This window comes from Sphingomonas sp., from assembly GCF_036388215.1.
Classification (GTDB): Bacteria; Pseudomonadota; Alphaproteobacteria; order Sphingomonadales; family Sphingomonadaceae; genus Sphingomonas.
The window spans coordinates 114,932-227,143 of the sequence record NZ_DASVSH010000016.1; the positions used below are offsets into that span (position 1 = coordinate 114,932).

Annotated in this window: 112 protein-coding genes, 2 tRNA genes and 2 pseudogenes (2 of these 116 only partly in view); 63 read left to right on the plus strand and 53 right to left on the minus strand. The window is 62.3% G+C overall.

Features of this window, described 5'->3' with window-relative positions; all coding sequences use genetic code 11:
* On the minus strand, positions 1 to 330 hold the beginning of the coding sequence (locus VF617_RS07255; protein ID WP_331014202.1) for a TonB-dependent receptor domain-containing protein. The gene continues 2,601 nt to the left of window position 1, outside the view; only the first 330 of its 2,931 coding nucleotides appear in the window; it begins with the start codon at positions 328 to 330; the stop codon falls past the left edge of the window.
* Between the two features lie 422 nt (positions 331 to 752).
* On the opposite strand from VF617_RS07255, the gene VF617_RS07260 reads away from it, so the two are divergent.
* From VF617_RS07260 to VF617_RS07270, 3 genes are all read left to right on the plus strand, one after another.
* Positions 753 to 2,600 (plus strand): hypothetical protein, encoded by a 1,848-nt coding sequence (locus VF617_RS07260; protein WP_331014203.1) that lies wholly within the window; start codon positions 753 to 755, stop codon positions 2,598 to 2,600.
* A 67-nt stretch (positions 2,601 to 2,667) separates the two neighbouring features.
* Entirely contained in the window at positions 2,668 to 4,596 is a 1,929-nt protein-coding gene (locus tag VF617_RS07265; RefSeq protein ID WP_331014204.1) for a hypothetical protein, read from the plus strand.
* A gap of 35 nt (positions 4,597 to 4,631) precedes the next feature.
* Positions 4,632 to 5,762: an L-talarate/galactarate dehydratase gene (locus tag VF617_RS07270; RefSeq protein WP_331014205.1), complete on the plus strand. Its 1,131-nt coding sequence runs from the start codon at positions 4,632 to 4,634 to the stop codon at positions 5,760 to 5,762.
* An 89-nt stretch (positions 5,763 to 5,851) separates the two neighbouring features.
* Here VF617_RS07270 and VF617_RS07275 read toward each other — a convergent pair whose 3' ends face one another.
* Positions 5,852 to 7,201: a DUF4118 domain-containing protein gene (locus VF617_RS07275; protein WP_331014206.1), complete on the minus strand. Its 1,350-nt coding sequence runs from the start codon at positions 7,199 to 7,201 to the stop codon at positions 5,852 to 5,854.
* A gap of 128 nt (positions 7,202 to 7,329) precedes the next feature.
* On the opposite strand from VF617_RS07275, the gene VF617_RS07280 reads away from it, so the two are divergent.
* Complete coding sequence (locus VF617_RS07280; protein WP_414713980.1) at positions 7,330 to 9,246, plus strand: potassium transporter Kup; 1,917 nt, start codon at positions 7,330 to 7,332, stop codon at positions 9,244 to 9,246.
* A gap of 15 nt (positions 9,247 to 9,261) precedes the next feature.
* Here VF617_RS07280 and VF617_RS07285 read toward each other — a convergent pair whose 3' ends face one another.
* Positions 9,262 to 10,857 (minus strand): family 43 glycosylhydrolase, encoded by a 1,596-nt coding sequence (locus tag VF617_RS07285; RefSeq protein ID WP_331014207.1) that lies wholly within the window; start codon positions 10,855 to 10,857, stop codon positions 9,262 to 9,264.
* Positions 10,858 to 10,902: 45 nt separating this feature from the next.
* Positions 10,903 to 12,528: a GNAT family N-acetyltransferase gene (locus VF617_RS07290; RefSeq protein WP_414713981.1), complete on the minus strand. Its 1,626-nt coding sequence runs from the start codon at positions 12,526 to 12,528 to the stop codon at positions 10,903 to 10,905.
* Positions 12,529 to 12,623: 95 nt separating this feature from the next.
* Between VF617_RS07290 and VF617_RS07295 the strand changes: the two genes are divergently transcribed.
* Entirely contained in the window at positions 12,624 to 13,853 is a 1,230-nt protein-coding gene (locus tag VF617_RS07295; RefSeq protein WP_331014209.1) for a PHB depolymerase family esterase, read from the plus strand.
* A gap of 28 nt (positions 13,854 to 13,881) precedes the next feature.
* On the opposite strand, the gene VF617_RS07300 is transcribed toward VF617_RS07295, so the two are convergent.
* A complete protein-coding gene (locus VF617_RS07300; protein ID WP_331014210.1) occupies positions 13,882 to 14,280 on the minus strand; it encodes a hypothetical protein in 399 nt (132 codons plus the stop codon).
* A 90-nt stretch (positions 14,281 to 14,370) separates the two neighbouring features.
* Between VF617_RS07300 and VF617_RS07305 the strand changes: the two are divergent.
* The 4 genes and pseudogenes from VF617_RS07305 (at position 14,371) to VF617_RS07320 (ending at position 16,757) form a co-directional block, all read left to right on the plus strand.
* Positions 14,371 to 14,909, plus strand: a pseudogene (locus VF617_RS07305) (PadR family transcriptional regulator).
* Positions 14,906 to 15,230, plus strand: a pseudogene (locus VF617_RS07310) (DUF2218 domain-containing protein). The pseudogenes VF617_RS07305 and VF617_RS07310 overlap by 4 nt, the downstream one beginning before the upstream one ends.
* 126 nt (positions 15,231 to 15,356) lie before the next feature.
* Positions 15,357 to 15,998, plus strand: coding sequence for a Panacea domain-containing protein (locus VF617_RS07315; RefSeq protein ID WP_331014211.1), 642 nt, complete (start codon positions 15,357 to 15,359; stop codon positions 15,996 to 15,998).
* A gap of 45 nt (positions 15,999 to 16,043) precedes the next feature.
* Positions 16,044 to 16,757 carry a hypothetical protein gene (locus tag VF617_RS07320; protein ID WP_331014212.1) on the plus strand — a complete coding sequence of 238 codons (714 nt, stop codon included), beginning with the start codon at positions 16,044 to 16,046 and terminating at the stop codon, positions 16,755 to 16,757.
* 18 nt (positions 16,758 to 16,775) lie between these two features.
* Here VF617_RS07320 and VF617_RS07325 read toward each other — a convergent pair whose 3' ends face one another.
* Positions 16,776 to 17,033 carry a helix-turn-helix transcriptional regulator gene (locus VF617_RS07325; RefSeq protein ID WP_331014213.1) on the minus strand — a complete coding sequence of 86 codons (258 nt, stop codon included), beginning with the start codon at positions 17,031 to 17,033 and terminating at the stop codon, positions 16,776 to 16,778.
* Between the two features lie 64 nt (positions 17,034 to 17,097).
* Between VF617_RS07325 and VF617_RS07330 the strand changes: the two genes are divergently transcribed.
* Positions 17,098 to 18,123: a hypothetical protein gene (locus tag VF617_RS07330; RefSeq protein WP_331014214.1), complete on the plus strand. Its 1,026-nt coding sequence runs from the start codon at positions 17,098 to 17,100 to the stop codon at positions 18,121 to 18,123.
* Here VF617_RS07330 and VF617_RS07335 read toward each other — a convergent pair.
* On the minus strand, positions 18,120 to 19,106 hold the full coding sequence (locus VF617_RS07335; protein ID WP_331014215.1) for a hypothetical protein: 987 nt from the start codon (positions 19,104 to 19,106) through the stop codon (positions 18,120 to 18,122). The genes VF617_RS07330 and VF617_RS07335 overlap by 4 nt on opposite strands.
* Before the next feature lie 494 nt (positions 19,107 to 19,600).
* Between VF617_RS07335 and VF617_RS07340 the strand changes: the two genes are divergently transcribed.
* From VF617_RS07340 to VF617_RS07355, 4 genes are all read left to right on the plus strand, one after another.
* Complete coding sequence (locus VF617_RS07340; RefSeq protein WP_331014216.1) at positions 19,601 to 21,175, plus strand: hypothetical protein; 1,575 nt, start codon at positions 19,601 to 19,603, stop codon at positions 21,173 to 21,175.
* 444 nt (positions 21,176 to 21,619) lie between these two features.
* Positions 21,620 to 23,179 (plus strand): recombinase family protein, encoded by a 1,560-nt coding sequence (locus VF617_RS07345; protein WP_331014217.1) that lies wholly within the window; start codon positions 21,620 to 21,622, stop codon positions 23,177 to 23,179.
* Complete coding sequence (locus VF617_RS07350; RefSeq protein ID WP_331014218.1) at positions 23,179 to 24,072, plus strand: plasmid partitioning protein RepB C-terminal domain-containing protein; 894 nt, start codon at positions 23,179 to 23,181, stop codon at positions 24,070 to 24,072. Before VF617_RS07345 ends, VF617_RS07350 begins: the two co-directional genes overlap by 1 nt.
* 50 nt (positions 24,073 to 24,122) lie before the next feature.
* Positions 24,123 to 24,962 carry a plasmid partitioning protein RepB C-terminal domain-containing protein gene (locus tag VF617_RS07355; RefSeq protein ID WP_331014219.1) on the plus strand — a complete coding sequence of 280 codons (840 nt, stop codon included), beginning with the start codon at positions 24,123 to 24,125 and terminating at the stop codon, positions 24,960 to 24,962.
* Positions 24,963 to 25,010: 48 nt separating this feature from the next.
* Here the strand turns inward: VF617_RS07355 and VF617_RS07360 are convergent, their stop codons facing one another.
* A complete protein-coding gene (locus tag VF617_RS07360; RefSeq protein WP_331014220.1) occupies positions 25,011 to 25,640 on the minus strand; it encodes a hypothetical protein in 630 nt (209 codons plus the stop codon).
* A 1-nt stretch (position 25,641) separates the two neighbouring features.
* A complete protein-coding gene (locus VF617_RS07365) occupies positions 25,642 to 26,655 on the minus strand; it encodes a hypothetical protein (RefSeq protein WP_331014221.1) in 1,014 nt (337 codons plus the stop codon).
* Positions 26,656 to 26,962: 307 nt separating this feature from the next.
* On the opposite strand from VF617_RS07365, the gene VF617_RS07370 reads away from it, so the two are divergent.
* From VF617_RS07370 to VF617_RS07415, 10 genes are all read left to right on the plus strand, one after another.
* The gene (locus VF617_RS07370) at positions 26,963 to 27,511 is read left to right on the plus strand and encodes a recombinase family protein (RefSeq protein ID WP_331014222.1); all 549 of its coding nucleotides are present in this window, start codon (positions 26,963 to 26,965) and stop codon (positions 27,509 to 27,511) included.
* Positions 27,512 to 27,553: 42 nt separating this feature from the next.
* Positions 27,554 to 28,288, plus strand: coding sequence for a hypothetical protein (locus VF617_RS07375; RefSeq protein WP_331014223.1), 735 nt, complete (start codon positions 27,554 to 27,556; stop codon positions 28,286 to 28,288).
* A gap of 211 nt (positions 28,289 to 28,499) precedes the next feature.
* A complete protein-coding gene (locus VF617_RS07380) occupies positions 28,500 to 29,576 on the plus strand; it encodes a hypothetical protein (protein WP_331014224.1) in 1,077 nt (358 codons plus the stop codon).
* Between the two features lie 134 nt (positions 29,577 to 29,710).
* Complete coding sequence (locus VF617_RS07385) at positions 29,711 to 30,166, plus strand: hypothetical protein (protein ID WP_331014225.1); 456 nt, start codon at positions 29,711 to 29,713, stop codon at positions 30,164 to 30,166.
* Positions 30,166 to 30,507, plus strand: coding sequence for a DUF3768 domain-containing protein (locus VF617_RS07390; protein WP_331014226.1), 342 nt, complete (start codon positions 30,166 to 30,168; stop codon positions 30,505 to 30,507). The genes VF617_RS07385 and VF617_RS07390 overlap by 1 nt, the downstream gene beginning before the upstream one ends.
* Positions 30,507 to 30,686, plus strand: coding sequence for a hypothetical protein (locus VF617_RS07395; protein ID WP_331014227.1), 180 nt, complete (start codon positions 30,507 to 30,509; stop codon positions 30,684 to 30,686). Before VF617_RS07390 ends, VF617_RS07395 begins: the two co-directional genes overlap by 1 nt.
* 416 nt (positions 30,687 to 31,102) lie before the next feature.
* The gene (locus VF617_RS07400; protein WP_331014228.1) at positions 31,103 to 34,075 is read left to right on the plus strand and encodes a type I restriction endonuclease subunit R; all 2,973 of its coding nucleotides are present in this window, start codon (positions 31,103 to 31,105) and stop codon (positions 34,073 to 34,075) included.
* 9 nt (positions 34,076 to 34,084) lie between these two features.
* Positions 34,085 to 35,374, plus strand: a complete 1,290-nt coding sequence (locus VF617_RS07405; protein WP_331014229.1) for a restriction endonuclease subunit S — start codon at positions 34,085 to 34,087, stop codon at positions 35,372 to 35,374.
* Complete coding sequence (locus VF617_RS07410) at positions 35,371 to 36,525, plus strand: AAA family ATPase (RefSeq protein ID WP_331014230.1); 1,155 nt, start codon at positions 35,371 to 35,373, stop codon at positions 36,523 to 36,525. The genes VF617_RS07405 and VF617_RS07410 overlap by 4 nt, the downstream gene beginning before the upstream one ends.
* Positions 36,522 to 38,129, plus strand: coding sequence for a type I restriction-modification system subunit M (locus VF617_RS07415; protein ID WP_331014231.1), 1,608 nt, complete (start codon positions 36,522 to 36,524; stop codon positions 38,127 to 38,129). Before VF617_RS07410 ends, VF617_RS07415 begins: the two co-directional genes overlap by 4 nt.
* A gap of 193 nt (positions 38,130 to 38,322) precedes the next feature.
* Here the strand turns inward: VF617_RS07415 and VF617_RS07420 are convergent, their stop codons facing one another.
* From VF617_RS07420 to VF617_RS07445, 6 genes are all read right to left on the minus strand, one after another.
* On the minus strand, positions 38,323 to 39,534 hold the full coding sequence (locus VF617_RS07420) for a tyrosine-type recombinase/integrase (protein ID WP_331014232.1): 1,212 nt from the start codon (positions 39,532 to 39,534) through the stop codon (positions 38,323 to 38,325).
* A 420-nt stretch (positions 39,535 to 39,954) separates the two neighbouring features.
* Positions 39,955 to 40,030: transfer RNA gene (locus VF617_RS07425), tRNA-Ala, on the minus strand.
* A 95-nt stretch (positions 40,031 to 40,125) separates the two neighbouring features.
* Positions 40,126 to 41,028 (minus strand): alpha/beta hydrolase, encoded by a 903-nt coding sequence (locus VF617_RS07430; protein WP_331014233.1) that lies wholly within the window; start codon positions 41,026 to 41,028, stop codon positions 40,126 to 40,128.
* A complete protein-coding gene (locus VF617_RS07435) occupies positions 41,025 to 41,234 on the minus strand; it encodes a helix-turn-helix transcriptional regulator (RefSeq protein ID WP_331014234.1) in 210 nt (69 codons plus the stop codon). Before VF617_RS07435 ends, VF617_RS07430 begins: the two co-directional genes overlap by 4 nt.
* A complete protein-coding gene (locus tag VF617_RS07440) occupies positions 41,231 to 41,647 on the minus strand; it encodes a hypothetical protein (RefSeq protein WP_331014235.1) in 417 nt (138 codons plus the stop codon). The genes VF617_RS07435 and VF617_RS07440 overlap by 4 nt, the downstream gene beginning before the upstream one ends.
* Positions 41,648 to 42,142: 495 nt before the next feature.
* The gene (locus VF617_RS07445) at positions 42,143 to 43,534 is read right to left on the minus strand and encodes a glutamate ligase domain-containing protein (protein WP_331014236.1); all 1,392 of its coding nucleotides are present in this window, start codon (positions 43,532 to 43,534) and stop codon (positions 42,143 to 42,145) included.
* 42 nt (positions 43,535 to 43,576) lie between these two features.
* On the opposite strand from VF617_RS07445, the gene VF617_RS07450 reads away from it, so the two are divergent.
* Positions 43,577 to 44,404 (plus strand): LD-carboxypeptidase, encoded by an 828-nt coding sequence (locus VF617_RS07450; protein ID WP_331014237.1) that lies wholly within the window; start codon positions 43,577 to 43,579, stop codon positions 44,402 to 44,404.
* Positions 44,405 to 44,426: 22 nt separating this feature from the next.
* On the opposite strand, the gene VF617_RS07455 is transcribed toward VF617_RS07450, so the two are convergent.
* From VF617_RS07455 to VF617_RS07465, 3 genes are all read right to left on the minus strand, one after another.
* Positions 44,427 to 44,915 (minus strand): very short patch repair endonuclease, encoded by a 489-nt coding sequence (locus VF617_RS07455; protein ID WP_331014238.1) that lies wholly within the window; start codon positions 44,913 to 44,915, stop codon positions 44,427 to 44,429.
* Complete coding sequence (locus tag VF617_RS07460; RefSeq protein WP_331014239.1) at positions 44,836 to 45,501, minus strand: GIY-YIG nuclease family protein; 666 nt, start codon at positions 45,499 to 45,501, stop codon at positions 44,836 to 44,838. Before VF617_RS07460 ends, VF617_RS07455 begins: the two co-directional genes overlap by 80 nt.
* Positions 45,502 to 45,602: 101 nt before the next feature.
* A complete protein-coding gene (locus tag VF617_RS07465; RefSeq protein ID WP_331014240.1) occupies positions 45,603 to 46,748 on the minus strand; it encodes a DNA cytosine methyltransferase in 1,146 nt (381 codons plus the stop codon).
* A 117-nt stretch (positions 46,749 to 46,865) separates the two neighbouring features.
* Between VF617_RS07465 and uvrA the strand changes: the two genes are divergently transcribed.
* The 8 genes from uvrA (at position 46,866) to VF617_RS07505 (ending at position 53,461) form a co-directional block, all read left to right on the plus strand.
* On the plus strand, positions 46,866 to 49,907 hold the full coding sequence (uvrA, locus tag VF617_RS07470) for an excinuclease ABC subunit UvrA (RefSeq protein WP_331014241.1): 3,042 nt from the start codon (positions 46,866 to 46,868) through the stop codon (positions 49,905 to 49,907).
* A 43-nt stretch (positions 49,908 to 49,950) separates the two neighbouring features.
* Positions 49,951 to 51,186 (plus strand): STAS-like domain-containing protein, encoded by a 1,236-nt coding sequence (locus VF617_RS07475; RefSeq protein ID WP_331014242.1) that lies wholly within the window; start codon positions 49,951 to 49,953, stop codon positions 51,184 to 51,186.
* Between the two features lie 106 nt (positions 51,187 to 51,292).
* On the plus strand, positions 51,293 to 51,511 hold the full coding sequence (locus VF617_RS07480) for a DUF433 domain-containing protein (RefSeq protein WP_331014243.1): 219 nt from the start codon (positions 51,293 to 51,295) through the stop codon (positions 51,509 to 51,511).
* Positions 51,511 to 51,945 (plus strand): DUF5615 family PIN-like protein, encoded by a 435-nt coding sequence (locus tag VF617_RS07485; protein WP_331014244.1) that lies wholly within the window; start codon positions 51,511 to 51,513, stop codon positions 51,943 to 51,945. Before VF617_RS07480 ends, VF617_RS07485 begins: the two co-directional genes overlap by 1 nt.
* A 12-nt stretch (positions 51,946 to 51,957) precedes the next feature.
* Positions 51,958 to 52,353: a cupin domain-containing protein gene (locus VF617_RS07490; protein WP_331014245.1), complete on the plus strand. Its 396-nt coding sequence runs from the start codon at positions 51,958 to 51,960 to the stop codon at positions 52,351 to 52,353.
* A gap of 48 nt (positions 52,354 to 52,401) precedes the next feature.
* Positions 52,402 to 52,620: a DUF433 domain-containing protein gene (locus VF617_RS07495; RefSeq protein WP_331014246.1), complete on the plus strand. Its 219-nt coding sequence runs from the start codon at positions 52,402 to 52,404 to the stop codon at positions 52,618 to 52,620.
* Positions 52,620 to 52,943, plus strand: coding sequence for a DUF5615 family PIN-like protein (locus VF617_RS07500; protein ID WP_331014247.1), 324 nt, complete (start codon positions 52,620 to 52,622; stop codon positions 52,941 to 52,943). Before VF617_RS07495 ends, VF617_RS07500 begins: the two co-directional genes overlap by 1 nt.
* Before the next feature lie 125 nt (positions 52,944 to 53,068).
* Complete coding sequence (locus VF617_RS07505) at positions 53,069 to 53,461, plus strand: cupin (protein WP_331014248.1); 393 nt, start codon at positions 53,069 to 53,071, stop codon at positions 53,459 to 53,461.
* 177 nt (positions 53,462 to 53,638) lie between these two features.
* Here the strand turns inward: VF617_RS07505 and VF617_RS07510 are convergent, their stop codons facing one another.
* The 5 genes from VF617_RS07510 to VF617_RS07530 form a co-directional block, all read right to left on the minus strand.
* Entirely contained in the window at positions 53,639 to 54,067 is a 429-nt protein-coding gene (locus VF617_RS07510) for a peptidoglycan DD-metalloendopeptidase family protein (protein ID WP_331014249.1), read from the minus strand.
* A gap of 285 nt (positions 54,068 to 54,352) precedes the next feature.
* A complete protein-coding gene (locus tag VF617_RS07515) occupies positions 54,353 to 54,820 on the minus strand; it encodes a hypothetical protein (protein ID WP_331014250.1) in 468 nt (155 codons plus the stop codon).
* 254 nt (positions 54,821 to 55,074) lie between these two features.
* Entirely contained in the window at positions 55,075 to 55,452 is a 378-nt protein-coding gene (locus VF617_RS07520; RefSeq protein WP_331014251.1) for a hypothetical protein, read from the minus strand.
* Positions 55,453 to 55,667: 215 nt separating this feature from the next.
* The gene (locus VF617_RS07525) at positions 55,668 to 56,120 is read right to left on the minus strand and encodes a hypothetical protein (protein ID WP_331014252.1); all 453 of its coding nucleotides are present in this window, start codon (positions 56,118 to 56,120) and stop codon (positions 55,668 to 55,670) included.
* 488 nt (positions 56,121 to 56,608) lie between these two features.
* Positions 56,609 to 57,058 carry a tellurite resistance TerB family protein gene (locus VF617_RS07530; protein WP_331014253.1) on the minus strand — a complete coding sequence of 150 codons (450 nt, stop codon included), beginning with the start codon at positions 57,056 to 57,058 and terminating at the stop codon, positions 56,609 to 56,611.
* Between the two features lie 414 nt (positions 57,059 to 57,472).
* Between VF617_RS07530 and VF617_RS07535 the strand changes: the two genes are divergently transcribed.
* On the plus strand, positions 57,473 to 57,901 hold the full coding sequence (locus VF617_RS07535) for a DUF3597 domain-containing protein (protein ID WP_331014254.1): 429 nt from the start codon (positions 57,473 to 57,475) through the stop codon (positions 57,899 to 57,901).
* Between the two features lie 228 nt (positions 57,902 to 58,129).
* Here the strand turns inward: VF617_RS07535 and VF617_RS07540 are convergent, their stop codons facing one another.
* Positions 58,130 to 58,531: a hypothetical protein gene (locus tag VF617_RS07540; protein ID WP_331014255.1), complete on the minus strand. Its 402-nt coding sequence runs from the start codon at positions 58,529 to 58,531 to the stop codon at positions 58,130 to 58,132.
* Between the two features lie 355 nt (positions 58,532 to 58,886).
* Here VF617_RS07540 and VF617_RS07545 point away from each other — a divergent pair, with 355 nt between their 5' ends.
* The 5 genes from VF617_RS07545 (at position 58,887) to VF617_RS07565 (ending at position 61,107) form a co-directional block, all read left to right on the plus strand.
* Positions 58,887 to 59,096 (plus strand): cold-shock protein, encoded by a 210-nt coding sequence (locus VF617_RS07545; protein ID WP_331014256.1) that lies wholly within the window; start codon positions 58,887 to 58,889, stop codon positions 59,094 to 59,096.
* Between the two features lie 114 nt (positions 59,097 to 59,210).
* Entirely contained in the window at positions 59,211 to 59,426 is a 216-nt protein-coding gene (locus VF617_RS07550; protein WP_331014257.1) for a hypothetical protein, read from the plus strand.
* A gap of 64 nt (positions 59,427 to 59,490) precedes the next feature.
* Positions 59,491 to 60,132 carry a hypothetical protein gene (locus VF617_RS07555; protein ID WP_331014258.1) on the plus strand — a complete coding sequence of 214 codons (642 nt, stop codon included), beginning with the start codon at positions 59,491 to 59,493 and terminating at the stop codon, positions 60,130 to 60,132.
* Between the two features lie 75 nt (positions 60,133 to 60,207).
* On the plus strand, positions 60,208 to 60,621 hold the full coding sequence (locus VF617_RS07560) for a hypothetical protein (protein ID WP_331014259.1): 414 nt from the start codon (positions 60,208 to 60,210) through the stop codon (positions 60,619 to 60,621).
* Between the two features lie 57 nt (positions 60,622 to 60,678).
* A complete protein-coding gene (locus VF617_RS07565) occupies positions 60,679 to 61,107 on the plus strand; it encodes an OsmC family protein (protein ID WP_331014260.1) in 429 nt (142 codons plus the stop codon).
* Between the two features lie 7 nt (positions 61,108 to 61,114).
* On the opposite strand, the gene VF617_RS07570 is transcribed toward VF617_RS07565, so the two are convergent.
* Together VF617_RS07570 and VF617_RS07575 are read right to left on the minus strand one after the other, a co-directional pair.
* On the minus strand, positions 61,115 to 61,516 hold the full coding sequence (locus tag VF617_RS07570) for a low affinity iron permease family protein (protein ID WP_331014261.1): 402 nt from the start codon (positions 61,514 to 61,516) through the stop codon (positions 61,115 to 61,117).
* An 802-nt stretch (positions 61,517 to 62,318) separates the two neighbouring features.
* Positions 62,319 to 63,170: an alpha/beta hydrolase gene (locus VF617_RS07575; protein WP_331014262.1), complete on the minus strand. Its 852-nt coding sequence runs from the start codon at positions 63,168 to 63,170 to the stop codon at positions 62,319 to 62,321.
* 146 nt (positions 63,171 to 63,316) lie between these two features.
* Between VF617_RS07575 and VF617_RS07580 the strand changes: the two genes are divergently transcribed.
* The 4 genes from VF617_RS07580 (at position 63,317) to VF617_RS07595 (ending at position 65,994) form a co-directional block, all read left to right on the plus strand.
* A complete protein-coding gene (locus tag VF617_RS07580; RefSeq protein ID WP_331014263.1) occupies positions 63,317 to 64,564 on the plus strand; it encodes a hypothetical protein in 1,248 nt (415 codons plus the stop codon).
* A 204-nt stretch (positions 64,565 to 64,768) separates the two neighbouring features.
* Positions 64,769 to 65,149, plus strand: coding sequence for a hypothetical protein (locus VF617_RS07585; RefSeq protein WP_331014264.1), 381 nt, complete (start codon positions 64,769 to 64,771; stop codon positions 65,147 to 65,149).
* Positions 65,150 to 65,187: 38 nt separating this feature from the next.
* Positions 65,188 to 65,475, plus strand: coding sequence for a hypothetical protein (locus tag VF617_RS07590; RefSeq protein ID WP_331014265.1), 288 nt, complete (start codon positions 65,188 to 65,190; stop codon positions 65,473 to 65,475).
* Between the two features lie 45 nt (positions 65,476 to 65,520).
* Complete coding sequence (locus VF617_RS07595) at positions 65,521 to 65,994, plus strand: DUF3592 domain-containing protein (RefSeq protein ID WP_331014266.1); 474 nt, start codon at positions 65,521 to 65,523, stop codon at positions 65,992 to 65,994.
* 4 nt (positions 65,995 to 65,998) lie between these two features.
* Here VF617_RS07595 and VF617_RS07600 read toward each other — a convergent pair whose 3' ends face one another.
* Both VF617_RS07600 and VF617_RS07605 read right to left on the minus strand, forming a co-directional pair.
* Positions 65,999 to 66,736, minus strand: a complete 738-nt coding sequence (locus VF617_RS07600) for a LytTR family DNA-binding domain-containing protein (protein ID WP_331014267.1) — start codon at positions 66,734 to 66,736, stop codon at positions 65,999 to 66,001.
* Positions 66,733 to 67,848, minus strand: a complete 1,116-nt coding sequence (locus VF617_RS07605) for a sensor histidine kinase (protein WP_331014268.1) — start codon at positions 67,846 to 67,848, stop codon at positions 66,733 to 66,735. The genes VF617_RS07600 and VF617_RS07605 overlap by 4 nt, the downstream gene beginning before the upstream one ends.
* A gap of 203 nt (positions 67,849 to 68,051) precedes the next feature.
* On the opposite strand from VF617_RS07605, the gene VF617_RS07610 reads away from it, so the two are divergent.
* Positions 68,052 to 68,960 (plus strand): hypothetical protein, encoded by a 909-nt coding sequence (locus VF617_RS07610; protein WP_331014269.1) that lies wholly within the window; start codon positions 68,052 to 68,054, stop codon positions 68,958 to 68,960.
* 74 nt (positions 68,961 to 69,034) lie between these two features.
* Complete coding sequence (locus VF617_RS07615) at positions 69,035 to 69,964, plus strand: alpha/beta hydrolase (protein WP_331014270.1); 930 nt, start codon at positions 69,035 to 69,037, stop codon at positions 69,962 to 69,964.
* Between the two features lie 55 nt (positions 69,965 to 70,019).
* On the opposite strand, the gene VF617_RS07620 is transcribed toward VF617_RS07615, so the two are convergent.
* Positions 70,020 to 73,247 (minus strand): glycoside hydrolase family 2 TIM barrel-domain containing protein, encoded by a 3,228-nt coding sequence (locus tag VF617_RS07620; protein ID WP_331014271.1) that lies wholly within the window; start codon positions 73,245 to 73,247, stop codon positions 70,020 to 70,022.
* 201 nt (positions 73,248 to 73,448) lie between these two features.
* Between VF617_RS07620 and VF617_RS07625 the strand changes: the two genes are divergently transcribed.
* From VF617_RS07625 to VF617_RS07635, 3 genes are read left to right on the plus strand one after another with little or no spacing between them, the layout of a single operon-like run.
* Positions 73,449 to 75,329, plus strand: a complete 1,881-nt coding sequence (locus VF617_RS07625; protein WP_331014272.1) for a hypothetical protein — start codon at positions 73,449 to 73,451, stop codon at positions 75,327 to 75,329.
* An 11-nt stretch (positions 75,330 to 75,340) separates the two neighbouring features.
* Positions 75,341 to 76,429: a PKD domain-containing protein gene (locus VF617_RS07630; RefSeq protein ID WP_331014273.1), complete on the plus strand. Its 1,089-nt coding sequence runs from the start codon at positions 75,341 to 75,343 to the stop codon at positions 76,427 to 76,429.
* Entirely contained in the window at positions 76,426 to 77,811 is a 1,386-nt protein-coding gene (locus tag VF617_RS07635) for a glycoside hydrolase family 28 protein (protein ID WP_331014274.1), read from the plus strand. Before VF617_RS07630 ends, VF617_RS07635 begins: the two co-directional genes overlap by 4 nt.
* Positions 77,812 to 77,948: 137 nt before the next feature.
* Here the strand turns inward: VF617_RS07635 and VF617_RS07640 are convergent.
* Positions 77,949 to 78,025 (minus strand) — tRNA-Pro (locus VF617_RS07640).
* Between the two features lie 141 nt (positions 78,026 to 78,166).
* Here VF617_RS07640 and yajC point away from each other — a divergent pair.
* From yajC to VF617_RS07660, 4 genes are read left to right on the plus strand one after another with little or no spacing between them, the layout of a single operon-like run.
* Entirely contained in the window at positions 78,167 to 78,511 is a 345-nt protein-coding gene (gene yajC, locus VF617_RS07645; protein WP_331014275.1) for a preprotein translocase subunit YajC, read from the plus strand.
* The gene (gene secD / locus VF617_RS07650) at positions 78,511 to 80,109 is read left to right on the plus strand and encodes a protein translocase subunit SecD (RefSeq protein WP_331014276.1); all 1,599 of its coding nucleotides are present in this window, start codon (positions 78,511 to 78,513) and stop codon (positions 80,107 to 80,109) included. Before yajC ends, secD begins: the two co-directional genes overlap by 1 nt.
* An 11-nt stretch (positions 80,110 to 80,120) precedes the next feature.
* Positions 80,121 to 81,089, plus strand: coding sequence for a protein translocase subunit SecF (gene secF / locus VF617_RS07655; RefSeq protein WP_331014277.1), 969 nt, complete (start codon positions 80,121 to 80,123; stop codon positions 81,087 to 81,089).
* Between the two features lie 14 nt (positions 81,090 to 81,103).
* Positions 81,104 to 81,475 carry an Mth938-like domain-containing protein gene (locus VF617_RS07660; RefSeq protein WP_331014278.1) on the plus strand — a complete coding sequence of 124 codons (372 nt, stop codon included), beginning with the start codon at positions 81,104 to 81,106 and terminating at the stop codon, positions 81,473 to 81,475.
* A 218-nt stretch (positions 81,476 to 81,693) separates the two neighbouring features.
* Here VF617_RS07660 and VF617_RS07665 read toward each other — a convergent pair whose 3' ends face one another.
* The 3 genes from VF617_RS07665 to VF617_RS07675 all read right to left on the minus strand — a co-directional run bounded on the left by VF617_RS07665 (position 81,694) and on the right by VF617_RS07675 (position 83,580).
* The gene (locus VF617_RS07665) at positions 81,694 to 81,843 is read right to left on the minus strand and encodes a hypothetical protein (RefSeq protein ID WP_331014279.1); all 150 of its coding nucleotides are present in this window, start codon (positions 81,841 to 81,843) and stop codon (positions 81,694 to 81,696) included.
* Between the two features lie 86 nt (positions 81,844 to 81,929).
* Entirely contained in the window at positions 81,930 to 82,367 is a 438-nt protein-coding gene (locus tag VF617_RS07670) for a hypothetical protein (protein ID WP_331014280.1), read from the minus strand.
* 19 nt (positions 82,368 to 82,386) lie between these two features.
* On the minus strand, positions 82,387 to 83,580 hold the full coding sequence (locus tag VF617_RS07675; RefSeq protein WP_331014281.1) for a glycosyltransferase: 1,194 nt from the start codon (positions 83,578 to 83,580) through the stop codon (positions 82,387 to 82,389).
* A 97-nt stretch (positions 83,581 to 83,677) separates the two neighbouring features.
* Between VF617_RS07675 and hslV the strand changes: the two genes are divergently transcribed.
* Together hslV and hslU are read left to right on the plus strand one after the other, a co-directional pair.
* Positions 83,678 to 84,232, plus strand: a complete 555-nt coding sequence (gene hslV / locus VF617_RS07680; RefSeq protein ID WP_331014282.1) for an ATP-dependent protease subunit HslV — start codon at positions 83,678 to 83,680, stop codon at positions 84,230 to 84,232.
* Positions 84,233 to 84,391: 159 nt separating this feature from the next.
* On the plus strand, positions 84,392 to 85,684 hold the full coding sequence (hslU, locus tag VF617_RS07685; RefSeq protein WP_331014283.1) for an ATP-dependent protease ATPase subunit HslU: 1,293 nt from the start codon (positions 84,392 to 84,394) through the stop codon (positions 85,682 to 85,684).
* Positions 85,685 to 85,688: 4 nt separating this feature from the next.
* Here hslU and VF617_RS07690 read toward each other — a convergent pair whose 3' ends face one another.
* The 9 genes from VF617_RS07690 to ypfJ form a co-directional block, all read right to left on the minus strand.
* Positions 85,689 to 86,090 carry a DUF6491 family protein gene (locus tag VF617_RS07690; RefSeq protein WP_331014284.1) on the minus strand — a complete coding sequence of 134 codons (402 nt, stop codon included), beginning with the start codon at positions 86,088 to 86,090 and terminating at the stop codon, positions 85,689 to 85,691.
* Between the two features lie 11 nt (positions 86,091 to 86,101).
* On the minus strand, positions 86,102 to 86,491 hold the full coding sequence (locus VF617_RS07695; protein WP_331014285.1) for a hypothetical protein: 390 nt from the start codon (positions 86,489 to 86,491) through the stop codon (positions 86,102 to 86,104).
* Between the two features lie 33 nt (positions 86,492 to 86,524).
* Entirely contained in the window at positions 86,525 to 87,259 is a 735-nt protein-coding gene (gene gloB / locus VF617_RS07700) for a hydroxyacylglutathione hydrolase (RefSeq protein WP_331014286.1), read from the minus strand.
* Entirely contained in the window at positions 87,259 to 87,672 is a 414-nt protein-coding gene (locus VF617_RS07705) for a VOC family protein (protein WP_331014287.1), read from the minus strand. Before VF617_RS07705 ends, gloB begins: the two co-directional genes overlap by 1 nt.
* A gap of 51 nt (positions 87,673 to 87,723) precedes the next feature.
* A complete protein-coding gene (locus VF617_RS07710; protein WP_331014288.1) occupies positions 87,724 to 88,464 on the minus strand; it encodes a tetratricopeptide repeat protein in 741 nt (246 codons plus the stop codon).
* Positions 88,440 to 89,189 (minus strand): alpha/beta hydrolase, encoded by a 750-nt coding sequence (locus tag VF617_RS07715; RefSeq protein ID WP_331014289.1) that lies wholly within the window; start codon positions 89,187 to 89,189, stop codon positions 88,440 to 88,442. The genes VF617_RS07710 and VF617_RS07715 overlap by 25 nt, the downstream gene beginning before the upstream one ends.
* Before the next feature lie 72 nt (positions 89,190 to 89,261).
* Complete coding sequence (locus VF617_RS07720; RefSeq protein ID WP_331014290.1) at positions 89,262 to 90,335, minus strand: M48 family metallopeptidase; 1,074 nt, start codon at positions 90,333 to 90,335, stop codon at positions 89,262 to 89,264.
* A gap of 59 nt (positions 90,336 to 90,394) precedes the next feature.
* The gene (locus VF617_RS07725) at positions 90,395 to 91,399 is read right to left on the minus strand and encodes a YjgN family protein (protein WP_331014291.1); all 1,005 of its coding nucleotides are present in this window, start codon (positions 91,397 to 91,399) and stop codon (positions 90,395 to 90,397) included.
* A gap of 92 nt (positions 91,400 to 91,491) precedes the next feature.
* A complete protein-coding gene (gene ypfJ / locus VF617_RS07730; RefSeq protein WP_331014292.1) occupies positions 91,492 to 92,391 on the minus strand; it encodes a KPN_02809 family neutral zinc metallopeptidase in 900 nt (299 codons plus the stop codon).
* Between the two features lie 114 nt (positions 92,392 to 92,505).
* On the opposite strand from ypfJ, the gene VF617_RS07735 reads away from it, so the two are divergent.
* The 5 genes from VF617_RS07735 to VF617_RS07755 are packed head-to-tail and all read left to right on the plus strand — an operon-like array spanning position 92,506 to position 97,114.
* The gene (locus VF617_RS07735) at positions 92,506 to 93,291 is read left to right on the plus strand and encodes a 3-hydroxybutyrate dehydrogenase (RefSeq protein ID WP_331014293.1); all 786 of its coding nucleotides are present in this window, start codon (positions 92,506 to 92,508) and stop codon (positions 93,289 to 93,291) included.
* 13 nt (positions 93,292 to 93,304) lie between these two features.
* Positions 93,305 to 93,937, plus strand: coding sequence for a DUF4893 domain-containing protein (locus VF617_RS07740; RefSeq protein ID WP_331014294.1), 633 nt, complete (start codon positions 93,305 to 93,307; stop codon positions 93,935 to 93,937).
* Positions 93,938 to 93,960: 23 nt separating this feature from the next.
* Complete coding sequence (locus tag VF617_RS07745; RefSeq protein ID WP_331014295.1) at positions 93,961 to 95,271, plus strand: amidohydrolase; 1,311 nt, start codon at positions 93,961 to 93,963, stop codon at positions 95,269 to 95,271.
* A gap of 35 nt (positions 95,272 to 95,306) precedes the next feature.
* The gene (locus VF617_RS07750; protein WP_331014296.1) at positions 95,307 to 95,735 is read left to right on the plus strand and encodes a hypothetical protein; all 429 of its coding nucleotides are present in this window, start codon (positions 95,307 to 95,309) and stop codon (positions 95,733 to 95,735) included.
* A complete protein-coding gene (locus tag VF617_RS07755; RefSeq protein WP_331014297.1) occupies positions 95,732 to 97,114 on the plus strand; it encodes an RNB domain-containing ribonuclease in 1,383 nt (460 codons plus the stop codon). Before VF617_RS07750 ends, VF617_RS07755 begins: the two co-directional genes overlap by 4 nt.
* A gap of 22 nt (positions 97,115 to 97,136) precedes the next feature.
* On the opposite strand, the gene VF617_RS07760 is transcribed toward VF617_RS07755, so the two are convergent.
* Positions 97,137 to 97,490, minus strand: a complete 354-nt coding sequence (locus VF617_RS07760) for a hypothetical protein (RefSeq protein WP_331014298.1) — start codon at positions 97,488 to 97,490, stop codon at positions 97,137 to 97,139.
* A 139-nt stretch (positions 97,491 to 97,629) separates the two neighbouring features.
* Entirely contained in the window at positions 97,630 to 98,367 is a 738-nt protein-coding gene (locus VF617_RS07765) for a Bax inhibitor-1/YccA family protein (protein WP_331014299.1), read from the minus strand.
* A 152-nt stretch (positions 98,368 to 98,519) separates the two neighbouring features.
* On the opposite strand from VF617_RS07765, the gene VF617_RS07770 reads away from it, so the two are divergent.
* Both VF617_RS07770 and VF617_RS07775 read left to right on the plus strand, forming a co-directional pair.
* Positions 98,520 to 99,530, plus strand: coding sequence for a hypothetical protein (locus tag VF617_RS07770; RefSeq protein WP_331014300.1), 1,011 nt, complete (start codon positions 98,520 to 98,522; stop codon positions 99,528 to 99,530).
* 59 nt (positions 99,531 to 99,589) lie between these two features.
* On the plus strand, positions 99,590 to 100,117 hold the full coding sequence (locus VF617_RS07775) for a superoxide dismutase family protein (protein ID WP_331014301.1): 528 nt from the start codon (positions 99,590 to 99,592) through the stop codon (positions 100,115 to 100,117).
* On the opposite strand, the gene VF617_RS07780 is transcribed toward VF617_RS07775, so the two are convergent.
* From VF617_RS07780 to VF617_RS07810, 7 genes are all read right to left on the minus strand, one after another.
* Complete coding sequence (locus tag VF617_RS07780; protein WP_331014302.1) at positions 100,114 to 101,691, minus strand: MFS transporter; 1,578 nt, start codon at positions 101,689 to 101,691, stop codon at positions 100,114 to 100,116. The two genes, VF617_RS07775 and VF617_RS07780, sit on opposite strands and share 4 nt — an antisense overlap.
* Before the next feature lie 144 nt (positions 101,692 to 101,835).
* Positions 101,836 to 102,015, minus strand: a complete 180-nt coding sequence (locus VF617_RS07785; RefSeq protein WP_331014303.1) for a hypothetical protein — start codon at positions 102,013 to 102,015, stop codon at positions 101,836 to 101,838.
* 95 nt (positions 102,016 to 102,110) lie between these two features.
* The gene (locus tag VF617_RS07790; RefSeq protein ID WP_331014304.1) at positions 102,111 to 102,410 is read right to left on the minus strand and encodes a hypothetical protein; all 300 of its coding nucleotides are present in this window, start codon (positions 102,408 to 102,410) and stop codon (positions 102,111 to 102,113) included.
* A 232-nt stretch (positions 102,411 to 102,642) separates the two neighbouring features.
* Positions 102,643 to 103,227, minus strand: coding sequence for a hypothetical protein (locus tag VF617_RS07795; RefSeq protein ID WP_331014305.1), 585 nt, complete (start codon positions 103,225 to 103,227; stop codon positions 102,643 to 102,645).
* A gap of 82 nt (positions 103,228 to 103,309) precedes the next feature.
* Positions 103,310 to 104,689 carry a phage tail protein gene (locus tag VF617_RS07800; protein WP_331014306.1) on the minus strand — a complete coding sequence of 460 codons (1,380 nt, stop codon included), beginning with the start codon at positions 104,687 to 104,689 and terminating at the stop codon, positions 103,310 to 103,312.
* A gap of 277 nt (positions 104,690 to 104,966) precedes the next feature.
* Positions 104,967 to 105,353, minus strand: coding sequence for a type II toxin-antitoxin system VapC family toxin (locus VF617_RS07805; RefSeq protein WP_331014307.1), 387 nt, complete (start codon positions 105,351 to 105,353; stop codon positions 104,967 to 104,969).
* A complete protein-coding gene (locus VF617_RS07810) occupies positions 105,350 to 105,640 on the minus strand; it encodes a type II toxin-antitoxin system prevent-host-death family antitoxin (RefSeq protein ID WP_331014308.1) in 291 nt (96 codons plus the stop codon). The genes VF617_RS07805 and VF617_RS07810 overlap by 4 nt, the downstream gene beginning before the upstream one ends.
* A gap of 200 nt (positions 105,641 to 105,840) precedes the next feature.
* Between VF617_RS07810 and acnA the strand changes: the two genes are divergently transcribed.
* Together acnA and VF617_RS07820 are read left to right on the plus strand one after the other, a co-directional pair.
* On the plus strand, positions 105,841 to 108,510 hold the full coding sequence (gene acnA / locus VF617_RS07815; protein ID WP_331014309.1) for an aconitate hydratase AcnA: 2,670 nt from the start codon (positions 105,841 to 105,843) through the stop codon (positions 108,508 to 108,510).
* Positions 108,507 to 108,860, plus strand: a complete 354-nt coding sequence (locus tag VF617_RS07820) for a hypothetical protein (protein ID WP_331014310.1) — start codon at positions 108,507 to 108,509, stop codon at positions 108,858 to 108,860. Before acnA ends, VF617_RS07820 begins: the two co-directional genes overlap by 4 nt.
* A 124-nt stretch (positions 108,861 to 108,984) precedes the next feature.
* Here the strand turns inward: VF617_RS07820 and VF617_RS07825 are convergent, their stop codons facing one another.
* Positions 108,985 to 111,951, minus strand: coding sequence for a TonB-dependent receptor plug domain-containing protein (locus tag VF617_RS07825; RefSeq protein ID WP_331014311.1), 2,967 nt, complete (start codon positions 111,949 to 111,951; stop codon positions 108,985 to 108,987).
* A gap of 185 nt (positions 111,952 to 112,136) precedes the next feature.
* Positions 112,137 to 112,212 carry the 3' portion of an amino acid permease gene (locus VF617_RS07830; RefSeq protein WP_331014312.1) on the minus strand. It continues 1,376 nt past the right edge of the window, so the window shows 76 of its 1,452 coding nt (coding positions 1,377-1,452); the start codon falls outside the window, past its right edge — the gene reads right to left on this strand; the stop codon is at positions 112,137 to 112,139.

Sequence of the window (112,212 nt, forward strand, 5' to 3'; positions counted from 1 at the left end):
GCCCGACGTTCCCATGCTGGTGAGCGCCGGCACGGTCTGCAGCACCTGCGAGATGGTCTGGCCGCCGGTTTCCGCGATCTCCTGGGGGCCCACCTGGATCAGGTTGGACCCGACGGGCGCGACGCCACGGATGCTGGAGCCCGTGACCACGATCTCGCTGTTGGCGGCGGCTTCCTCGGTCGTGTCCTGTTCGTGCTCGGCGGTCGATTCAGGCGCCGCCACCGCTGGCGAAGCGACCTGCGCCTGCGCGCTGGTAGGCATGAGTGCCGCGACCGTCGCCATCGCAAATAAAGATGCGCCGAAGCGCAGGCTTGTTCCTACGGATTTCATGACCTCTCCCTTTCAGTATTTGGCGGCGCCTTCGTGGGCATCGCTTTTATTCGTGCATTCCGGGCCGGTGGCATTGAGGTTCATTCTCGGCCCGGGAAATCATGACGATGCATACGCAGCGGGGCGCGTGCGGTCTAAATCAAATCGCCTATCGACCGATGCCGGTTTGACATCGACGCGCGTCAGAAAGCCACATTGCAGGTGCGGGCTGGGTCATTATCGGCTCCTTGGGCGGAATTTCGGGTCCAACAAGCCCGATCAAACCAATCCACGCATGGGTCGATAGCGACTTTGGTTTAGACCGATCGTGCTCGGCTGGAGTAACCAGGGGACAATGCCTTTTTCCGACACGAGGCGGGAAACAGTGCGGAAACGATAATGAGTGCGGTCCGCCAAAGAGATCGCAACACGGGAGGATGACCATGAAATTGAGCCGCCGTATGCTGCTGGCCGCCAGCGCCGCATTCATTGCAAGCGCCGCCCCCGCCGCCGCGCAATCGTCCGCCACGGTCGAAGTCGCCACACCGATGGCTCCCCCGGAATGGGCGATGCTCGAGCGGACCTTGCTCAAGGTTCAGGCGGAGGGCGCCGAGCGCTTCTTCAACCGCTATTTCGACGAACGCGGTTATCTTCTGGTCGTGGAGCGCTGGGGCGCCAATGATGGCCCCGACGACGCGATCGAGAATATCAACGGCTGGCCGCAACTCTACGCACTGGGCGGCTCGGACAAGCTGCTGCCGATGATCAACAAGGCCTATGAGGGCCATGTCCGCCAGTACAGCGAGGCGAAGACGACCGAAGTGCCCTTCGCCAGGGAAGGGATGTATTACAAGGAATTCCCGGTCATGATGGACTGGCAGCATAACGGCGAGGGGATGACTCCCTTCAACGTGATGGGCCTGGCCGATCCCGAGAATCCGCGCCTCCGCGACCGCATCCGCCGCTTCGCCGATTTCTATGTCGATCCGGCGGTGGGCAATTACGATCCGCAGCACAAGATCATCAAGAGCATGTTCAACGGGAGCCGCGGCCCGCTGCTGCGCAAGACCACTTCGCTCGATTGGGCCGGCGATCCGATAGACGTCGCGCGCTTCGATCCCAAGGCGGTGCTGCACGGCGAGCGCAATTTCGAAGAGATGCTCGCGCACTATAAGGATTATGGCGACAGCCTGGGCGACAATCCGCTGAATCTGGAAACGGCCACGCTCGCGCTAAACGCCTATATGCTCGATCACGAAGCCAAATATAAGGACTGGTTGCTCGAATATGTCGGCGCCTGGCGCGATCGGGCCCGCGCCAACAATAATCTGATCCCCAGCAATATCGGCCTCGACGGCAAGATCGGCGGCGAAGTCGGCGGCAAATGGTATGGCGGCACCTATGGCTGGGGGTTCAGCCCGATCGTGCCGCAGACCGGCCTGCGCCAGGATCGCAACCGCGGTCCTCGCGCCGCCGTCGCCTTCCAGAGCGCCTATCTGCTCACCGGCGACGACAGCTGGCTCGACGTGTGGCGCAAGCAAGCCGATGTCATCAATGCGCAGAAGAAGATCGTCGACGGCAAGGTTACGACGCCGCGCATGTATGGCGACAATGGCTGGTACGGCTATGTTCCGGGCACCTACGACCTGAGCGCCGCCGACATCTACATCCTTACGATGAAGGCGTCGGACCGCGCCCGGGCGCCCGACGAGCCCTGGCTGCTCTATCTGGAAGGCAAGAACCCCAATTTCCCGATCGAGGCGATGCGCAAAGACCTGGCGGCGGTTCGTACCAGCATCGAAAAGCTGCGCGCCGACACGTCGACCGAGGATACGCGCCTCGCCGATACGGTGATGGACCAGAACCCCGCCAGGGTCGCCGCCTTGATTCACCTCATGCAGGGCGGCATCCACATGGGCATGCCGGGCTGGTCGCGCACTTCTCCATCGATCGGGGGGGCGCCGCAGCATGCGCGGCTCCGCTACTTCGATCCCGTCAAGCGCCGCCCGGGCGTGCCCGAGGATGTCGCGGCGCTGGTCGATGGCATGACGGCCGACACGACCACGGTGACTCTGGTCAATTTGAGCCTGAACGACGACAAGCTGGTCACGGTCCAGGGCGGCTCCTATGGCGAGCATCAGATCCTGTCCGTCGCAAACGGCACGCAGAGCCAGCCGGTCAACGCACGCACTTTCACTGTGCGGCTGGCCCCCGGCGCGGGCGCCCGCCTGACGCTGCGGATGAAGCGCTATGCCAACCAGCCGACGCTCGATCTGCCCTGGAGCCATTGATCCAGTCCCCCCTGCCCTCGGTTCGTACCGGCCGGCCGCCAGAAGCCGGCGAAGAGGAGAGAATATCATGATTGCCACTCGTCGCTCGTTCCTGTTCGGCACCACTGCCCTTTGCCTGACCGCCGCGGCCTCGCCGCTGGCGGCCAAGACGCTGGCGGACCCCGTGCTGGAGATTGCCACGCTTATGCCCGCGCCCGAATGGGCATTGCTCGAACGCGAGCTCATCGAATCGCAGACCGAAGCCTGCGAGGCGTTCTTCGAGCGCTATTTCGACGAGCGCGGCTATCTTACCGCCATCGAGCGCTGGGGCGGCAATGACGGGCCCGACGATGCGATCGAGAACGTCAACAACTGGCCTCAGCTCTATTCGCTCGGCGGATCGGAACGCATTCGCCAGATGTATGAGAAGGCCTATGAGGGCCATGTCCGCCAATATACCGAAGCGAAGACCACCGAAGTGCCGTTCGCGCGAAACGGCATGTATTTCAAAGAATTCCCGGTGATGATGGACTGGCAGCACAATGCAGAGGGACTGACGGTCTTCAACGTGATGGGCCTCGGCAATCCCTATAACAAGAAGTACCGCGACCGCGTTCGCCGCTTCGCCGGCTTCTACACCGGCGAGGATCCCGCGGCGCCGAATTACGATCCCAAGCACAAGATCATCCGCGCGATGTTCAACGGCAGCCGCGGGCCGCTGATGCGCAAGGCGACGGGGCTGGACTGGGCCGGCGATCCGATCGACGTGACCGGCATCGCGCCCGAGGCGCTGCTTCACGGCGAGCGCAGTTACGAAGAGTTCGTCGCGCATTTCAAGGATTACAACGACACGGTCGGCGACAATCCGCTCAATCTGATCTCCACCACGCTGGCGTTCAACGCCTATGCGCTGGCGCATGAGAAGAAGTATCGCGACTGGATCCTGGAATATACCGACGCCTGGGCAGAGCGCGCCAAGGCCAACAACGACATCATTCCCACAAATGTCGGGCTCGATGGCAAGCTGGGCGGCGAGACCGAGGGCAAATGGTATGGCGGCGTCTATGGCTGGTCGTTCAGCCCGGTCGTGCCGATGACCGGAGTGCGCGAGGACCGCAACCGCATCCCCTACAGCTTTCTGGGGTTCCTCAGCGCCTTCCTCATCACCGGCGACGATAAATATCTAGACGTGTGGCGGCGCATGACCGACCGGATCAATTCGAACGCCAAGATGGTCGATGGCAAGATGTCTTCCCCGACCATGTACGGCGACAATGGCTGGTACAGCTTCAAGCCAGGCAGGTGGCAAGTCGCGTCGCAGGATATCTACATGCTGACGATGAAGGCATCGGACCGCGCCCGCGCGCCCGATCACCCCTATCTGCTATATCTCGAAGGCAAGAACCCCGGCTATCCGGGGCAGGCGATGCGCGGCGCGATGAACAAGATCCGCGAGAAGGCCGAAGCGCTGCGCGCCGACACCACCACGCCGGACACGCGGCTGGTGGATACGATGATGGACCAGAACCCCGCGATCGTCTCCGAGCTTATTCAGCTGATGGAAGGCGGCGCGCATATCGGCCGGCCCGGCTGGTCGCGCATATCGCCCGGCGTTGGCGGCGCGCTGCATATAACCCGCCTGCGCTATTTCGATCCCGACACCCGGCGGCCCGGCGTCCCGAAGGACGTAGCCGCGCTGGTCGAAAGCATGACAGCCGATACGACCACCGTCAGCCTGGTGAATATCGGCTCCACCCATAGCCGCACCGTCACGATCCAGGGGGGCGCTTATGGCGAGCACCAGATCCTCTCGATTTCCGACGGCGCTACGACGCGGACGGTGGGCGACCGCACTTGCACGGTTCGGCTAGCGCCGGGGGCCGGCACGAAGCTGACGCTCAAGATGAAGCGCTATGCCAATCAGCCGACGCTCGATTTCCCCTGGGGCGCGCCGGCGGTGGACGAGCAGTTGCGCGACAAGGGCAAGCGTGAATCCGCGAACGGCAATCCCTATTGAATCAGTGAGCGGAAAGCCAAGCGATGACACCTGGCATGGCCGAAGGCGACCGTATCGTCCGGATCGACTTGTCGCTCGCCTTCCTGCCGCTCAAGGCCCCGGTCAGCGACGCCAAGGTGCTGACCGGGCGCCAGCGGCCGCTGACCGAAGTCGCGTTCCTGTTCGCGGAGATCGAAAGCGCGCAGGGGCATAAAGGACTGGGCTTCAGCTATTCGAAGCGCGCGGGCGGCCCCGGTCTCTACGCCCATGCCGCGGAGATCGCCGATCGGCTGCTGGATGAAGACCCGAACGATATCGAACGGCTGTGGATCAAGCTGGTCTGGGCCGGCGCCTCGGTCGGCCGCAGCGGCCTCGCCACCCAGGCGATCGCGGCGTTTGACATCGCATTGTGGGACATGAAGGCGAAGCGCGCCGGGCTGCCGCTCGCCAAATTGCTCGGCGCGCATGCGGATTCGGTGCAATGCTACAACACCTCCGGCGGGTTCCTGTCGACGCCGATAGACGAGGTTCTCGAGAATATCGACGGGGCGCTCGCTACGGGCATCGGCGGAATCAAGATCAAGGTCGGACAGCCGGATTGGAAGCTCGATCTGGCCCGGCTGGAGGCAGTGCGCGCACATATCGGGCCGGACGTGCCGCTGATGGTCGATGCCAACCAGCAATGGGACCGCACGACGGCGCTTCGCGTCGGCCGCGTGCTGGAGAGCTTCGACCTTACCTGGATCGAAGAACCGCTCGATGCTTACGATGCGGAGGGCCACGCCCAGCTCGCCGCCGCGCTCGATACCCCCATCGCGAGTGGCGAAATGCTGACCAGCGTCGCGGAGCATGGTGAGCTGATCCGCCTGGGCGCGGTAGATTTCATCCAGCCCGATGCCCCTCGCGTGGGCGGCATCACCCAGTTCCTCAAGATCATGGCGCTGGCCGATCGGAAGCGGCTGCGCATGGCGCCGCATTTCGCGATGGAAATCCATCTCCATCTCGCGGCGGCCTATCCCCACGGCCCGTGGGTCGAGCATTTCGATTGGCTTGATCGGCTGTTCGAGGAGCGGCTGGAAATACGCGATGGCCGCATGCTCGTCCCCCGCCGGCCCGGCCTTGGCTTCAGCCTCAGCGAACAGGCGCGCGCCTGGACAGTCAGCAGCGCGCGCTTCGGCCGATCCTGACTGGCCAGACGGCGGCAGCTTCGGAGTGCCGAACGGCTTTGCTAAGGCCGACGCAGAGCGACATCTTGCGCCTCATCAGGACGGGCCGCTCAGCACTCAGGGGGCCGCAGGCGATAGCCCACCGCCGGCTGGTTCACGATAAGCTCGGGCAGTGCGGGGTTCTGTTCCAGCTTCTGTCGGAGCGCGCGCACCGCCACTCGCAGATAATCGATCTGGCCTTCCTGCGCCGGCCCCCAGACAGCGCGGAGCAAATGTGCATGGGTCAGCACCCGGCCCGCATGTTTTGAGAGCTCCGCAAGCACCGCATATTCCTTGGGTGTCAGGTGAACCTCTTCATTTTCCCTGCGCACGGAGCGCCGATAGAGGTCGATCGTGACCGCGCCGATCTGGATGGGCTTCCGATCGGAGCCTGGGCTGAGATCGACTAGGTTCTCGATATATCGATCCAGCTTCGAGGTTTCCGCCGATACGGTAGCGACCAGCGCCTTGTCGCTGGCGCCGTCACGTCTCAGTGCGCGGGCGGCGCTTAGGATTGCCATGAGCCTCGGCTTGACGTCCTCGCCGATGGACGCGAGCAAGGCCGAACGCAGCCGATCGCGCTCGCGCAATGCCGCGAACTCCCGTGCCTCACGCTCCAGCCGCGCGCGTTCGAGGGCAAGCGCGGCCTGATCGAGAAGATTGTCGAGCAGCAAGAGCAAATGCTCCTGCACGGGCTGCAGGCCGTCGTCGCGAGCAAGCCCGACAGCGGCCAACACTCCATGATCCGATGCTACAGGGTGGAATTCCCAGTCGGCAAGCATCGCCCGGCGAATCCCCCGTCCGGTGCGGTCGCAAGTTTGCAGCGCCAGCGTTGCCGCGGCGATGTCGCCCGGAGTGAGAGACATTTCAGTCGGCGCGCTTGCCACCAGCCTGGGGTCGTCGCGGCCCATCACGAGCACCACATTGCAACCCAGCAGGCCATACAGTTCGCGCACTGCCGCGTGCGCGATGTCCAACTCGCTCGCACTGGACAGCAGGCGACGCGCGAAGCCCGCGATCGTCGCGTTGCGCGCGGCATGCCCCCGCGCGAGATGCGCCTGCTCGCGCATCGAACCGGCGAGGTGACTTGTGACCAGCGCCACCAGAAACAGGATGGCGACCGTCACCATGTCCGCCGGGCTGTAAATGACGAAGGAGCGATAAGGCGCGGTGAAGAAGTAGTTATAGGCCAGGGTGGACGCGAGGGCGGCGGCCAGCGCCGGCCATAGCCCGCATAGAATCGACGCCCCCAACACGGGTGGCAGATACAGGAGGACCACGGGTCCACTTCCCCACCGGGGCGCGATCAGCAGGCCCGCCAGAGTCGAGGCAGCGACCATCAGCAGCGCAGTCCCATAGGCCTGCCAGCGCGGCGCGATGCCTGGCGCCCAGCCTCTGTATGCGAATGTGCGCCTCGTCATGACGGCTGAGATTGCGCGCTGGCCCACGCCCCGTCGAGCACATTTTGTCGCGATCCCGGGTTCATCTCCGAAGCCCCCGAGCAAAATCCACATGGAATCTTTATGCGAGTCGGGACCAGGCTTAGGACATGACCGAAGCCACCAATACGTCGCCGATCGCAGATTTGGCGCCTACCGCACCCGGGCCCAAGGAAAGGCTGCCCATCCTCATGCTCGGTGCGATCGGTGTCGTCTATGGGGACATCGGCACCTCCCCGCTTTACGCGCTGAAGGAAAGCTTCATCGGGCCTCATCCCCTGGCTGTCGATCGCCTGCATATCTTCGGGGTGCTGAGCCTGATCTTTTGGTCCCTGATGCTGATCGTAACTGCGAAATACGTCTTCATCGCCATGCGCGCGGACAATCGGGGCGAAGGCGGCTCGTTCGCCCTGCTCTCCTTGATCTCTCGGCACCTCAAGGGGAAGAAGTGGAATGCCGGGCTGGTAGTCCTGGGCGTGCTCGCCGCTTCGCTATTCTATGGCGATGCCATGCTGACGCCGGCAATCTCCGTGCTTTCGGCGGTGGAAGGACTGACGATCGTGGAGGCAGGCCTCCAGCCGCTCGTATTGCCCATCGCCGTGACCATCCTAATCGCGCTGTTCTTGATACAGGCGCGCGGCACCGCCCGGGTGGGCGCGATCTTCGGCCCGATCGTGTTGATCTATTTTGCCACGCTTGCGACGCTCGGCATTGCCAATATCGTAAAGCATCCCGAGATCTTCGGGATTGTGAATCCGTATTGGGCCTTCGCATTCTTTCGCTACGATCCGCAACTCGCTTTCCTCGCCATGGGATCGGTGTTCCTGGCGGTCACCGGCGCCGAGACGCTTTATGCGGACATGGGCCATTTCGGCCGCAAGGCCATCGGCCTCAGCTGGGTGACGCTCGTCTATCCCTGTCTCATGCTGAACTATATGGGGCAAGGCGCCCTCTTGCTGGACACTCCGGAAGCCGTGGCCAACCCCTTTTACCTGATGGCCCCGGAATGGGCGCGGCTCCCGCTGGTGCTCATCGCTACCGCCGCCACGATCATCGCGAGCCAGGCGGTCATTTCGGGCGCTTTTTCCGTCACGCACCAGGCGATCCAGCTCGGCTTCCTGCCGCGGCTGCGCACGCTCCACACAAGCGAGAAAGCGGCGGGACAGATCTATATCCCGTCCATCAATTGGGGACTCCTCGCGATGGTGCTCCTGCTGGTGCTCGGCTTCCGCGAATCGACCCGTCTTGCCTCGGCTTATGGCATCTCGGTCGTCGGCACGATGCTGATCACGACCATCATGCTCGGGTTCCTGATCTTCCGCGTATGGCGCTGGAACCGGTTGGCGGCCACGGGCGTGATCGGGCTCTTCCTGCTGATCGACGGCATATATTTCGCTTCGAACATCACCAAGATTCCCGATGGCGGCTGGTTCCCGCTGGTGGTCGCCGCCGTGCTCTTCACGATCCTGACCACCTGGGCGGCTGGCCGGCGGCTGATGCGCGAGCGGCTGGGCGAGTCGGATGTGCCGCTGCCGGTGTTCATCAAGTCGGCGGCAGCCTCGGCGCACCGGGTGCGCGGCACGGCGGTCTTTTTGTCGGCGTCACCGGAAGGATGCCCCTCGGCGCTGCTCCACAACCTCAAGCACAATCAGGTGCTTCACGATCGGGTGTTGATCCTCACGGTCAAAGTAGAGGAGGTGCCCTTTTCCGAGGCCGGCAAGCGCCTGGAAGTCCACTATGCCGGCGAAGGCTTCTACAGGATCATCCTCCACTACGGGTTCATGGAGGATATCGATATCCCGCGCGACCTGGCCCGGGTCGACTCGATCGGCGAGCCCTTCAACATGATGAGCACCAGCTTCTTCCTTGGTAGGCAGAAGCTGATCGCATCTGCCGAAAGGCCCGGAATGGCCATGTGGCGCGAACGGCTTTTCGCCTGGATGATGAAGAGCTCGGAAAGCGCCATGGAGTTCTTCAAGCTTCCAACCAATCGTGTCGTCGAGCTGGGAAGCCAACTGGAGATCTAGCGCAGGTCCATCCCCTCACAGCGCCCGGAAACGGAAGTCGTGAAAGCGCGCCTCGCCCTCCCCGGCCGAGTAGAGCCCAGGCCGCAGCATCAGGAATCCGCCGCGGACATTGTGGTGGTAGCCAGACACTTCCATCCCCCGGTCGAAACGCTTCCAGGTCGCCCCGCCGTCGCCGCTGGTGTGGAAAGAGACGATATGGCGGTTGTTGGTCACGCGCATCCGCATTCGCCTGCCGTACGGGTTGGCCGGGCGGCCGCGCTCGATTCCATATTGATGCGTGACGAAGCGCTTCTCGTCGAAGCCGAGCCCGCAATAGAGCCTCTCGTCATAAAAGAGCAGCAGCCCCGCGACGCCGCCCGGAGCAATCTCGATGTCGCATTCGAACTGATAGGCCTGATCGCCCGCGGTCAGCAGCAAGGGCGAAGAGCCGCTCGGCGCAGCGCCACTCGCCTTGAGCAGCAGCGCCCCACCCTCGGTCCGCGCACGCATTGCTTCATCGGGGGCGGGCTTGAAGAAATTCCACTTGCTGCCCAGTTGGAGCGGGCGGCTGAAATCGTCGGACAAGGGCTGGCCGTGGGGGAGCGCGTTTCCGCCCCTGGGCTTGCGGATGGGCTGCGACAAGTCGCCGCCCTTCATCCGGAACCAGCCGTCGCGCGTCCACTCCACGGGATCGAGCAATGTCTGGCGGCCCAGCGTCCAATAGCCGTTCTCGAAACCGTGATAGATGGACCACCAGCTACCATCGGGCGCCTCGACCAGGCTGGCATGCCCGCGAGACCACCATTTCTCGTCCAGGCTCGTCGTGCGCACCAGCGGATTGGCCGGGCATTGCTCCCAGGGGCCGTGGATCGACCTGGAGCGCGCGGCGATCACCATGTGCCCGGTGGGCGGACCGGCAGTGCCGCCCACCGCGGTGATCATGTAGAAATAGTCGCCATGGCGGTGGATCTTGGGTCCTTCGGGCGAGAAGCCCTCCACTTCCCAATCGTCCGGATAGCGCCACGGGTCGTAGACATGCCCCACCGGCCCCAGGGTCGAAAGCCCGTCCGCCGAAAGGCGAATGCGATCGCCCCCCGAAAGGAAAAGCCAGCGCGAGCCGTCCTCGCCCACCGCATGGCAGGGATCAATATGGGCAGGCATCTTCAAGTCGATCGGATCGCTCCACGGCCCGTCGATATGATCGGCCCAGATCACGAAGATCGAGTTCGGCTTCGACTTGACCGGGATGTACAGAAAATAGCGCCCGTCATGCTTTTCGAGGCTCACGGCCCAGACCGCGCCGATATTCCTGCGCAACGCCGCCTTTCGCGGCTGCCAGTTCACCAGATCGCGCGAATGCCAGATCGTCAGCCCCGGATAGGAATCGAAGCTCGAAAAGGTCATGTAATAATCTTGGCCGTCCTTCAGGATGGCGGGATCGGCCTTGTCACCCGAGATCAGCGGATTGAGGAACTTGCCGTTGCCCAGGTCCGGCACGCGCTGATTATCGAATCCGCGCCGCCAAGCTGGAGCCTTGGCCGGCGCCAGGGCGCTGGCAGGGCCCGCCGGGAGCGACGCCGCCGCCGTCCCCGCGATCGTGGCTGTGAATGCTTCCCGCCGCGAAAAAGTCATATGCGTTCGCCTGATCCCTTCGCGGACATGGCATGTCCGTGCCATTCAGCCCCCGCCGGGCGCCTTGGAGCCGCTCGGGCGAGTCTCTCTGGGCGTTGTGTCCCGTGCAGTGCCTGTCTTCCAGTCGATGCGATAGAGATCGAAGCGGCGGTCCGCCAGATTGCGCACGGTGCCTTCCGCGCGTGCCCAGGTAAGATCCGCGAGATTCACGTCCGCGATCGTCAGCGTCTCGATGTTCTCGCTAGCCTCGGCGGCGATCCCGTCGCGCGCGAACGGGAAATCGCAAGGCGTAAGAATGCAGGACTGGGCATATTGCACATCCATATTGTCCACACCGGGCAGGTTGCCGACATTACCCGATAGCACGACGAAACACTGGTTCTCGATCGCGCGCGCCTGGGCGCAATAGCGCACGCGCATATATCCCTGCCGATTGTCAGTGCAAAAGGGCACGAAGATGATCCGCGCTCCTTCGTCCACCAGCCGGCGCGCGAGTTCCGGGAATTCGCTGTCGTAGCAGATAAGCACGCCGATGGGTCCGATGTCGGTCTGAATCACATCGACCGAGCTGCCGCCCCTGATCTTCCACCAATAGGCTTCGTTGGGGGTGGGGTGGATCTTCTCCTGCGCATGCACCGATCCGTCGCGCAGGCAGACATAGGCGACGTTCTGGATGCTGCCGTCGTCCGTCCGCGTCGGATGCGATCCGCCCACGATGTTGATGTTGTAGCGTAGCGCCATGCGGGAAAGCTCGGCCACGATGGGCGCGCGGTGCTCGGTCATCCGGTCGATCGCGGCCATCGGCGACAGCGTCTCGGATTCGAATGAGAGCAGCGACATGGTGAAGAGCTCGGGGAATACCACGAAGTCCGCGCGATAATCGGCGGCAACATCGACGAAATATTCCACGTTCTGGACGAATTCGTCGAAGTTCTTCACTGCACGCGCCTGGAGCTGAACCGTCGCCAAGCGCACGCTTTCGACATCCCGCGGCACCCGGAATGCGGGCGGCTCATTGGGATCCACATAGGGGTTGCGCCACACCATGTGCGCCGCGAAACCGTCGGATGCCTTGTCCAGGGGCAGGTATCTGTGAAGCACGCCGATCGGAGTGAAGCCATTGGCCAGCTGGAACCCGATCACCTGGTCGCGGAACTCGCCTTCCCGCACTCGTGCGAGATACGCTTCCGGGCCATCCACCTTGGATTTAACGCGTGCATAGCCGGGCATGCGGCCGCCGAACACGATACCCCGCAGTTCCAGCCGCTCCGCCAGCGCCCGACGCGCCTCGTAGAGCCGCTTGCCGATGCGGAGGCCCCTTCGGCGCTCATCGACCGCCATCTCTATGCCATAGAGCCAGTCTCCGGTCGGGTCGTGGCGGCTGCCAAAGCCATTGCCGGTGATCGTCGCCCAATCATGCGGCGCCAGTGCCACCGCCTCGTCGATGCGTGAGGAAGCGCAATAGCCGACGACCGTCCCTTCGAAGACGGCGACGAACTGGCCCTGCGGGAAATTGTTGATCTGGCCGCTGATCTGGCCCGTGCTGTAATTCTCGACGCCGGGATAGGCCCGGCTGATCAACGCCAGGATCCCGGGGGCGTCGCTCGGCACGGCGACGCGGACCTCAAGCGTGGCTGGACTCTTTCTGGGCACTTCACGCTCCTGCTTCATGCTTGGATTTTCCGGCCGGGCGATAATGCCTGGCGGCCGCTAATGGCAGCAGCGGCAAATCCTCGACAAAGTTTGTTTGGTCCACGCGACGGGCCGTGGCAATCGGCTCGTCCAAAAGAATGCTGCGCCGCAGCAACGAACCCTGCTCGTGCGCGTTCTATTTCTGTCCGGCCGCTCGGGGGCTTCTGGCCGAAGGAGATATCATGAGATCGATTTCGAATACGATCGGCCGTCTGGCCGCGCTTCGCGCCCACCGCTCGCGCCAAAGCCCACCGGCCGCGGCCGGCGGCCTGACCGAGCTGCGGGACTTCGGATCGAATCCGGGCGCGCTGGACGCCTGGTATTACGTGCCGAAATCGGCCTCGGCCGGCGCGCCGCTTGTCGTGGTGCTCCACGGCTGCACGCAAAATGCCGCAGGCTACAATAGCGGCTCGGGGTGGTCGCAGCTCGCCGACGAATATGGCTTCGCCTTGCTGTTTCCGGAGCAGCGTCGGGCGAACAACATGAACCTTTGCTTCAACTGGTACGAGCCGGGAGACGGCAGGCGTGGTGAAGGCGAGCCCCTGTCGATCATCCAGATGGTCGAAGCCATGATGGATCGTCACGCCATCGATCCGGCCCGGATCTATGTGAACGGCCTGTCCGCAGGCGGTGCGATGACATCCGTCATGCTGGCGACTTATCCCGACGTGTTCGCAGGCGGAGCCATAATCGCCGGGCTCGCATTCGATACGGCAACCAGCGTGCCCCAGGCTTTCGATCGCATGCGCGGACATGGCGGCCCCGCGGACAAGGCACTCGCGGCTTCGGTCCGAGCGGCGTCGCAGCATTCAGGCCCGTGGCCGACTATCTCCATCTGGCACGGCACGTCGGACCATATCGTAGTCCCATCCAACGCAGACGCGATTCTGGCTCAGTGGCGGGCGCTTCACGGCGTCGCCGCAGAGCCTGACGTGGTGGATAAGGTCGATGGCTACCCTCGCCGTGCCTGGCTCGATGCGAAGGGACGCACAGTCATCGAAAGCTACCTCATAACGGGGATGGGCCACGGAACGCCGCTCTCGAGCCATGGCGAAGCCGGCTACGGGCAAAGCGGCGCTCACATGCTGGAAGTTGCCATTTCATCGACACGCCACATCGCGCAGTTCTGGGGCTTGACGGAGAGCGCACGACGCGCGGATCCGGCCGCAATGAAAGAAGTGGTTATCCCTCGTCGCATCGAACCGGCGGCGGCCAACGACTACGAACCCGAACCGAACCCCGCCCCGGACGGCGTCAAGAAGGTCATCGAGGATGCGCTGCGGGCAGCCGGCCTGATGCGCTGAGGGCCGCGCGGCAGCCGAGCCGGGCGGCTCAGCGAGCTTTTGCAGGCTTCGAATAGGGCACGAACTTGCCGAGCATCACGAAGCCTCTGGGAAACTGGCTGCCGCGATCGACCAGGTGAACCACGTCGTGGCTGCAGACCTGCGACCCGAAGGTTCGGGTCACCAGGATATCGTCGTCGCGCAGGCGGGCGGCGTTGTCCGGCGTGTTGACGTAGAGCCGGCTGCCCACGCGATACACGAGCGCCTTCCCGTCGATGACGGTCACGTTGGTTGCACTCCCCTGACCGATGCAGGAAACCGGCATACCCGCAGAACGTCCGGCGAGCAGCTTCTGCAACTCGGCGTCTGGATCGTCCCGGGTGGTTGCGATGGCGGGCGTCGCAAGAAATGCGGCGCCGAGGAGCAGCGAGTGGATGATGTTGAGCATGGATGCTGCTTAACACGGCCGGCCTGAACCGCAGCTTACAAAAACGGAACTGGGGCATGCAAATGGACTGCATTCCACCATAATTTCGGGATGCATGAGCGGTCCCGGCGGTGGCAGGCGCGGGGGCTTTCAGGGGTTCGGGCATCCCGGCCGCGAAGGCGGGCGCGGGCGGCGGATGTTCGATGGGGGCGAGCTCCGCCTGATCCTGCTCAAGCTGATCGAAGAACAACCGCGCCGCGGATAGATCTGATCCGCGAAATCGAAGAGCGGACCGGCGGAGGCTATGCCCCCAGCCCGGGCGTCGTCTACCCCACGCTGACATGCTCGGCGACATGGCCCATATCGCGGAGCAGAAGGCCGACGGCGCCAAGAAGCGCTTTGCTATCACCGATGCCGGCGCCGCACACTTGGCAGAACATGCCGAGCAAGTCGCCGCGCTGTTCGAACGACTGGCGCAGCTCGCGTCGCATCAGGCGCGTACGGATGGCGGCCCGGTCCGCCGCGCCATGGGCAATCTGCGCGCAGTGCTGCAGAACCGCCTGGCTGCCAACGGCGTGGATGCCGCCACCCTGCACGATGTTGCCGGGATCCTCGACGAAGCGGCGCAGAAGATCGAGCGGCTGGCATGACGATCGTAACGGTGACCGCGCGGGCCCTGGTGCCGACAGGAAGCGCGGGCAAATACCTTCAGCAATTGTGCAAGCATTGGAGCCACAATCTCCAGGTCGAGTTCACGCCCGAGAACGGGACGGTCACCTTCCCCCCGCGACGCGCGCGGGGGGGAATGGCCCGGCGACGCGGTGGTGACCTTCAATGTGGCGGAAGGCGGGCTGGAAATCCGGATCGATGCGACTTCGGACGGGCAACTCGAAGGACTGAAGGGCGCGGTCGCCCGCCATCTCGACCGCTTCGCCTTCCGGGAGGCGCCCCTCGCGTTCGACTGGAGCTAGCGCCTGTTTCGCTGGGGGAACGCTATGCGGCTAGCGGCTGGTGGAGCTGAGGGGAATCGAACCCCTGACCTCTGCAGTGCGATTGTAGTCAAGATTGCATAAACTATTGATATAATGCATTTTAATTTGAACTATCGCCGCTTGTGCATGGGTTTGCGCATTAAATCGGCGAATGCGCCACGGCGATGGTTGCCCACTGATCAATCGCTTTGTATCGGCCGGCACACGCATGGTATGACCATGGGCGGCCAGGGGATTTTCCATAACATGCATGACGCACGGCAGGTCGCCAATTTCCTTCTTGATCATGCAGATAGCCGCGGCATCAAGCTCACCAATATGGAAGTCCTCAAGCATATCTATTTTGCACATGGATGGCATTTGGCTTCGCGCGGTGAACCACTAATTTCAAACCGTGTCGAGGCCTGGGAACACGGTCCCGTCATTCGCGCCGTCTACGATGCTTTCAAAAGCTTTGGGTCTGGTCCGATTATGTCGAGGGCCGCCATCCTCGACTGGGAAACTGGCGAGCTAACCGAAGCGCGAGGTGATTTTTGCGCGGAAACCACAAGCCTGCTCCGGTCGACCCTTGACTACTATTCGGGGTACGGCGCCTTTGAATTATCCGCGATCACCCACGAACCCGGTGGGCCGTGGCATCAGGTGTGGAATGCGCCCGATGGGAAGGTGAAATTGAATATGGAAATTTCAAACTCACTTATCCACCGACATTTTACATGTCTCTCCAGCGGCGCAAGCATCCAATAGCCAACAGCAGTTGCAGCGACATCATATTGCGCGGTAATATAGGCAATGGCACTCCCCATTCCCCCGCTCCAAGATGTCGTTCGGCTTACTGGACCTGACGTTTCGTCGACCGTCATCAATTATAAAAGGCATCTCGAAGGCAGCGGTCCGGTATGGGGATATGACCCTGCCAAGCGGCAAGCACGCGCTGTCTTCAGCTTGGAAATGACGCGAGAAGCAGCTGTGCGAGCTTGCGGCCAACGCGGCCACCAAGCTGGACGCCCGCACAACGAAGAGGTCGGCGGCCTAATTTGGGATGCCGCGAATGAGCGCGGGAAGTTCATGTGCCATGCCCTTCCGCCACGATTGCTGAACCTGCGATCCGACATCGCGATAAAGGTAGACCCTCAGTTCTTCTTCATCGAACGCGGTAAGCCGGTCATATTTTATCTTCAGCCCAGGCGGGGTCATGTGCCGGGCGGACAAGGTTTGCACGTCATCTCCAGTGCGATCCATTCGTTGTTTGCGATGGACGACCTCGACAATGGTGATCTCATGCTGCTCGATCTCAGTCGGCCTCTGGGATGTGATGAGCGCGTATGTGCGACCTACAGCTTCGACGATTTGCCGCCATTGCCGACGGAAGAGACCGAGCAGTTCTTTCAGAGATTTGTCGATGCCTACGACATTCTTTCTAAGGCAGGCGTTAAGGAGAAGGCGAAGCGTCCGCGTCCGCCAGCCGATCGAGGCGACGATCTTTTTCCACCTCCAGCTGAATGAAGTTCGTAGCGGCTCGCGCTAGATGCTGACCTTTGTGGTCAGGCCCGAGGTGATCCGCGCGTAAAGCTCAGCGGGCTCGAACTTCATTGCTCGGGCGAGCGCATAGAACTCCAGAATGTCTACACGGCGCTCACCGCGTTCAATGTTGCTGATGAACGACTGATCTTTGCCGACCAACTCGCCGAGCGTGGACTGATGCAGGCCAATCTCTAGCCGCACTTTGCGCAGCTCCGCCACCATCTGGTGGTATGCCTCAGAATGGATCGCGCCTGCCACGCGGCTTGGCCTATATGCGAAAAGGACATATGCAGTTTTCTCATGCAGCATGAGGGAATGCTTGATGACTTTCGCCAGCAGAGCCGCACTTTTCTGCTTCCTGGTCGCCGCTGGATGCTCGACGGATAAACCTAGCGAAGACCGGGCGCTCCTGGAGGAGCTGAGAGAGCGCGAGGGCACCGCCATGCAGCGCGTCACGCTTTGCCACGACACGGGGAAAGTCGAGGAACTTATCGGCGCAGCTACGAAGACCGGCGACGGAGAGAAGAACAGCGAGGCCGTAGACCAATTCACAAGCGGATTTTATGGCCGCAACAACGGGTGTTGGCAGTTCCGTGGCGGCCCCTTTGGCCTGATAAAGGTCTTTTCTAAGACGGCTACCGTGCTAGCGAATTCGTCGATGGCCCATATGTATGATGTGGAGGTATCCTGTCCTGACAAGGTCTCTGGCGTCGGTAGCACGGCCTACTATTGCCAAGGCGGTAAGGGCCGAGGGATCGTTTTCGTAAGTGCCACGGGAGAAGGCGCTTCCGAGCCCTCAAGCCGCTCGCAATCCACAACCGCCGCTCAGCCCGCCGCAGAGGCTGAAGAAACCCAGCTAGTGAATGGCCTTAGCGACCGGATTGCGAAACGAGCGCCAGGCTTGGGAACCGATGGCTTTTACCTGAACTATCTAGTCGAGGCCAACGACTGGCGGTTCGTTGGGCCAAGCGCTGACCAACGCTGGTACGTTGCGCGAGACAAAGTAACACGTGCCACTTCTGGCGCCGTCATATTCCCGTTCTTATCGGTTTCTGGAAATGTGCTGTACTACCTTCGCGTGGACTGCACATCACGGGAAGCCAGGTCGATCGCGGCGTTTGAACGATGGAAGCCGGTCGAAGGCCTAGCTGCCAAGGTGTATCCGCCAAGCAGTGGCTTAGGATCGGTGATTGATCAGGTATGCACCGGTCGGATGAATGACAGCACCGGACATCGGCTGCCATTCGATCCGCAGGTGACGCAGTTCCCCTCGCAGGCACCCGATATAACGTCTGGAGAAGAGCAACGTAGGTTAGATGAGGAAGCGGGCGCGAGTAGGCCCAATTAGGCCGCTAGCTCGTCGAGCCAGAACTCGCATTCGTCGATGAGATCGTATGGGTTACCAATGGGTTTGCCCGGGATGGCATAGCCACGAAATACCATATCGATCATGGTTGCGATGGTCTTCGTGCGCAACGGTGCCGCGAGAGGATCGGGCCCGTAGAATGCCACATGCGCGTCTTCGTGCGCGCGTAGCCATTCGAACGTGTTGTGATGCATCAATATCATTGAGCCTTCGGTGTCTACGTCGGAGCTTCCCTTGCTTCCAGCACAGATGTGCCTGATCTGAAGCTTGGAGCCGAACGCGCTCTCTGCGACCCGCAGGCCTACTGATCCATTGGCCAGCCCAGACGACACAGCTTTCAACTCACAGAATTCTGACACCGATAGATTGCGGTGTGCGTTCTCGATCTCGGCCACGTTGGTGCTGTGAACGGCCCACAAACGATCGCTAAGCGTGTGCCCGACGATCATCCCGTTTTTGGCCGCAGATACGAACGGGCTGGCGCTGTCGAAACTGATTTGAATATTCGGGTTGATGTTTGCACGGATAGCTCGCTGGACCACTGTCAGCAGAACCCCGACCTCCAGCGTCGAAACCCCCAGTACGTGAAGCCACCCGCATTTTGCGAGCAATCCATCTGCATGCATGTCTAGCAGCCGACGAAGCGTCAGGCTGAAGGCCTTCTGGTGTCCGCCAGCCAGTGCCCAGCCGTCAAACGGATAGTGCTTGACCGCATGGTACCAGAAGCGGCTCTCAGCCTCGTTGCGGCCTTGCAGCACGTTTAAGAACCTCGTGGCGCCTGGCGCGAGCTCCCCCACAAACAGGTCGTTGTTAATCCGCGTCTGCGTGACGCAGGCGTTATAGTCCCTTGAGAGACCGTTCGCGCGGCTCATACCGTCCAGGTCGTGACCCTCTGCGATCAGTCGCTCGCTATGAGGTTTCATGTTGCCCAACGAAATGCCGCCCGTCGGAAAATCAAGGATCATTGACCAGTCGGCTGTACGTTCGAGCCACCTCATCATCCGGCGCGTAGTGGTGGCTCCACGAAACTCGATACTGTTGCCCTGAACTTGGAAGCCGCCACTGTCCCCGAGAATGATCGTGGAGCTTCGATCCCGCATCGACACTATGTTGGGCGGAGGCGCCGTAGCCTCTGTCTTTACGTCCTGGCCTGCGCTGTAGAGCGCGTAAGGGTACCGGAAAAACCGGTTATTAGGGTCGAGGAAATTCAAGTCCTGTGCTGTGACAGGCACCTGTCGCTGGAAATTCCCCGAGTGGGCAAACACTCCGAAGCCTGCGGAAATGGCGGGTAGATAGACCGCTCGGTTCGCGGTGTGCAGATTTGATAAGGCAGCGCTCATAACGCGAGCCGTGCTTACCGCCGCCCCTTGAAGTCAAGAATATTGCGTCCGCAGCTGAGCAGATGCCAGAACGAGCAAAGTTTAGCCGCTAAACAAAATCGCGCATCCAAGGATCAAAGATGTCTTCCCTCGACCTCCGCACCAATTCCCTCGACAGCCAGTTGCAAGAAATCGGAACTGCCTTCGGTGCCGTGGCGGCCCACGCTTCCGACTATGAACAGCATCAGTACGACGGGGCTGAAAAGCTCCATGTAGCGCTTGGTGAGCTGTTTTCATTCGGCGAGGCGCTGCGAGCTCAACCGAAGGCCGACGGAATATCGCTCATGGAGGCGTTTATCGTTGGACGTTCGGGAACTTGGAATAAGGTCACTCGGGAGAACCCCTACAACGCACTCGTCAAACTGGCGTTCACGACCAAACTCTCGGCTGCGTCGTTCTCACAGTACGCAACTGTATTGCGCTATGCGCACCATAGCCGCGTGGAACCCTCGGCCCTAGCCAGGTGGCTCCAGGAGGGCGGCATAAAGGGGCGGTATAGCCAAGCTTCGGCTGCGCGCAGTGAGGTGAGGCAGTCACTCCGCAGCAAAGCGAAGCTGACGCGGCTTGAACTGGCCAAGCAGCTACTTTCGGAAAGCGCAGCCTCGGAACCCGTCGCGATGCCGGTGCCTGTCAAGGAAGGTTTCGCAACCGTCCTAGTGCGCATCGACGCGCACAATAACGCAGAGATCATCGACTTGATTGAGGCGGACGAAGCAGCCCTAAGCCCGATCCTTCTCCGATATGCACCCCAGACGGGGGTTGTTGATGACTTGCTCGCAGCCAAGCCGCTAGGGCGCCTTCATAGGGCTATCGAACTGATTGCGATGCTCAGCCCCAAGGGGAGTAAGCGCGCACCGCGCCTCATAGCGATCACGAACCTCACTGACCGTGGGCAAAACGTCTGCCGAGTTGAAGCGGCTTGCAAAGCCTATTCTTATCCATGGGCCGCTACCACGCTAGCGGACCACGTACCGATGCTGCCCGTCGGCCAAACCCTAACCCTAGACGAGGCCGCAATCGCTTGCTTCGTTGCCGAATTTCAGAACCATGACGGCTGGCAGATTACCAAGGCAGACGACGGCTGGGAAATTGAGGCCGAACAATTCCGGGGCATGATCCCTATTCGACCGCTCGAAAGCAACCATGGTCTCAACGTCGCACTGGCCACGGAGCCAGGCCAGAAGGATTTTGCGCTAAGCCCGACACGAGCGATGTCGATAAAGAAGTTCATCGATGCCCGGAGGCAGGATCATGATCGACGAGCCTCCAAGCAAAAGCTCGGGCGGTCTTTTCCAAATCGAGTTGGTGTCGATGCCGACCCGCAGCAAAATCGACTTTGGATTGACGGTAATCGGACAGCCGCCACGGAGTTCGTCGATGCCACCGGGAGTTCTTTGCTTAGCAAACCGGCATGGTTCTCGGTGCGGGATATCGAGGCGCTGATGAGCGTCTTAACACGGCTCGACATCGAGGTTCGCGGCTGGTTTGGCGACACCGATATTGCCGACGCCCAGCTCAATATCATCATTTACCTTCCGACCTCGGGATCGGAGGCCGATATCGGATACATCACCATTCCGACCGTGATCAGTGCGAAAGGCGAATATGCGCCATCGTGTGTGCCGCTAGTTGGACTGTCAGGACCAACACGGTGACCGCCTAGCCTTCGACCGTACGCACCAGCGTCAAGGCGTCTTCTAGAGCGCTCTCGATCTCATGTAGGTTCAGCTGAACCTGAATTTCCTCATGTCCCGTCAGGTTCAACACAAGTCGCATTATAGCTCGTGAGTTAAGCGCTAGCGCAAGGAGGTGCGGGCTGCTGGGACATTTTCGTCCACTCAGCCAATCTCGAGCCGTGTGATCCGAAACGCTCGTCCAGCCCATGATCGTTTTGGATGCCCGGCGACTTCCGCCCCAGCTCGTATTGCAACGCCTCGGCGATGAGATTGGCCAACTGACTATCCGAAATCGGAAATCGTGATTTCGGAACTCGAGTTCCGCTTTTAGGAACCATGGTTCTGCCTCTTTTGCATTAAGTGGCTATTCGCAGCGGCTTATGCCGCCGAGCCATTTTGAGGCCGGCGATGGTAATAAATTGGATGCATACAGGCGGGACCGACGCCTCTTCAGACGCCCCGAGAATTCGGGCGGCAGAGTATGTGCGCATGTCCACCGAGCATCAAAAATATTCGACCGACAATCAATCGGAGGCCATTCAGCGATACGCCGACCAGCGTGGCTATGAGATCGTACGCACCTACGCGGATGAGGGGAAAAGCGGCCTCAACTTGGGAGGCAGGTTGGCACTTCAGCGCCTTTTGAACGATGTCGAAAATGGCCGCGCAGACTTCAACGCGCTGATCGTTTACGACGTAAGCCGTTGGGGCCGGTTCCAAGACCCTGACGAAGCTGCCACATATGAACTACGCTGCAGGCGTGCCGGGGTGCAGGTGCACTATTGCGCGGAGCAGTTCGAGAACGATGGCAGCATCGGGTCATCGATCATAAAGACCGTGAAGCGGGCGATGGCGGGCGAATATAGCCGAGAGCTCTCGGTCAAGGTGTTCGCCGGGCAAGCTAATCTGATCCGACTTGGATACCGTCAGGGAGGTGCTGCGGGCTTCGGATTGCGTCGCATGCTGGTCGATCAGTCGGGCACGACCAAGGGGTTGCTTGATCGTGGCGAGCACAAAAGCATTGCCACCGACCGCGTCATCCTGGTCCCTGGTCCCAATGCCGAGATCGAGATCGTTCGCGACGTCTACCGACTGTTTGTCGAGGATGGTTTGTCCGAGCGCCAGATTGCCGATGAACTCAATCGGCGTGGCATAGCGACGGACTTGAACCGCGCTTGGACGCGGGGCTCAGTCCACCAGATGCTGATCAATGAGAAGTATATCGGCAATAACGTCTGGGGCCGGACCTCCTTCAAGCTCAAAAGCTCGCACGTGCAGAACGCGCCACAGGATTGGGTGCGCTCAGATGGTGCATTTTCCGGCATCGTCACGGCTGAACTTTTTGACCGTGCCCAAACTATCATCGCGGCGCGTTCCGACCGCCTTAGCGATGAACGCATGCTGGAGCTGCTTGCGCAGATATTGGAAAGCCGTGGCTACCTTTCCGGGCTTATCATCGACGAGGTTGACGATTGTCCGTCGAGCAGCGCCTTCCGATCCAGGTTCGGTAGCCTGCTTCGAGCCTATGCCCTGGTCGGCTTCTCGCCCGACCATGACTATCGATATCTCGAAACCAACCGAAAGCTACGAGCGCTGCACCCCGCAATCATCGATACAGTACTGCGTGGCATAGAAGCAGCGGGTGGTACGGCAAGCCAGGACCCGGCAACCGATCAGTTGTCCATCAATCAAGAATTCACGGCCTCGATCGTGATTGTTCGGTGCTTCCAAACTGCAGCCGGATCGCTGCGGTGGAAGCTGCGTCTCGACACTGAATTGAAAGCCGACATCACGGTCGCGGTGCGGATGGACACCTCGAACGAGCAAGCGCACGACTATTATCTGCTACCGCGCCTGGACATGCGCGACGCGGTGCTCCGCCTCGCAGAATATAATGGGCTCTCGCTCGACGCTTATCGGTTCGACACCCTAAATACCTTCTATCGGATGGCAGCCCGCATTCCGCTGCGGACAGCGGCCTGATGTCGGCCCTTCCCTCTCAGCGCGTCGAGATGATCCCTGTTGATCGTATCACGGTGGTCAATCCGCGCGTCCGCAACAAGAAGTCGTTCAAGGAGATTGTCGATAACATCGCCCAGCTTGGCCTCAAAAAGCCGATCACCGTATCTCGGCGGATGGAGGCCGGCGGTCCCTTCTACGATCTCGTTTGTGGGCAAGGGCGGCTGGAGGCGTATAAGTCTCTGGGGCAGCATGAGGTGCCCGCGCTTGTTGTAACTGCGGATTCCGAGGATTGCCTGATCGCAAGCCTGGTCGAGAACTGTGCGCGACGGCAGCATCGTGCGCTCGATCTCCTTCAGGACATTCGCGGCATGCAGGAGCGCGGCCACTCCTCGTCAGAAATCGCGCGAAAGACCGGCCTCACGCTCGAATACGTTCATGGCGTTGCGCGGCTCATCGAGAAGGGCGAACAACGCCTCCTGCGATCTGTTGAAAGTGGCATTATCCCTGTCAGCGTTGCGGTTGAGATCGCGGAGGCTGAAGACCACGATGTTCAAGCTGCCCTATCGAATGCCTACGAACGCGGCCTGCTTAAGGGCCGGAAGCTAATTGCCGCCAAGCGGCTAATCGAGCTTCGACGACGACGCGGTAAGGGTCTGGCCACGGTCGAAACTAAATCCCGCGAGAGGGTTTCTGCAGACGCGCTGGTGAAGGCGTATCGAGAGGATACTGATCGAAAGCGAGCGCTGATCCGCCGGACGGAAACTACCAGAAACAGACTTCTGTTTATTTCCGAAGCGCTTCGCCGATTGACGCGCGATGAGCAATTTTTGGGGCTGCTAGAAGACGAAGGTCTAGCAACGATGCCCGAAAACATCGGCGCGCGGCTCAAACCTGGCGAGGGGATGCTGCAATGAGGTCGTCGAAGAATGCACCTCCCGTTGCGCTAGCATTTGAGCGAGCAACTTTGCGCATTTCGATCAGCGATATAGCGCCTTTGAGAGAGGTGCCGACTAACGTTCGCAAGTCCGTCAAATATGGTCAGATCGCGGCGTCGATTGCTGAGGTGGGGATTATCGAGCCTCCGGTCGTGGCGCGGGATAGTGTTGATACAGGCCGCTACCATTTGCTCGATGGACATTTGCGGATTGATATTCTCCGGGAACGCGGCGACGCCGAGGTGATCTGCCTCGTCGCTACCGAAGATGAGGCCTTCACCTACAATCGGCGCGTGAGCCGGATCGCGATCATTCAGGAACACAAAATGATCCTGAATGCGGTCAAGAAAGGCGTTCCGGAGGAGCGCTTAGCCCGCGCGCTGAATGTCGATATTGCGAGCATCCGCAAGAAGCGGAATCTGCTTGTTGGCATCTGCCCCGAAGCAGCGGACCTGCTTAGAGACAAGCACGTTCCACTAAACGCATTCGTCGACCTGCGGCGCTTGAAGCCCATGAGGCAAATCGTCGCCGCCGAGATGATGATAGCGATGAACCGATACTCGACATCATATGTGCGGTCGATTGTCGCGGGCACACCTGACGATCAATTGGTGGAGGGCCGTCGCAAGGTCGTTCGGGGCCTGACGGACGAGCAAATCTCGTTGATGGGACGGGAATCCGAAGCGCTGGACCGAGAGTTCAAGCTGATCGAACAGTCCTATGGTGCGGATCACCTGGATCTGGTTCTAGCCACCGGATACGTGCAGCGGCTGTTAGGAAATGTTCGAGTGGTCCGGCATCTCGCTAAGCATCATGCCGATCTGCTCAGTGAATTTCAGAAAATAGCTGAGCTTCAGAGGGCCGCATGATCAGGCCCCGATGCACTTTGGTACATAGCCGCCATGAACTTACCTAAATCAGTCTGCCTGATCGTCAAGGAACTGCAGGCGATCGCAAAGAAAATAGATACCAAGCAGAGTGGTGATCACAATCTGAGACAGGACGAAGAAAAAAATCCAAATCCCGACCGCCTTGATCACCGGTTTTAGATGTAATTCCGCTTGAACAAGCGAGATTGATAAATCCCCGTCAAGCCACTGCGGCGGCCCGACTAATCTAAAGCCATAAAGCCCTATCAGCAAACTGACCGAGGCAAACGAGAGAAATCCAAATAGATAACATACGAACTGACGATGGGTCAGAATGTGATCCACAATAACGCCAGATTTTTTCTTCCTCTTCATGGTAGCCGGCTCACCTTTCAGAGGGTCATCAAGGCCCGGCCGATCAAATGTCGCCACTGCAGCCAAAGCTGCGATAAAAAATGCGATGAGCAGATTGAGGAGGTTGATGACCCCCGGAATTAAACCGGTTTCAGAATACAGTCTGAGCGGAAGCGAAAAATACAGCACCGCCGCTGCGCATATCGTCGCCAAAATTGCGGGAAGCACAAAATCGTAAGTGAGTTTTGACGTAAACCAGCCGTTACCCTGAGCTATCTGGAGGTAGCGTAAGGGAGAACCTAGCTGGCTTGCGGCCCACCGCACGTTACCAAAGGCTTTCGTTGGTTAGCTCGGCCAACATCTTAGATGATATTTCCGGGCTAATTTGCGCATAGCAAGTTTCGAGGAGCGCTGTAAATCCAGTCAGCCTGCGTGAGCGCGCGTACAACGTGTCCATGGCGTCCGCCTTCTCCAACAAGAAGCGGGGTGAGGCGGTAGTGTCGCCTGGAAGACTGTTTATGCGGAATTGAATTTCGTCATAGTTGTGGGCCTTCGCCCAGCCCGTGACCTCCTTTATATAATCCATCGCGGAATCCTTGGCGACCTTCTTGGTATGGATGGTCAGCTTCTCTTTTACGGAATTCAGGACTTCGGGGTTTCCCGGCCCGGCATAAGAGGGTTCGGTCTTAATCAATGTGATTTCCGAAAGGACACCGTCGTTCAGGTCTTTCTGCAGGGTTTCCGAGGGGATTTTGTTAATCCCCAACCGCAACTTGTAAGGCCTTTGCTCAATGACGGTTTTTTTGCCTCGCTTCAGAGGCTTGTCATACACATAAGCTGGATCGCCCTCGGTGGCGGCATCAGTGAGCGCATCGAGATAGCGTTGAACAAGGGTGCTCGACACACCTTGCATGCGCTCAAAACAGGCACGGTGCTGACCTTTGCTGTCGGCCACAGTGGCGATGGTCATATGAGCTGACCAACCTTGAACCTGATCGCCCTTCGGCGCCACGTTTTCGACCGTTTGAGCAATGGGGTTGATGAAGCTTGGATGAGCGACGTCAGGATCGCCACGGTTGATAAGGAATGTGCAATGTTTCTTATCCGCAGTAACCTGGATATCCGCGATGAATATGCACTTCTTGGGGTCTGCGCTTGCGGTTGATGGCACGATGTTTCCATCAGAATCGAGGTGAGCGAAGGCCTTCTTGCTAACGAACGCATCGTTGAGAATTTGGAAAATCTGATCGAATGTGACCGTTATCCCCGCATCCTTCGGAGCGGCGTGAGGGCTCACACGCCACAAAAACACTCGCCGTTCTGTTTTCAAAGCAACCATTCAGATCCCTCCTGGTCGCAGCTTATCATGCCTACGTGGGAAGACAACGAGCACGCGCTCGGTCACGCAGGTAATCAAAGGTTCGCCGGCGAGAGGAGAGCGCATTTAATGTTAGCGGAAAGGGAGCGTCTGCTCCGTTCTCCGTGCTGCTGAGCTCGCGGATGCATTTAGAAATTAAAGTGTCTCCGACAAGTATGCCGCATCAAGACACCTGAGGAAGACGCGACGCATGTCGCCTTATGGTTGACGGATCCTCCAAAAGACACATCGTAACCTTGGTCTCGATCCAACCAAGACGGAGGCCGATATGATTGTGGGGTATGCTCGGGTCAGCAGCGCAGGCCAGAGCTTGGACGTACAGGAAGCGGTCCTCGCGGAGGCCGGGTGCGAGAAAACGTTCAGCGAGAAGCAGAGCGGGACGAGCACCAAAAGCCGTCAGGCCCTTACCGCCGCGCTCGATTTTGTACGCGAGGGGGATACCTTTACGGTCACCAGGCTCGATCGACTTGCCCGCTCCGTATTGGATTTGCACCAAATCGTTGAGCGATTGTCTGCCAAGGGCTGCGGTTTGCGGGTTGTGCAGCAAGCTGGCGTGGACACCACAAGCAGCACAGGCAAGCTGACGCTAGCGGTTCTCGCCGCCGTCGCTGAATTTGAAACTGAAATTCGCAAGGAGCGCCAGCGCGACGGCATCGCTCGGGCAAAAGAGGCTGGTGTTTACAAGGGGCGCCGCGCGACTATTCCGGTCGATCGTGTCCGGGAAATGCACGCTGGGGGCATGCGACCGGTCGATATCGCTCGGGAGATGGGTATTGGGCGTGCCAGCGTTTATCGCCTCCTGCCTCCTCCATCCTAAAAAGCGCCTTGGCGAAAGATTGCGGATCGGTAAATTCGCCCGATGCTCCCACTTGCGCCAATCTCGATCCTCCCTGTCCTACGGGAGCTCAGCCCGGACAGTCTGGGTGAACGTTTCCGCCCAACCGCGTGGAAGAAGCACAGTCTTCCCTACGTGGATGAGCTAACCGAGCGTTTCTCCCGCAATGAATTTACCCGTGCGGATGTGAAACAAGCGTTCCGAGAAGATGTTCGTAAAGGCGTCGTGTTCTCGCTGGTGTGGGGCTTCCCAAATGGCTTTATAAACCCAAAACGACCGGCCGATCTGAGAAATGCTTGGCCTCATATCGACAAGCTCGTCGATAAAGTAAGATCGCTGCAAGGGCGCCCGGGCGATTGCACGCCCACGGAGATTATCAAGGCGCTGAATACACCAATCAGTGGGATTGCGACATCATCCACGTCGAAGATTGCCTATTTTGCGGGCATCCAAGCGACATCTGGACGGTGCCTAATCTACGACAGCCAGGTCATAAAAGCGATTGTCAGCGAGACTTTCGCTGAACTTTATTCTCTCAGAATTCAGTTGGTACGGCAAAGGGACGAAACGCTGCCCTTCGGCAAGAAAGTTCAAAGCGTAAATCAAGTCACCACGTACCTCGACTATATTTCCGGCATAAACTCGCTGTGCCGGAAGCTGGAACGACGCTTCGAACCCGATCAGGTTGAAGAAGTCCTTTTCGCCGCTGGAAGGGCGATCAAAATTCCGGAAATCGACGGGGACGGTGAGGAAGTTTAGCCGCTAAATTTTTAAAGCCCTCGAGAATATTGCGATGCTGACCCCGGAGGCTGCATAAATATGCGGTAACCTGCTGCAACAGGCGATGAGAGCGGGAGGGCATTGGCATAGTTTGATTTTCACGACTTTCCCTGTGCGCTGATTACCTCTCGCGCGCCGTTGCCCCGGGTGTTGCAGCACCCGGGGCATTTCTTTTTGAGAGGTAATTTTCGTGAACATTTCTAACCTGCCAAGCGGCAATACCGCACTGGATCAACTCGCTCGCATCGACATCGAGATGGAATCTGCTCGTCTTGCACGCCGGCTTCGCATCGTCCGCCATCCTGAGTTGGAGGGTCTTGGGACAGCGTATCAGTTCTCCAACGCGGTGCATGCTGCGAACGGCCGTGCAACGCATATGCCCGATGACCAAATTCCAACCGTGCAACGGGTGGCTTTGCACGGTGCCAGTAAGGCCGATGCAGACGCCAACGCCCATCGTGCAACGACCCCTGAAACCCGCAGACAGCTAAGCGCGGACGACATTCTAGCTCGTATCGGTTGTACGGCCCCGGCGCGTCAAACCGTGCAACCATTATTAGATAAGAAGACTGAGAATAATGGTTGCACGCCGGGTTCGCAGAACCCCAGCGCCACGCTCGTTGCAACACCAGATAACTCTTTTGCTTCGCCTCCACCGGCTCGCGCTGCTCTCCAAGAGAATGAGGCCTGCACGGCTCCGGTTCCACCTTCGTCCGTGCAGGAAGGAAATGGTCAGGCTGATGCGGATGGGGATGGGGATGCCGGAGGCCCGCTACTGAAGGTGGCCCTCGGCTACTGTCGATGTGACTTCTTTGACAACGGCGTACCAGCACAGAAGTCCAGCGCACGGAAACGCCGTAGCCGCGCCCGCTTCAAGGTGAACGCCCACCTTGGAGTCAGCGCAAAGAATTTTGCCAAGTTCAGCATTGCATTCCTGTCCCAGCCGCGCTTCTTCAAACGAAGCGCCCCAGCTGGCCATGACGCATTCTATGAGAATGTCTTTGGCGCGTTCGCGGATATGCGCCTGGCGGTGAAGGCCGACGGCATGGATATGGCAATACCAGTCGCGATTGCGCATCTGAAAGATGCGAACAATCACGTCGTGCCGAAGGCCGCCGCGCTTCTGTGGCAAGAGACGGGCGCACCAGTGGAAATAGCGCTGTTCCTTGGCGGCTCGGTTTTCAACCTTTCGCTGAACCACATCCCCAAAGGCGCAGCAAAATGCCCGGCCCTCAAATGGTTTGGCTACTGGAAGCCGGGAAAATAATTCCTCCACCGCAAAGGGAGATCTGGACCCTTTCTTCTGGTCTGAGGGCCGGGGAATTAAATCAAGTCTTCGGTCGCTCTCTGGCGCAGCGGCATTACCGATTTCCATTGTTGTTAACCGCAATGGAGAATTGCATGTCCGTCCTGAAGAACCTCAAGCTTTCCGCCGCCGGACCCGCGCGCGTGTCCGATCCCAAGCTCACGGCGCGTTCGAAACTGCTGCGTTATCTCAACGAGCAAAAGGCCGCCGCGCAGGCCGATGTCGAGGGTCGTCCCTATAACGCGACCAAGATCGTTTTTCGCAACGGCGAGAACGGCCAGCGCGTCCGCGCAGAAGCGCCGCGCCACGTGCGTCGCGGCTGGTTCAAGGATGCGGCGGGAACGCTGTTCTTCCAGGCGCGATATGGCAGCAAGCCGCTCGAACTGAGCAAGGGCATGACCTGCATCGAAGTCGGCAGGCTCGATGCGCTGCCGAGCATGATCGACACGCTGATCCAAGCAACTGATGCCGGCGAGCTGGACGAGGCGCTAGCGGCGGCGAGCGCCGAGCGGAAGGCGAACTTCAAGCCGCGCGCCAAGAAGGGCGGCTGATGCCCACTGATTTGAGGCGGGCAGCGACAATTGCCCGCCTCAATGAGGAGTTTCGCTTCACCGGCAGGGGCGGCCAGATGTTCATGACGGCGGGTGTGGCGGCGCTGCCGCCGGCAACACAGCGGCTCATCATGGACACGGTGCAAATGCCGGGAGAATTCGGCCCCGACAACGACCCATATTTCGAGGGTGACTTCCAGGCCATGACGGTCCACGGGCACCGCATCTTCTGGAAGATCGATTATTATCCGCCCGACGACGATCCATCCCGCGATCCCGACCCAGCCGATCCCGCCGCTGTGAAGCGCGTGCTGACCATCATGCTTGCGGAGGAATATTGATGCGACGCTACGATGCCCGCGATATCACGGAGCAGCACTTTCGCGCGCTGCGCGTGCTGCTCGTCACGGGACAAGCAGACGCTCATATTGTCGTCCGAAGCCGCCGCCCCTGGCCGCCGCTGGTTTCGCTTTCACCAAGTCAGCCCGCCGGCGAGGTAACTGGAGACGCGATCAATTAAGCGCGCTGCCAAACACCTGCAGCGATACCCGTTTCAGAAATCCACGGACCGAGGTAGCCCTTAACGCGCCCTCACAAGCGCGTTACCTCGTTGTGTCTGCCCAGCTACCGCACCATTCCGCTTCGCGTCCCACTAGCGTGACGTTCCTCACAAGCGCGCCGCTCCCATTTCCAGGACAAGACGCATCGATACCATTGGGGGCTGGCGGCCGCGGTTAGATCGTGACAACGGAAGCGCGTGAGGCGCACGGCTGAAGCCGAACGAGCAGGCCGGCCCTTTTCCCCGTTAAGATTGCTTGCCGACTGCAAATCGGCCAGAAACGGGGGAGCAAGGACATTCTGATCGCAACAAGGGGGCGGCCGCTTGCTTCATCGGAAGTGGCGGATCCCGCACCGAAAAGGACTGGGTTTGGGGTAATGGTGGCGACAGAGAGCGATATTGAAAGGGATTTGATCGCCAAACTTACCGAGCTCAAATATGAATACCGTCCCGATATCCGTGATCGCTTGACGCTGGAACGAAACTTCCGTGAAAGGTTTGAGGCTCTAAATCGGGTAAAATTATCCAGTAGCGAATTTCAGCGGCTGCTCGAACAGATCGTGACGCCCGACGTTTTTGCTGCTGCGCATACGCTGCGAGAATATAATAGCTTTCTGCGCGATGACGGCACACCGTTCAACTTCACGCTGGTTAATACCCGGGACTGGTGCAAAAATACCTTTGAGGTCATCAACCAGCTTCGCATCAACACCGATAACAGCCATCATCGCTATGATGTGATCCTACTCATCAATGGCGTCCCCGTCGTTCAGCTAGAGTTGAAAACCCTTCAAGTCAGCCCGAGAAGGGCGATGCAGCAGATTGTTGAGTATAAGAACGAGCCTGGCAATGGCTATGGCCGAACCTTGCTGTGCTTCATTCAGCTTTTTGTCGTCAGTAACTACGGTGACACATGGTATTTCGCAAATAACAACACCCGCCATTTCAGTTTCAATGCCGACGAGCGCTTTCTGCCGGTCTATCAATATGCGGCGGAGGACAATCGGAAGATTGTCCACCTGGACGGCTTCGCCGACAAGTTTCTGGCAAAATGCACCTTGGGGCAGATGATCAGCCGCTACATGGTGCGCGTCGCCAGCGAGCAGAAGCTCATGGTGATGCGCCCTTACCAAATTTACGCGGTGAAGGCGATTGTCGAGAGCATTCAGCAGAACTGCGGCAATGGCTATGTCTGGCACACCACGGGCAGCGGCAAGACGTTGACATCGTTCAAGGCCTCAACGCTGCTCAAGGACAACCCGGACATTGAAAAATGCCTATTCGTGGTAGACCGCAAGGACCTCGACCGGCAAACGCGCGAAGAGTTCAACCGCTTTCAGGAAGGCTGCGTCGAGGAAAACACCAACACCGAAACACTGGTGCGCCGCCTGCTGTCTGATGATTATGCCGACAAGGTGATCGTCACCACGATCCAGAAGCTGGGGCTAGCGCTCGATGGCGCACACAAGAAGAACTACAAGGCGCGGCTGGAGCCCCTGCGCAATCAGCGTATGGCGTTCATTTTCGACGAGTGCCACCGGTCGCAGTTTGGTGAGAACCACAAGGCGATCAAGGAGTTTTTCCCAAAGGCGCAGCTGTTCGGCTTCACCGGCACGCCGATTTTCGAGAAGAATGCCAGCTACCAGCAGGTTGAGGGCGAACAGGCGAGTTTCCGCACCACCGACGACCTATTTCAGCGCAGCCTGCACGAATATACGATCACCCATGCGATTGAGGATCGCAATGTCCTCCGCTTCCATATCGATTATTACAAAGCCGAGGGCGAGCGCCTACCGAAACCGGGCGAAGGGCTGAAAAAGGAAAAGGTCGTCGAGACCGTCCTTACGAAGCATGACGCGGCCACGGCTGAGCGGAAGTTCAACGCCATCTTGGCGACGAGTTCGATCAACGAAGCCATCGAATACTTCGATAAGTTCAAGGAAATGCAGGCCAAGCGGCAAGTCGCCGACCCGGACTTTCGTCCGCTCAACATTGCGTGCGTATTCTCGCCACCTGCTGAGGGCAACAAGGATGTGCAGCAAATTCAGGAGGATTTGCCGCAGGAGCAGCTCGATAACAAGCAAGACCCCGAGGCCAAGAAGAAGGCTCTCAAAGCCATCATTGACGATTATAACGAGCAATATGGCACGAACCACAGGGTGGGCGAGTTCGACCTCTATTATCAGGACGTGCAGAAGCGCATCAAGGATCAGCAATTCCCGAATGCTGACCTGCCGCACAGCCAGAAAATCGACATCGTGATCGTGGTCGATATGCTGCTGACCGGGTTCGACTCAAAATTTTTGAATACGCTCTATGTTGACAAAAACCTCAAATATCATGGGCTGATCCAGGCGTTCTCGCGCACCAATCGCGTACTGAACGACACCAAGCCTTACGGCAATATTCTGGATTTCCGCCAGCAGCAGCAGAATGTCGAAGAGGCAATTGCGCTCTTCTCAGGCGAAAAGATCGATCAGGCGCGCGAAATCTGGTTGGTCGATCCCGCGCCCACGGTCATCGACAATCTGCAAGGCGCGGTGAAAAAGCTGGGCGAGTTCATGGCCTCACAGGGCCTCACGGCTGCGCCGGAAGATGTGCCCCATCTGAAAGGTGATGCAGCGCGCAGCCAGTTCGTCACGATGTTCAAAGAGGTGCAACGCCTCAAGACACAGCTCGACCAATATACCGATTTGAGCGACGATCAGCGCGACCAGATCAGCGCGACCGTGCCCGCTGAAACGCTGCAAGGCTTCCGCAGCGCCTATCTTGAGACCGCGCAGCGGCTGAAAGAGCAGCAAGATCGAAAGGGCGACGCCGCCGATCCGCTGGTGCAAATGCTCGATTTCGAGTTCGTGCTCTTCGCCTCGTCAGTCATCGACTATGATTACATCATGGGGCTGATCGCCCGCTACACCCAGCAGCAGCCCGGCAAGCTTAAAATGAACCGCGATCAGTTGATCGGCCTCATTCAGGCTGACGCGAAGTTCATAGATGAGCGCGAGGACATCGCGGAGTATATCCGGGGGCTGGAGGCCAACAAGGCGCTCGATGAAAACGCCATTCGCGCCGGATATGAAAACTTTAAGGAATCCAAGAAGGCACAGGAGTTAACCGCCATCGCGAACGCTCATCAAATTGAGCCAGCCGCGTTCCAAGCCTTTGTCGAAGAAGTGATACGCCGCCGCATTTTTGATGGCGAACGGCTGAACGAACTGCTGGCCCCGCTTGGGTTAGGCTGGAAAGCGCGCACCCAAAAGGAATTAGCGCTAATGGAAGATCTGTCACCGTTGCTGCACAAACTTGCCCAAGGACGCGAGATTTCCGGCCTCAGTGCTTATGAGCAGTGAGGTACGGCAGTGACGGAGCAGGCGAGCGATAGTCAAGGGCTAGTGCCGAAGCTACGGTTTCCGGAGTTTCGCGGCCGCGGTGCTTGGCTTGCTAAGCCCCTTGGTCAGCTCTGCACCCCGATTTCTGAGAAGGCCGGCAATGCGAAGTTGACGCCGGTCAGCATCACAGCAGGAAAGGGCTTTGTGTCTCAAGCCTCCAAATTCGGGCGAGACATCTCCGGTGACCAGTATCGAAACTATACATATCTGAGGAAGGGCGATTTTGCCTACAATAAGGGAAACTCGACGGCTTTCCCGCAAGGGTATGTATGCCAGCTAACCGAGTTTGATGAGGCAGCGGCCTCAAGCGCATTCCTGTGTTTTCGACTTAACGATGAGTATCAACCACGCTTCCTCCAAGCGCTCTTTGATCAAAATGTCCACGGGCGACAGTTGGCAAGCTTCATTACAAGCGGAGCGCGCAGTAACGGCCTACTGAATATCCGGTCGGACGACTTTTACGCGGTTAAAATGCCCTGTCCGCCGGAAAATGCCGAGCAGCGGAAAATAGCTGATTGCCTGTCGTCACTCGACACGCTGATCGCCGCCGAGACGGAAAAGCTAACGGCGCTGCGGGATCACAAAAAGGGTCTGATGCATCAGCTCTTCCCCGCCGAAGGCGAAACCACTCCCCGCCTCCGCTTCCCCGAATTTCAGGATGCAGGGGAATGGGTAATAAGCAGTCTGGAAACGCTCGTATCTCTCCAGTCCGGCAGCACACCCGATAAGTCTAACCCACTGTTCTGGAATGGGTCGATCCCTTGGGCATCAGCCAAGGATATGAAGCAGCTTTTCTTAGATGACACTCAAGATCACATCTCGCTCGCGGCCGTCAATGTTGGTGCTCGATTGGTCCCAGCGGACAGTCTTTTGATACTGACTCGGGGGATGACCCTGCTCAAAGATGTACCAATCTGCGTGCTACGCCGAGAGATGGCCTGCAACCAAGATGTCAAAGCGCTGGTGCCAAGAACCGGCGTAAATGGACTTTTTTTGGCATTCGCGTTGCTCGCTAGCAAACGACGCTTGTTGGAGATGGTGGTCATTGCCGGGCATGGCACCGGAAAGCTCAATACCGACGAGCTTGAGGCGATTGAGCTGGCTTTGCCGCGCGCTGCTGAGCAGCAACGAATTGTCGACCTGCTGACTTGGCTAGACAAATTACTGGCATCGCAATCGGCGAGAGTTAAGCACTTAAAATCTCATAAAAATGGCTTGATGGAGCAACTTTTCCCGTCGGTTGCTGGGGCGGTTGCATGAGGCCTGCCGCCGCCTATGCCGACCTGCCGACCTTTGCAGCGCATTTGCGCAATCTCTTTGATCCTGAGCAGGGCAACAAGAAATACGTGTTGCTCTATGCTTATAATGGCACCGGCAAAACGCGCCTATCAATGGCCTTCAAGGATATTGGCAAGCAGGGCGACGCCCGCGATACGCTCTATTTCAACGCCTTCACCGAAGACCTGTTTTCGTGGGACAATGATCTCGATGGCGATGCCGACCGAAAGCTGAAACTGAACAAGGCGTCGCGGTTCTTCGATGGTTTGGCTTCGCTCGAACTCGACAACCGCATTCGCCCGCTGCTGCAACGCTATGCCGATTTCGATTTCGTAATCGATGCCCGCGAAGACAGCGGTGACTGGAATGTCCGCTTTTCGCGCGTCCTGACCATGACAGCCGAGGATGGCGGCACGCACACCGAGACCCTGGACAACATCAAGGTGTCGCGCGGCGAAGAGAATATTTTCATATGGTGCTTCTTCCTCGCCATCGTGGAACTCGCGATTGACGGGGCAGAGGCCTATCAATGGGTCCGCTACGTTTATGTCGATGACCCGATCTCATCGCTGGACGAGCACAACGCCATCGCCGTCGCCAACCATCTGGCAAAACTTCTGAAACGTGAGGACAACGGCCTTCAGACTGTCGTTTCGTCACATCACACACTTTTCTTCAACGTGCTGTGGAACGAGTTTGGCCGGAATAACAAAAAAGTCGAACGCCTGTTTCTGGCCAAGAATGACAACGCCTATCTTGTCCGTGAAACCGGCGATACGCCCTTTTTTCATCACGTCGCACTGCTCGCCGAGCTGCAAAAGGCGGCGGATAGCGGCAACCTCTACACCTATCATTTCAACATGCTGCGCGCCGTTCTGGAAAAGACCGCTAGTTTTCACGGCTTCCCCGGCTTCTCTTCCTGCATCGAAAAGGACAGGGACGACCCAGACGGCATTCTGCACACGCGGCTCATCAACGTAATGAGCCACGGCAATTATTCGCTGTTTGAGCCAACCGAGATGGTGCCCGAAAACAAGGAATATTTCCGGCGTATCCTGAACGATTTCAGGGTGCGCTTTCCCTTCAATCCCGAACTCTTCGCAGAAGAATTACAGCAGGCGAACGCCCAATGACCGATCAGGAACACAAGAAACTGGGTGATACCCTGTGGAGGATCGCCGACCAGCTTCGCGGCGCCATGAACGCGGACGATTTCCGCGATTATATGCTGGCCTTCCTGTTTCTGCGCTATCTGTCGGACAATTATGAGGCGGCGGCGGCGAAGGAGTTAGGGCCGGATTACCCAGCCCTGAAAGAGGAAGACAAACGCGCCCCGCTGACCGATTGGTATGCAGCCAATGCCGAGGATGCGGAGGATTTTGAGCGGCTGATGCGCCGCCGGGTCCATTATGTCATCCGCCCGGAGCATTTGTGGACCAGCATTGTCGAACTGGCGCGGGTGCAGAACGGCGAACTGCTCAACACCCTGCAATCGGGCATGAAGTATATCGAGGATCAGTCCTTCGAGAGCACGTTCAACGGGCTGTTTTCCGAAATCAATCTGTCATCGGAAAAGCTGGGCAAGACCTACATGGACCGCAACGCCGCGCTCTGCAAAATCATCACCGAGATTGCGACCGGGCTGAAATCCTTCTCCACCGACAGTGACACGCTGGGCGATGCCTATGAATATCTGATCGGGCAGTTTGCTGCCGGATCGGGCAAGAAGGCTGGGGAATTTTACACACCGCAGTTCGTGTCCGACATCCTTTCCGAAATCGTGGCGCTGGACGGGCAGGAACCCGCGACGGGCAAGCGTGCCCACATCGATAGTCTGCTCGATTTTGCCTGCGGCTCAGGATCGCTGCTGCTCAACGTCCGCAACCGGATGGGCGTGCACGGCATCGGCAAGATTTACGGTCAGGAAAAGAACATCACGACTTACAACCTCGCGCGCATGAATATGCTGCTGCACGGGGTGAAGGATACCGAGTTCGAGATTTTCCACGGCGATACGCTGACCAATGATTGGGAGATGTTGCGCGAGACGAACCCGGCAAAAATGCCGCGCTTTGACGCCGTGGTCGCCAATCCGCCATTTAGCTATCGGTGGACGCCAACGGACGCGCTGTCCGACGATGTGCGGTTCAAGAACTACGGGCTTGCGCCCAAGTCAGCCGCCGATTTCGCGTTCCTGCTCCACGGTTTCCACTTTCTCAAGCAGGATGGCGTCATGGCCATCATCCTGCCGCATGGCGTACTGTTCCGGGGCGGCTCGGAAGCGCGCATTCGCACCAAGCTGCTCAAGGATGGCCATATCGATACGGTTATCGGCCTGCCTGCCAACTTGTTCTACTCGACCGGCATTCCCGTGTGCATCCTAGTGCTCAAGCGGTGCAAGAAACCTGACGATGTGCTGTTCATCAATGCGGCGGAGCATTTTGACCGGGGTAAGCGGCAAAACCGCCTTTCGGAAGACCATATTGGCAAGATCGTATCGACCTATCAGCACCGGACCGAGGAGCCGCGCTATTCCCGCCGTGTGCCAATGGCCGAGATTAAGGAAAATGACTTCAACCTGAACATCTCGCGCTATGTCAGCACAGCGACAGCAGAGGAAGAAATCGATCTTGCGGCCGTCCACGCGAAACTGACTGCGCTGGACGACAAGATTGCCGTCGCCACTAAGGAGCACAATGTCTTCCTGGGCGAGCTCGGATTACCCCCTTTGCCATGACCAGTTTGTCAGCTCGTTAAGCCTGCGTGATTTGCAACCATAAACCTGGCACCAGACAATCCTCGTCCGGCGCAAAACTTGCCCTGTCAGCGCTATCCCTGTGGAGCTCTACAAGGGTGAAATGAGGCGTAGCATTTCCGAGGGTGCGCAGAAGATTTTCCTGCCCTACACGAGCCCTTGCAGGGGCAGGGAGCTATGATGCGAGGATCAGCTTTCGGCGACCCGAGTGGCCTTCTGGAAGCGCGTCAGGATCGACAATTGTGAGCGGCTTCCAATCCGCCGCGCCCGGTTCATTCTGATTGAGCCGCCCCCGCTCGCGCAGATAGCGACGCGTCTGTTCGATCGTGCCGTGCTTATAATGGACGTTGAGCATCTTCACGCTGGTGCCCATCATTTCGGCGACATGATCCCCAGTCAGGCCCTCTGCAAGTGCGAACGTCGCAAACGTGTGACGGAGCCCGTACGGGGAATGAGCCACGCCATCAGCGCGGACCGCAAAATTGCACCGCTCCATCAGCTGGTTGAATAGCTTACCGAGATCGCACTGCGAACATCCATCCAAAAGCACAAATACCGGCTCATCCTGGTTGAATGTCTGATTGTGCGTTTTCGCGAATGAAGTCCGCCGCGCGAGCATTTCGCTAAGTCGAGTTGCGGCAAGCTCGTTCAGGGGGACGTCGCGCCTGCCGGTCTTGGTCGTCTCCGCTATGTGGAGCAGATTTGTATCGAGGCGAATATCACCCCAGGAAAGCTGGGCAGCTTCGTGGGGAAAGCGAATACCCGTATACCGACCCACCCAAATCCAGTCCGAAAGCAGCTGGCGACGCCACCGAACTTCGTCCGTTTCTGCTTCGGCAGTCCATTCATCCGCAGCCGCCGCCAGTTTGTCAAAATCATCGCCTAGAAAGGCCGGGCGTGGATTTGCTTTCGATGCTTCGGTCGGAACTGTTGGCACAGGTTTTGTCCCGAAGTACCCCTTCTTCCCAGCATATCCGAGGATTTGTCGCAGGGTCGGGCTTTCGCGATTGAGTGTATTTGCGCTCGGAACGCCGAAGTGAGCAGCTTGCTTTGCCGCGCTTCTAACTGTCGCAGGCACAGCCACCTGCTCAACAGCAACAGTCTTCCAGAAGTTTAGCCGCCAAATTTTGTAATCGGCTATCATCTCGTCATTGATTGTTGCGACATCCGTGACCGACCGTTGTCCGTCGAAATATGGAATAAGGAATTTGCGGATTACCGCGGCTTTGTAGTCCGCATCCGTGCTCTGCGTGGCGAGCCACTCACTGGCAATCTTAGCAAAGCCCACATGGTGTTTCGTTGATCCGATTGCCGCTAGCCAATCGGCCTGCGGGTCTGCCTGCCACACTTGATAAGCCGCAAATGCGAGCCGTCGCGCGGTCTTCAAGTCTGTCGTCCCGAGACTGCGCCGAACCCACTTTGACCCGAGCCTATGGAGGTACCATGTCCCCCGCTGTTGGTCGGTGCGTTGCGCAATTTGCAGATCGTCGTTTAGGACAATGACATTGGAATAGGCCGGCGAATTAATCCCGCCGCTGGCGTTGGGCATTGCAGAGGTCCGCTAAAGAAAAAGCTATGGTTTATCCGTAACTTCTCGCTTCGAACGCCGTCAATTTATCATTATATGCTACGATTTATGTGCAAAGATATGTGCAAAGCTGCTGAGCAATAAACCGCAGAAATCTGCGGTTTTCCAGAAGCGCTAGGAAGGGGAGATTGTAAGCAAGAGCCTATTGCGGGCCAACCGAGAGCGCTACAGCTTATCGATAAGTGATTGATTTAATACGATTTATTCTGATTTGGCGGCTGGTGGAGCTGAGGGGAATCGAACCCCTGACCTCTGCAGTGCGATTGCAGCGCTCTCCCATCTGAGCTACAGCCCCGCCGCTGTGACCGGGAAGCCCGGACGGCGCTCCACTAGCTTCCCCCAAAGCGCGATGCAACTGCATCGTACCGCCATTCGCGCTGCGCTGCGCTCTCAATCCGCCAGGAATGCGTTCAGCGCCGCGCGAAAGGCCTCGGGCTGGTCGAGCATGATGAAGTGCCCGCTGTCGCCGATCCCCTTCACATTCAGCTTGGGCGCGCCCGCATATTCGCCGCGGTAGAAACCGAGCACCGCCGCTTCACCGCGCGCCGCTGTCCACGGCGCCAGCACGGTCACCGGCGCCGCGATCCCGCCGAGCTGCCCGCGCAGATCGATCATCATGTCCTCATATAGGGCCTGGCCGGACACCCGCATGTCGGTCTTGGCCATCCAGCCCGCGATCTTCGCGCGCGATTCCGGCTTGATTGCATTGTTGCTGGCGATCCCCTTCAGCACCGCGTCGGGAACCGGCTTGCCGTGAAGCCCTGCCATCTGCGCGCGCATCGCCTCGGCCTGGGGCTTGATGCTTTCTGGAGTCGAGCCCGGAAAGAAGGCGGAGCCCACGAACGGCAGCGCATCGACGATAAGCGCCCTGCCGACATCCCCCGGATGCGCCCTGGCGAGCATCAGCGTGGCCAGCCCGCCCATCGAGTGGCCGACCACCGCCGCACCCTGAAGCTTGCCGCTGACAATGTAGGAATGAAGGTCGGCAACGATCCCGTCGAGCACGCCGGGCCGCAGATTGGCGCCCGGATCGTCTCCCCCGAAACCATTGACCTGCACCAGATATACGCGGTGGGTCTTGGCCAGCGCCGCCGCCGTTTCGTGCCAAACGTCGCGCGGGCTCGACAAGCCAGGTATCAGAATTACCGGCGACCCCTTTCCCGTGGTCTCTATCGAGATGTGGTGCGCCCGCGTCGCGAACGGATTTGGACGGTAGTCAGCCGCGGTCTGCGCGAAAGCGGTGCTCGCGCTGAGCGCGGCCGCGGCGAGCGTGAAGAGGAATTTGCGGATCATTTGGAATTTCCCTTGGCCGGATTGGTGAAGATGTCCTCGATCGCCATTTCGAACAGGTCGGCGATGCGAAAGGCGAGCGGCAGCGACGGATCGTAGCGCCCGGTCTCGATCGCATTGACGCTCTGGCGCGAGACTTCGAGTCGCTCGGCCAGGTCCTGCTGGCTCCAGGCGCGTTCGGCGCGCAGCACGCGGAGGCGATTATTCATTGCCCGCTGCCTGCCATCCGGTCGCGCAGGCTCATCGCGCATTGAACCAGGCCGAATGCGCCGCACCAGATCGGGAAGGCCAGGAAAGTAGGGAAATGCGTTACATCAGCGCCTTCCTCCAGAAAGCCCCAGACCGATGTAATGGCGAGGGTGATGCCGATCCCGCCCATCATCGCGGTCACCAGCCGGTTGCGGATGAACTCGTCGCGCTCTTCGGCAAGGTACAGCCCCATCACCGCAAGCACCGCCAGAATGGGCAGCGACGGCAAGGCCGCCAGGGCATAAAGCGCCGCGCCCTCCGGCTGGTAAACCCGTATCGCCCAGCTACAAGCAAACAGCACGATCACATAAGCGAGCATTGCCGGAACGAACCGCACGATATAGCGGCGCTGGGCCGGATTCTTGGTATTCATGTCAAGCTCCCTTTAGAATCGGTAAAGGAAGCTTTACGGCACGAGGCACGTTATGTCAATCTTCCTTTCCATTACGGAAAGCAAAGTTGATATAGTGTCGGTTTTCGTGCGTCCCCGCATCTGCTGGAGTTCGACCTCATCCCGCGCTCACATCGGCTGACGGGATGGTTTCGCGATGCGTAGTATCGCAATCGCCGCGCGCAAGTCAGCGCCTGTCCGACGCCCCCTTAGGGCTCGCGTCTTCCAACTTCCATCCGTGGAAGTCCTTGACCATAGGCCTGCCGCACCCGCAACATTCCGAATGCAGGATGTTGCCGTCGTGCCATGCTTTGTCGCGGCTGCGCAGGTGCTTTCCGCGCGCGCAATTGATCAACTGGAATAGTTCCATCGTGATTCCACCCCCCGGGGAATAACGGATTTAATGTGTGGCCTGCTGAACGATCTGTCCAGACAATAATGTTGCGTTGCAACAAAAGCTTACGTGAGGCTCGCCGATCAGTGCTCCAGGCGTTTTGTTATCTCGGCGGCGAGTCCGCTCAGCGTGTCGTCGCGAGCGCCCATCACTACGATGCGGTCGCCCGGGCGCGCCTCGGCCACCAGATACGCCGACGCGGCTGCGCGTTCGGGGATGTGCACCGCCCGCCGGCCCGCCGCGGCGACATCCGCGACGATGTCCGCGCTCGTCACTTCGCGGCTCGTCGTGCCGCCATGATAGACGGGATCCGGCATCACCAGCAGGTCGTCCGCCGCGAGCTTGGCCGCGAACATCGCCGCCAGCTCCGCGCGCATCACCTTGAGCGGACCATAGCCGTGCGGCTGGAACAGCAGCAGCAACCGCCCGGGAAAAGCGCGTAGCGTGTCGATCGTCGCGGCGATTTTGTCGGGATTATGCCCGAAATCGTCGATCACGGCCACGCCGCCCGCCTCGCCGACCAGCTCGAAACGCCGCTTGAGCCCCGCAAAGCCATGGATCGCACGCACTGCCTCGCCCAGCGACACGCCCGCCGCCATCGCCGCGCCCACCGCGGCCAGCGCATTCGCCACATTATGCCGCCCGGGCACGCCCAGCCGAACGCGGTGTGTCTGGCCCGCGAATTCGAGGTCGAAGCCGATCGCATAAGCCTCAGGCGCCAGGTTGCGCGCCACCAGATCGGCCGCTCCCTCTACTGCGAAGGTGATGCACCGCACCCGATCCAGCCCCATCGCGAGCGCCGCGCTCTCCGCATCCCCGACATTGACCACGATGGTCGCCGCCTTGGCCGCGAATGCGCCGAACAAGTCGCGCAGTTCTGCCAGGCTCTTGTGATCCAGGCTCACATTGTTGAGCACCGCCACCTTGGGCCAATAAAGCGCGATCGAACCGTCGCTCTCGTCCACTTCGCTGACGAACGCCTCTCCCGCACCCACCAGCGCGCTGGCAAAGGGCGCGTCCGGCGAGGCGAAATTCTTCATCACCGCCCCGTTCATAACAGTCGGATCGCGCCCGCAGGCATGCAGGATCCAGCCGATCATCCCGGTCACCGTGGATTTGCCGCTGGTGCCCGCCACTCCGATCGAAAGCGGCGCCGCATTGAACAGGCCGGCGAGCAATTCGGCGCGCGTCATGCGCTCGCATCCCGCTGCTTCCGCCGCCACCATGTCCGCCACAATGGCTTCGATCGCCGCTGATGCGACGACGGTCTGCCCGCCCGAAACTCCGCTCCCGTCCTGGGGAAACAGCGAAACCCCACGCTTCGCCAGATCGTCGAACTTCGCCGGCAGCCTGCCCGAATCGAGGCTGCGGTCCGATCCCGAAACCCGCGCGCCCTGCCCCGCCAGGATCATCGCCAGCGGCATCATTCCCGATCCGCCGATGCCGACGAAGAAGTAAGGTTTGCGATGTTCCATTCCGCCGCGCTATCGCCAGTTTGAAGCGAAGGGGCAAGATTCATGCGCATCGGAGTCGTCGCACCGGCAAGGACGGTCAGCAAGGAAGGCTCGGCGCGCATGGCCGCGTTCATGGCGCTCACTTATCCGCAGCACGACATCGTTTTCCACCCGCAATGCTATCTCACCGAAGGGCATTTCGCCGGACCCGATGCGGTCCGCGCGGCGGCCTTCCTCGAATTCGCCAACGATCCCGGGATCGACGCGATCTGGTTCGCACGCGGCGGCTATGGATCGAACCGCATTCTGGAAATGGTGATGCCCCACCTCAATTCCGCGGCGAAGACCAAGACCTATATGGGCTTCTCGGACATGGGGTTCCTGCTCGGCGCGCTTTATGCCCGGCGGATCGGCTTTCCGGCGCATGCCTCGATGGCGAGCAGCATGGGCAAGAACGATAGCGGCGAAGCGCCCGGATGGGCGCTTTCCTGGCTGATCGACAAGGACAAGAAGGCGCTGGAGCCCACCCTGCTGAACGGCAAGCCCGCCGCCGCCTTCAATCTCTCGATCCTCACTGCGATGACGGGCACGCCCTGGCTGCCCGATCTCACCGATCACGTCCTGATGATCGAGGAAGTCGGCGAGCCGATGTACCGGCTCGACCGCATGCTCTTCACCATGGCGCACGCCACGCAGCTGAAGGGCATCGCCGGCGTGCGCCTGGGCGCGGTCAGCGACGTAGTCGAGAACGACGTGCCTTTCGGCGAGACACCCGAACAGATGATGGTCCGCTGGTGCGCCGAAATGGGAGTGCCGTATCTGGGGCGGTGCGAGATCGGGCACGTGGCGCTGAATAGGGTGGTGCCGTTCGGAGTCAGCGTGCGGGGGTGAGGGGATCGAGAAAATCGGGTCGCTAACCCGGCGCTAATTCAAGCCAGTCTTTTAGCCTAATCGCCAAACGGGGCGGATCGCGAAGCTCGCATTCCCATACGGTCAGTATGCCCCACCCATCGGTAGTCAAACGTCCTCTCACCGTCTCATCACGAAGCCGATTGCGCGCGATCTTAGCCATCCAATAGTCGGCGTTCTCCTTGGGCGTACGCGCGCCGCGCTTGCAGTCATGTCCATGCCAGAAGCAGCCGTGCACGAAGATAGCCTTTCGCCGTCCGATAAAGGCAATATCGGGATTACCGGGCAAATCCTTACGGTGCAGGCGGTAGCGATAGCCGAGCTTGGTCAGCACCTGTCGAACCTTGCGCTCGGGCGTCGTATCGCAAGATCGCACGCGCGCCATCGTCTCGGAGCGAGTTAGCGGGCGCGCCCTACTCTTCTTCGCCGCCTGCGCTCTCTGGTTCATCTTTACTACGTTTCTCGACACTTGCCGCCCCGCCAAGGCCTTCATATCGTTTCCGCGCGAGCATCTCCAAGCGCTGCGCCTGTGTAAGCAGGGCGCGGCGCAGCCCGCCGGTTTTCAGCTCGCGTTCGGAAATCACTTGCGCCAGGCGCGCTATAGTCATCGCCCTGCGCGCAACCCGCGTATCAGGATGGCTGCGGGCCGCCAGCAATTCCGGCGAAACCAACTCCCCTGTTTCTGGCTGAAACCATTCGGCGAATCCGCCCGGGGGTGGATCCTTCTCGTTCAGGATTGCATTGCGACTGCTGTCCTCGATAGCCTGCTCGAACACCGTGCGCTCCAGCGCATTGAGATGCGCAACTGCCGCCTCGATTTCTTCCAGCGGCGAGCGGTTGGGTCCTGAAGCCTTGAGCAGTTGATACTCTCGAAGCGGCCACGCCTTGATCGTACGCACCTCGAAGGGGTCGAGCACAGACATTGCGACCGCGTCGGTTCGCTGGTTGGTGAGATGCCGCCTCACTCGGGTTCCGATACTTTCCCGAGTTTGCCCTACATAGATGGGTTCCCCGTCATAGTCGAAGAAAGCATATACGCCCCATTTTACGGCACCCAGGCGACGCGGTTCCGGGTCCATATTCGACGGAGCCAAGGATCGCTCCAGAAACGTCTTCAATCCCCGACGGAGTTCGATTGTCTCAGGCGGCGGGGTTCGCGCGCCAAACTCGTTTTTAGGCACTATGCAGCCACCCTGGCCATGCCGCCCGCAAGCACCGGTTCTAGCAACCACTCGGCGAGATGCCGAACGACAGGCACGGCCACGCCGTCGCCGGTCAGATGATATGCGTCGGTATATCGGGCTGGCAGGCGATAATCCTCCGCCAGGCCCATTAGTCGCGCGGTCTCGCGCGCCGAAACGAGGCGCGATCGGACGACGCCACCATCCACCATTAGGATCGTCTGGCGGCTCGAGCCGCCCGCCGGAGTGCGAAGACAGCCGGCAACGTCGAACCGCACCTCCGCGCGTTGTACCTTCCGCCCGTCTTCGATCCGTGTGCGCTTATACACAGCGCCCACGGCGCGCACGCCGCTGGCCGCCATGATGTCGACTTTCGTCCGGTTCACCGGACTCATCATCGCAAGGAGCTTCGCCGTCTCGGACACATCATCCCAAGCTTGGCGGTCTTCGAGCACATCAATGAGTTGCTCGTTCCGCTTGGCCGGAGCGGGTGGCGCGAACCAAAGCCAGTTTCGCCGCAGGCGCTCAGGCAACGCGGCCTGAGCCCGTCTCAACCGCTCAGGATGCCACATATCCACGGCGTAAGGGCTTTGCACACGCCCGGGGATTGGCTCATCAATGTCGATCGCGACTACGAACAAGCGCGGGCGCGATTGCGGCACGAAAAGTTGCGCATCGATAACCAACGCCCCGATCCAGTAGCCGGCGCCCCCCACCGCCTCACAAAGGGCAGCGAAATCCGCGCCGCCATGCGAGGTGAGAAGGCCGCACACGTTTTCGAGAACGATTGTCCGGGGTTTACGACCTTGAGCTCGAGCCGACTCGATCAACTTCCAGAACGGCCAGAACGTCCCTGAACGGGAACCCTTCAATCCCGCGCCCGCACCAGCCAGCGATAGGTCCTGACAAGGGAAAGAGGCCCAAACGAGATCCGCCCGACCAGGCAGCTGATTCGCCTTCACGCGCCCAACGTTGCCGACGTGAAGCCCCTCTTTCCCCCAATTATCCGCATAGGCAGCCGCCTTCTTCGGATCGAAGTCATTGGCGAACAGGCACTCCCAGCTCGCGCCTAAGCCCGCCCGCGCCATTCCGCCGCCTGCAAAGAACTCGTAAAATCCATATCGCTCAGCCATTTCACGCACCATGCCGATTAGTCCCAGCCGCGCAAGGCTGAGCTTGCCGACGCGGGAGCGCTTCCCATATCGCTAACTTGCCTCACCGCGGCTTGCGTATCAAGAACAAATCTGGAACAAACCGAACCCATGGCCCTCACTCACATCACCGTTCGCGGCGCGCGCGAGCATAACCTCAAGAACGTCGATATCGACATTCCGCGCGACACGCTGACGGTGATCACGGGGCTGTCGGGCAGCGGCAAGTCGAGCCTCGCGTTCGATACGATCTATGCGGAGGGTCAGCGCCGCTATGTCGAGTCGCTCAGCGCCTATGCCCGCCAGTTCCTCGAGCTGATGCAGAAGCCCGATGTCGATCATATCGAGGGCCTGAGCCCCGCGATTTCGATCGAGCAGAAGACAACCAGCCGCAATCCGCGCTCCACGGTCGCGACGGTCACCGAGATCTACGATTACATGCGGCTCCTATGGGCCCGCGTCGGCGTGCCCTACAGTCCCGCCACCGGCCTCCCCATCGCCGCGCAGACCGTCAGCCAGATGGTCGATCGCGTCCTGGCGCTCCCCCAGGGCACCCGCCTGCTCCTCCTCGCCCCCGTCGTCCGCGGCCGCAAGGGCGAGTATCGCAAGGAATTGCAGGAGTGGCAGAAAGCCGGCTTCCAGCGCGTCCGCATAAATGGCGAGACGTACTTGATCGAGGACGCCCCCGCGCTCGACAAGAAATACAAGCACGACATCGAAGTCGTGGTCGATCGCCTCGTCGTCGGCGGCGACATCGCCACGCGGCTGGCCGAAAGCTTCGAAACCGCGCTCAAGCTCGCCGAGGGGCTGGCCTTTGTGGACTTGGTGGATACGACGGTAAGTTCCCTCTCCCCTTCAGGGGAGAGGGCAAGCGAGCGCAGCGAAGCGAGGGAGAGGGGCAGTGCGGTGCACGAGGCGCCCCAGCAGTTCCACCCCGACACTGCCCCTCTCCCCGACCCTCTCCCCGCAAGCGGGGAGAGGGAGAGTGGCATGAAAAACACCGGCCTGCCGCCAAACCGCATCGTCTTCTCCGAAAAGTTCGCCTGCCCCGTCTCGGGCTTCACCATCGCCGAGATCGAGCCGCGCCTGTTCAGCTTCAACGCCCCCCAGGGCGCCTGCCCCGCCTGTGACGGCCTCGGCGAAAAGCTCGTGTTCGACGAGGATCTCGTCGTCCCCAATCACGAGCTTACCATCAAGAAGGGCGCGATCGTGCCCTGGGCCAAGTCCAACCCGCCCAGCCCCTATTACATGCAGGTGCTGGGCTCCCTCGCCCGCGAATTCGGCTTCGGCCTCGAAACGCCGTGGCGCGATTTGCCCGAAGAGGTCCATTACACCATCCTCCACGGCACCCGCGGCCGTCCCGTCACGCTAACCTTCGTCGACGGCCGCAAATCCTATGACGTCCGCAAGCCCTTCGAAGGCGTGATCGGCAACCTCAACCGCCGCATGCTCCAGACCGAATCCGCCTGGATGCGCGAGGAGCTGAGCAAGTACCAGGCGAGCCACCCCTGCGAGACCTGCCACGGCGCCCGCCTCAAGCCCGAGGCGCTGGCGGTCAAGATCGCGGGCGAGAGCATCAGCCACGCCACGCACCTTTCGGTGGTCGACGCCCTCGCCTGGTTCAAGAAGCTCCCCGCCACGCTCACCGATCAGCAGCGCGAGATCGCCCGCGCGATCCTCAAGGAGATCGACGAGCGCCTCGGCTTCCTCAACAATGTCGGCCTCGATTACTTGAACCTCGATCGCACCAGCGGCACGCTATCCGGCGGCGAATCGCAGCGCATCCGCCTCGCCAGCCAGATCGGCTCCGGCCTCTCGGGCGTGCTCTATGTCCTCGACGAGCCCAGCATCGGCCTTCACCAGCGCGACAACGAGATGCTGCTCAAAACGCTCCGCCGCCTCCGCGATCTCGGCAACACCGTGATCGTCGTCGAGCATGACGAGGACGCGATCCGCACCGCCGATTACGTCATCGATATGGGCCCCGGCGCGGGCGCGCATGGCGGGGAGATCGTCGCGCATGGCAGCTTCGATCAGGTCCTCGCCTGCGAAACCAGCATCACCGCCGATTATCTCTCCGGCCGCCGCATGGTCCCGCTCCCCGACAAGCGCCGCAAGGGCACCGGCAAGAAGCTGACCGTGCACAACGCCACCGCCAACAACTTGACCGGCGTCACCGCGTCGCTCCCCCTCGGCACCTTCACTTGCATCACCGGCGTCTCGGGCTCGGGCAAGTCGAGCTTCACCATCGACACGCTCTACGCCGCCGCCGCGCGCACCTTGAACGGCGCCCGCATCCTCGCCGGCAAGCATGACCGGATCACCGGCCTCGAGCATCTCGACAAGGTGATCGACATCGATCAGTCCCCCATTGGCCGCACCCCGCGCAGCAACCCCGCCACCTATACCGGCGCCTTCACTCAGATCCGCGACTGGTTCGCCGGCCTCCCCGAAAGCCAGGCGCGCGGCTACAAGCCCGGCCGCTTCAGCTTCAACGTAAAGGGCGGCCGCTGCGAGGCCTGCACCGGCGACGGCCTGCTCAAGATCGAGATGCACTTCCTCCCCGACGTCTACGTGACGTGCGACGTCTGCCACGGCCAGCGCTACAATCGCGAGACGCTCGAAGTGAAGTTCAAGGGCCGCAGCATCGCCGACGTGCTCGACATGACCGTCGAGGACGCCCACGAATTCTTCAAGGCCGTGCCGCCCATCCGCGAGAAGATGGCGATGCTGGCCGAAGTCGGCCTGGACTATGTCAAGGTCGGCCAACAGGCGACCACGCTCTCGGGCGGCGAAGCCCAGCGCGTGAAGCTGGCCAAGGAGCTGGCGAGGCGCGCCACCGGCCAGACGCTGTATATCCTCGACGAGCCTACCACCGGCTTGCACTTCGAGGACGTCCGCAAGCTCCTGGAAGTGCTCCACGCACTGGTCGAGCAGGGCAACACCGTGGTGGTGATCGAGCACAACCTCGACGTCATCAAGACCGCGGATTGGGTACTGGACCTGGGCCCGGAGGGCGGCGTGAAGGGCGGCGAGGTTGTGGCGGAGGGCACGCCCGAGGTTGTGGCGAAAGAGCCGCGGAGCTTCACCGGGCGCTATCTGGCGCCGTTGCTGGAGCGGCGGAAGGTGCGGGAGACGGTGGCGGCGGAGTGAGTTATATCACGCAAGCGTATGGTTTTGAGTCTGGGGAGGCGGGATGGCCGGAGAATTCTTCAAGGTAGATTCTGATCGCGGCAAAATTGCTGTGTTCGGTGACTTGAGACTTGCATCGTTGCCGTCACTGACGTCGGCATTGCATCAGGCCATTAACGTTGCGCGATACAAGGGTATAACCCTCGATTTCTCGTCGCTCACCACGATGACTAATTCGGTGGTCGCCCCACTGGCTGCAAATCTTCGACGTCTCACCCGGGATGAGGCAATCGATTTTACTTTGTTGGAGCCCCGAGATGGTCAGCTTAGGACAAGGCTGATTAGCCTCGGGCTGGCCCATTACATTGATTACAGAAGATATCCGAACCCTCGAATGAACTCCTCTGACGCGTCCGTTATTCAGTTTCTGAATCACGACGAGAGAGTTATCGCGGTTGATAAGGTGATCAACAGCCTTCTGCGTACTGCCAAATTAGACCGAAAGAATCTCGCAGCCGTCGATTGGGCGGTTAACGAAATAACAGATAATGTTATTACGCATTCTAACTCAAAAACCGGTGGTTTTCTAATATGCAGCAAGGTTCATCGCACAAATATAATCGAGTTCACGGTCGCGGACACCGGGATTGGAGTGGCGCGATCCTTAGGTATAGCGGATGAACAGGAAGCGGTTCAGAAGGCAATCGAAGAGGGAGTAACGCGGAATAAATCAACCAACCAGGGCAACGGCCTGTTTGGTACTTATCGATTAGCTCTCGGTTCTTCCGGAATATTCGCTTTAAAATCTCGGCACGGATCTCTCCATGTCACCAAAGGAGGGGAAATGCATGTCCGGAAGGAGATGATCCCTTTCACCGGCACGTTGGTTGTTTGTCAAATTGACTGCGAGAACCCTGAGCTAATCGAACGCGCCTTTCGCTTCTCAGGTAAAGCTCATACCCCTGCATTTGACTATATTGAAAGAAAGCATGAGCAAGAGGAAGAGGCGATAATTTCTGCGCATGAAATATGCAAAACTTTCGGCAGCCGCCAATCGGGCATGGAAGCGCGACGCTATATAATGAATGTTTTACAAGCTACCGAAAAAGGTACCTTGAAAATCGACTTTTCTGGAATTTATGTTGTATCCAGCAGCTTCGCCGACGAGGTTTTTGGCAAGCTGTTTGTTGAGCTAGGACCAATGCGATTCATTAACAGCGTCAAAATAATCAACGCAGACTCTACAGTATTAGGCCTCATCGATCGCGCTATCACTTTGAGAACTCAGACCGGTTTATGAATTTGTCTAGTATAACGGTGCCAGCTTAGTAAATGCACGAAACGCGCCCCGGCCGCTTCCCCGGCGCGACCTTGACGCCCCCTCCCACACCCCGCATGTTATTCCCATGAGCACCCGCGTCGTCATCGATCCGGAAGTTTGCGGCGGCCGGCCGATCGTCGCGGGCACCCGCATGCGCGTCAGCGACGTGCTCGATGCGCTGGCTTCCTCGGTCAGCATTGAGGAACTGCTCGCCGACTTCCCCTACATCACCCGCGAGGACATCAACGCCTGCCTCGCTTATGGTGCGCGCGCCGTCGATCACACGGTGGTGCAAGCCGCCTGATGCGGCTGTTGATCGATGCCCAGCTTCCTCCCGCGCTATACGTATGGTTTGAGGAACGTGGCATCGAAGCATCACACGTCCGTGGTGTGCTGGGCGGGCAAGCGCCAGATCGCGAAATTGCGGACTATGCCGAAAGCCACGCGTTGGTGCTTGTCACCAAGGACGACGACTTTCTGCTCCGCTTCCCGCCGTCCCGGTCAAAACTGATCTGGTTGCGTTGCGGCAACATTAGCAATGCGGCTTGCGCCTGTGGCTCGAACCGCGTTGGTCGGCGATTGAAGCGCGGCTGCTGGAGGGTGATCGCGTTATCGAGGTGCGGTGACGCTCAACGCCCGCCGCGGCAAAGCCGCGTCGTCGGTCGGCGCTCGCAGCGCCGCCGGCCGGGCGCGCCCGTGCTTTGCACGGCGCTGGATCTAGCCTCCGCTAAATCCTAGCGTTCGCGCGCCATGCCCCATCTCCCCACTTCCCCCGCCCATCTCGGCCTCGGCGCCACCGCCACCGTCGAGCCCGCCTTCACCGGAATGGAATGGTACGCTGCCTATGCCGCCCGCCACGCCGCCGACGGGATCGAAGGCCGCCTCGTCTCGCAATATGATTTCGCCGAGAGCTGGACGATGTGGGAAGTCCATCCCCACGGCGCCGAGCTGGTGATCTGCACCGCGGGCACGCTTACCCTCCACCAGGAACATGCCGACGGCACCACCGAGAGCGTCACCCTCGCCCCCGGCGATTACGCGATCAACCCGCCCGGCACCTGGCACACCGCCGACGTTCCCGCGGGCGTCAGATGCACTGCGATTTTCATCACCCCCGGCGAAGGCACCGATCACCGCCCGCGCTGAGGCAACCGCGTCCTTGACGCCTCCCGTCACAGTCCGCATGTTATTGCCATGAGCACCCGCGTCGTAATCGATCCGGAAGTCTGCGGCGGCCGCCCGATTGTCGCCGGCACCCGCATGCGCGTGAGCGATGTGCTGGATGCACTGGCCTCATCGGTAAGCGTCGAGGAACTGCTCGCCGACTTTCCTTACATCACTCGCGAAGACATCAACGCCTGCCTCGCTTATGGCGCGCGCGCCGTCGATCACACGGTGGTACAAGCCGCCTGATGCGGCTGTTGATCGATGCCCAGCTTCCGCCCGCATTGTGCGGATGGTTTGAGGAACGCGGCATCGAAGCATCGCACGTCCGTGATGTGCTGGGCGGGCAAGCGCCAGATCGCGACATCGCGGACTATGTCGAAAGCCACGAGTTGGTGCTTGTCACCAAGGACGACGACTTCCTGTTCCGCTTCCCGCCATCTCAGTCGCAACTGATCTGGCTGCGTTGTGGCAACATCAGCAATCGCGGTTTGCGCTTGTGGCTCGAACCGCGTTGGTCGGCGATTGCGGCAAGGCTGGTCGAGGGTGATCTCGTTATCGAGGTGCGATGACGCTGGTGGCCCGCCGCGGCAAAGCCGCGTCGTCGGACGGCGCTCGCAGCGCCGCCGGCCGGGCTTGCCCGTGCCGTCGCACGGCGCTGGATTTAGCAGTGGCTAAATCCTAGCGTTCGCGCGCCATGCCCCATCTCCCCACTTCCCCCGCCCATCTCGGCCTCGGCGCCACCGCCACCGTCGAGCCCGCCTTCACCGACGAGAGCTGGTACGCCGCCTACGCCACCCGCCACGCCGCCGATGGCGTGGAAGGCCGCCTCGTCTCGCAATATGACTTCGCCGAGAGCTGGACGATGTGGGAAGTCCATCCCCACGGCGCCGAGATGGTGATCTGCACCGCGGGCGCGCTCACCCTCCATCAGGAACATGCCGGCGGCACCACCGAGAGCTTCCCCCTCGCCCCCGGCGATTACGCGATCAATCCGTCCAGCACCTGGCACACCGCCGATATACCTCCCGGCGTCACCGCCACCGCGATCTTCATCACCGGCCAAGGCACCGATCACCGCCCGCGCTGAGATCGAGCGCACACGGTTTTGATATGGCGTGACTGCGGCGTCAGTTTACTAATTACGCCAATCTGCCACCCCGCACGTGCGCGCTCGCCCGCCGCCAGAATCCCGCCGCCTCTCCCAGGCATCAGCAACTGAGCGCATCCGCCGGCGCGGCCCGTTCATTCATCCCACCCTGGCGAACTAACCCCTGGGGTAACGCAGCCTCGGGTCGCTATAGAATCGGGTCATGGAATTCACGTCGCCCGAAAAAGTCGGGTTGGGAAAGGCGCCATGCTGGCAGCCGGCGACCTGGTTGCAGGCATTGATATGCACATGATCCCTGACCACCGAGCCGATCGGCTGGCCTGCGCCGATCGGGCCCAGCGGCGGTTTGGCCTTGAGATGCAGATAGCCGGATATGCTGCCGTCATTGTTCTTCACGACTGCGTAATAGCCGTCGTCGGCGCCCAGAAACCCGGAAACTTCGATCCTGCCGCTCTTCATCGCGAAGACCGGATCGCCCTTGTTGCCGATATATCTTGTCCCGTATGCCGCTGGGCCGGGTTCCGGCTCCAGGGCACATTGAATGGCTGCGTCGTAACGCCCTGCACCACCGGAAAGCCCAGCCATTTCGGGTTGACCACCTGCGACGCGCCGATGGCGCCGCTGAAAAGCAATAGTGGAAGCACTAGAAGTTTCACGGCTTTCTCCCTTGATGCCCGTCGCCCTGCCCCTCTCAGCGAAAATACTCTTTGCAAACCGGACAAGTCTGGCGGCCGCTTCCACAGCTTGCGCAGATCAGATGGCGGTCTCGCCCCGGGCATGTCCTGGCATGGCTGATCGGCTTGTGACCGAGCCAGCCCGAATTGAACTGTTCGCGGCAATAGTCGCAATAGGGTTCCGCCATATAAGCTCCTAACGCTTCTTGAGACGATCCATGAGGTCGATCGCTTTATCCCGGCCCGCGCCCCCTGCCGATTTGAGCAAATCCCCGCGTGACGGCGGGCTGACCACCGAATGGTCATTGGCGATCAGGATCAATGGGGCGAAATTTATCCACCCCACCGAAATCCGTCCGCCAAACCATGGCTCCAGGCGTGGCAACACCAGGCGCACGACTGGATCGGCGACGATCAGCACGCAGCGAAAGGCCATATCGAGCAGCCCGGCAAAAGGTATGCCGATGCGCGACAGCAGGTAGAATACGACCGAGGCGAAGCAAGCGGTTACAGGCAGGAACAGGGCCGGCCCGGCGGGCATCCCGAAGAACAGGGGCCCTGTGATCAGCCAAATTCCGCAGCCTATTGCGATGCGCAGCGCGTTGATCTTGAGTGTCGCGTCCATATCGGGAAGGCGGTCGCGCGGAAAAAACCGGCCCAGCAAACTCCCTCTAGCGTCGTTGCTGGATCTGTTTTCGTAAGGGCGGGCGCGCAGGTTAGGCTCATCCCGCATAGGATTTGCTCCACGGATCGCCTGAGCAAGGAATATGAATACAAGGAGCGCATGTCCTTGTGACGCCGAACTCAGCCGTGCCATGAGCCGAATATTCTCTGCAGATCGCGTACTTGCCGTGCCTGCCGAATATTGTCTCAACCAAAGTCATGCAGTCCTCCCATGCTCCGCGCAGCTGAACGCGTCTAAGCGTCGAGATTTATCTCGCGTTCAACATTCAGTCGTGCGGCTCGCGCCTGTGCGGATCTTACTTGCACTTGATATGCTCTCAGGGCCTCAATAACTCCATCCTCAAACTTGCCCGCGGCTTGAATTGAGGCGAACTCCATGGTGACGCCACGGGAAAACCCGGAGGCGCATGTTGCGCCTTGTTTAGCAAGTCGCGAGTGATCCCCTTCATCGAGTTCGACATAGTTGCGTAGCCAGGGATCGTGAGGCGCGTAATTATGCACCGCTTCTAATTCTTCAGTATTCAGGAACAGGGTTATTGAAACTTGATAACGCATTTTCGCGCCTAGAAATCCTTGCTTGCTCATCTGGGCAGTTTCTACTGTCGCGTGCATCACGAAGTCTCCAAGAAAAGGCATAATACCGGCATAATAATGCGCTCACACCCGTCACGGGGCAGCCGTGGCCCGGAAATACTACCGCGCCGCGTCCCGGACCGGCCTACTCCTTAACTTCCCAACCGCATTTGCGGCACCTCAGCACCACCCAGCCGCGATCCTCAGAGACCTTGACCATCTGCCCGCCGCAATTTCCCTGCCGGCACATCATGTCACGATAGGGCATCTTCGATTCCTCGCGCGGGAGCGAAATCGCGATTGTTCAGCACGAAGATCGTCACCCTGAAATTGAAGACCTTCAGGTCCGCCGCTTCGAACAGCTCCGGATAGCGCCGATTGACGAAGTAGACGATCGGATCGCCCGCGGAGGCGATGAGCGCCACCATGCCCAGCAGCAGGTTGAACCCCAGCGCGACGATCCCCAGGCCCATCGTCTCGAATATCCGGGCAAGCCCCTTGAGCATGAAGTGGTAGATCGGCCCGCCGATCGGCAGGGTCACCGCCAGCGCGATGAAATATACCGGCCCGGCGATCAGCGGCATTCCGGCGAACATCAGCATCAGCGGCGTGATCACGCACGAGGCGGCGATGCTGCGGCCAAAGGCGAGCTTCATCGTCGGCCCCCAGGCGACACGGCCGATATCCTGCAGCGTTACGTCGGTCATCGCGCTTTCTCCATCTGACGTGGGACATCATGAGCGGCCGCGGTTCGGGCGGGCTCGCGAAAGGGCTGCCGCGCCGGCCGGACGCGGCGCCGTTCGGACAAAGCTCGATCAGGAATCCCTCTTGCGGATATAATCGACCGCGTGGCTGAGCGAAGAACAGGAATACCAGGAACGCCCGTCTTTCCGCACGTAGAATGTTGGCGAGCCGAAGGCAGAATACTCCCTGTAGATCTCGTACTTGCTGTGCCTGCCGTGTATGGTCTCGACCAGGGCCATGGGTTACCCCTCGCTACCGGCTTTTGCGGCATTGGGGGCAAACCGCGGCGCTGTTGGGCGCCTTTGTCCCGCAATGTCGGCACGTCCAGCTCTCGGGCCGTCCGGGAGGCCCCTCCATGCCCATCGAAAGCGGATGGATCGACTTCAGGATCGTCATTGCGAATACCCTTTTTTGTCCCGCGCCAGACGCCCGCGGCGAAACGTGTCGATCCTCAGGCGTCGAGGCCGTGCTGCATCATCGTGATCACTTCGACGACGTGCTGCGCGCGGGCCGGATCGACAGCCAGCCAGCCCATCAGCCGCTCGACGAAATCCTGCTCCTTGGTGCCCACGAAGCCGTCGGCGAAGGCCAGGCGCACCGCAAAGCAGAACGCGGTCTCGCGCAGCGCCGGGCTCAGCAATTCGCCGGCACGGACACACATCGCCTCCGCGCCCAGATCCTTGATCATGCGGATCGCGCGCAGGATGATGTCGGTGTCCTGGTCCATGCTGTTGTGCGCATAGATTGGGCTCCACACGCAGATTGAGCGGATCTGGCGGATCTCGTCGTCGTCAATATCCCCGTCGCTCGTCATCGCGGCGACCATCGGGATCATCACGGCCGTACTCTTGTCGAGCGTCGGCACTGCGGCCGAGCCCATCAGTGACGAGAAAAGTCCCATTGCCCCCTCCGAAACAGCATTTCCCCAATAGATGGGCATAGTGAAAGCTTGTCTGGGGGAGTCAACTGACAACGGCAAGGTAAGTCCATAATGGATTATTATGCGATACTGTGATTACAGTAATCGTTAATAAGGCACTGGAATCCATTACAATTGCTCCGCCCCTTGCAATGTAGGATTTCCTGCTTGGCTGCGCTTCCGGCGGCTGAAGCCGGGGCGCTCCTTCAACCCGTTCGGCTCCTCGCGAGAAGTGCGTCATGGTGTGACCGTAGTGTGATCTTTCGCGGGCCGCCCCCGCGATGGGCGAGGTTCGCCATAGTCCGCAAGGCCCGTTGCAGTCCCGCGAACCCTCCCCCGCCCCTCGCGCGTTCAGCCCTGCACGGCGCGCTCCGCGCCGGTTCCCGGGAGAACGACATGAGCATTTTCGGCAGGATCAAGGACGCAATCATGGGCCGCGGCAACGGCATCTTGCGCGGGGAGAGCACGCCGGCCACGCCCCTGGCCCCCGCACCCGCCGCCGCTCCCGCCGCCCCGACGCCTCAGAACCAGCAGGCCGCCGCCCCTCAGCCCGCGCCCGCCGAGCCGGTCGATGTCGAGCAGGTCCTCACGGAGAAGCTCGCCGCAAAGGGCAATCCCGATCTTAACTGGCGCACCTCGATCGTCGATCTGATGAAGCTGCTCGATCTCGATCCGAGCCTCGACAACCGCAAGGAGCTGGCCACCGAGCTCGGCTATGCCCGCGCGAAGGACGGCAGCGCGGAAATGAACATCTGGCTCCACAATGCCGTGATGCTCGAGCTGGAGACCAACGGCGCGAAGGTGCCGGCGAAGCTCGCGGATTGAAGCGGGCGGTGAGGCCCGGTTGAAATAATTAACCGTATCCACTATATCAGGGCCTGGGCAACGCTCGCCGATACGGCGGCTTCCGTTTGCGGAACGCGCGTTGCCCCGGCCCTATCGCCAGCACCGAACCTGCCCCAGCGGCGTGGTTTCGTGTGCGAAAAGGGCCATCCACTTCACCTATACAGGAACGATAATTGAACTTTTTCGACCAAGTACACGAAACGCAAATCACCCGTTACGTCCGCCAGCCGCGCCTTTCGCCGCTGCGCCCCACTCCACTTCACCGCCGCCTCTTCCCGATCGACCAGTCGGGACGCGACGCGAGCCAGCGCTAGCGGCTATTTTCAGATTCTGGGTGATGGTCTCGCTCGTATCGCTGATCTTCTTGAGCAGGTTCGACACCGTCGACATCATCTTCGAGAGGCGATCCATCGCCATCTGAAGCCGCAGCGATTCCATCTCGCCCATCTCAGACATCGAATCGAGGTCGTTCTTCATGCCTTCGACCATCGCGTCGAGATCGGCCTTGCTGGGCTGGCCCGGCTTCGGGACATAGCCGGATCGAACCGCCTGCGCCTCGGCGATCAGCTTGCCCGCCTCTGCCTGCCGCTTCGCCCTGCGGGCGTGCATCTGCGGCGTAATGGTCCTCCGCTGTGCCCTGCACGGGCCGCATGGCGGGCATGGCGGGGGATGAATTGCTGCAACTGCATCGCCCCCGGCCAGCATCGCCCACATCATCCGCTCTCTCTCTCGATAGAGTGGCGCAATACTATCGCGCGGCTCCGCGCCCCGCAATGATTGGGCTCCCCGGCACCGCGTTTCGATTTGCTTTTTCGCCCCCCATCGCCCATATGGCGCTCGCTACCAGTCGCATATCGACGGTCTTCGGTGCTTTGCGGCTCCCTCTTCCTTCTTTCCCTGCCCCTCGCAGCCGCAAGAGGGTTCCCCATGCTCGGGGCGCCTGCAGAAAAGAATGGAATATCAAATGGCTATCACAGGCACCGTCAAGTTTTTCAATGCCGATAAGGGCTATGGCTTCATCGCCCCCGAAGACGGCGGCAACGACGCCTTCGTCCATATTTCGGCCGTGGAGCGCGCCGGCATGTCGACGCTGAATCAGGATCAGCGCGTCAGCTACGAGCTCGAGCAGGACAAGCGCGGCAAGATGGCCGCGGTCAACCTCCAGGAGGCGTAAGCCCCTTGTCCGGCGCCCCGCGCGCCGGCTAGAATGTGGCGCCGCGCCTGTTCCTTGCCGGACTGCGCGGCGCCGCTTTTTGCTTCCTCTCCCTCTCGCCCCCCCGGAGGTTTCATGGCCGATCTGCTCACGCTCTACCGCGACAATGCCCAGCGCGCCCAGGACGACGCCGACGCCGCGACGCTCGACAATGTCCGTGATCGTAATCTGCGCGCCGCAATGGCCTGGCAGCAAATGGCCGATCGCGTCGCGACTACCGAGCGTGCCCGCGCCGCGCGCGAGCCGCACGGCGATCCCGCCCTCCGCATTCTGGAATCCACGGCTCCGTAACGATTGCCCGGAACAGGCGCGCGGCCTAGTGGTTGTTCGGTCAAACCGAGACAGGGAAGTCACCATGGCCACGCGCAAGACGACCAGCAGCACGCCCCGAGCAACTACGCGCCGCTCCACCGCCAAGCGCACAGCCGCGCCCAAGCCGGCGGCCGAGGCCGAGGCCGAGCCCGAGCCCGAGCCCGAGCCCGCCAAGGCGAAAGCCCCGGCAGCGAAGAAGTCCGCCGCGCCCAAGTCCACTGCGGCGAAGGCTCCCACCGCCGTCAAGACCGACGCACCAAAGGCTGAGTCTCCCAAAGCCGACTCGCCAAAGGCCGACGCTCCAAAACCGCCCGCCAAGGCAAGCGCACGCAAGGCCCCCGCCAGGGCTCCGGCCCCGCGCAAGCCCGCGGCGCCCCGCGCAAAGGCTCCCGCCGCGGCTCCAGCCCCCAGCCTCGTCGCGCGAGTCGAGGCGGCTCCTACTGCGGTCAAGGCCGCGGGCATCGCCGGCCTCATCGCCGCGATCGGCGGCGCAGCCCTTGGTGCGCTACGCCTCTTCCGCCGCCCCGCGCCAGAGGGCACCGTGCCGACCGACCTGGCCGGGGACACCCATCCCGATGGCAGCGAGCGCGCGATTGAGGATTTCCGCCCCGATCCCACTGCCCCCGTGCCCGAAAGCGAGCGCGAGGCGCTGCGCCCCGCGCTGATCAAGCCCGGCCCTAACTGAGCCGACGCGGAATTCTGCAACCTTTGCGCAGGTCTGCGCATTTGCTCCGCATTGAACAGGATGGGAGTGAAGATCATGCGTGGACTCGTACTGGCGACTCTCGCCGCAACGACAATGCTGGCCGGCTGCACCGATTATGGCATGGGCCCGTCGCGCAGCTATTCGAGCGCTTATGTCCAATATGATTATGACCGGCCCGATCCGGCATATGGCGGCTATTATGCCGATCGCTATTACCGCGAGGATGGCCACCGCTATCAGGAGCGCCGCCTTTCTCGCGACGATCGGGTGTATCGCGGGCGTGACGGACGCTATTATTGCCGCCGCTCGGACGGGACCACCGGCCTGATCGTGGGCGGTATCGCCGGCGGCATCCTGGGCAATATCATCGCTCCGGGCGGCTCGGAAGTGCTCGGCACGGTCCTGGGGGCGGCTGTCGGCGGCGCGGTTGGCGCATCCGCGGATCGCAACGAAGTGCGCTGCCGCTAGGCAGATTATGTGCACGGCGGCATAATGTCGCCGTGCACATCCTCAAGGGGGATATCCATGACGACTCGAACCGGCAGTGCCCGTTACGAGGGCTTGGGCCAGGAAGGCCGTGGCCATGTCAGCACCCAGTCGGGCGTGCTGACCGATCAATTCTATGGCTTCAATACCCGCTTCGGCGACGAAGAGGGCACCAATCCCGAAGAGCTGATCGCGGCCGCGCATGCCGGCTGCTTCACCATGGCGCTCAGCTTCGCACTCGCGCGCGCGGGCTTTTCGGAAGGGACCATCGATACGGAGGCGGCCGTAAAGCTCGAGCAGGATGGCGAAGGGGGCTTCACCATCACCCGCTCAGATCTCACGCTGATCGCAAAAGTGCCGGGCATTGCCGAGGAACAGTTCCAGGCGCTGGCCGAAAGCGCGCATCTCAATTGCCCGGTGTCGAAGCTGCTCAAGGCCGAAAGCGCACTCAGCGCCACGTTGGCCTGAATCTCGCCTAGCGCCGCTCGATGAGCCGCTCTACGCCTTCGTGAAGAGTCGAAGCGCCCTGGGCGCTTTCCCGCTCTAGCTTGTCGCGGATCGCGATCAGGTCCTTTTCGGCAAGATGCTCGATCCCGATGAATTCGTTGCGCCCGCCGTCCAGCGCGCGGATGATCTCGTCGAGCTTGCACTGGATAGCCGCGGCGTCGCGATTCTGGGCGTTCTGGATCAGGAACACCATCAGGAAGGTGACGATCGTGGTGCCGGTGTTGATCGCGAGCTGCCACGTGTCGGAAAACCCGAAGAGCGGACCGCTAAAGCCCCAGAACACTACAACCAGCAATGCAACGACGAAGGCGGGTGGCCGTCCCGCCCAGCCCGCCACCGCTTGCGCGAAACGCTCGAACAAATGTGCCATCTCGACCTCCGTTTATCCAGCGTAGCGCGAGGTGCATTCTCGGTCACTGATCTCGGCTGATCGAGGGGGCGTTCGCATCGCGTGTGTGCCCTAACGCAAAAGGGGACCGGCATTTCTGCCAGTCCCCATGTCACCGGACTTCAGCCATAGACCCGGACGGATCCGAGGCCTGGTTTCGGCGGCATGCTCCACCCGCGCCGGCAAGGGCATGCGGGTTTCGCGTCGGTCGCCGAGGCCGAATTCTCCGCACATTTCCCGAAGGTCCTGCGCTTCCTTTCGGCCTCAAGCGGCCCGCTTCAAATCCGCCGCGAACGGCGTCTCTGGAGCCTCGCGGAATGCGTTCCCAAACGATCCATCAACCGTTCCGCCGCTTGCGCGGCTTCCGAACCGATGTTCCGTTCTTCGGGCCGGCTTTCCGATCACTGCCGCGCTTGCGCGCCGCTGCGATCGTCGTTCCGTCCACCCGGCCAATCCTTCCGTTTCGCTGCGCTTGCGCGCTGCTTCAACATCTGGTTTCGCCGTGCTTCGGCAGTCCTTCGAAACTTCCGCCGCGCTTGCGCGCCGCATCGGTTTCGCGACATCTCCGTCGCTGCACTCCTCGTCCCTGCCCGGCTGGTTTCCCGAAGGCGCCTGCGCCCGGCTGGTCCGGTAAGCTCTTGATCCTGCTTCGGTTTCCCTCCGCCGAACCGCCTTCTTACAATTAGGAAGGTGTCACCGAATTCGATTCGCGCAAAGAACCAAATCAGTCCCAATGCCTGTGGATAACGTGAATAACGGGGACGAATACCCCGCGCCTTCAGGGCTAGAGGAACCCTTTCTGCCGCAACCACGCCTCGCACAGGGCCGGCCAGATCGAGACCGGCATCCCTTCTGTGTCGAGCCCAAAGCCGTGCGGTGCGTCGGCGAAGACATGCAGCTCGGCTTGGCCGCCGGCCTTTGCAATCGCCGCGTGCAGGCGATGCGCGTTCTCCACCGGCACCACTGCATCATTGCCCGCATAAACGATGAAAGCTGGCGGTGGACAGGGCAACAGCTGCGCGTCCGGCTGCAACCGATCGTACATCGCCTGCTTCTCGGCCGGCGGCAGAGGCGGCTTGTCGGCCACGATCGTCCGCCCCTTCGCGTTGGTCGAAATCGGAGCATAGCCGACCACCAATATGTCGGGCCGGGCAGCCTGCCCGACATAGCGCGTCGCCGGCGCGGTCCATTCCGCCGGATATTCGGCGGCAAGGCACGCCGCCAGATGCCCACCCGACGACAGACCCACGACGCCGACGCCACCGTCGCCAAGCCCCTTGGCCCGGATCATCCGCATCGCTTCCATCGCGTCGTCCAGTGGCGCGGCGATACCGCTCTGCGCATCGGGGAAGCGGTGGATCAGCACAAAGGCGTGATATCCCAGTCCCGCCAGCCAGCGCGCGACCGCCACGCCCTCACGCCCCGCCATAAGCTGCGTATAGCCGCCCCCGCCGAGCACAAGCATGGCCCGGCCATTGGAATGCTCAGGGGCATAGCCCAGCAGCCATGGGCGAGTAACAGACGTGACTATGACGGCCTCGGGGGCCGCATCGGTATCCGCGAGTGCGAATGCGCCCTCGATCGAGCGGTCGCACCAGAGCGGCCAGCTGGCGTTGGCAGACAAAATGTGCGGCATTCCGTTCTCCACGGCGGCTTCGGCGCGCTTGAGCTGATACTATGGATTTCCAGTCCGGGCACTGGTTTCGGCCCGTTGCGCTGTTCAGATCGCATCACCAAAGCTTCGGCTTTGCCGAAGGTCATCGCGGACCTACATAGCAGCGCATGAAGCTAGCTAGTATTTTCCAGTCGCTGCTGGTCCTTTTCCCGGTGGTGCTCAGCCAGCCCGCTGGGGCGCAATTGGTTCAAACGCACGATGCGGCGCTGATGCAGGATGCGGGCGAATATAGCCGCCTCTACCGCGTTCCGCAGGCCGAGGCGCTTCGCCGCCTCCGCGCGCAGCACGATAGCGTTCCCGCGACCGACGCGATCGCGCGCCGCTATCGGGATCGTCTGGCCGGGATCTCGGTCCAGCATCGCCCCGATTATCGATACATCGTCTATCTGACGGGCGACGATGCCATCACGGCGACGCAGGTTCGCGCAGGCGGCACGAGCGTGCCTGTCGTATTTCGCACCGGCGCCAAGGCGACTCGCGATCGGGTCGTCTGGGCGATCACCTATCATCAGGCGGCGATTCGGGCCGCCCTGCCTGGCGCGCCGGCCATGGGCCTCGACCCACGCACCGGCGAGCTGGTCGTCATCGTCGGTAACGCCATCGCAGCAGCCGACGGCGGCGCGGCGGCGGTGGACGCCAAGCTGGAAAAACTGACCGGCGTGCCCGTCCAGGTCCGGATTCTCGAGCGCACCGACGTAAATCTCGACATTCATGGCGGAGGGCGGCTGGACGGTATCAGCCCCAGCGACGGCAAGCGCTATCGATGCACGACTGGCTTCTCCGTCACCGACGGTAGGCGCAGCGGCATCACCACTGCCGCCCACTGCCTCGATAATATGACCTATTACGATCCACAGGACCGATCGACGTCGCTCAGCTTTGTCGGGCAATGGGGCTGGGGCTATCATGACGTGCAAATTCATGCAGGCGGCGCGCCCGGGCGCGCCCTGATTTATTCGGACGCGGCGCGCACGATCCAGCGCCCCATCGAGATGCAGCGCAGCAAGTCCAGCACCCGCGCGGGCGATTTGGTCTGCCATCGCGGTGAGAGCAGCGGCTATAGCTGCGCCGAAGTGGAGCTTCTCGATTTCGCCCCCGCCGGAGAGCTGTGCGGCGGTGCCTGTCTGCCCACCTGGGTCACCGTCGCGGGGCCGAGCTGCAAGGGCGGAGACAGCGGCGGACCCGTGTTCAGCGGCACCGCTGCCTTCGGTGTGGTCAAGGGCGCAAGCTATCGCCGCGACGGCTCGTGCGCATTCTACTTCTACATGTCGCTCGACTATCTGCCGGCGCCCTGGTCGCTGCTCGTAGGCACGCCGCCGTCCCGTTCAACGCAGACAGAAGGGCGCGCCGGCTGAGGAGCGCCGTTCCGCGCTGCCTATATCACAGCGTCGGCGCGTCCGCCGGTGTGGAAGACGCGGCCCGGCGGGCCGCTGATCGCCCGGGCAGCACTTTCGTCGCGTCGGGAGGCCCCCTCGTCGTGGCATGGGGGCCAGGCCGCGTTCCTCCATCAATATGCCGGCATGGGCTTGCGCATAACGCCCTTGGACCGGGAGAAACTCATGACCAATATCCGCATCAAGCTTGCCGCCGCCGCGATTGCCATCGCCGCGACCGGCGCCTTCGCCGCCCCCGCTTACGCCGGCACCGGCTGCAACGGCGTGGTGAACATCTTCGTCTGGGGCTGCGCGCCCTGGGATAACAATAACGGTCCCAAATTCCCCTATTACAAGAAGCGCACGACTGCGATGCAGGCGCCCAAGGGCAGCAAGATCACCCTCAAGGACGGCCATGCAATGGTGAACATCAATGGCCGGGAGTTTCCGGTCGTCGGTGGAGCGAACGGAGTGATCGCGGCCGGAGGGGGCAACATCATCTCGGGCGGCGCGGGGAATGTCGTCGCATCCGGCGGGCTCAACCTGCAAGTGTGGGTCGAGAACTGAGCGCCAGGCGCCGCGGCGGGTTTCAAGGGCGCCATGTCGTGTCGATGAAGCTGCGAAAGCTGCCGCTCCGCCGCCCCGCGTGGATCGCCGGAGCGGTGACTTTCGTGCTGTTCGAAGCCCTCGGCCTCGTCGCGGCCATGGGCATTGCCTCGCTGCGGTGTTGCGGTGCCGGTGGGCGCGCGCGCCCACAGGATGCGTCGGAAATGATTGGCCTGGTCGTGCTGACTCTCGCCATGGTCATTCTGGGATTGGCCCTCGCCGCTGGTGCGTCGCTGCTGATCGAATGCGTGCATCGCTTGGCCGACCGGGCCCGGAGTGGCCGGTGAACGGACAGCAACGCCGAAAAGAGGGGAGACTGTATGGGCATATTCATGGCCATTGGACTGGGCCTGGCACTCATCGGCGTTCCGCTCGCCTGCTACGGCGTCCACAGCTACCGCAACCACGCCGAGCGCTATGGCAAGGCGACCGCGAACTGGACCAAGACCACGGCTACGGTGATCGACGCTCGCTTGGTCGATCGCGAAACTACCGATAGCGACGGCGACAGCACCACCTCGTATGAGCCGCGCTTGCAATATCGCTATTCGGTCGCGGGGGCAGAGTTCGGCGGCAATCGGACCGCGCTCTGCGCAACGCCTCAATTCTCCCTGTTCGAGACGGCGCAGCAGTGGCTGCTGGCGCATTCTCCCGGCAAGGAGATCGATCTGTGGTACGATCCCGCACACCCCGACGACAGCGCCCCACTGCTCGACAGGCCGAGCCTGTTCGGGGCGGTGACGATGGTGCTCGTCGGGTCGGGCTTCGTGATATTCGGGGGCACCCTCATGCTCCGCCTTGTCTGATGGATCAGGCGGAGGCGGCGATGGCCTCTAAAACCGCGGTCCGGTAGTTCGGGCCGACCACCACTTCGGCGCCGTCGGCAAGCGACAGCGCCAAAACCTTTCCGCGGCGCGCGGTGCCGATCACGCGCTCGGTGCGAATGAAGGCCGATCGGTGGATGCGAACCAGCCCCGATCGGTGCAGCCTTTTCTCCAGGTCGCCCATCGTGATGCGATAAAGATATGCGCGCTGCGCGGTGTGCAGATACACGTGATCGCCGGCGGCCTCCACGCGCAGGATGTCGGCAATCGCCACGCGCGCGGTCCCGCGCAGCACGGGCACCCAGAATGCTTCGTCGGTGGGCCGCGACGGGCCTGGGGCCGGCTCGGACGGCGGGGGTTCGGCTCGGGCGCCGTGCCGAAGGCGCGCGCGCTCCATCGCCTTGGCGAGGCGCGGACGGCGCACGGGCTTCAAAACATAGTCGATCGCGCCGATTTCGAAGGCGTCGATCGCGTGCTCCTCATGCGCGGTGACGAAGATCACTTCCACTCCGTCTCCAGCAAGTTCGATGGCGGCCTGGATGCCGTTGCAGTGCGGCATGTCGATATCGAGGAAGACGAGGTCGGGGCGATGTTCGCGTACCAGCGCGATCGCGTCGGTTCCATCTTCGCCTTCGCCCACCACTTCGATATCGGGCAGCTCCTCCAGCAGCGCGCGGAGCAAGTCGCGCGCCAGGGGCTCGTCGTCTGCAATCACTATTTTCATGCCGCATTCGCCAGAATATAGAGGGGAAGCCCGATCTCTGCGCGGTAGCCATCGGCCAGGGGGCGGCATTCCAGCCAGGCGCGATCGCCATATTGGCCGGCGAGGCGCAGGCGCGTGTTGGAAAGCCCGATGCCGCGCCGCACCTCCCCCTCCACCGGCTGCTCGCTCGAAAGCGGCTGGCCGCTGTGGCGGCCCCTGCGATTGACCACGCTCAGCACGGCGCCGCCTTCCACCCGCCGCGCGGCAATGCTGATGGTGACCGGGCCGCGCACATGGCTGGCGCCGTGCTTGATCGCATTCTCGACCAAGGGCTGGAGGATAAAGTTCGGGACTTCGAGCTGCCGCAAATCCGGTTCGATGGCATATTCCACGTGCAGCCGCTCCCCGAAGCGAGTCTCCTCGATCGTCAGATAGGCCCGGATCGTCGCCAGTTCCTGATCGAGGGGCACCGACGCCGAGGGGTTCGAGGCGAGTGACGAGCGGAGGAAATCGGCCAGGCGGCCGATCATCTCCTCCGCCTGGTCCTGCCGCCCCCGCACAACCAGGCTGGCGATCCCGTTGAGCGTGTTGAACAGGAAGTGCGGGTTGAGCTGGAGCCGCAGCGCCGCCGCCTCGGCGCGCGAAGCCGCGGCTTCGGATGCCGCCGCGCGGGCGGCGCTTATCCGCGCCGAGTCAGCCGTCCGCGCCGCCCAGAGCAGCGCCACCGAAAGGAACATCGTCCAGGTGTAGAGGATCAGGATCAACACCAGTCGCTGGGGCTGGAACTCAAGCGCCCATATCTGCCAGCTCGGCATCACCGTGAGCGCGAGCGTGCGCAGCCAGGCGTCGTCGGCGGCGGTCTGGATGCCGCCGGCGGCGAGCCCCGCCACGGCCACCAATCCCCATCGCTGCCAGCTCGGGCGCGCTTCGAGATTATCGAACAACAGCCCAAGCCCAACTGATTGAGCGATACCGAGCAGCAGGAGCGGGACGTTCGCCAGGAACATCAGGCCATAGGGCGAGCGGCCCTGGACCTGCGCGCCCAGCTCCACCAGCATATAGCCGAAGATCCACACCACCGCGCACAGGCGCAGCGCGGTTCCTCGCATGATCTGGCGCAGCAGCGCTTCCAATCCGTCCTCCGTCGATTCCCGCGACGCTTATGGCGGATGGCCGCTCCCCCCAAGCCCTGTTCGTCGCGTCTCCGGGAGTTTCCATCAGAAATTCACGCACTTCGACGCGATTCCTGGATGGTTGATCGTGCGCCGCTGGGATCCGCGGCCCTCTGCCTCCCATGCCGGCAGAAGATCATTGAGTAAAAGATGGAGCATCGAGCATGAAGACCGCGGCCTTGGCGATCGGAACGGCGATCATTCTCGCCGCCTGCGCCGAACCCGACTTTGGCGATCTTCCCAAAGACGACAAGCAGCGTGCTCAGACCTGCATCCGCGCATCGATCCTGCATGTCGGCATGGCGACGGAAACGGGCGACAAGGGGCGCGCCGAGGACGCCACGGAAAAGATGCAGCAGCTCATGGAAGCGAGCGGCTTTGTCCAGCATTTCCCGGGCGCGAAGGAGGATCCGGCCAAGGCTTTCGGCACCAACGAGGAAATCGCCAACGCCGCCCAGGCCGACTGGCTGACTACGCTCAACACGTGCTTCAGGGCCTATGACATCCCGCTGGAGCCCGAACCTTCGCTACCCGCGGACCCCTATCAACAGGCAATCACCTGCGCCGCGGCGACCGCGCTCGACAATTCGCGCGGTAAGGCGATCAATCCGAACTCGCGCGCGGTCAGCGATCCCGAAGGCTATTATTTCGTCCACAAGGCGGCAAAGCTGAAGGGCGGGCCGGATGGCATGGTGACAGCGTCGAACGCCGCGATCGACACGCTCAAGACGCTTGTCGGGACGGGTGCGGGGCACCTGTTCGCGCTACAGTGCCGCACGGCCGACCCGAAGGCGGCGAAAGGCTCCGCGCCCGCGCTTCCCACCGATCCATTGTTATCGGCGGCGATCTGTTCGCCGCTGCTCGGGCAGCTCAAACAGGGCGGGCTCGCGGTCGGGGCCGGCGATACCGAGCAGGGCGGCCGCTATGCCACCGCCGAGGCCAAGTGGGACCGTGCGCTCGGGACGCTTTCGGCGACCAACGAACAGGTCGCGGCGGCCCAGGCCAAGGCCCTGGATTATGTCGTCGCGGCGGGGCGCTCGGACGCGGTGGCGGAACTCTGCGTAAAGAAGTGATCGGGTTTGGCGCGGGCGCTCTCCGCACCAAGTTCGCAGTGGACGGATAGCCATGCTGCTGTAATCGCAGTGATATGGTTCCCAATCCGATCCGGCGCGCGGTGCCGCGCGATGCGACGATTTCCTACTGGGCCGCGCGCGACGGATGGCCGATCCGCCGCCTCGACTGGCCCGCCCAAAGCGCGGCGCGGGGGTCGATCCTCCTGATCGGCGGGCGCGGTGATATCTTCGAGAAGTATCTCGAAGCATTCGAGCATTGGCATTTGCGGGGCTGGTCCGTGACTGCGATCGACGTGCGCGGCCATGGCGGTTCGGGGCGCGCAACGGGCAGCGAACTCGTCGGCCACGTCGATTCCTTTGCTGCGCTGGTCGATGATCTCGCCGACTTCTGGCGCGATTGGCGCACCGAAGGCCCGCGCATCGCAATGGGCCACTCGATGGGCGGCCACATCCTGCTCCGGGCACTGGTCGAGGGCCGTCTCGATCCGGATGCAGCCGTCCTGCTCTCGCCGATGATCAGGATCCGCAGCCCCCTCGGCTCCTGGCTGAGTGGTCGAATCGCGCGCCACATGTGCCGGCGCGGCGATCCCGCGCGCCCCGCCTGGCGGCCGAAATCCTCGGCCGGCGCGCAGACCGATGCCGAAGCAATGCTCACTAGCGACTATGGCCGCCTCCTCGATGAAGGGTGGTGGCACGAGCGCCTCCCGGGCACCCGCATGGGCCCACCGAGCTGGTCCTGGCTTGCCGAGGCCTTTGCGTCGAGCGACACATTGTGGCGCCGCCGCGACCTCTCGCACGTGACGACGCCGCTGCTCATCCTGGTCGCTGAGCAGGATCGGCTCACTGCTTCGCGCGCCTCCATGGCGTTGGCCCGCCGGCTGCCAAACGCCCGCCTCGGCAGATTCAAAAGCTCGGGCCACGAGCTGCTTCGCGAGATCGACTCGATCCGGGATGCCGCACTCGATGCGATCGACACCTTTCTGGACGATCAGCGCGACGCCTGAATGGTGCCTCGGCAAGTCCAGCTTCTTCCATGACGCCCAAGCGTCCGCGAATCGGTTAGTCGAGCGCGGCGGCCCTGGCAGGCTTCGCCAGGGTCGCATTCGTGCCCTTCCCCTTGAACGCCGAGAGGCGAAAGCCGTACTTCCTTGGCTTCAGCGGGATGCGGTACTGCATAAGCGGCCGTCCCCCCGCGTCCCAACTGTTGTCGCCGCCCAGGCCGGCCTGGACAGCATCGATCAGCAGCGAGACATGGCCGTGCGGGACGATGTCGCTGCTGCGCCGCGTGCCCGGCGGGCGCCTGGCGAGATCCTCATAGGGAAACGCCAGCGCGTTCATCGACAAGGGCGCATCTCCGGTTACCCTTAGGCCAGCCGATCCCGGGCGGATCAGCTCCATCCAGCGCACATCGACCTTGTTCCCGCTCTCCTGAGGCCGCATGAAATCGTGATATTGATCGGCGATCGGCCCGCGCCACAGCCCCAGCGCCGCGCTCGTCTTGCGGTCCCAGTAGCTTTCATGCGGACCGCGGCCATACCACTGAACCGTCTCGAACGAACTCGGCATGGTGAAGATCATGCCGATGCGCAGCGGATCGGGCAGGTCCTGCTTCAACGGAGTGAACTCGCCCTCGACCAGCACCGAGCCATCCCCAGCCATGCGATAGCGCGAGACGAAGTGCGCCGCGCCGTCCCCCACCGCGTAGCGCACGACGATTTCGGCGCCGTCCGCGAACTCGCGGGCGTCGATCGCTTCGACCTTGCGTTCTTTCGAGGCGGCATCCCAGATGCCGTGCCGCTTCGCGACTCCCGTGCCGAGATCGTTATCGACCAGCGCCCGATAGAAATGCGGCGCGCCGCCCTGAAGCAGCACGCCGCCGGCGCTGTAGCGCTCGACCAGGCCGGTGCCGCGATCCAGCACCAGTTCCGCGCCTCCCGCCGACATTCGAACTTTGCCGGCGTCCTGATCGAGGCGGACCGTTCCGCCCGATACAACCGCGCTCGCGGGCTCGCGCCCCAGCTCGAACTGCTCCCAGCCGATCACCACGCCGGGCTTGATCGCGGGCACGACGCCGGCCTTCGCCTTCGCCAGGAGGGTCAACACATATTCCGCGCCGGGCTTGCGCGCATAGGCGGGGAGCCCGAGCGGCACCCGCTCGCGGCTGCGCGCGGCGGTGCGCAAGGGGGCCATGTCGCCGCGCGCGACGGGCACACCCTCTTCGAGCAGTTCCCAGCTGAAATCGAAGCCGCCGAGATCGGCAAAATCATGCCGGTTGATCACTTCGACCGATGCGTTCGCCGAGTCGAAAGCGGCGAACTGGATCGGCGCATAAACCTTGCGCACTTCGAACAATTGGGGGTTCGGCGTGCGATCGGGCTGCATCAGGCCGTCGCCGAACTCGATGTCACCGCCGGGGTTGGGGCCGTATTCACCCCCCGTGCCCCAATAGCGGCGCCCGTCCGTGGTGTAGCGGTACATTGACTGATCGACCCAGTCCCAGACGAAGCCGCCCTGCAGCTTCTCCGGATGCGCGTAGATCGCGTCCCAATATTCCTTGAAATTGCCGCCGGAATTGCCCTGCATGTGCGCATATTCACTCTGGATCAGCGGCTGGCTGTGGGACCAGTTCGTTGCATAATCGACGATGCGAGCCACGCTGTCGTACATCGGGGCATAGATATCGACATAGTCGTTGACGCGGTGATCGGGATCGTCGGGGAACGTGCCCCAGCCAAGATAGCTGACCAGCCGTCCCGGATCGCGCGCCTTCACGGCGGCTGCGGCCTTGTTGAAGCTCGGGCCGATACCGGCCTCGTTGCCGAGTGACCAGAAGATGATCGACGGATGGTTCTTGTCGCGCTCGAGCATGTTGAGGACGCGGCTGACATGCGCGCCTTCCCATGCGGGGTCGAAGCCGATCTGGTATTGGCCGCGCAGCTGGGGCCGCTTGTTCGCCCAGTCCATATAGCCGTGGCTCTCGATATTGGCCTCGTCCATCACATAAAGGCCATAGCGGTCGGCGAGCTCGTACAGATACGGGTCGTTGGGATAGTGCGACGTGCGAATGGCGTTGATGTTGGCGCGCTTCATCAACTGGATGTCGCGTTCCATCGCCTGGCGCGAGATGACGTGGAAGGTTTCCGGATCATGCTCGTGCCGGTTGACTCCGCGGATCGTGATCGGCTTGCCGTTGACAGTCACCAGGCCGTTGCGGATCGCCACGTCGCGAAAGCCGATCCGGCTGCCGGTCGACTGGATGATCCTGCCCGTCGCATCATAGAGCTCGACCAGCAGCGTGTAGAGATTTGGCGTCTCCGCCGTCCACGGCCTCACTCCGGGAACCGCCGCATCGAGGGTGACACGCCGTTCGCCCGCGGAGCTGGGCAGCGCCCTGCCGGCTTCCGCCACGCGCCTGTCCCCATCCATGAGGAGGATTCGCGCGCTGGTCGCGGCAGCGGCGGGCGTCACGTCCAACCCTACGGCCAGGCGACCATTGGTGTAGCTTTCGTCCAACCCCGCGTGCACGAAGAAATCGCGGATGCGGGTCTTGGGGGCGGCCATCAGGAAAACGTCGCGCTCGATCCCAGAGACGCGCCAGAAATCCTGGTCCTCGAGATAGCTGCCGTCCGACCAGCGAAAAACCTGGATCGCGATCGTGTTGGGGCCCGGCTTCACGAAACGGGTCACGTCGAATTCGGAGGGCAGCTTCGAATCCTCGGAATAGCCGGCCTTCTGCCCGTTCACCCAAACCTGATAGGCCGATCCAGCCGCGCCGATGTGGAGGATGACATCCTCGCCGGACCAGCTTGCGGGCACTTCTATGTTTCGCCTGTAAGATCCCACCGGATTGGCGGCGTGCGGGATCAGCGGACGGTTTGCGGGGAACGGATAGGTGATGTTGTTGTACCTGGGCTGGTCATAGCCCTCGGTCTGCCAGTCGGCCGGAACCTTGATCTCTTTCCAGGCGGACACGTCATAAGCGGGCTGCTCGAACCCGCTCGGCAGAATGTCGGCGTTCGGAGAAAAGGCGAACTTCCATCTGCCGTTGAGCAGAAGAAAGCGCTTGGAGTGCTCACGCGCATTCGCGAGTGCGAGGGCGCGGCTTTCGAAAGGGAACCCAGTCGCGCGTGCCGGTTCCTTATTGCGGGCGTAGACCGCCGGATTTTCCCAATCTGGACGCGACGCATCGATCTGCGGCTGGACGGGAGCCACCATGTTCTGCGCAAGCAGCGGCGTTGAAACCGCCGCAAGCAGGCATGCACCAAACAGCCATGCGCGCCGACCCATCGAACTCCCCTCATGCCGCTCGCGGGTCACTCGCCCGCTCCTGTTGATGGAGTATGTATGATTATTAAGATGAAAGCCAGTTGCAGACTGGCCGCCGCGGGAACTCTGCAATCCTCGTAGCGTAGACGGGCCTGGTCTAGTATCTCCCGGCCATCCGCATGCGGCCAAACGAGCCGATTCGGGAGAATGGGGGAGAGGATCATGCGGCTTTGTGCGTCGTTGTTCATTCGCTTGCTGGCCTGCGCGCTGCCGCTGAGCTTGCCCACCCAGCCCGCTCTCGCGCAAAGGACTTCCGCCGCCCGGGGTGATGCCGGTGATGCTGGCGCCCTCGCGAGCTACGAGCGTCGCGCCACGCTCTCCAAGGAGCTCGGCGCGACGCAGATGAACGTCACCGAGGACCTTCCGCTGGCTATGTGGGAAGTCGATGGCGACGATCCCTACCCGGCTTGGTTCGTCCACCATGCCACGCTGTTCAAGATATTCCCGCCGACGCAGGTGCAGCCCTTTGTCGATATGCCTTATGCCCGGCGGGTGCAGGCGATCGTGGCGAAGCGCTGCGCGATACTCGCGCGACTGGGGCTGACTGGGACCTGGGTCGCCAACGAGCCGGCGGTGCTGCCGGAGCCCTTCTTCGCAGCGCATCCGGAGCTTCGCGGACCACGTATTGATCATCCCGCCCGCTCGAAGAAGACGCATTACGCGCCCAATGTCGATCGGCCCGAGATGCTCACTTTGTACCGGGAGTCGGTGCGCACGGCGCTCAGCATCTGCCCGCAGATCGAGACCTTCAACTGGGTGACCACCGATGCGGGTTCGGGCTTCGATTGGACGCCGGGGCTCTATTCGGGGACGAACGGCAACAGCGATTTCCGCGATCGCCCGATCGCCGACCGCGTGGCCGGCTTCATGATCAACATCCAGCAGGCCGCGAAGGAAAAGGGGCACGAGGTGCGCGTGCTCATCAACCAGATCGAGCCGCGCCAATGGATGGTCCCTACCTTCGGGCCCGACGTGCTGGAGAATACCATCCGCAAGCTGCCGCGCGGGCTGGGCGTCAATGGTATCGAAGGTCCCGACGGGCGTCGCTTCGAGACCAGCCCCCGCGGCGGGCGCGGTCCCTTCTACCCCTTGGTCGGGCTGGTCGTACCTTCGCTTGCCCCGGTGCCGCCACCGTCGCCCTCGGGCAGGGCCTGGGTCAATCTGGGCGACGATGAAAGCGTGGACTTTAACTACCGGCTGCTCAAGGCCACGCGCGGCATGCCGATGGGCAGCCTGCTGCAACGGCTGGGGGCGTTGCGCGCTTTCGCGGTCGTGGAGGTCGGGGAGGCTCGCGCCGATGATCTGGTCGAACTGTGGAGCGCGCTGAACGACGTGCGCCAGCGGCTCGACATCCTCGATTTCGGTGGCATGCTGCGCTTCGGCCATGTGCTCAATCGCTGGATAACCCGGCCGATGGTCCCCTATCCGCTCGAACTCACCGATGCCGAGAAGAGCGACTATCGGCGTTTCCTGTTTCAGGCGAAGGGCGAGGAGCAGGCCTCCAACCTCGTCGATATCCAGGCGATGCGCGAATATGAAGGCTGGGGCGCAAAGATGCTGTTCCAGCGCACCATCGAGACAGCTGTACCTCGTGCGAACCACGCACTCACCTTAGCGCTCGCGATCCGCGACTCAACTTCCGGCGACGCGGCGCGGCGGCAATGGGATCTGACCGCCAAGCGCATCCAGGCGCTGATCTATCTGATGCAATCGGCGGACAATATGGTCGCCTATCAGGCTCAACTGGATCGCGTGCGCAGCATCGGCGCCAAGCCCGAGGAGAACCCGGTGCTCGGCGTGCAATCGGCGTGGGACCGCAGCGACCTGATGGAAACCGCGCGCAAGGAAATCGACACGATGGTCAATCTCAAGCGCCTGCTCGAAAGCACCGATGCGCCGATCCTCGATCTCGCCCCAGATGCGCGCGACGAGACGATCATGCGGCTGGGCCCCAATGTCGCGCGGCAGCTCAAGCGCAAGATCGACATCATGCAGGCGCATTGGCGCGATTATGATCGGATGTTCACGGTGCCCAATCCGTGAGGCTGGGGCTCTTGGCAGCGGCGGGGGCTTCGGCGCTCGCCGCCCCTGCCGCCGCCCAGGCGCCGGCCGTGCCGCCGGCGTGCGCGTTTCCGGTCTTCCAGTTTCCGGCCGATGCCATTCCGCGAGTCGATGGCAAGGGGGACGATTGGGAAATGGTCGGTCCGGCCTACCGCGTCGGCAACGAAAGCCTAGCCGCGGACGACGGATCGGGAGTGCGGCCCGATCCGGTTAGCCTGGATGTCAGCGTGCGCGTGGGATGGGTGAAGGGGCTCAACCGCCTCTATTTCCTGTATGAGGCGCGCGACGATGTTTGGGACTTCGCCGCTTCCGGCATTCGCAGCGATCTCTTCGAGCTCGTGGTGGACGGCGACCGCTCCGGCGGGCCGTTCATCGCGCGCTTCCGCCCGGACCGGACGATAAGCGAAGAGGATTCCTGGTTCGGCTTCCAGAATATTCACGCCCAGAATTATCACATCTTCACGCCACCCGGAGACAAGGACTGGGCCATGGCCTGGGGTCCGCAGGCCGGCTGGATCAAGCGGCTACCCTATTCGAACGTGGCCTATCGGCATGACCTGAAGCCCGGCCAGCCGGGGCGGCTGGTCATGGAGATGTGGATCACGCCGTTCGATCACGCGGACGCGCGCGGGCCCGCCCACTCGATCGAAAGCGTGCTGGCTGAGAACAAGCCAATCGGAATGGCATGGGCAGTGATCGATTATGACGGCGCGCGCACTGCCAGGCATCGCTTTTGGAACCTCTCGCCACACCATAATATGTTCGGCCAGGCATCCGAACTGTGCCGCTTCACGCCGATGCCGCTGGAAACGGGCCTCGCACCGGCCATCAAGGCGGACTGGTCGTTCGAGATCACTGACCGCGCCCAGCGCATCGTGGCGTTTCGCGATGCGACGACCGGGGCGGCGACGCGGTGGGAGTGGGATTTCGGCGACGGCGCGACATCGACCGAGCAACACCCGGTCCACCGCTACGCCACTGCGGGCAAGTTCGTCGTCATCCTGCGCGTGACCGGCCCCGGTGGCAGCTCGAAGCTGGCGAAGGTGTGGGATGTCTCGTTCGTTGGAGATCCGCAGAAATGATCCAGAGACGGGCATGGCTGAAGGGCTTGGCCAGCATCGCCGCGGCTGCCTTTGCGAGACGCGCCGGTGCTGCCGCCAGGAGCGTCCGCGTGATCGACGTGCGCACCCACGGCGCGCGGGGCGATGGCAAGACCTTGGACACGGCCGCGATCCAGCGCGCCATCGACGCGGCGCGGCCGGGAGACAGCGTGCATGTGCCCGCGGGCAGGCGCTTCGTCTGCGGGCCCCTGCGGCTGAAGGGCGGGATCGACTTCCGGGTGGACGGCACATTGCTCGTCAGCACCCGTGCCGAAGACTATCCCGAACCGATGCGCGGCGTGCTGCATGCCGAGGGCGCCGACGGGCTCACCATCAGCGGCCGAGGCGCGATCGACGGGCGCTCGCCGGATTTCATGGAGCGTTATGACGCCGAGGGCGAATGGTATGTGCCCAAGCCGTTCCGCCCGCGGCTGGTGGTGTTGGAAAACTGCGCCGACCTTGTCATCCGCGACCTGACGCTCAGGCAGGCGCCGAGCTGGACGGTGCACCTGGTGGGGTGCCGGCGCGTGCTGGTCGAGCGCCTGACCATCGCGAACCAACTCGACGTGCCCAATTGCGACGGCATCGATCCCGATCACTGCCAGGACGTGGTCATCCGGCACTGCCGGATAACTTGCGGCGACGACGCGATCGTCCTCAAGGCCACGCGCGGCCGCGAGAAATATGGACCCACCCGCAACATCCATGTTCATGACTGCGTGCTCGAAACGCAGGATTCGGGGCTGAAGATCGGCACCGAGACCGTGCAGGATATCCACGATGTGCTGTTCGAGCGCTGCACGGTGATCCAGGGGTGTCGCGGCCTGTGCATCCAGCTTCGCGACGAGGGCAGCGTCTATAACGTGGTGTTCCGCGATATTCGATTCACCGCGCGCTATTTCTCGGCGCCGTGGTGGGGGCGGGGCGAGGGGATATCGTTTACCGCCATCCCCCGGACGCCGACGACACGGCTGGGGACGATCCATCACGTTACGGTCGAGCGCGTCACCGGGCGCGCGGAGAACAGCGTGCGGATCGAGGGGAGTGTCGCCGCGCGGGTGCATGACATCACGCTCAGCCGCGTCGCCATGACGCTGGATCGCTGGACGCGCTATCCCGGCGCGGTATTCGACAACCGGCCCACGACTGTGCTCCCGCCGCTCGAGCCCCACACGACCCCCGGCTTCAGCATTCGGCATGCGGACCGCGTTACGCTCGACCGCTGCCGGCTGCGTTGGGGGACGAAGGTGCCGGACAGTTTCACGCACGCCGTGGAGGCGGAGCATGTGACCGCGCTCTCGCTGGAGGGCTTCGCTGGCGAGGCGGCGCATCCCGCGCGAGACGCGGCGATCTCGCAACGCTGATCCCCGTGGCTTGAGACCTTATGTAGGAACATGAGTGGGCATGGCTGCCGGCGGGTCACCTGGCACGCCAGCGCGTAAAATGCGCACCTGACCGAGAAAGGGGATGGTTTCAAATGACGCAAGCCATTGATCTCTATTGGTCGGGGCGACAGGATTCGAACCTGCGACCCCCACACCCCCAGTGTGATGCGCTACCAGGCTGCGCTACGCCCCGACCAGGACGCGCCCTCTATGCCGCTTGGGGCAGGGATGCAAGCAGCCGCGACAATAGTTGCGCGGGCGTTGAACGCATGTTAGCGCGCGCCGCTTGAACGGAGCGATTTTTTCGCTTCTCTCTCCAGCCATTCGGGAAGCCATGTTCGCCACCCCAGCATATGCACAAGCCACCGGCGCGGCCGCACAGGGCGGAGGCGCCATGGGCGCGATCGTCTCGCTGATGCCGCTCGTCCTGATCTTCGTGGTCTTCTATTTCCTGATGATCCGCCCGCAGCAGAAGCGGATGAAGGATCTCCAGAATTCGGTCAATTCGGTCAAGAAGGGCGACCAGGTCGTCACCGGCGGCGGATTGATCGGCAAGGTGACCAAGGTCAGCGACAATGAAGTCGAGCTGGAACTGGGCCCCAACGTGAAGGTGCGGGCAGTGAAGGCGACGCTGCAGAGCGTCACGCCTTCCGGGTCGGCCAAGCCCGCGAACGACTGATGCTCGATTTTCCCCGCTGGAAAGTCTGGGCGGTAATCACGACCATCGTGGTGTGCATCGCGCTTTCGATCCCAAGCTTCATCCCTGAAAATTACCGCAAGAGCTGGCCTAGCTGGGTCCCCCAGCCTGTCATCAATCTCGGGCTCGATCTGGCCGGCGGCAGCTATCTGCTGCTGGAGGCCAACACCGCGGAAGTCGCCGCCGCGCGCGTCGATGCGATGCGCGAGCAGGTCCGCTCGGTGATGCGCCGCGATCCGCGCATCGAAGTCGGCGACATCTCGGTCCAGGGCGGCCAGCTCAGCTTCATGGTTCGCGATCCTTCGAAGGTCGATGCGGCGCGCGAGCGGCTGCTGGAAATCGCCGGCAGCGGCGCGGGCCTGACCGGCCAGCGCGTCTGGGACATCTCCGTGGTCGATTCGACTCGCTTCGTGCTGCGGCCGACCCAGGCAGGGCTTGCGGAGGCGATCGAGACGGCGATGAACGACGCGCGCGAAGTCGTCGATCGCCGCATCAACGAATTCGGGACCCGCGAACCGACCGTTGTCCGTCAGGGCGCGAACCGCATCGTCGTCGAAGTCCCGGGTCTCAAGGATCCGCAGTCGCTGAAGAAACTTCTGGGCACGACCGCCATGCTGGAATTCAAGCTGGTGGACATTAGTGTTACGCCCCAGATGATCGCGGAGGGCCAGGTTCCCCCCGGCAGCCAGGTGCTGCCGATGCAGGAGGGAGGCGGCCAGATCGCCGTGTTCCGCACCGCGATGATCACCGGCGACATGCTGGTCAACGCCACGCAGGATTACGATCCGCAAACCGGGCAGCCGCGCGTGGCGATCCAGCTGGACGGCATGGGATCGCGGCGTTTCGCCAAGGTGACGCAGGAGAATTCGGGCAAGCCGTTCGCGATCATCGTGGACAACAAGGTCATCTCCGCGCCCAACATCAACGAACCGATCCTGGGCGGGAGCGCGACGATCTCGGGCGGATTCACCGTCCAGAGCGCCAACGAACTCGCGGTTTCGCTGCGTTCGGGCAAATTGCCGGTGACGCTCAAGGTGGTCGAGGAACGCACCGTCTCCGCCGAACTCGGCAAGGATTCGATCGACAGGGGCGTGCTTGCCGGGATCGTCGGCACCTTGGCGCTGATCTTCTTCATGGTGATCACCTATGCCCGCTTCGGCGTTTACACGACGCTGGCGCTGCTGGTGAATGCCGGGATGATCCTGGGCATCATGGCGCTGTTCAATTCGACACTCACGCTGCCCGGCATCGCGGGATTCGTGCTGACGATCGGCGCCGCGGTGGACGCCAACGTGCTCATCAACGAGCGCATCCGCGAGGAACACCGGATGCGTAACCGCAACGTGATCTCCTCGGTGGAATTCGGCTATAAGGAAGCGAGCCGCGCGATCTTCGACGCCAACATCACCAACGTGATCTCCGCCGTGATCATGTTCACCTTCGGCTCCGGCCCGATCCGCGGGTTCGCCGTCGTGCTGGCCATCGGCATCGTCACTTCGGTCTTCACCGGCGTCACCTTCACGCGTCTGCTCGTCGCGGACTGGCTGAAGCGCGATCGTCCCAAGACCATCCAGATCTGAGGCCGAAGCCTATGTTTCCGCTCAAGCTTGTCCCTGACGACACGAACATCCCGTTCCTGAAATACCGGAACATCGCGATGGGGTTCTCGATCCTGCTCATCATCGCGTCGATCGCCCTGTGCGTGGTGCGCGGCTTCAATCTGGGCATCGACTTTGTCGGCGGCCAGACGATCCGGGTCCATCTCGACCGGCCGGTGCCGATCGAGCAGATTCGCGCGAAGATGAGCACGCTCGGGTTCAACGACCTGACGATTCAGGAATATGGCGGCCCCACCGAAATCGGTATCCGTACCCCGCTTCCCGAGGGGGATGAATCCGCCGCCGAAGTCGCCGCGACCAAGATGCGCGGCGTGATCGAAGGCGGGGTTCCCGGCGCGCGCGTGACCGGCGTCGAGAGCGTCTCGGGCAAGGTCTCGAACGAGCTGTTCCGCACGGGGATCATCGCCCTGGTGCTCGCGATGCTGGGCATCACCGCCTATATCTGGTTCCGCTTCGAATGGCATTTCGCGGTCGGCGCGCTGTTCGCGCTGTTTCACGATGTCGCGCTGACGCTGGGATTCTTCGCACTGACCCAGCTCGAATTCGACCTCAACATCGTCGCTGCGATCCTTACGATCATCGGCTATTCGCTCAACGACACGATCGTGGTCTATGATCGTATCCGCGAGAACATGCGCAAATACCGCAAGATGGAAATGCCGGCGCTGCTCGATCTTTCGGTCAACGAAACGCTGTCGCGCACCGTGGTTACCAGCCTTTCGATCGGCATCGTGCTGGCGATCCTGCTGCTGCTCGGGCCGGAGGTGATCTTCGGCTTCACGGCGGCCATGCTGCTCGGCATCGTCATCGGCACCTTCTCGTCGGTCTATGTCTCGGCGGCGATCCTGTTGTGGCTGCGCCTCCAGCCCGACAGCTTCGTCCAGAAGCCGGCGGCGGCTGGCCCCGAGGGCGAGCGGGTCGCCCCCCGCGAGATTCCCTGAAGGGACGGCATTGAATGGAAATGAACCGCCGCAGCGCCGAAGGGCCGGTGATCACCGGCTTTTCGGGGCGCGGGTTCAAGGTGGACGGCGGCGTTTATGAGGGGCTGCTGATCAGCCCCGAGCGCGCCGATGGCTGGTCGCCGCCGTCGCTCGAAGCGCTGGCCGAAACGGACCTCACGCCGCTGCTCGCCCTTGATCCCCCGCCCGAATTCGTGCTGCTCGGCACTGGCGCCACGATGCGCCGTCCGCCGCCTGCATTGGTCAAGGCGCTCCAAGCACGCGGCATCGGCCTGGAAGCGATGGACAGCCGCGCCGCCGCCCGCGCCTGGGGCGTGCTGCGCGCCGAGCTGCGCTGGATTGCCGCAGCGCTCTATCCGCTGGACTGAGGCGGCTCCTGCGATAGGATCGCCCCAGACGGGAGAGATGCCTGGCGCAGGGGGACCTGATTGAGCTGCGGAATCGCAGGCCAAGGCCTCGGCAGCGAAGCGCTTGCGACGGGCCGAATAGTCTCCCCGGCGGAGCGCCGATCGACACGATCTGGGGCCCAATAAGCTCAATCGATACTGGACCCCGACCGGCGCGGGGCAGTCGTATAAACGAAACGCTAGCCGCGGCCGATCTTCTCCGCGCCATCGTCCTCGCTTGCGGCGGTTCGGTCGCGGTCGAGCAGGTCGGAGGGACGGCGAGCATCGCCTTCCTCCTGATGCTCGGTCGAGATATTCTTGTCGCTGGTTCCGGTATCGGGGTCCGCCATCGCTGTTGCTCCTTCTGGAGTTTCAACGGTGGAGACGCCCGCGAGTTTCAGCCACCCGCGGTCCGATTGCAGTCCTTCTTAGCCCGTCACTTGGCCGGCTTGGGAGCCTTGGCGGATGCGCGCGGCTTGGCCGGAGCCTTGGGCTTTGCCGCAGCCTTCGTCTTCGCCGAGGCCTTGGGCTGAGCTGCGGGCTTTGCAGGAGTCTTGGCCGCGGGCGTGCGGACGCGCTTCGCCGCCGGGGCCGCACCGGCGGGCTTGGCGATCGCCTCGGCCACTCCGGCCACGGCCTGGGTCACGACTTCGACCGCCTTGCCGCGTACCTTGGCCACTTCCTTCTGCGCCTCCGGCTCCTTCTTGATCTTCGCCGCGAGCGCGACGAGCCCGGCGGCGATCAAGTCCGCGACGGCGGGGTGCTGCGCCAGCTCGGTCAGCTTCTTGCGGATGTCCTTGGGCAGCTTCGCCCCCGCAATGCTCTTGGGCAGCGCAGCGGCACTGCCCTTGCCGTCTTTCTTGTCCTTGGCCATTGCCGGTCTCCTGCGCGTGTCAATTGTCACAGCCTAGCCGCAATCGATAGGCGCTGACCAGATGCTCGAAATAATCGTGCAATCGCGCGCTGTTCGCCTCCCAGGTGAAGGGCTCGACGGTGGCGCGGACGGCCCCCGCGCGGCCGGGATTCGCCAGCAGTTCGCGCAGAGCCGCGGCGAAGGCTTCGGGCGTGCGCGCAACGATGCGCCCGGCCACGTCGCTGCGGACCACCTGCCGCGCGCCGCCCACATCGGGGATCACGATCGGTGTTCCGCTCGCCAGTGCTTCGAGCCAGGCATTGGCCAGCCCCTCGCGCTCCGAAGCCAGCGCCATTGCGTCTGCCGCGGCGAGATAGCTCGCCACTTCCGCGGGCGGGACATTGCCCAGCAGGCGAACTCGGTCCGCGATGCCAAGCTTGTCGATCAGGTCCGCCAGCCGCTTGCGATCCGGCCCCTCGCCCGCGATGCACAGCGTCACGCCCGGCATCGCGGCGATCGCACGCAGGACAATGTCGTGCCCCTTGAGCGGGATAAGCGCGCCGACCGACAGCACCAATGGCCCCGCGATGCCGAGGGAGGCCTTGGCCTCGGTCCGATCACGCGGAGCAAATCGCTCCAGATCGACTCCGGTGACAACAGCCTCGATCCGTTCGCCCGGCATACCGAGCGCGATCATGTCGTCGCGCATTCCCTCGCTCACTGCGATCATCCCGTCGGCGGTGCGCCCCGCGGCGAGCACCTGCGGGCCGGTGACGGGATTGCGACCCCAACGATGCACGTCCGAACCGCGAGCCTTGATCGACACGGGTACGCCCAGCCGGCGGCCAAGCTCGACTGCGGCGACCCCATCGGGAAAGAAGAATTCGGCCGCGATCATGTCGAAGGGAAAGTCGCGGTGGATCGACTCCAGCATCGGCGTCAGTGCGCGAGTCAGCGCCCGGGCGTGAAAGCGGCCCCCGCTCGCCGGAATATTGAGAAATGCCGGGCGATGAACCTCCAGCCCCTTCCAGTTCTCACGCGAGGGAAGTGTAGCAAGCTTGCGATAGCGGGACAGCAGGCTCAGCGGCCAGGGCGGAACTCCGCGCGGGGCCGCGACGCGCACTTGGACATCCGCGCGCTTCGCGAGCGACAGCGTCTGGCGCTCGACGAAGATGCCGAAATTGGGCCGATACAAGTCGGGAAAGAGGGTCGAGAGGACGAGCACGCGGAGCATAGGCTCGCAGCTATAGCGCGGGTTGGTTAATCGCGCGCTTGCGTCCTTGGCGGCAGTGGGTTTGCACCACGCGCCTTGCTTCCCCATATCGCGCGTCATGAGCGGGAACAGCAACGCGTGGCACGGCACGACTATTCTCTCCGTGCGCAAATCGGGCAAGGTGGTGATCGCCGGTGACGGCCAGGTTTCGGCCGGCAACACCGTGATGAAGCCCAACGCCCGCAAGGTGCGGCCCCTTGGCGACGGCAAGGTCATCGCGGGCTTTGCCGGCGCCACCGCGGACGCCTTCACGCTTTTCGAGCGGCTGGAGGCCAAGCTCGAGCGTCACCAGGGGCAACTCCTGCGCGCCGCAGTCGAGCTCGCCAAGGATTGGCGCACCGACAAATATCTCCGCAATCTGGAAGCGATGCTCATCGTCGCCGACAAGGACGTGACTCTAGTGGTCACCGGCAATGGCGACGTGCTGGAGCCCGAAGGCGGAGTCGCGGCGATCGGATCGGGCGGCAATTTCGCACTGGCCGCGGCCCGGGCGCTCGTCGATTACGAAGCCGATGCCGAGACGCTTGCCCGCAAGGCCATGGGAATAGCGGCGGAACTCTGCGTGTTCACCAACGACCGGCTGACGGTTGAGACGATGGACAGCGCTACCTGACCGATTTTTGCTCCCCTCCCTGTAAGGGAGGGGCTGGGGGTGGGTCGCGAGCGAAGCGAGCACCTGTCCTCTCAAACAAGCGCCGGTCGGGGCATCGAGCCCCGCCCGCCGCAACCCACCCCTAACCCCTCCCTTACAGGGAGGGGAAAGAGTTAGAGAATGAACGATAACCTGACCCCCAAGACCATCGTAGCCGCGCTCGACTCGCACATCATCGGCCAGAAAGATGCCAAAAAGGCCGTCGCCGTCGCGCTACGCAACCGCTGGCGCCGCCAGCAGCTCTCGGTCGACCTGCGCGACGAAGTGACGCCCAAGAACATCCTGATGATCGGGCCCACCGGCTGCGGCAAGACCGAGATCAGCCGCCGCCTCGCCAAGCTCGCCGACGCGCCCTTCGTCAAGGTCGAGGCGACCAAATTCACCGAGGTCGGCTATGTCGGGCGCGACGTCGAGCAGATCGCCCGCGACCTGGTCGAGGAAGCCGTGCGCCTCGAAAAGGAGCGCCGTCGCGTCGCCGTCAAGGACAAGGCGGAGGAAGCCGCGATGGCGCGCCTGCTCGATGCGCTCACTGGCAAGGACAGCTCCACCGCCACGCGCGAAGCCTTCAAGCAGCGCTTCCACGATGGCGTGCTCGACAATACCGAGATCGAAATCGAGATCGAGCAGGCCTCGGCCATGCCGTTCGACATTCCGGGCGGCGCGCCGCAGATGATCAATCTCGGCGAGATGATGAAGGGACTGACCGGCACCCCGCTCAAGCGCCGCAAGCTCAATGTCCGCTCGGCATGGGAGAAGCTGGTCGAGGAAGAAGCCGACAAGCGCCTCGACCAGGACGAAGTCAGCCGCGTCGCTCTGGCGGACGCGGAAGCCAACGGCATCGTCTTCCTCGACGAGATCGACAAGATCGCGGTCTCGGACGTGCGGGGCGGTTCCGTGTCCCGCGAAGGCGTCCAGCGCGACTTGCTGCCCCTGATCGAGGGCACCACCGTCGCCACCAAATACGGGCCGATGAAGACCGATCACATTCTCTTCATCGCCAGCGGCGCATTCCATGTCGCCAAGCCCAGCGACCTGCTCCCCGAGCTTCAGGGCCGCCTGCCCATTCGCGTCGAGCTTCAGGCGCTCACCGAGGAGGATTTCGTCGCGATCCTGTCAGACACCAAGGCGAGCCTGGTGCAGCAATATGCCGCCCTGCTCGGCACCGAAGGGGTGACGATCGACTTCACGCCGGAGGGCATCCGCGCCGTCGCCAGGATCGCGGCGGAAGTGAATTCCGAACTCGAGAATATCGGCGCGCGCCGACTCCAGACCGTCATGGAAAAGCTGCTGGAGGAAGTCAGCTTCGAAGCCGAGGACCGCAAGGGCGCCGGGATCACCATCGATGCCGCTTATGTCGACGGCCAGCTCTCGGCCATCGCGCGCAACAACGATCTCAGCCGCTACGTGCTGTGAAGCTTCAGCGCGGCTTGGTATACGGCGTGAACGATCCCAGCGTGCAATAAGGCCCCGGCACGACCGATCCGCGCGGGTTCGCGCGGAAGCGGTCGTGCCGGCATATCTGCGATCCGTGGATCTCGACGATCAGCAGATCGTCATCGTCCAGGCCCGGGCAGTTGGCGGGCAAATCGTTGCGCCAGATGCGGCGCCCGTCGCGATATAATAGGGTGCGCTGGTCGATCACCCGCGGCCCGTCCGCGCCCGTAGCGCTGATGCAGCTCTGCGGCTTGCCCGCGACGCGCCCTTTGAGCGCCTCGGCGAGTTCGCGCTCGGTCTTCGCCTGCCGCCCGCTCTGGCTGTCGGCGCTCGCCGCCGCGCATCCCGCCAGCGCGATTGCGCCCAAAATTGCTCCGATCCGCATGCGGTCTCTCCTTATCGCGTGTAGGGCACGAAGGCCCCCAGCGAGCAGCTTCCGGTGATCATGCCTCCGCTAGGCGCACGCGTCTGCACGAAATCTCCGTCGCAATAGCGGTCGCCGCGAAGCGTCTGGACCACGACGATATCGCCCCGTGCAAGCCCCGGGCAGTTCCCCACCACATCGTTGCGATAGGCGCGCTTGCGCCCGGCCATGTAGAGGATCGTCTTTTCATAGCTTCGAATTTCATTGACCTGGGTCCGGCGCACGCATTTCTGCGGCGGCCCGGCGGTCCATCCGGCAAGCTTCATATCCAGCCTGGCCTGGCTGTTCGGCCCCGGGCGGTTTTGGGCGGTGGCGCCGCCGGCGATCAGCAGCAGCGCGGCGGAAACAGCAAGACGGATCATCATATTCTCCACGCCCCCGCTCAATATAACGCATCAGCCCCGAAATGCATCCTTCGCCGCGCGTCTTTCCGCAAGAATTTCAGAGGTTTGCGCCCGCATGAACGGATTGGTCGCGCGTTCCTGCCCGATCGTGGTGGGCACGGTCGCCACCCCCGCCAGCCGCGCCGCGTCCACATCGGCCATTCGCGCCCGGATCGCGTCGTTATCCGGCTCCGCTACCAGCGCATAGCGCCCGTTCGACTGGGTATATTCGTGCGCGCAATAGACCATGGTATCGTCCGGCAAGGCCGCCAGCCGCTGCATGTTCGAGAACATCTGCTCCGCCGTCCCCTCGAACAGCCGGCCGCACCCCATCGCGAACAGCGTGTCGCCGACGAACGCCACCGAGTCGCCCGCGAAATGGTAAGCGATATGCCCCGCGGTATGCGCCGGCACTTCCATGACGATCGCGGCATGTGCGCCCAGCCGCACTTCCTCGCTTTCGCGCACCAGCCGGTCGGCGGTGGGGATTCGCGCAGCCTCGGCCGCGGGCGCGATCACCTGCGCGCCGGTCGCAGCCTTGATCGCTGCATTCCCGCCGGTGTGATCGGGGTGCCAATGCGTGTTCCAGATCGCCCCGATCTTCCAGCCGCGCGCCTCAGCCTCAGCGAGCACCGGCTCCGCCACGGCGGGGTCAACCACCATCGTCTCGGCGCTGACAGGGTCATGGACGAGCCATACATAATTGTCGCTGAGCACGGGAATGCGGACGATCTCCAGCCCGGCCATTACCATTCGCCGATATTGGGCATCGAAATCCACGGTTCCTGGGGCGGCAGATGGCCTTCCTGGAGGATTTCGATCGAGATATTGTCGGGCGTGCGGACAAAGGCCATGTGCCCGTCGCGCGGCGGCCGGTTGATCGTCACGCCGCCGTCCATCAGCCGCCGGCAAGTCGCGTAGATATCATCGACACGATAGGCGATATGCCCGAAATTGCGCGCGCTGCCATAATCCTCCGGGTCCCAATTATGCGTCAGCTCGATCTGGGCCTTCTCGTCTCCGGGCGCGGCCATGAAGATCAGCGTGAAGCGCCCCTTCTCGCTATCCTTGCGGTGAACCTCCTTGAGGCCCAGCAATTCGAAGAACGCGACCGTCGCCTCGGGGTCGCTCACGCGGATCATGGTATGGAGATATTTCATGGGGTGGAGATAGGCTTCTAACTCCCCTCACCGCAAGGCAGGGAAGCACGTTCACTTCTCCGCCACCGCGAACTGCGCGAGCGCCTTTCGCGCGCTTTCCGCCGCGGGGCTCCCGGGTGAGAGCTCGATCACGCGGTTCCAGGCCGTCCGCGCATTGGCCTCGTCGCCCGCCGCGGCGGCAATGCTGCCCGCCTCCAGCTGCACCATCGCATCGTCGGGCGATCGCTTGAGCGCCTCCGCGATATCCGACGCCGCGCGCTTCAGGTCGCCCGTGCGCCGCGCCAGCGTCGCGGAGAGCAGCCAAGCGAGCGGGTCCCCCGGCGCATTCTCCAGCGCCTTGTCGATATCGCTGCGTGCAGGCTCACTGTCGCCGGCGAGCATGAGCGCGCGGGCGCGGTCTAGATGCGCTTCGCCCAGCGCCAGCCCGGCAAGCGTGCCCGTCACCAGCGCCGCGTCGAACGCAGCTCGCGCCTTGCCCGCTTCTCCCGCCGCCAGCCAGGCATTGCCCGATTGCACGTGGTAATCCGCGACCTTGGGGCTTTTGGCCAGCTCGGCGTCGCGCGCCGCTTGCTCGAAAGCTGCTGCCGCCGAAGCCCAGCGGCCCTGGTTGGCATAGGCAACGCCCTCGCATTGCCGCGCCAGCGCGCCGCCGCCCTCGCTGCGCCATTTGGTCGCATTGGCCAGGCCCTGGGCGGGATCGCCGGTCGCCAGGTCCATGCATTGGGCAAAGCGCGGCGGCTCGGCCGGAGCCGGCACGTCCTGCGAGATCAGGATGAGGAAGGGGAAGAACATAGGGCAATCACATCCTCGAGCGCGCGGAGGATCAGCGCCAGATCCTGATCGCGCGAAAGCCGGTGGTCCCCGTCCTTGACCAGCACCGTCTGCACCGCGTCTGAATGAAACAGCTCGGCCAGCGCGCCCGCGCGCTGCCACGGCACTTCCTTGTCCTTCTGCCCCTGCAACAGCCGCACCGGCCCGTCGAAGCCGATCGGGCGAACCATCATCCGGTTCGCCTCGCCCGATGCCCAGAATCCGCGCGTGGTCACTGTCGGCGCATCCGAATAGTCCGATGCCTTCTCCAGCCGCCCTTCCTGGAGCAGCTTCAGCTTGTCCTCCATCGTGAAGCCCCAATCGGTAAAATCGGGCGCCGCCGCGATCCCCACCATTCCCATGATGCGGTCGGGCCGTTCCTTCGCGGCGAGCAGCATCACCCACCCGCCCATCGACGAGCCGACCAGCACCACCGGCCCCTCTACATGATCGATCATCCGCAGCGCATCGTCGCGCCACGTCACCAGCGTCTCGCTCTCGAAATCGCCCCCGCTCTCGCCGCACCCGGCATAATCGAAGCGCAGGAACGCCCTGCCCTGTCCCTTCGCCCAGACCTCCAGGTGCAGGGCCTTGGCGCCCTGCATGTCGGACGCATAGCCGCACAGGAAGATCACCGTAGGACCATCGCCGGGCGTGTGTTGGAAAGCGAGCGTCGGCCGCTCGGGGGTTTGAAGGATCTCGGCCATCGCGCTCATCTAGAATCTATTGCACCTGCGTGGAAGCGGCACCTGGCTGGACAAACGCCAGCCGCCACTGCTTCAGAAGCGGAACCCCCGCTCCTCCGGCGCTGCACGCTCGCTGCATATCGACTGGAGGGCGGCCCATTCGCCAGGCTCGAGCGAGGCCGTCGCCCCGGGCTTCGCACCCTGCTCGAACAGCCGCTCGCGATCGGAGGATAGCGGATGGCTCGAAACATAGCCCAGCAGCGTCTCCGCCTTCCCCAGGCTGGCCTCCGTTTTTGACAGGCGGCGGAAGAATGCTGCGGTCGGGCTGGTGGAGATCGCGGTTTCCTGCAGCCGGGCGAGCGCGAATCCGTCGGCCCGTCCCTCCGTGGCGCGCGAATAGCTCGCCGATAGCAAGGCGCTGGTATAGCCGCCGACATTGCCGTCGGCGCCCGACAGCACCATGCTGAGGCCGAGCTGGCGAACCAGCGATTCGAGCACGTCGCGGTTGCGCACATGCCCCATTTCATGCGCCAGCACGCCTGCCACTTCGTCCGCCGATCCGGCCTCGTTTAGCAGCCCGCTGAACAGCAATATGTGCCCGCCGGGCAGCGTGACTGCGTTGACGATCGGAATATCCACGACGCGAATGTCCATGTCCTTCGCGCCAAGCCGCTGGGATAGCTTGGCAAGCGCGGCGCGGCCGCCAGCCGCGGTGCACGTCCGTCCCCCGAAGTCGCCCATCATCGCGGCGCCCCATTTCTTCTCCGCCGATTCCGGGATCATCCGCACCAGCATGGGCGGTGTCGTGATCAGCAGCCAGAGCGCGGCCGCCGATAGCACCATGAACCCTCCCACCGCGGGCCAGAGCCCGACCCGGTCGATCAACCGTCCATAGCCCCTGGCGGAAGGCAACAGCTCCGCGATCTCCGGCGGCGGCGCTTCCGTCAGCCCGATCCGCCAGCCGGGCGCCTTTCGCAGCCCATATTGCGCATGGCCCCCGATCTCGCCGTGGGGGATCAGGTCGGCAAAGGCGAACGGCCCGGTCCCGCCGCTTTCGCCCTCCAGAAAGAAGCCCTGCGCCGCCCGCACCAGATCGCGCGCCTGCCGCACTCCGCTCTGCCCGTCATAATGCCAGACCGGAACGCGCATCTCAGATCGCGCCGACATCGAATGCGTCGAGCAGGCCCTCGCCCTGACCCGGCGTGCGCGTGGCCGATTGCGTGAAGCTATCGAGGTCGAGCGTGCCGAAACCGTTCATGTGCCGGATGAAGAACGACCAGTTGCGGTATCCCACGAAGATCAGGCCGATCCCCAGCGTGCATGCCACCAAGGAAAAAAGTCCCGACAAACAGCTTGATCCAGTCGATCGACCGGGCCTCGAACTTGAAGTCGAGATCGGCGAGCGAGAGATTCCCTACCACTTCGCGGAAATATGCCGCGTAGAAGAGCACTGCGATCAGCCCGAGCACCACGAAGAATACGAAATAGCCGATCACCGCCGCAAACATCACGGACCGCATCACTTCTTCGCGCGTGCCCCCCGCATCCGCCGACCCAAAAATCACGCCTAGCGCGACTCCACCCACCACGAACACGATCGGCACGAGATAATAGAGCAGATAGCGTCCCATGATCGGCCGCCAATCGGCGTTCGACGTGAATTGGTGGGGGCCGAAACTCATCGAATTCCAGCGCTGGTTCCACAGGCGCGTCATCGCCCAGGGCACCATCAGCCCCGCCGCCATGCTGCCCACGATCGTGCGCCACAAATGGGAGATCCCGTAAGCCAAACCCTGGTCGTCGCTGCCGCCGCGGATGCCGTGCCAGAAAGTGCGGCTCAGCCGGTATCGCAGCGCGCGGAACACCGCGACGCCAAGCAGCAGGAAGACGAACAGGTAGATCGCGATCAGCAGCAGCGCCGCCCCGCCGTCATGCCCCTGCATCGCCAATGCCTGCACAAGGAAATTCAACGCGCCCAGCGGCACTCCGAACATGACGATTGCGATCAGATAGCCGATCAGCAATTCCCCGCCCGTCCCGGTCCATTCCAGCCTATCGTCGATGAAGCGGGTGTTGCTCCACAGATATTGCCGCTCGCGGGTCCGTGCCCAGAAACTATAGATTCCCAGAGTGACGATCGTCAGAAGCAAATTGGTGAAAGCGATCGGTGCGAATTCACGCCATGTGCCGTGAAATTCGAAGGCGCGTGCGCCCGAAGCCTGCTCTTCCATGAATATTTCTCCCCCGCGCCCATCTGACCAAAGCGCGGGGGTCGCCGTCAAGAATTATTATGTTTCCGCAATGACTTCGCCTGCGCCCTGCCTCAACGCGCGCCGGTGGCTTCACACATTGCGGGGTCGCCGCTTTCCATGCCCTTGCGCAGCCATGCCATGCGCTGCGCGGAGGTGCCGTGCGTAAAGCTCTCGGGCCGCACGCCGCCTTGCGAGCCTTGCTGCAGCGTGTCGTCGCCGATCGCATTCGCGGCAGTCATGCCTTCCTCGATATCGCCGCTTTCAAGCCGCTCCTTGTTGCGGCCAAGGAACACGCCCGCGAAGCAATCCGCCTGCAATTCCAGTTGCACCGAAAGCTGGTTCGCCTCGCGCGCGCTCGACTGCGCCTGCATCCGCGAGACTCGCTCCGAAGTGCCCAGCAGATCCTGGATGTGATGGCCCATTTCGTGCGCCACGACATAGATTCGGGCGACGTCGCCGCTGGCCTGGAAGCGCTGGTCGAGCTCACGGAAGAATGCGGTGTCCAGATACACCCCGTCATCCGCGGGGCAATAAAAGGGCCCCACCGCCGAAGATGCCGCGCCGCAGCCCGACTGGACGTTTCCGGTGAAGAAATTGATCGTCGCGGGCGAATAGCGTTGGCCCGCCTGCGCGAAGATCGCGTCCCAGGTCCTGTCGGCCAGCGCCATCACTTTGCATGATTCGATCCGCTCGGGGGTATTGCATGCGCCGGCGCCGCCGGTCGATTCGCCCTGCGCCACCTGGCTGGGCGCTACCGAGCCCGTATCGATCAGTCCGCCACCGCCGCCCAGGCCGAACACCGCCATCGCGCCGAGCACGACGACCATCAACAGGCATCCGATCTTGCGCCCGAAGATCATCGGCAGGAAGCCCAGCAGCGAAAACATGCCGCCACCGCCGCCAAAGCCGCCGCCGCCCCGTCCGCCCAGGTCGCGGGCATTGCCCGTGGGATCGATATCGTCGAGGCGCATGGCCATCCCCTTTATTCGTTCGCTGTCCGCAACAATGCTCCAACGCGCGAAGCGTTGCACCCCTCGTGGCGATGCGACTAGGAGAGAGGGGCAAACCCCCTCGAAAGGCCCTCCATGTTCCTTGCAGGCAAGTCAGCGATCATCACCGGCTCCACTTCGGGAATCGGCCTCGCTTATGCCAAGGCGCTGGCGGCCGAGGGCTGTGGGGTGATGATCAACGGCTTCGGGGATGCAGGGGCGATCGAGGCCGAGCGTGCCGCACTGGAGGCCGCCAGCGGCGCCGGCGCACTTTACGATGGCGCCGACATGTCCAAGCCCGATCAGATCGCCGCGATGGTCGTCCGCGCCCAGGCCGAGCTGGGCGGCGTCGATATCCTGATCTCCAATGCCGGCATCCAGCATGTCGCCCCCGTCGACGAATTCCCGCCCGAGAAATGGGATGCGATCATCGCAATCAATTTGACTTCGACCTTCCATATGATGCGGGCCGCGATCCCCGCCATGAAGGCGCGGAAATGGGGCCGCATCATCACCACCGCTTCGGCCCACAGCCTCGTCGCCAGTCCCAACAAGTCCGCTTATGTGGCCGCCAAGCATGGCATTGCCGGCTTGACCAAGAGCGTCGCGCTCGAGACCGCCCAGCATGGCATAACGGTGAATTGCATTTCGCCCGGCTATGTCTGGACGCCATTGGTGGAAAACCAGATTCCCGACACGATGAAGGCCCGCGGCCTCACCCGCGAGCAAGTGATGAACGACGTCCTGCTCGCCGCCCAGCCGACCAAGCAATTCGTCCAGCCGGAACAAGTGGCGGCCCTCGCGCTATTCCTGTGTCGCGACGCAGCGGCGGCGATCACCGGCGCGAATTATTCGATGGATGGCGGCTGGACCGCGGCCTGATGGAGAGCAAGGCATGAAGGCGATACTCACCGCCGCAATACTGGCCGGCCCGATCCTGCTCGGCCTCTCCGGCTGCGGTGTCTATCGCCAGGCCACGTCGGCGCGGCCCGACACCACGCAGCCCTGGCGCACCATCGCGACCGACCGGGACCGCGAGCGGCTGCGCGAGTGGCACAAGGCCTGGGACGAAGCCCTGCCCCTGGCCAGGGCGGCCGAGCCGGAGGCGATCGCCGCCGACACGCTGCTGTTCGATCCGGATCGCGCGATGGGCGGGGCGGCGCTGCCCCCCGGCAAATATCGCTGCCGGACCTACAAGCTTGGCGTTTCGGGCACTGCGATGCGCGATTTCACTGCCTATCCCGCCTTCGATTGCGCCGTGACCGAGGAAGGCGATGTCGACAGCTTCCAGATGCGCACCGGAACGCAGCGCCCGGCCGGGCTGCTCTTTGCCGAAACCGACGCCCGCACGATCTTCATCGGCACGCTGGTGCTCGGCGACGAGGCCACGCCGCTGCGCTACGGCCTGGATCGAAGGCGCGACATGATCGGCTATGTCGAGCGCATCGCCGAGCGCCGCTGGCGGCTGGTGCTCCCCTATCCCAATTTCCAATCGAAGCTCGACATCATCGAGCTGGTCCCGGCCTGATCCCCCGACAACAGAGGAAACCCATGCGCCCCGCCCTTCTCCTCACCACCATTCTCGCCTTTGCCACTCCCGCGCTTGCCGCCGATCCGGCGCGCGAGCTGACTCGGAAATCGCTCCCGGCGCTGATGGAGCATTACCGCGATTTCCACGCGAACCCCGAACTGAGCCTCCACGAGACCGCCACCGCCGCCAAGCTCGCCGCCGCCGCGCGCAAGGCGGGCTATGAAGTCACCGAAAAGGTCGGCGGCACCGGCCTGGTCGCGATATTGCGCAACGGCCCCGGCCCCGTGCTCATGATCCGCGCCGACACCGATGGGCTGCCCGTGATCGAAGCAACCGGGCTCCCCTTCGCCTCGAAGGTCCGCGCCACCACCGATGAGGGGCTCGAGACCGGCGTGATGCACGCCTGCGGCCACGACACGCACATGGCTAGCTGGATCGGCACCCTGCAAAACATGGCCGCTACGAAAGGCCAGTGGAAAGGCACGCTGGTGATGATCGCCCAGCCCGCCGAGGAGCGCGGCGTGGGCGCGCGGATGATGCTCGACGATGGCCTGTTCACGCGCTTCCCCAAGCCGCAATTCGCGCTCGCCTTCCACGACAGCGCATCGCAGCCCGCCGGCCAGATCGGTGTCACGCCCGGCTATGCCCTCGCCAATGTCGACAGCGTCGATCTGGTGGTAAAGGGCGTGGGCGGCCACGGCGCCTATCCGCACACCACGAAGGACCCGATCGTGCTCGCCGCGCGCATCGTCGGCGCGCTCCAGACGCTCGTCAGCCGCGAAATCGATCCACAGGCATCGGCGGTGGTCACCGTCGGCAGCATCCAGGGCGGCTCGAAGCACAATATCATCGGCAGCGAAGTCACGATGCTGCTCACCGTGCGCAGCTTCACTCCCGAGATACGCAAGCTCCTGCTCGATGGCATCGGGCGCATCGCCCGGGGCGAAGCCATCGCGGCGGGCATGTCCGAAGACCGCATGCCGGTGATGACCGTCAAGGACGAATTCACGCCCGCTACTTTCAACACCCAGCCGCTCTCCGGCCGGATGCACGCTTTATGGACCGCGCGCTTCGGCAAGGACCGCGTCGTCCAGACCACGCCCGTGATGGGCGGCGAGGATTTTAGCCGCTATTATCTGGCGGATCAGTCGATCCAGAGCCTGATCTTCTGGGTGGGCGGCGTACCCCAGGCCAAATGGGACGCCGCCAAGGCCGGCGGCGCCCAGCTCCCCTCGCTCCACAGCGCCTATTGGGCGCCCGACGCGGAGCAGGTGATCGCGACGGCGACCGAGGCGATGACTGCGGCGGCGCTGGATATTCTGAAGAAGTGAGCGGGTCGGGCGAACCAGATGCGCGCATACGAGGCATGGCAGCGCTGGCGATCGGATGCGGCTTCCTAATTGCCCCGGCAGGCGTTGCTATGGTCTTAGCGACCCCCGCGCCTCTCTACAGCTTTCTTCCGGAGCCCTTCGGCGCACCATTGCCGGTCATTGGCCTCGGCACCCTGGTGGCGACAGCCTTGCTGCGTTGGGTCCTGGTGCCCAAACTGGCTGTCGAAAGTTCAGACATTCCACCTTGGGTCCTGTTCTGGGTCCTCAGCAAACTGAGCGTATTGTGTGCCGTGCTGCTATTGCTCTTTGGCGCTCTACTCGAATGGATGCTGACGGCCTCCACCGTCAGCTTTCACGCCCTGATTGTAGTTCTGTTCGGCTACGCGATGTATCTTCTATTTGGACAATCAGCCATCAACATCGCGAACATCGTTCACCACCGATATCGGCGTGCTAGCAAATGAAAGCCCTAGCCGACCCCGATAACGCCCTCGCGCGCGGCCTCGCCGCGATCCGCCTCAAATTCCAGGTGCCCGCCGACTTCCCCCCCGAAGTCCTCGCCGCCGCCGAGCAAGCAGCAAGGCGCACGCCGACCGAACACGCCGACCGCACCGCGCTCCCCTTCGTCACGCTCGATCCCGCCACTTCCACCGATCTCGATCAGGCCTTCCATATCGAGCGCGCGGGCGGAGACATCCTGCTTCATTATGCCATCGCCGACGTCGCCTGGTTCGTCGATGATGGCGGCGCAATCGATCAGGAGGCATGGCGGCGCGGCACCACGCTGTACCTGCCCGGTGGCAAGGCCGGGCTATATCCGCGCGTGCTCAACGAGGGCGCGGCCAGCCTGCTCCCCAGCGGCGACCGCCCCGCCGTCGTCTTCACGATCCGCGTCGCCCCCGATGGCGGCGTTCGCCTCGACGGGGCTGAGCGCGCGCTGATCCGCAGCCGGGCGAAGCTGGCATATGACGGCGTCACTGCCGCCGATCTCCCGCCCGATTTCGCCGAGCTCGCCAAGCGCATCCACGCTGCCGAAAAGCGCCGGGGCGCGGTCCGCGTCGATCCGCCGGAGCAACAGGTCGATAGGCTCGCCGACGGCGGCTTCGAACTCACCTTCCGCCCGCGCCTCGCGTCCGAGGAACACAACGCCGCGCTGTCGCTCGCATGCAACCTCGCGGTCGCGGACGCCCTGCTCACCCACCAGACCGGCCTGTTCCGCGTCATGGCATCGCCTGATGAACGCGCGATCGCCCGCCTGCGCCACGCCGCCCGCGCCTTTCGGCTAGATTGGCCGCATTCCATGCCGCTCAAGGAATATGAGCGCAGCCTGAGCCCCGCGGACCCAGCCGAAGCCGCCTTCATGCTCGCGATACGCCGCGCCGGGCAAGGTGCCTCCTACACGCCTTATGCGCCCGGCCAGACGCCCTGGCACGCCGCGATGGCCGCGACCTACGCCCATGCCACCGCGCCGCTCCGCCGTCTCGCCGATCGCTATGTGGTCCAGGCTGCGCTCGCCATCGCCAATGGAAAGCCCGTGCCGCAAGCCGTTGCGGATGCTTTTCCGCTGCTGCCCCCGGTCATGGCCCGCGCCGATGCGCTCGCGGGCCGGATCGAGCGCGCGGTGATCGACCTGGCCGAAGCGGTCATGCTCCAGGATCGGATCGGGGAAAGCTTCACTGCGATCGTCACGGACGTCACCGAACACAACACCCGCGTGCAGCTCCGCGACTTGCCGATCGTCCATGGCGTCGCGCTCACGGCTGCAACGCCAGGCGACCAAGTTGAGCTACGCCTTGCGAGCGTGGATACGGCGGCGGGCGCAATCCGCTTCGAGCCGGTTTAGGCACGGCCCGGTACGAATTGCTCTACCCCAGCCCGATCTTGTTGAGCATGCGCTCGACCAGCCCGGGTTCCTCCGGCTTGCCGGCGGCGATCCGCTCTTCCTTCTTGGGATTAAAGCCCGAGCTTTCCGGAAGGTCACTTCCCGAATGGCTATGCACCGGCTGGGTCGATGCCGGGGGATCGGATGCATCCATCGATTCGTCCAGGCCCCGATCCAGCCGCGCTTCACTGCTCTCGGGGTTGCGGGCCAGACGTTCGGCGATCGAGGCATCGGTGCCCGCATCGGCGGAGCCGACGGGAGCGGGCTTGCCCGCATCTCCGGGACCGGGGGCCACCGACATCTTGTCCATCGCCGAATCGATCGGGTTCGTAGTCATTGTCACTCTCCTGAGCGTTGCTCAACTGTAACGACCCTCGCCCCGTTCGCGTTCCGCTCTGGGCGAGGCCTGGGCGCAAAAGAAAAACGGCCCGGCGATTTGTGTCGCCGGGCCATTTTTTCTTCGGTTTTCCGTAAACCTAGTTCCGCGAGCTGCCGAAGAGGCGCAGAAGGAACAGGAACATGTTGATGAAGTCGAGATACAGCGTCAGCGCGCCCATGATCACGGCCTTGCCGACCATGTCGGTGCCGGCGACGTAATCGTACAGGCCCTTGATCTTCTGCGTGTCATATGCGGTGAGCCCCGCGAAGATCAGCACGCCCGCCACGCTGATCACAAACTGCATCGCTTCCGAACGCAGGAACAGGTTGATCAGGCTCGCGACGATGATGCCGACAAGGCCCATGATCAGGAAGGTGCCAAAGCCCGACAAATCCTTCTTGGTGGTATAGCCCCACAGGCTCAGCCCCGCGAAGCCCGCCGCGGTCGCGAAGAAGACCTGCGCGATCGACGTGTCGGTATAGACGAGGAAGATCGTCGAGAGGGAAAGTCCCATCAGGAACGAATAGACCCAGAAAAGCAGTTGCAGCGTCGCGGTCGCCATCCGGTTCTGCCCGAAACTCATGGCCATCACGACGCCAAGCGGCGCCAGCAACACGATCCAGCCGAGCGCGGACATCTGGCCGGTCTCGGTGAACAGCGAATAGACATAGCCGCTCTTGGCGAAGAGCAGCGAGACCAGGCCGGTCAGCAGCACGCCCGAAGCCATGTAATTATAGACCGACAGCATATACGCCCGGAGCCCGGCATCGCGGGCGTCGCTCTGCACGCCGGCATAAGGCGCGGCGCTCATCCGGGGATCAGACCAATTAGCCATTCGAAACTCCTTTGCCCGGCTTGCGCGCCGGTTCGAACCAATATCGCCCTCGCGGCGGCGCTTTTCAAGCGAAACCGGAGTGGTACCAATGGCGTTGCGGGACTCCCGCTGCTCACCTAGTCTTGCGATTTGGCGACAGGCGGGAAACGGGCATGCGCAAATGGCTGATTGGGGCGGCTCTGCTGCTCGTCCCGGGAGCCGCTCTCGCCCAGGCGCCGTCCCGCGCCCCCTGCCGCGAAGTGAGTGAAACGCCGCTCATCCGCGTCGATCCGGAAAGCGCCGCACGGCTCGCCGAAATCGGACTGGATCGCGCGCGCATCTTCGCACTGATGCGCGAGACTTCGATCCCCGAGACGATGGGCTGCTGGGCGATGCCGGTGGGCAATTTCGACAGCCAGCTCATCTCGGTCGGCATGTCGCAGTGGAATTACGGCACCGGCAGCCTCCAGCCGGTGCTGAAGGCTTGGGTGCATGGCTTCGGCTCGCGGCGCAAATTCAAGCGCGAGCTGAAGCGCATCGCCCCGGCCTTTGGCAAATTGCTCTTCTCGAAAGACTGCCTTGCCATCCCCGTGAAGGACAAGTGCCGCCAGGGCGTCCTTGCGGCGCACGGGGCCGACGGCAAGCTCAACCCCACGATCCTCGCCGAGCTGACCGCGATCTTTGAAAGCGACGCGATGCTCCAGGTTCAGGCCAATGCCTATGTCGCGCTGCTGGAGGAAGTACGGCGCGATCTGCTGCGCGTGTTCAAGGGACAGCCGATCACTTGGCGCAAGGTGCGCTGGGCCGTGGATACCAAGATCCAGCAGGGTTTCTTCCCCGGCGACGAGGATCTGGCACGCCTTCGCCGAAAGCTCGCCGCGATGCCCGATGCCCAGCGCTGGGCCCGGCTCCGCGCGATCTTCGATTGGTATCGCGCCTCCAGCAGCACGATCGACCAGGACGGCGTCCAGCGCGACTATGACTGGAACTGGCGCGCGTGGAATTGCATGATCGATGCCGGGCGTATCGACTCCGAAGCCTATGAAATGCTGCACCTGACATATATCCGAAGCAGGACCGCGATAGGAAATAGCGGCCGCTGGCAGGCGCTGACCTTCGAGCGGCGCGCCAAGATCATCTTGGGCGTGGGCAGTGTGAGCGGAAAGATTGACGGGAGTTGCTAGCCCCTTGGAACTGTCCGCGCGCGCGCCCATTTTCTGGCACGGGACTTTGGAGAGTGCATATGCGTGCGTTGACGGTTGCGACGATTGCGGGCCTGGCCCTGGCGGGGTGCACCAGCCCGGAGAAAAACGCACGCTACATGGCGGGACATTTCCGCGCCGAGGCCGAGCTCAAGACGCCGGACGGAACGCGCGTCGGCACCGCGATCGCCGAGGAAGTCGACGGCGATATCCGCGTACTCGTCGAAGTGGCCGGCATGCCCAAGGGCGCTCATGGCACCCATATCCATGCGGTCGGCAAGTGCGATGCGCCCGATTTCGCCAGCGCCGGCCCGCACTGGAACCCCTCGGCGCACCAGCACGGCAAGGAAAACCCCGCCGGGCCCCACCTGGGCGACCTCCCCAATCTCAGCGTCGGCGACAACGGCCGCGACCGCACGATCCTGACCCTCAAGGGCGCGACCTATTCGGGGCTGCTCGACGAAGACGGCGCGGCCCTCGTCGTTCATGCCCAGGCCGACGATTACAAGACCGACCCTTCCGGCAACAGCGGCGGCCGGATCGCCTGCGGCGTGTTCAAGGCGGTTTAGATATTCTCCCCTGCGGCCCGCGCCCTTTCCGCTCGGGTCGCTTCGGCAGCAGGCACCAGCCTGTAGGCCGCGATCGCCGCGCCGACGGCGATGGGCAGCGTGAACAGCAGCGATAGGATGCCCGTGCCGATGCTGCCGGTCAGATCCGCCACGCGCCCCGCGATATAGGGCCCGAGCGCCAGCCCGATCAGCGTGGTGCCGATGAAGAACGCCGCCGTCGCCGTCCCGCGCATCCGCGGCAGCACCAGATCCTGCGTCGCCGCCGCCGCCGAGCCCAGCGCGCAACTCGCCAGCACCTGCGTGACCGGCAGCATCGCATAGAACAGGCTCTTGTCGGTGGTGGTGAAGGCGATGATCAGCGTCGGCACCGGAGCCAGCGAGGCGAACAGGACCACCATGATCCGCCCGGTGGGATAAAGCTGCCGCAACCGGTCAGCCGCCAGCCCGCCCAGGGTCACGCCCGCCAAACCGGCCAATATCGCCGGCCCGCCGATCCACAGCCCCGCCTCCGCGCTGCTCACGCCAAAGGTCGCCGCCGCATGGCTCGGCGCGAACCCCGCCACCGAATAGGCAAGAAACGCATTCAGCCCATAGGCCAGCACCACGTAGATAAAGGCGGGCGTGCCCACGATCAGCTTGAAGGTCGGCGCGTCGCGATGGCGCAGCGACGACGCCCAGGAGAACACCGCATACACCCCGATCCCTACCGCCAGCCACTGGAAGCGCGATTGCCAGCCATCGAAGTGGATCAGCGTCCAGGTCAGCCCCGCAATCACCCCCAGCGCCACCAGGTTGCTCACCAGCGCCCGGTGCTTCACCGCCCCGATCAGCGTGAAGGGCGGGATGATCGTGACGAGTTCCTCGAGAAAGCTGCGAAAGGGCGCGGGGTGCTTCGGCGCCATCAGCCCTTCGGATTGCCCGCGCATCGGCTCGCGCAGCGTGAACACCCACAGCGCCAGCAACAGCCCCGGCAGGCCCACCGCCATGAATGCCGCCTGCCAGCCCGCAAGCCCCCAGGGCCCGCCCTCCGGATAGGCCCGATCCCAATTGTCCGCGATCGATCCGCCGATGAACAGCGAGAAGCCCCCGCCGAAATAAATCCCCGCCGAATAGATGGCGAGCGCGGTCGCGCGCTGGCGCTTGGGAAACCAGTCCGAGATCAGCGAATAGGCCGAAGGGCTCGCCGTCGCCTCGCCGATCCCCACGCCGATCCGCGCCCCCGCCAGCTGCAGCCCGCTCTTCGCCAGCCCCGAGACCGCCGTCATCGCCGACCACAGGGCCAGCCCGATCGTCATCAGCCGAACGCGGTGCCAATTGTCCGCCAGCCGGCCCAGGGGGATGCCGAACAGCGCATAGAACACGCCAAACGCCGTGCCATAGAGAAAGCCGATATCCGCCTGGCTCAGCCCCAGGTCCCTGCGGATATGCGGCGCCAGGATGGTGAGGATCTGCCGATCGATGAAGTTGAGCGCATAGACCAGGAACAGCACGAACAGCACATACCAGGAATAGGCGCTGGCCTTGGCCTGTTCGGGCAAAGCCGCCCGCTCCGCTCCGCTCGCATCGGCCGCCATCGCACTCTCCCGGTCCCGTCGTTGGAGCGAGGCTAGCAGACCATACCGAGTTTACGAAGGAGGGAGTTGGCCCTCGCGCCCGGCCGCCTCGCGCTCCTGTGGCGGTCCATCGCGTCGAGCTTCTTCAGCAGCGCCGCATTGGTCTCATCCTCGCTGGCGTTGGTATAGAAGCCGCCGCCCCGCTGCGCGCGCCGCCGCATGCGCGCGCGCCACCAGCGTCGCGGGGTCCTTGGCGGCGGCGGCCGCCGCCTCGGCCATCACCAGATCGTGGCGCAGCAGCAGACGCAGCAGCGAATCCGAATAGCGCCGCCGCTCGCCGATCACCTTGCCCCCGCCACGATCGGCTCGACCCAGCCGTTCACCGCGCGCTCCAGCGCCGCATCAAGCACCGAAGGCACGTCCGCCGCCAACGCCTTGGCCTAGGCCTTGGCGAAGGGCGCCGATCGTCCGCGCAGCGCATAGGCCGATCGCGAAGACATCCCCGCCGCGCGGCACGCCGCGCGCACGTCCTTGGTCCGCCCCAGCACGCGCAGGAAAGCCCCGCGCCGCCGCGAATCCCACCCATCGACGCGCTCGCGCGCCCGGCCCAGCCGCCCGCCCCCGGTCCCGTCGTCGAGCACGCCCTGCCGCTCGGCCGAAAGCGCCGCCCACTCCGCCTGCCCGCCGCCACCGCATCGTCCCAGGCGCGCGCGAATCCGGATCGCGCTGCCGCCGCGCATAGGCAGCCGCAAGCCCGCGCCCGATCTCCTTCGCCGCCTTGGTCGCCTGGCCGGTAAGCTTCAGCGCAAGCAGGAAAGCCTGCTCGGTATCCACGCTCCACGGCGCAAAGGGCTTCGGTGTGCGGCGTTGTGGTGCATCGCCCATGAATCGCTCCCCCGAAAGGAGAAAACCAGCTATCGCGCGATTTCCTACATTGAAGAGGGTGAATTTTCGAGTTGAGAAGCACGTCTCCTATGGATTGGCGTCACTTAATTTCGAAATCCATGCTGCCGGCGTATCGGTGGCGCTTCGGCCTGGCACTTTAAGTCCTGCTGGCTTTAGGGCGTTCGCAACCCTTTCAGCGAAGGTTATGCAATCATTGTCGCCTAGCGAATATCTTTCGATGGACGCTGCAATATCTATCGGAATGCCGACAGAAGCGAGCGTGGGCTTTGCGGCGAGAAGCGCCTTATCATAGTCGGATCGGTTTAGCTGAACGATCAAGCAAGACTGCTTTAGAGCGGTATATCGCTCTTCCATTTGTTTTCCGGCAACGCTTTTCCCGCTGAAATAGCTAAATCCGGCGGAAGTAGCTGAAACGTCCGAGCCGAGCGTGTGGCCTACTGCCTTGAAATCACGATATCCGTCCGTTTTTGTCGCGCTAAATGTAACAAAAGTGTGTCCCGGAAAGCCAAGACTCCCCGGACTTGGCCTGGAACAAAAACCAATTTCGGTTTCGTCCGAAGACTCAGTCATCGAGCGAAGATCCTTGTCGCGCCCAGCTAACGGTGATAATATCCCGAGTAATGCGCCCGCCAATATAGCGATAGCAATCATATACATCTCCGCGATTATTTCGTCATAGTCCGATTCCGCGCTTCGTCATTGCCGGGAATAAGCAAATCTAAAGGGCGAGTCATCACGGATTATGAATAGGTTTTCCTGCATAAACGAAGTAGTACAAAGTCACGTTTGTCGGACGAGTTTCAATAGCTAGGCGAGGATTTCCTCCGCCTGTTCCGGAATTTACAGGGTCCCCCAACATCGCATATCCTGTTTCTGAAGCAGTACTGTCCGCCCCCACAGACTGATCGAAGTACCCATACGCGCCCCCCCGACCGGAATATGCCTTCAAAGCGTGGGCATGCCCACCATCATTGTGCTTATGTTTCTGAAACGCATCAAGTTCGAGCGATCCAACGCTGTTGCCGGTAGAGCCGCCTTCCGAAAACGCTATCCGATTTGCTGCATCAGGATCCCGGCTCGACGCACCGGCATAACCCCGCACGAACATACCCCTAAGATCCGGCACCATAAAATCAGTTGCATTTGGCGCCCTACCCCAAGTTTCACCAAGCGCCGTCGCCAAGCCGGGATAGGCAGCCCTTGATAGCGTCCGGCCGTCGGCGGGCACCCACCCGGAATTTAATAACGCTTTAATCGCTGTCGAATTTTTTTCACTGATAGCCAGTGATCGGATTTCGCCGATTATTAGAGCCGTATCAGAAAGCTTGGCCGCGGCAGCATTCAGGAAAATTAGCTGGCGTTCGATCTGCTCATAGCGAACGAACTCCTCCGTGGACTGTTTCGGCATTTCGATCGAAGGAAGCGCATCGTCGGATGTCTGAAATGAGAACACCACACCTTCCTCGCTGGGCTTCTCGCAAAGCAATGCGGTGCTAGAAGTGGTTATGCGTATTTCCAGCGGCCCAGGGACGACCGGTATAGCGCCTATGTAGCAGCTTAGTCCGGATTTTCCAGCTCCAACGACACTCATACCTGTGATAGTACTTACAAGTCCGCCTCTGGATACTTTTCTAATAATGGCACCAGAGAGGTACTTCCCGTCTCTGGATGGAGTATACTTGATATAGAACTGATTTGAATTTTGTTCTACGCAGCTTGACCATGCTCTAAGCGCCACATCAGCGATCTGAGAATCGTAGTTAGACCCGAATGACCGCTTAAAATCCTCTTCTGTAGCATTACAAAAATCCGATGATTCAATGCTTATTTTTGAATTGCCGGTTTGACTAGAATCATTTTTGCCAAGTTGAAAGCCTTTAAATCCCACGTCAAGTCCGGAACTCGAAGCAGCATTTCGAGCTTCCTGAGCCGAATTATATTTTTTTGAGCAAAGATCGTTTCGCTTTGCCATTGCTATGGCTTCGTTTGTATTTGATCGGACCGTATTAAACGCCTGACTTTCTAAAGCGATTGCACATAAATTCTCGGCCATCGCTGGTTTTATGAAACCTACGGAGATCAAAAATGCAATTTTTAACTTTGAGAATTTCATAAACCCTCCCCCAATATTCCATTCGGCACGATCAGGATTCGTTGATACTAGACTGTTTATATTCTCGGTTGGAATACAACTAAAATCCGCTGGGCTGCCCGGGACGCATCCTTATTTCAGATCTTGTAAGTGCGTCCCCCACACCCTTCCCCCACCCCGCACCCCCGCTATCGGCTCCTCCCGACTCTTCGCATCCGCAGCGCCGACGTGCCCACGCGGGATCCCCTAAGCCCGCCTCCGCACTCGGAATCCGTGACACGCTCAGCGTCGCCGTCCCCTAAACCCGCCGCACCACCCCGCCATAAGCCGCCACCGCCGCGTCGCTCGTCAGCAGCGTCACGCCCTCGGTCAACGCCTGCGCCACCAACAGCCGATCAAACGGGTCCTTATGGATCGGCGGCAGGTCCCCGACGGCGCAAGCATGCTCGCCCAGCACCGGCAATTCCTGATAGCCGTTCTCGAGTAGGTTCCTCCGCAACTCCCGTGAATCGACCTCGAAATCCTTCCTGCCGAGTGAATGCTTGATGGCGACTTCGATCAGCGTCACGGTGCTGAACAGCAGATCATTCGCCTCGTCCGAGATCAGGCGCACGGCTTCGGCGGAGAGCTTGCGGGGCCATATCTGGCTCCATAGGATAATGTGCGTATCGAGCAGCAGCCTCATTGCGGCGTGCCGCCATCCTTATGCTGGTTCTCGTCGGGAAAGATCGGCCCCTCATAGAACATACCCTCGATCTCCTCCTGGAACATCGTGTCGAAATCGTCGGGGACATTGTACATGCCCTCCATCGCGCCAATCCGCTGCGGCTTTTTCGCCTCGGGCGCATCGATAGCCGTCACCTTCACCATCGGTTTGCCCGCCTTGGCGATCACGAAGGGTTCGCCCTTCACGGCGCGGGCGATGAGCTCGGAAAGCCGCGTCTTGGCATCGTGGATATTGACCGTCAGCATCACCGCGCTCCCGAACTAAACTAATTGAACTTAGTTTACTCGAGCCCGATCCGCAACCTCTCCCCTTCCCCCCACCCCACACCCTTGCTAAGGCCCTCCCGACTCTTCGCATCCGCAGCACGCGTGCCGCGCCGGCTCCCTAAGCCCGCCTCCCGCCACGCGCACTGCGGCGCACATACGTAGGAAGGACCCGCGCCAAAATGACCGCCGTCGGAAACAATGCACTCGGCACCCGCGACACGCTTACCGTCGGCGCGGCCACCTACGCCTATTATTCGCTGCCCAGGGCCGCGGCGAAGCTCGGCGATATCAGCCGGCTGCCTTTCAGCATGAAGGTGCTGCTCGAAAACATGCTGCGCTTCGAGGACGGCAAGACGGTCACGCGGGAGGATGCCCAGGCGATCGTCGACTGGCAGAAGGATGCCCGGTCTAACCGCGAGATTCAGTATCGCCCCGCCCGCGTGCTGATGCAGGATTTCACCGGCGTGCCCTGCGTGGTCGATCTGGCGGCAATGCGCGATGCGATCACGAAGCTGGGCGGCGACGCGGCGAAGATCAATCCGCAGGTCCCCGTCCACCTCGTCATCGATCACTCGGTGATGGTCGACGAGTTCGGCACGCCCCAGGCTTTCACCGACAATGTCGAGCTTGAATATGAGCGCAATATCGAGCGCTACGAGTTCCTGAAATGGGGATCGAAGGCGCTCGACAATTTCTCGGTCGTGCCCCCGGGCACGGGCATCTGCCACCAGGTGAACCTCGAATATATCGCCCAGTCGGTCTGGTCGTCCAAGGACCCTTCGGGCGCGAAGATCGCCTATCCGGATACGTTGGTGGGCACCGACAGCCACACCACGATGGTCAACGGCCTGGGCGTGCTCGGCTGGGGTGTGGGCGGGATCGAGGCCGAAGCCGCGATGCTGGGCCAGCCGGTCTCGATGCTCATCCCCGAAGTCGTCGGCTTCAAACTCACCGGCGCGCTGGCCGAGGGCATCACCGCCACCGATCTGGTGCTCACCGTCACCCAGATGCTGCGCGCCAAGGGCGTGGTCGGGCGGTTCGTCGAATTCTATGGCCCCGGCCTGCCGATGATGACGCTCGCGGATCGCGCGACGATCGCCAACATGGCGCCCGAATATGGCGCGACTTGCGGCTTCTTCCCGATCGACGAGAAGACCATGGATTACATGCGGCTCACCGGCCGCCCCGACGAGACGATCGCGCTGGTGGAGGCTTACGCCAAGGCGCAAGGCATGTGGTACGATGCCTCGCTGCCCGATCCGATCTTCACCGATACGCTGGAGCTAGACATGTCGAGCGTGCGCCCTTCGCTCGCCGGCCCCAAGCGCCCGCAGGACCGCGTGAGCCTCGACAGCGTCGATGAAGTGTTCAACGGCGACTTGCTCAAGGTCTATCACAAGGAACAGGCTGTTCGCGTGCCCGTAGAGGGCGCGGAGCATGACATCGGCGACGGCGACGTGGTGATCGCGGCGATCACGAGCTGCACGAACACGTCGAACCCTTCGGTGCTGATCGCGGCGGGCCTGGTCGCGCGCAAGGCGCGGGCGCTGGGGCTGACGCGCAAGCCCTGGGTGAAGACTTCGCTTGCGCCCGGATCGCAGGTGGTCACCGATTATCTCAACAAGGCGGGGCTGAGCGAGGATCTCGACGCGATCGGTTTCAACCTGGTCGGCTATGGCTGCACCACCTGCATCGGCAATTCGGGGCCGCTGGCCGAGCCGATTTCGGCCGCGATCAACGGCAACGATATCGTCGCGGCCTCGGTCCTCTCGGGCAACCGCAACTTCGAGGGCCGCGTTTCGCCGGACGTGCGCGCCAATTTCCTCGCCTCGCCGCCGCTGGTCGTCGCTTATGCGCTGAAGGGCACGGTGACCGAAGACATGTATGAGACGCCGCTGGGCGAGGGCACCGACGGCCCTGTGTTCCTCAAGGACGTCTGGCCCACCAATCTCGAAGTGTCCGAGATGATGGCCGCGAACATCGACGACCGCATGTTCCGCGCAAGATATTCCAACGTTTACGCCGGCGACGATCACTGGCGAGCAATTAATGTAGAAGGATCAGCAACTTACGCCTGGCGCGCCGGCTCAACCTACATCGCCAATCCGCCCTATTTCGAAGGGCTGACCATGACTCCGGTGCCCGTGAACGACATCATAGAGGCTAAGCCATTGGCAATATTGGGTGATTCGATCACCACCGATCACATCTCCCCCGCCGGCTCGATCAAGGCGGACAGCCCCGCGGGCACCTTCCTCCAGGAGCATCAGGTCTCCCGCAAGGACTTCAACAGCTATGGCGCCCGCCGCGGCAACGATCAGGTGATGACCCGAGGAACCTTCGCCAACATCCGGATAAAGAACGAAATGGTGCCCGGCGTCGAAGGCGGCATGACGCGCTATGGCGGCCAGGTAATGCCGATCTACGACGCCGCCATGCGCCATAAGAAAGACGGCACCCCACTCGTCATCATCGCCGGCAAGGAATACGGCACCGGCTCCAGCCGCGATTGGGCCGCGAAGGGCACGAACCTGCTTGGCGTGCGCGCGGTGATTACCGAGTCTTTCGAACGCATCCATCGCTCGAACCTTGTCGGCATGGGCATCCTGCCCCTCCAGTTCTGCGAGGGCCTCAGCCGCGAAAGCCTCAAGCTCAAGGGCAGCGACCTCTACACCATCAAGGACATATCCAAGATCCGCCCTCGTCAGGACGTGGAAGTCATGCTCACCCGTGAGGACGGCGCCACCGAAACCTTCCTCACCCGCTGTCGGATCGATACCGTCAACGAGCTGGAATATTTCCTCCACGGCGGCATCCTGCAATATGTGCTCCGGAACCTTGCGGCATGAGCATTGCGGCGCTCCTGCTGGCGGCATTATCGCTTGCCTCCCCCGAGGACTGGCGGCCGGTAGAAGGGCTCGATGGGATCGGGGCCAAATTCTGGGTCGATATGGACAGCGTCCGCCTAGAAGAGGGGATCACACATTTCCGCACGCGCGTCATGATCCCTAATTTCGATGGCTTTGCTTATGTCGATAGCGTGGCGAATTGCACCGCGAAGACCGCCGAGATGCGCCGCCTCGAGCTGAGGCGCGGCGTGACGGTGGTCAAGACGGAGAGCTACGCGCCCGGCGAGCGCACGCAATCCATCGACGACGCACAGGGCCTCATCCTTCAGGCGCTGATCTGCAAGCCCTGAGAGCCGAACGGGGCGATCGTTTTGAGGGAGGCCTTACGGGCCTCCCCCTTTTTTTGTCCGGTGCACAAAAAGAAAACGGCGGCTCCCAAAGGAGCCGCCGCCAAAGTTTGCGAGGTAACCTCTTTTAGAAGCGGAACGATGCGCCCGCGCGGAACTGCCGGCCGATCAGGCCCGAATAGTGCCAGGTCGTCAGGAAGTTCGGCGCGCTGGCATAGGCTGCCGGCGCAATCGGGGCGCGTGCATCAAGCGCGTTCTTCACGTTGAGGTAGAAAGTGAAGTCATCACCCACCCGCGCCGTGAAGTTCAGGTCATTCGAAATGAAGCTGTTTACGTAGCAGAACTGATTCAGGTCCGTCGATCGATAGAGGCTCGCCGAGCAATCGGTGGTGTATGCCGGGCCGGCCTGCTGATCGGTCGAGACTTCCTTGATCCGGCCGACATAATAGCTGGTCAGGCTGAGCGAATAATCGCCGAAGCTCAGCGTGTTCTGCCAGTTTCCGCGCCAGTTCGGCGTGCCGTTGCCCGACGAGAGATCGTACGGACCCAGCGTTCCGGCGTACTTCTGAACGCCATTGGCGACATGCACGTCATAGTTGAAGGTGTGAGTCGCTTCGATGCGGCTGGTGAACTTCACGTCGTCCGAGAAGGGGACCGTCAAGGTGGCCGCAACGTCGATGCCCGAGGTGATCGCGTAATTGGCGTTCACGTAGGGGACATTGATGATCAGCACGCGGGGCAGCGCCGCCGGGAACAGCGGATCGACGCCATCGACGGTGTTGACCGAATAGCCCGGGCCCACTGCCGCGACCGCTGCCTGCGCCGCGGCCAGATTGGCAGCGCCGTAATAAGCGGCCGTCGCTTTACCGATTTCCGGACCCGCGATGATCAGGTTCGACTTCTTCACATTGTAATAGTCGGCCGTGAGGCTCAGCCACCTGACCGGCTGGAAGATCGCACCGGCAGTGAAGCTCCGCGAGGTTTCCGGCTCTAGGGCCGGGTTGCCCGCAACGCCGCGGCCTAGCGAATAGGCCTGGCTATACGGATTGGTGGTACCGCCATGCGCCGCCTGGAAGGCGGCCGGCGGAGTGGTGGTCACAAAGCCGGCATATTGAGACAGAGGGCCCGATTCGGCGAAGGTGGGAGCCCGGAAGCCCTGCGAATAGGTGCCGCGCAGCGCTAGTTCCCGGACCGGCGTGAACTTTACGCCGACCTTGGGGGAGAAGTGGCTGAACCCTTCCGAATAATGATCGTAGCGGCCCGAGACGTTGAGATCGAGCATGCGATGGATCGGCGCGTCGATTTCGAAATAGGCGGCCGAGACGGTGTGCTCGCCAAATGCCGAAGCCGTGGTGAGGCCATAGGTGTCGAGCAAGGCGTTCTGGTTGTTGTTCTCCAGTTCCTCGTGACGAACCTGGCCGCCGATCGCGATCTGCAGGGGGCCACCGGGCAGATCGACCAGTGATTTGGTGACCGAGATATCGCCGCCGTACATCTGCGAGAAAGACGGCGTGACCTTGTCGGGCGCAAGCGCCGCGCGGGTTGCAGCGCTGTTCGTCGTCGGGTTGACGAAATTGTACGAGCCGGTGTTGATCGCCGTGCGCAGGGCGGCGATGTTGAGCAGGCCGTGCTGCGTGATCTGGAGTTCGTCGCGCGCATAGACGCCCTCGACGCGCCAGCCCCAATCATCCCCAAAGCTGCCGTTCAGCCCCGCAGTGAAGCGATAAACGTCGTTGCGGCGATCGCTGCCGGCGGGAATGTCGGCGAACAGGTAATAGATGCGCGCCGCGCCGTTGGCGGGATCGGCGGCAAAGGCGCTGGCATAGGGGTTGTTGGGATTGAGCGCGCGTCCGGGAGCCCCCGCAACGGCGCAGTTTACGCCCGATGTGCAGATGTAGACCGGCAGGACGATGCCGGGGTTGCTCGAAGCAAGCCCCGGAGCGGCGCCGAAGGGCTGCGTGTTGCGGATCGCGGAGGCCAGGCCCTGGATGCTGACGTCGCTGCGGCTGAAGCTGCCCGTGACGTACCCTTCGATGCTGTCGGACAGGCGAACGCTGGCGCGACCATTGACCGAATAGCGCTCCTGGAGCGGCTGAAGCTGGCGATAGAGATCGGTCAGGTCGTACTTGCAGCCCGTGCCGGTGGCGATCGTGTAGGTTCCGCGCGAGCAATTGGCGAGGCCGAGGGCGGTATACTGCGCGGTGAGCGGGGTGCCCGTCGCGCCGCTCAGCGGGTTGTTGAGATCGTTCTGCCTCACGCGGCCGACATAGGCGGTCGGCGTATTGATCGTCAGCGACTGATCGCCCGTATTGTTGTCGAGGCCTCCGATCGAGCTCAGATCCTGCGTGTTGTAGGGAAATCCGCGATCGGTGCTGAGGACGCGGCCATCGCGCTGATATTCGCCGTTGAGATACACGTTCCAGCCGGCCTGGTCGTAATCGCCGATGCCCACGGTCAGGTCGCCGCGCAGATGGCTGGCATCGCCGCGCTCGGCCACGCCGCCCGCGAAGCTGCCGGCTACGCCGGTGAACTGCTTCTTGAGGATCAGGTTGACCACGCCGCCGATCGCGTCGGCGCCATAGGTCGAGGATGCACCGTCCTTCAGGACCTCGACACGATCGACCAGGCTGAACGGGATCGAATTGAGATCGACATAGGCGTTATGGCCGTCGTCGTTGATCGGGAAGTTGGTCGAGCGCAAGCCATCGACCAGTACGAGCGTCGACGAGACGCCAAGGCCGCGCAGCGAGACTGCCGAACCGCCGGCGGAGAACCCGGTCTGGAATCCGGTGCCGATCGAGCCCGCGCTGTCCGCCGAGATCGAGCGGATCGCTTCGGCCATCGTCGTGATGCCGGCATTGTCGAGCGATTCCGCGGTCAGCACGGTGACCGGTGACGGCGTCTCGGTGTCGGTGCGACGAAGCAGCGAACCGGTAACGACGATGCCCGCTTCTTCCTCGACCGCGGGATCCTGCGCGCTATCGGGAGCGGCGGTCTGCGCGAATGCCGGGCTGGCCATCAATGCGAAGGCAAGCGCAAGCGGAGCTGCCCCCCGGCTGAGGGCGCTGAAACGGGTACGACGAACTGGCTTCATGCCGGAACTCCCTGGATATCGTTCTCTGGCGGAACGAGGATTGACGGCATCCGCGGACGCCTGAATGCCAATCGTGCCGGTATAGAAACAGTCTGTAAAGTGCTGGACACATTTTCGCGTCACACTGTGGTAAGGAGGCAACACAGCTATTCCGTCAGGGAATGGGTTCCATGCCTATGGATATATTAGCGCGCGCCTGCCTGCCGCGCTTTGTCAACATTGCGGCGGGCATAAGCGAAATAGAGCCCCAGCCCTGCCAGA

Coding starts and splice junctions, on each gene's coding strand:
- VF617_RS07260 (WP_331014203.1), top strand. CDS start 753: ATGAAATTGAGCCGCCGTATGCTGCTGGCCGCCAGCGCCGCATTCATT.
- VF617_RS07265 (WP_331014204.1), top strand. CDS start 2,668: ATGATTGCCACTCGTCGCTCGTTCCTGTTCGGCACCACTGCCCTTTGC.
- VF617_RS07270 (WP_331014205.1), top strand. CDS start 4,632: ATGGCCGAAGGCGACCGTATCGTCCGGATCGACTTGTCGCTCGCCTTC.
- VF617_RS07275 (WP_331014206.1), bottom strand. CDS start 7,201: ATGACGAGGCGCACATTCGCATACAGAGGCTGGGCGCCAGGCATCGCG.
- VF617_RS07280 (WP_414713980.1), top strand. CDS start 7,330: ATGACCGAAGCCACCAATACGTCGCCGATCGCAGATTTGGCGCCTACC.
- VF617_RS07285 (WP_331014207.1), bottom strand. CDS start 10,857: ATGACTTTTTCGCGGCGGGAAGCATTCACAGCCACGATCGCGGGGACG.
- VF617_RS07290 (WP_414713981.1), bottom strand. CDS start 12,528: ATGAAGCAGGAGCGTGAAGTGCCCAGAAAGAGTCCAGCCACGCTTGAG.
- VF617_RS07300 (WP_331014210.1), bottom strand. CDS start 14,280: ATGCTCAACATCATCCACTCGCTGCTCCTCGGCGCCGCATTTCTTGCG.
- VF617_RS07320 (WP_331014212.1), top strand. CDS start 16,044: ATGGCACTCCCCATTCCCCCGCTCCAAGATGTCGTTCGGCTTACTGGA.
- VF617_RS07330 (WP_331014214.1), top strand. CDS start 17,098: ATGACTTTCGCCAGCAGAGCCGCACTTTTCTGCTTCCTGGTCGCCGCT.
- VF617_RS07335 (WP_331014215.1), bottom strand. CDS start 19,106: ATGATCCTTGATTTTCCGACGGGCGGCATTTCGTTGGGCAACATGAAA.
- VF617_RS07340 (WP_331014216.1), top strand. CDS start 19,601: ATGTCTTCCCTCGACCTCCGCACCAATTCCCTCGACAGCCAGTTGCAA.
- VF617_RS07345 (WP_331014217.1), top strand. CDS start 21,620: ATGCATACAGGCGGGACCGACGCCTCTTCAGACGCCCCGAGAATTCGG.
- VF617_RS07350 (WP_331014218.1), top strand. CDS start 23,179: ATGTCGGCCCTTCCCTCTCAGCGCGTCGAGATGATCCCTGTTGATCGT.
- VF617_RS07365 (WP_331014221.1), bottom strand. CDS start 26,655: ATGGTTGCTTTGAAAACAGAACGGCGAGTGTTTTTGTGGCGTGTGAGC.
- VF617_RS07370 (WP_331014222.1), top strand. CDS start 26,963: ATGATTGTGGGGTATGCTCGGGTCAGCAGCGCAGGCCAGAGCTTGGAC.
- VF617_RS07375 (WP_331014223.1), top strand. CDS start 27,554: ATGCTCCCACTTGCGCCAATCTCGATCCTCCCTGTCCTACGGGAGCTC.
- VF617_RS07385 (WP_331014225.1), top strand. CDS start 29,711: ATGTCCGTCCTGAAGAACCTCAAGCTTTCCGCCGCCGGACCCGCGCGC.
- VF617_RS07390 (WP_331014226.1), top strand. CDS start 30,166: ATGCCCACTGATTTGAGGCGGGCAGCGACAATTGCCCGCCTCAATGAG.
- VF617_RS07395 (WP_331014227.1), top strand. CDS start 30,507: ATGCGACGCTACGATGCCCGCGATATCACGGAGCAGCACTTTCGCGCG.
- VF617_RS07400 (WP_331014228.1), top strand. CDS start 31,103: ATGGTGGCGACAGAGAGCGATATTGAAAGGGATTTGATCGCCAAACTT.
- VF617_RS07410 (WP_331014230.1), top strand. CDS start 35,371: ATGAGGCCTGCCGCCGCCTATGCCGACCTGCCGACCTTTGCAGCGCAT.
- VF617_RS07415 (WP_331014231.1), top strand. CDS start 36,522: ATGACCGATCAGGAACACAAGAAACTGGGTGATACCCTGTGGAGGATC.
- VF617_RS07430 (WP_331014233.1), bottom strand. CDS start 41,028: ATGATCCGCAAATTCCTCTTCACGCTCGCCGCGGCCGCGCTCAGCGCG.
- VF617_RS07435 (WP_331014234.1), bottom strand. CDS start 41,234: ATGAATAATCGCCTCCGCGTGCTGCGCGCCGAACGCGCCTGGAGCCAG.
- VF617_RS07440 (WP_331014235.1), bottom strand. CDS start 41,647: ATGAATACCAAGAATCCGGCCCAGCGCCGCTATATCGTGCGGTTCGTT.
- VF617_RS07445 (WP_331014236.1), bottom strand. CDS start 43,534: ATGGAACATCGCAAACCTTACTTCTTCGTCGGCATCGGCGGATCGGGA.
- VF617_RS07450 (WP_331014237.1), top strand. CDS start 43,577: ATGCGCATCGGAGTCGTCGCACCGGCAAGGACGGTCAGCAAGGAAGGC.
- VF617_RS07455 (WP_331014238.1), bottom strand. CDS start 44,915: ATGAAGGCCTTGGCGGGGCGGCAAGTGTCGAGAAACGTAGTAAAGATG.
- VF617_RS07460 (WP_331014239.1), bottom strand. CDS start 45,501: ATGGACCCGGAACCGCGTCGCCTGGGTGCCGTAAAATGGGGCGTATAT.
- VF617_RS07465 (WP_331014240.1), bottom strand. CDS start 46,748: ATGGTGCGTGAAATGGCTGAGCGATATGGATTTTACGAGTTCTTTGCA.
- uvrA (WP_331014241.1), top strand. CDS start 46,866: ATGGCCCTCACTCACATCACCGTTCGCGGCGCGCGCGAGCATAACCTC.
- VF617_RS07475 (WP_331014242.1), top strand. CDS start 49,951: ATGGCCGGAGAATTCTTCAAGGTAGATTCTGATCGCGGCAAAATTGCT.
- VF617_RS07480 (WP_331014243.1), top strand. CDS start 51,293: ATGAGCACCCGCGTCGTCATCGATCCGGAAGTTTGCGGCGGCCGGCCG.
- VF617_RS07485 (WP_331014244.1), top strand. CDS start 51,511: ATGCGGCTGTTGATCGATGCCCAGCTTCCTCCCGCGCTATACGTATGG.
- VF617_RS07490 (WP_331014245.1), top strand. CDS start 51,958: ATGCCCCATCTCCCCACTTCCCCCGCCCATCTCGGCCTCGGCGCCACC.
- VF617_RS07495 (WP_331014246.1), top strand. CDS start 52,402: ATGAGCACCCGCGTCGTAATCGATCCGGAAGTCTGCGGCGGCCGCCCG.
- VF617_RS07500 (WP_331014247.1), top strand. CDS start 52,620: ATGCGGCTGTTGATCGATGCCCAGCTTCCGCCCGCATTGTGCGGATGG.
- VF617_RS07505 (WP_331014248.1), top strand. CDS start 53,069: ATGCCCCATCTCCCCACTTCCCCCGCCCATCTCGGCCTCGGCGCCACC.
- VF617_RS07510 (WP_331014249.1), bottom strand. CDS start 54,067: ATGGCTGGGCTTTCCGGTGGTGCAGGGCGTTACGACGCAGCCATTCAA.
- VF617_RS07520 (WP_331014251.1), bottom strand. CDS start 55,452: ATGCACGCGACAGTAGAAACTGCCCAGATGAGCAAGCAAGGATTTCTA.
- VF617_RS07525 (WP_331014252.1), bottom strand. CDS start 56,120: ATGACCGACGTAACGCTGCAGGATATCGGCCGTGTCGCCTGGGGGCCG.
- VF617_RS07530 (WP_331014253.1), bottom strand. CDS start 57,058: ATGGGACTTTTCTCGTCACTGATGGGCTCGGCCGCAGTGCCGACGCTC.
- VF617_RS07535 (WP_331014254.1), top strand. CDS start 57,473: ATGAGCATTTTCGGCAGGATCAAGGACGCAATCATGGGCCGCGGCAAC.
- VF617_RS07540 (WP_331014255.1), bottom strand. CDS start 58,531: ATGCACGCCCGCAGGGCGAAGCGGCAGGCAGAGGCGGGCAAGCTGATC.
- VF617_RS07545 (WP_331014256.1), top strand. CDS start 58,887: ATGGCTATCACAGGCACCGTCAAGTTTTTCAATGCCGATAAGGGCTAT.
- VF617_RS07550 (WP_331014257.1), top strand. CDS start 59,211: ATGGCCGATCTGCTCACGCTCTACCGCGACAATGCCCAGCGCGCCCAG.
- VF617_RS07555 (WP_331014258.1), top strand. CDS start 59,491: ATGGCCACGCGCAAGACGACCAGCAGCACGCCCCGAGCAACTACGCGC.
- VF617_RS07560 (WP_331014259.1), top strand. CDS start 60,208: ATGCGTGGACTCGTACTGGCGACTCTCGCCGCAACGACAATGCTGGCC.
- VF617_RS07565 (WP_331014260.1), top strand. CDS start 60,679: ATGACGACTCGAACCGGCAGTGCCCGTTACGAGGGCTTGGGCCAGGAA.
- VF617_RS07570 (WP_331014261.1), bottom strand. CDS start 61,516: ATGGCACATTTGTTCGAGCGTTTCGCGCAAGCGGTGGCGGGCTGGGCG.
- VF617_RS07575 (WP_331014262.1), bottom strand. CDS start 63,170: ATGCCGCACATTTTGTCTGCCAACGCCAGCTGGCCGCTCTGGTGCGAC.
- VF617_RS07580 (WP_331014263.1), top strand. CDS start 63,317: ATGAAGCTAGCTAGTATTTTCCAGTCGCTGCTGGTCCTTTTCCCGGTG.
- VF617_RS07585 (WP_331014264.1), top strand. CDS start 64,769: ATGACCAATATCCGCATCAAGCTTGCCGCCGCCGCGATTGCCATCGCC.
- VF617_RS07595 (WP_331014266.1), top strand. CDS start 65,521: ATGGCCATTGGACTGGGCCTGGCACTCATCGGCGTTCCGCTCGCCTGC.
- VF617_RS07600 (WP_331014267.1), bottom strand. CDS start 66,736: ATGAAAATAGTGATTGCAGACGACGAGCCCCTGGCGCGCGACTTGCTC.
- VF617_RS07610 (WP_331014269.1), top strand. CDS start 68,052: ATGAAGACCGCGGCCTTGGCGATCGGAACGGCGATCATTCTCGCCGCC.
- VF617_RS07615 (WP_331014270.1), top strand. CDS start 69,035: ATGGTTCCCAATCCGATCCGGCGCGCGGTGCCGCGCGATGCGACGATT.
- VF617_RS07620 (WP_331014271.1), bottom strand. CDS start 73,247: ATGGGTCGGCGCGCATGGCTGTTTGGTGCATGCCTGCTTGCGGCGGTT.
- VF617_RS07625 (WP_331014272.1), top strand. CDS start 73,449: ATGCGGCTTTGTGCGTCGTTGTTCATTCGCTTGCTGGCCTGCGCGCTG.
- VF617_RS07635 (WP_331014274.1), top strand. CDS start 76,426: ATGATCCAGAGACGGGCATGGCTGAAGGGCTTGGCCAGCATCGCCGCG.
- yajC (WP_331014275.1), top strand. CDS start 78,167: ATGTTCGCCACCCCAGCATATGCACAAGCCACCGGCGCGGCCGCACAG.
- secD (WP_331014276.1), top strand. CDS start 78,511: ATGCTCGATTTTCCCCGCTGGAAAGTCTGGGCGGTAATCACGACCATC.
- secF (WP_331014277.1), top strand. CDS start 80,121: ATGTTTCCGCTCAAGCTTGTCCCTGACGACACGAACATCCCGTTCCTG.
- VF617_RS07660 (WP_331014278.1), top strand. CDS start 81,104: ATGGAAATGAACCGCCGCAGCGCCGAAGGGCCGGTGATCACCGGCTTT.
- VF617_RS07665 (WP_331014279.1), bottom strand. CDS start 81,843: ATGGCGGACCCCGATACCGGAACCAGCGACAAGAATATCTCGACCGAG.
- VF617_RS07670 (WP_331014280.1), bottom strand. CDS start 82,367: ATGGCCAAGGACAAGAAAGACGGCAAGGGCAGTGCCGCTGCGCTGCCC.
- VF617_RS07675 (WP_331014281.1), bottom strand. CDS start 83,580: ATGCTCCGCGTGCTCGTCCTCTCGACCCTCTTTCCCGACTTGTATCGG.
- hslV (WP_331014282.1), top strand. CDS start 83,678: ATGAGCGGGAACAGCAACGCGTGGCACGGCACGACTATTCTCTCCGTG.
- hslU (WP_331014283.1), top strand. CDS start 84,392: ATGAACGATAACCTGACCCCCAAGACCATCGTAGCCGCGCTCGACTCG.
- VF617_RS07690 (WP_331014284.1), bottom strand. CDS start 86,090: ATGCGGATCGGAGCAATTTTGGGCGCAATCGCGCTGGCGGGATGCGCG.
- VF617_RS07695 (WP_331014285.1), bottom strand. CDS start 86,491: ATGATCCGTCTTGCTGTTTCCGCCGCGCTGCTGCTGATCGCCGGCGGC.
- gloB (WP_331014286.1), bottom strand. CDS start 87,259: ATGGCCGGGCTGGAGATCGTCCGCATTCCCGTGCTCAGCGACAATTAT.
- VF617_RS07705 (WP_331014287.1), bottom strand. CDS start 87,672: ATGAAATATCTCCATACCATGATCCGCGTGAGCGACCCCGAGGCGACG.
- VF617_RS07710 (WP_331014288.1), bottom strand. CDS start 88,464: ATGTTCTTCCCCTTCCTCATCCTGATCTCGCAGGACGTGCCGGCTCCG.
- VF617_RS07715 (WP_331014289.1), bottom strand. CDS start 89,189: ATGGCCGAGATCCTTCAAACCCCCGAGCGGCCGACGCTCGCTTTCCAA.
- VF617_RS07720 (WP_331014290.1), bottom strand. CDS start 90,335: ATGTCGGCGCGATCTGAGATGCGCGTTCCGGTCTGGCATTATGACGGG.
- VF617_RS07725 (WP_331014291.1), bottom strand. CDS start 91,399: ATGGAAGAGCAGGCTTCGGGCGCACGCGCCTTCGAATTTCACGGCACA.
- ypfJ (WP_331014292.1), bottom strand. CDS start 92,391: ATGCGCCTCGACGATATCGATCCCACGGGCAATGCCCGCGACCTGGGC.
- VF617_RS07735 (WP_331014293.1), top strand. CDS start 92,506: ATGTTCCTTGCAGGCAAGTCAGCGATCATCACCGGCTCCACTTCGGGA.
- VF617_RS07740 (WP_331014294.1), top strand. CDS start 93,305: ATGAAGGCGATACTCACCGCCGCAATACTGGCCGGCCCGATCCTGCTC.
- VF617_RS07745 (WP_331014295.1), top strand. CDS start 93,961: ATGCGCCCCGCCCTTCTCCTCACCACCATTCTCGCCTTTGCCACTCCC.
- VF617_RS07750 (WP_331014296.1), top strand. CDS start 95,307: ATGGCAGCGCTGGCGATCGGATGCGGCTTCCTAATTGCCCCGGCAGGC.
- VF617_RS07755 (WP_331014297.1), top strand. CDS start 95,732: ATGAAAGCCCTAGCCGACCCCGATAACGCCCTCGCGCGCGGCCTCGCC.
- VF617_RS07760 (WP_331014298.1), bottom strand. CDS start 97,490: ATGACTACGAACCCGATCGATTCGGCGATGGACAAGATGTCGGTGGCC.
- VF617_RS07765 (WP_331014299.1), bottom strand. CDS start 98,367: ATGGCTAATTGGTCTGATCCCCGGATGAGCGCCGCGCCTTATGCCGGC.
- VF617_RS07770 (WP_331014300.1), top strand. CDS start 98,520: ATGCGCAAATGGCTGATTGGGGCGGCTCTGCTGCTCGTCCCGGGAGCC.
- VF617_RS07775 (WP_331014301.1), top strand. CDS start 99,590: ATGCGTGCGTTGACGGTTGCGACGATTGCGGGCCTGGCCCTGGCGGGG.
- VF617_RS07780 (WP_331014302.1), bottom strand. CDS start 101,691: ATGGCGGCCGATGCGAGCGGAGCGGAGCGGGCGGCTTTGCCCGAACAG.
- VF617_RS07790 (WP_331014304.1), bottom strand. CDS start 102,410: ATGCGCGGCGGCAGCGCGATCCGGATTCGCGCGCGCCTGGGACGATGC.
- VF617_RS07795 (WP_331014305.1), bottom strand. CDS start 103,227: ATGATTGCTATCGCTATATTGGCGGGCGCATTACTCGGGATATTATCA.
- VF617_RS07800 (WP_331014306.1), bottom strand. CDS start 104,689: ATGAAATTCTCAAAGTTAAAAATTGCATTTTTGATCTCCGTAGGTTTC.
- VF617_RS07805 (WP_331014307.1), bottom strand. CDS start 105,353: ATGAGGCTGCTGCTCGATACGCACATTATCCTATGGAGCCAGATATGG.
- VF617_RS07810 (WP_331014308.1), bottom strand. CDS start 105,640: ATGCTGACGGTCAATATCCACGATGCCAAGACGCGGCTTTCCGAGCTC.
- acnA (WP_331014309.1), top strand. CDS start 105,841: ATGACCGCCGTCGGAAACAATGCACTCGGCACCCGCGACACGCTTACC.
- VF617_RS07820 (WP_331014310.1), top strand. CDS start 108,507: ATGAGCATTGCGGCGCTCCTGCTGGCGGCATTATCGCTTGCCTCCCCC.
- VF617_RS07825 (WP_331014311.1), bottom strand. CDS start 111,951: ATGAAGCCAGTTCGTCGTACCCGTTTCAGCGCCCTCAGCCGGGGGGCA.